This window comes from Nocardiopsis oceanisediminis (assembly GCF_048595525.1).
GTDB lineage: Bacteria > Actinomycetota > Actinomycetes > Streptosporangiales > Streptosporangiaceae > Nocardiopsis_A > Nocardiopsis_A oceanisediminis.
On record NZ_JAFMZJ010000001.1, the window covers coordinates 5220649 to 5335991 of the forward strand.

Annotated in this window: 93 protein-coding genes and 2 tRNA genes; 51 read left to right on the forward strand and 44 right to left on the reverse strand. The window is 75.5% G+C overall.

All coding sequences use genetic code 11. The annotated features are described in order from the left end of the window. Positions 1–234 precede the first annotated feature (234 nt). Complete coding sequence (gene kynU / locus J0910_RS22825) at positions 235–1482, reverse strand: kynureninase (protein WP_420160583.1); 1248 nt, start codon at positions 1480–1482, stop codon at positions 235–237. Between the two features lie 65 nt (positions 1483–1547). After that, positions 1548–2411 (reverse strand): tryptophan 2,3-dioxygenase, encoded by an 864-nt coding sequence (locus J0910_RS22830; RefSeq protein ID WP_420160584.1) that lies wholly within the window; start codon positions 2409–2411, stop codon positions 1548–1550. Positions 2412–2563: 152 nt separating this feature from the next. On the opposite strand from J0910_RS22830, the gene J0910_RS22835 reads away from it, so the two are divergent. Beyond that, positions 2564–3007 carry an Lrp/AsnC family transcriptional regulator gene (locus J0910_RS22835; RefSeq protein ID WP_420160585.1) on the forward strand — a complete coding sequence of 148 codons (444 nt, stop codon included), beginning with the start codon at positions 2564–2566 and terminating at the stop codon, positions 3005–3007. Between the two features lie 75 nt (positions 3008–3082). On the opposite strand, the gene J0910_RS22840 is transcribed toward J0910_RS22835, so the two are convergent. Both J0910_RS22840 and J0910_RS22845 read right to left on the reverse strand, forming a co-directional pair. Beyond that, a complete protein-coding gene (locus J0910_RS22840) occupies positions 3083–3208 on the reverse strand; it encodes a methionine/alanine import family NSS transporter small subunit (RefSeq protein WP_420160586.1) in 126 nt (41 codons plus the stop codon). Next, complete coding sequence (locus tag J0910_RS22845; protein WP_420160587.1) at positions 3208–4770, reverse strand: sodium-dependent transporter; 1563 nt, start codon at positions 4768–4770, stop codon at positions 3208–3210. The genes J0910_RS22840 and J0910_RS22845 overlap by 1 nt, the downstream gene beginning before the upstream one ends. Before the next feature lie 387 nt (positions 4771–5157). Between J0910_RS22845 and J0910_RS22850 the strand changes: the two genes are divergently transcribed. Together J0910_RS22850 and J0910_RS22855 are read left to right on the forward strand one after the other, a co-directional pair. Continuing rightward, positions 5158–6507, forward strand: a complete 1350-nt coding sequence (locus J0910_RS22850) for an MFS transporter (protein ID WP_420160588.1) — start codon at positions 5158–5160, stop codon at positions 6505–6507. Then, positions 6504–6872: a DUF4031 domain-containing protein gene (locus J0910_RS22855; RefSeq protein WP_420160589.1), complete on the forward strand. Its 369-nt coding sequence runs from the start codon at positions 6504–6506 to the stop codon at positions 6870–6872. The genes J0910_RS22850 and J0910_RS22855 overlap by 4 nt, the downstream gene beginning before the upstream one ends. Before the next feature lie 1811 nt (positions 6873–8683). On the opposite strand, the gene J0910_RS22860 is transcribed toward J0910_RS22855, so the two are convergent. The 4 genes from J0910_RS22860 to J0910_RS22875 all read right to left on the reverse strand — a co-directional run bounded on the left by J0910_RS22860 (position 8684) and on the right by J0910_RS22875 (position 12108). Then, positions 8684–9439, reverse strand: a complete 756-nt coding sequence (locus J0910_RS22860; protein ID WP_420160590.1) for an ABC transporter permease — start codon at positions 9437–9439, stop codon at positions 8684–8686. Between the two features lie 142 nt (positions 9440–9581). Further along, complete coding sequence (locus J0910_RS22865) at positions 9582–10538, reverse strand: ATP-binding cassette domain-containing protein (RefSeq protein WP_420160591.1); 957 nt, start codon at positions 10536–10538, stop codon at positions 9582–9584. 170 nt (positions 10539–10708) lie between these two features. After that, on the reverse strand, positions 10709–11329 hold the full coding sequence (locus J0910_RS22870; RefSeq protein ID WP_420160592.1) for a PadR family transcriptional regulator: 621 nt from the start codon (positions 11327–11329) through the stop codon (positions 10709–10711). Positions 11330–11409: 80 nt separating this feature from the next. Continuing rightward, positions 11410–12108: a PhzF family phenazine biosynthesis protein gene (locus J0910_RS22875; RefSeq protein WP_420160593.1), complete on the reverse strand. Its 699-nt coding sequence runs from the start codon at positions 12106–12108 to the stop codon at positions 11410–11412. A gap of 295 nt (positions 12109–12403) precedes the next feature. On the opposite strand from J0910_RS22875, the gene J0910_RS22880 reads away from it, so the two are divergent. Together J0910_RS22880 and J0910_RS22885 are read left to right on the forward strand one after the other, a co-directional pair. Continuing rightward, on the forward strand, positions 12404–13633 hold the full coding sequence (locus tag J0910_RS22880) for an MFS transporter (RefSeq protein WP_420160594.1): 1230 nt from the start codon (positions 12404–12406) through the stop codon (positions 13631–13633). Positions 13634–13806: 173 nt separating this feature from the next. Then, a complete protein-coding gene (locus J0910_RS22885) occupies positions 13807–14217 on the forward strand; it encodes a VOC family protein (protein WP_420160595.1) in 411 nt (136 codons plus the stop codon). A gap of 42 nt (positions 14218–14259) precedes the next feature. Here J0910_RS22885 and J0910_RS22890 read toward each other — a convergent pair whose 3' ends face one another. Then, on the reverse strand, positions 14260–15030 hold the full coding sequence (locus tag J0910_RS22890; RefSeq protein WP_420160596.1) for a DeoR/GlpR family DNA-binding transcription regulator: 771 nt from the start codon (positions 15028–15030) through the stop codon (positions 14260–14262). A gap of 312 nt (positions 15031–15342) precedes the next feature. Between J0910_RS22890 and J0910_RS22895 the strand changes: the two genes are divergently transcribed. After that, complete coding sequence (locus J0910_RS22895) at positions 15343–16128, forward strand: glycerophosphodiester phosphodiesterase (RefSeq protein WP_420160597.1); 786 nt, start codon at positions 15343–15345, stop codon at positions 16126–16128. 367 nt (positions 16129–16495) lie between these two features. Next, positions 16496–17053: a hypothetical protein gene (locus J0910_RS22900; RefSeq protein ID WP_420160598.1), complete on the forward strand. Its 558-nt coding sequence runs from the start codon at positions 16496–16498 to the stop codon at positions 17051–17053. Here the strand turns inward: J0910_RS22900 and J0910_RS22905 are convergent. The 7 genes from J0910_RS22905 to J0910_RS22935 form a co-directional block, all read right to left on the reverse strand. Then, the gene (locus J0910_RS22905) at positions 17022–18431 is read right to left on the reverse strand and encodes an NAD(P)(+) transhydrogenase (Re/Si-specific) subunit beta (RefSeq protein WP_420160599.1); all 1410 of its coding nucleotides are present in this window, start codon (positions 18429–18431) and stop codon (positions 17022–17024) included. The two genes, J0910_RS22900 and J0910_RS22905, sit on opposite strands and share 32 nt — an antisense overlap. Next, entirely contained in the window at positions 18428–18721 is a 294-nt protein-coding gene (locus J0910_RS22910; RefSeq protein WP_017596010.1) for an NAD(P) transhydrogenase subunit alpha part 2, read from the reverse strand. Before J0910_RS22910 ends, J0910_RS22905 begins: the two co-directional genes overlap by 4 nt. A gap of 147 nt (positions 18722–18868) precedes the next feature. Continuing rightward, positions 18869–20041, reverse strand: coding sequence for a Rossmann-fold NAD(P)-binding domain-containing protein (locus tag J0910_RS22915; RefSeq protein WP_420160600.1), 1173 nt, complete (start codon positions 20039–20041; stop codon positions 18869–18871). 63 nt (positions 20042–20104) lie between these two features. Next, complete coding sequence (locus J0910_RS22920; protein WP_017596008.1) at positions 20105–20764, reverse strand: response regulator transcription factor; 660 nt, start codon at positions 20762–20764, stop codon at positions 20105–20107. Then, a complete protein-coding gene (locus J0910_RS22925) occupies positions 20761–22320 on the reverse strand; it encodes a sensor histidine kinase (protein ID WP_420160601.1) in 1560 nt (519 codons plus the stop codon). Before J0910_RS22925 ends, J0910_RS22920 begins: the two co-directional genes overlap by 4 nt. After that, complete coding sequence (locus tag J0910_RS22930; RefSeq protein WP_420160602.1) at positions 22307–22657, reverse strand: hypothetical protein; 351 nt, start codon at positions 22655–22657, stop codon at positions 22307–22309. Before J0910_RS22930 ends, J0910_RS22925 begins: the two co-directional genes overlap by 14 nt. Before the next feature lie 175 nt (positions 22658–22832). Then, positions 22833–23387: an ATP-binding protein gene (locus J0910_RS22935; RefSeq protein ID WP_420160603.1), complete on the reverse strand. Its 555-nt coding sequence runs from the start codon at positions 23385–23387 to the stop codon at positions 22833–22835. A 575-nt stretch (positions 23388–23962) separates the two neighbouring features. Here J0910_RS22935 and J0910_RS22940 point away from each other — a divergent pair. Together J0910_RS22940 and J0910_RS22945 are read left to right on the forward strand one after the other, a co-directional pair. After that, positions 23963–24226 carry a DUF397 domain-containing protein gene (locus J0910_RS22940; protein WP_420160604.1) on the forward strand — a complete coding sequence of 88 codons (264 nt, stop codon included), beginning with the start codon at positions 23963–23965 and terminating at the stop codon, positions 24224–24226. Positions 24227–24557: 331 nt separating this feature from the next. Beyond that, positions 24558–25463 (forward strand): helix-turn-helix domain-containing protein, encoded by a 906-nt coding sequence (locus tag J0910_RS22945; protein WP_420160605.1) that lies wholly within the window; start codon positions 24558–24560, stop codon positions 25461–25463. Between the two features lie 307 nt (positions 25464–25770). Here J0910_RS22945 and J0910_RS22950 read toward each other — a convergent pair whose 3' ends face one another. Beyond that, complete coding sequence (locus tag J0910_RS22950; RefSeq protein ID WP_420160606.1) at positions 25771–27591, reverse strand: SGNH/GDSL hydrolase family protein; 1821 nt, start codon at positions 27589–27591, stop codon at positions 25771–25773. A gap of 214 nt (positions 27592–27805) precedes the next feature. Between J0910_RS22950 and J0910_RS22955 the strand changes: the two genes are divergently transcribed. Next, positions 27806–28810 carry an LLM class flavin-dependent oxidoreductase gene (locus tag J0910_RS22955; protein ID WP_420160607.1) on the forward strand — a complete coding sequence of 335 codons (1005 nt, stop codon included), beginning with the start codon at positions 27806–27808 and terminating at the stop codon, positions 28808–28810. Between the two features lie 468 nt (positions 28811–29278). On the opposite strand, the gene J0910_RS22960 is transcribed toward J0910_RS22955, so the two are convergent. The 6 genes from J0910_RS22960 to J0910_RS22985 all read right to left on the reverse strand — a co-directional run bounded on the left by J0910_RS22960 (position 29279) and on the right by J0910_RS22985 (position 41680). Beyond that, positions 29279–29728 carry a type II toxin-antitoxin system PemK/MazF family toxin gene (locus J0910_RS22960; RefSeq protein WP_420160608.1) on the reverse strand — a complete coding sequence of 150 codons (450 nt, stop codon included), beginning with the start codon at positions 29726–29728 and terminating at the stop codon, positions 29279–29281. Between the two features lie 962 nt (positions 29729–30690). After that, positions 30691–32052, reverse strand: a complete 1362-nt coding sequence (locus J0910_RS22965) for a hypothetical protein (RefSeq protein ID WP_420160609.1) — start codon at positions 32050–32052, stop codon at positions 30691–30693. Positions 32053–32120: 68 nt separating this feature from the next. Beyond that, positions 32121–34292 carry a hypothetical protein gene (locus J0910_RS22970; protein WP_420160610.1) on the reverse strand — a complete coding sequence of 724 codons (2172 nt, stop codon included), beginning with the start codon at positions 34290–34292 and terminating at the stop codon, positions 32121–32123. Positions 34293–34733: 441 nt separating this feature from the next. Continuing rightward, entirely contained in the window at positions 34734–35669 is a 936-nt protein-coding gene (locus tag J0910_RS22975; RefSeq protein WP_420160611.1) for a DUF5954 family protein, read from the reverse strand. A 1570-nt stretch (positions 35670–37239) separates the two neighbouring features. Beyond that, positions 37240–40206, reverse strand: a complete 2967-nt coding sequence (locus tag J0910_RS22980; RefSeq protein WP_420160612.1) for a DEAD/DEAH box helicase family protein — start codon at positions 40204–40206, stop codon at positions 37240–37242. A 10-nt stretch (positions 40207–40216) separates the two neighbouring features. Then, on the reverse strand, positions 40217–41680 hold the full coding sequence (locus J0910_RS22985) for an amino acid permease (protein ID WP_420160613.1): 1464 nt from the start codon (positions 41678–41680) through the stop codon (positions 40217–40219). Between the two features lie 200 nt (positions 41681–41880). Here J0910_RS22985 and J0910_RS22990 point away from each other — a divergent pair, with 200 nt between their 5' ends. From J0910_RS22990 to J0910_RS23000, 3 genes are all read left to right on the forward strand, one after another. Continuing rightward, the gene (locus tag J0910_RS22990) at positions 41881–42579 is read left to right on the forward strand and encodes a TetR/AcrR family transcriptional regulator (RefSeq protein ID WP_420160614.1); all 699 of its coding nucleotides are present in this window, start codon (positions 41881–41883) and stop codon (positions 42577–42579) included. A gap of 583 nt (positions 42580–43162) precedes the next feature. Further along, complete coding sequence (locus J0910_RS22995; RefSeq protein WP_420160615.1) at positions 43163–43948, forward strand: enoyl-CoA hydratase/isomerase family protein; 786 nt, start codon at positions 43163–43165, stop codon at positions 43946–43948. Beyond that, entirely contained in the window at positions 43945–45504 is a 1560-nt protein-coding gene (locus J0910_RS23000; protein ID WP_420160616.1) for an AMP-binding protein, read from the forward strand. Before J0910_RS22995 ends, J0910_RS23000 begins: the two co-directional genes overlap by 4 nt. Before the next feature lie 27 nt (positions 45505–45531). Here J0910_RS23000 and ilvA read toward each other — a convergent pair whose 3' ends face one another. Next, on the reverse strand, positions 45532–46812 hold the full coding sequence (gene ilvA, locus J0910_RS23005; protein WP_420160617.1) for a threonine ammonia-lyase IlvA: 1281 nt from the start codon (positions 46810–46812) through the stop codon (positions 45532–45534). A gap of 230 nt (positions 46813–47042) precedes the next feature. Between ilvA and J0910_RS23010 the strand changes: the two genes are divergently transcribed. After that, positions 47043–48269, forward strand: coding sequence for a GNAT family N-acetyltransferase (locus tag J0910_RS23010; protein ID WP_420160618.1), 1227 nt, complete (start codon positions 47043–47045; stop codon positions 48267–48269). A 130-nt stretch (positions 48270–48399) separates the two neighbouring features. Next, on the forward strand, positions 48400–48729 hold the full coding sequence (locus tag J0910_RS23015; protein ID WP_420160619.1) for a GNAT family N-acetyltransferase: 330 nt from the start codon (positions 48400–48402) through the stop codon (positions 48727–48729). Positions 48730–48765: 36 nt separating this feature from the next. On the opposite strand, the gene J0910_RS23020 is transcribed toward J0910_RS23015, so the two are convergent. After that, positions 48766–49230 (reverse strand): MarR family winged helix-turn-helix transcriptional regulator, encoded by a 465-nt coding sequence (locus J0910_RS23020; RefSeq protein WP_420160620.1) that lies wholly within the window; start codon positions 49228–49230, stop codon positions 48766–48768. 149 nt (positions 49231–49379) lie between these two features. Here J0910_RS23020 and J0910_RS23025 point away from each other — a divergent pair, with 149 nt between their 5' ends. Continuing rightward, on the forward strand, positions 49380–50585 hold the full coding sequence (locus tag J0910_RS23025) for an MFS transporter (RefSeq protein WP_420160621.1): 1206 nt from the start codon (positions 49380–49382) through the stop codon (positions 50583–50585). Between the two features lie 456 nt (positions 50586–51041). After that, positions 51042–51962, forward strand: a complete 921-nt coding sequence (locus tag J0910_RS23030; protein WP_420160622.1) for an alpha/beta hydrolase fold domain-containing protein — start codon at positions 51042–51044, stop codon at positions 51960–51962. A gap of 86 nt (positions 51963–52048) precedes the next feature. Here J0910_RS23030 and J0910_RS23035 read toward each other — a convergent pair whose 3' ends face one another. Both J0910_RS23035 and J0910_RS23040 read right to left on the reverse strand, forming a co-directional pair. After that, complete coding sequence (locus J0910_RS23035; protein WP_420160623.1) at positions 52049–54649, reverse strand: hypothetical protein; 2601 nt, start codon at positions 54647–54649, stop codon at positions 52049–52051. 200 nt (positions 54650–54849) lie between these two features. Further along, a tRNA-Ile gene (locus tag J0910_RS23040) sits at positions 54850–54923 on the reverse strand. 267 nt (positions 54924–55190) lie between these two features. On the opposite strand from J0910_RS23040, the gene J0910_RS23045 reads away from it, so the two are divergent. From J0910_RS23045 to J0910_RS23060, 4 genes are all read left to right on the forward strand, one after another. Beyond that, entirely contained in the window at positions 55191–55658 is a 468-nt protein-coding gene (locus J0910_RS23045) for a copper chaperone PCu(A)C (RefSeq protein WP_420160624.1), read from the forward strand. Positions 55659–55784: 126 nt separating this feature from the next. Next, a complete protein-coding gene (locus J0910_RS23050) occupies positions 55785–56774 on the forward strand; it encodes a malate dehydrogenase (RefSeq protein ID WP_420160625.1) in 990 nt (329 codons plus the stop codon). Between the two features lie 126 nt (positions 56775–56900). After that, positions 56901–59420: a DEAD/DEAH box helicase gene (locus J0910_RS23055; RefSeq protein WP_420160626.1), complete on the forward strand. Its 2520-nt coding sequence runs from the start codon at positions 56901–56903 to the stop codon at positions 59418–59420. Between the two features lie 1258 nt (positions 59421–60678). After that, positions 60679–62001 (forward strand): alkaline phosphatase family protein, encoded by a 1323-nt coding sequence (locus J0910_RS23060; RefSeq protein ID WP_420160627.1) that lies wholly within the window; start codon positions 60679–60681, stop codon positions 61999–62001. Between the two features lie 377 nt (positions 62002–62378). On the opposite strand, the gene J0910_RS23065 is transcribed toward J0910_RS23060, so the two are convergent. After that, positions 62379–62813, reverse strand: a complete 435-nt coding sequence (locus tag J0910_RS23065) for a cytidine/deoxycytidylate deaminase family protein (RefSeq protein WP_420162062.1) — start codon at positions 62811–62813, stop codon at positions 62379–62381. A 23-nt stretch (positions 62814–62836) separates the two neighbouring features. After that, entirely contained in the window at positions 62837–63526 is a 690-nt protein-coding gene (locus J0910_RS23070) for a RibD family protein (protein WP_420160628.1), read from the reverse strand. A 208-nt stretch (positions 63527–63734) separates the two neighbouring features. Between J0910_RS23070 and J0910_RS23075 the strand changes: the two genes are divergently transcribed. From J0910_RS23075 to J0910_RS23090, 4 genes are all read left to right on the forward strand, one after another. Beyond that, a complete protein-coding gene (locus J0910_RS23075; RefSeq protein WP_420160629.1) occupies positions 63735–65144 on the forward strand; it encodes a glycoside hydrolase family 15 protein in 1410 nt (469 codons plus the stop codon). Then, a complete protein-coding gene (locus J0910_RS23080) occupies positions 65132–66523 on the forward strand; it encodes an ABC transporter substrate-binding protein (RefSeq protein ID WP_420160630.1) in 1392 nt (463 codons plus the stop codon). Before J0910_RS23075 ends, J0910_RS23080 begins: the two co-directional genes overlap by 13 nt. Positions 66524–66702: 179 nt before the next feature. Then, positions 66703–67710, forward strand: a complete 1008-nt coding sequence (locus J0910_RS23085; protein WP_420160631.1) for a carbohydrate ABC transporter permease — start codon at positions 66703–66705, stop codon at positions 67708–67710. A 101-nt stretch (positions 67711–67811) separates the two neighbouring features. Continuing rightward, complete coding sequence (locus J0910_RS23090; RefSeq protein WP_420160632.1) at positions 67812–68645, forward strand: carbohydrate ABC transporter permease; 834 nt, start codon at positions 67812–67814, stop codon at positions 68643–68645. 58 nt (positions 68646–68703) lie between these two features. Here the strand turns inward: J0910_RS23090 and J0910_RS23095 are convergent, their stop codons facing one another. The 6 genes from J0910_RS23095 to J0910_RS23120 all read right to left on the reverse strand — a co-directional run bounded on the left by J0910_RS23095 (position 68704) and on the right by J0910_RS23120 (position 75429). Then, entirely contained in the window at positions 68704–70164 is a 1461-nt protein-coding gene (locus J0910_RS23095) for an aldehyde dehydrogenase family protein (RefSeq protein ID WP_420160633.1), read from the reverse strand. A 44-nt stretch (positions 70165–70208) separates the two neighbouring features. Beyond that, complete coding sequence (locus tag J0910_RS23100; protein WP_420160634.1) at positions 70209–71837, reverse strand: thiamine pyrophosphate-dependent enzyme; 1629 nt, start codon at positions 71835–71837, stop codon at positions 70209–70211. Then, positions 71834–72625: an ABC transporter ATP-binding protein gene (locus tag J0910_RS23105; RefSeq protein ID WP_420160635.1), complete on the reverse strand. Its 792-nt coding sequence runs from the start codon at positions 72623–72625 to the stop codon at positions 71834–71836. Before J0910_RS23105 ends, J0910_RS23100 begins: the two co-directional genes overlap by 4 nt. A 160-nt stretch (positions 72626–72785) precedes the next feature. Beyond that, on the reverse strand, positions 72786–73604 hold the full coding sequence (locus J0910_RS23110; protein ID WP_420160636.1) for an ABC transporter permease: 819 nt from the start codon (positions 73602–73604) through the stop codon (positions 72786–72788). Continuing rightward, on the reverse strand, positions 73601–74467 hold the full coding sequence (locus tag J0910_RS23115; RefSeq protein ID WP_420160637.1) for an ABC transporter permease: 867 nt from the start codon (positions 74465–74467) through the stop codon (positions 73601–73603). Before J0910_RS23115 ends, J0910_RS23110 begins: the two co-directional genes overlap by 4 nt. Continuing rightward, on the reverse strand, positions 74464–75429 hold the full coding sequence (locus J0910_RS23120) for an ABC transporter substrate-binding protein (protein ID WP_420160638.1): 966 nt from the start codon (positions 75427–75429) through the stop codon (positions 74464–74466). The genes J0910_RS23115 and J0910_RS23120 overlap by 4 nt, the downstream gene beginning before the upstream one ends. Positions 75430–75802: 373 nt before the next feature. Here J0910_RS23120 and J0910_RS23125 point away from each other — a divergent pair, with 373 nt between their 5' ends. The 15 genes from J0910_RS23125 (at position 75803) to J0910_RS23195 (ending at position 90900) form a co-directional block, all read left to right on the forward strand. Further along, the gene (locus tag J0910_RS23125) at positions 75803–76621 is read left to right on the forward strand and encodes an IclR family transcriptional regulator domain-containing protein (RefSeq protein WP_420160639.1); all 819 of its coding nucleotides are present in this window, start codon (positions 75803–75805) and stop codon (positions 76619–76621) included. Positions 76622–76820: 199 nt separating this feature from the next. Beyond that, complete coding sequence (locus J0910_RS23130; protein ID WP_420160640.1) at positions 76821–77660, forward strand: CoA transferase subunit A; 840 nt, start codon at positions 76821–76823, stop codon at positions 77658–77660. Further along, complete coding sequence (locus tag J0910_RS23135; protein WP_420160641.1) at positions 77657–78460, forward strand: CoA-transferase subunit beta; 804 nt, start codon at positions 77657–77659, stop codon at positions 78458–78460. Before J0910_RS23130 ends, J0910_RS23135 begins: the two co-directional genes overlap by 4 nt. Next, positions 78457–79635 (forward strand): thiolase family protein, encoded by a 1179-nt coding sequence (locus tag J0910_RS23140; RefSeq protein ID WP_420160642.1) that lies wholly within the window; start codon positions 78457–78459, stop codon positions 79633–79635. Before J0910_RS23135 ends, J0910_RS23140 begins: the two co-directional genes overlap by 4 nt. Before the next feature lie 21 nt (positions 79636–79656). After that, a complete protein-coding gene (gene pcaH, locus J0910_RS23145; protein WP_420160643.1) occupies positions 79657–80421 on the forward strand; it encodes a protocatechuate 3,4-dioxygenase subunit beta in 765 nt (254 codons plus the stop codon). Beyond that, positions 80418–80978, forward strand: coding sequence for a protocatechuate 3,4-dioxygenase subunit alpha (gene pcaG / locus J0910_RS23150; protein ID WP_420160644.1), 561 nt, complete (start codon positions 80418–80420; stop codon positions 80976–80978). Before pcaH ends, pcaG begins: the two co-directional genes overlap by 4 nt. A gap of 77 nt (positions 80979–81055) precedes the next feature. Beyond that, positions 81056–82399, forward strand: coding sequence for a lyase family protein (locus J0910_RS23155; protein WP_420160645.1), 1344 nt, complete (start codon positions 81056–81058; stop codon positions 82397–82399). A 301-nt stretch (positions 82400–82700) separates the two neighbouring features. After that, complete coding sequence (gene pcaD / locus J0910_RS23160) at positions 82701–83486, forward strand: 3-oxoadipate enol-lactonase (protein ID WP_420160646.1); 786 nt, start codon at positions 82701–82703, stop codon at positions 83484–83486. A 547-nt stretch (positions 83487–84033) separates the two neighbouring features. Beyond that, complete coding sequence (gene pcaC / locus J0910_RS23165; protein WP_420160647.1) at positions 84034–84444, forward strand: 4-carboxymuconolactone decarboxylase; 411 nt, start codon at positions 84034–84036, stop codon at positions 84442–84444. A gap of 42 nt (positions 84445–84486) precedes the next feature. Next, entirely contained in the window at positions 84487–85668 is a 1182-nt protein-coding gene (locus tag J0910_RS23170; RefSeq protein WP_420160648.1) for a 4-hydroxybenzoate 3-monooxygenase, read from the forward strand. Positions 85669–85984: 316 nt separating this feature from the next. Beyond that, positions 85985–87034 (forward strand): TetR/AcrR family transcriptional regulator, encoded by a 1050-nt coding sequence (locus J0910_RS23175; RefSeq protein ID WP_420160649.1) that lies wholly within the window; start codon positions 85985–85987, stop codon positions 87032–87034. Further along, positions 87031–87930 (forward strand): beta-keto acid cleavage family enzyme, encoded by a 900-nt coding sequence (locus J0910_RS23180; protein ID WP_420160650.1) that lies wholly within the window; start codon positions 87031–87033, stop codon positions 87928–87930. The genes J0910_RS23175 and J0910_RS23180 overlap by 4 nt, the downstream gene beginning before the upstream one ends. A 424-nt stretch (positions 87931–88354) precedes the next feature. Continuing rightward, positions 88355–89362 carry a 3-hydroxyacyl-CoA dehydrogenase NAD-binding domain-containing protein gene (locus tag J0910_RS23185; RefSeq protein ID WP_420160651.1) on the forward strand — a complete coding sequence of 336 codons (1008 nt, stop codon included), beginning with the start codon at positions 88355–88357 and terminating at the stop codon, positions 89360–89362. Next, a complete protein-coding gene (locus J0910_RS23190) occupies positions 89362–89796 on the forward strand; it encodes a thioesterase family protein (RefSeq protein WP_420160652.1) in 435 nt (144 codons plus the stop codon). Before J0910_RS23185 ends, J0910_RS23190 begins: the two co-directional genes overlap by 1 nt. Before the next feature lie 192 nt (positions 89797–89988). Then, positions 89989–90900 carry an SAM-dependent methyltransferase gene (locus J0910_RS23195; RefSeq protein ID WP_420160653.1) on the forward strand — a complete coding sequence of 304 codons (912 nt, stop codon included), beginning with the start codon at positions 89989–89991 and terminating at the stop codon, positions 90898–90900. Between the two features lie 38 nt (positions 90901–90938). Here J0910_RS23195 and J0910_RS23200 read toward each other — a convergent pair whose 3' ends face one another. Continuing rightward, the gene (locus J0910_RS23200; protein WP_420160654.1) at positions 90939–91931 is read right to left on the reverse strand and encodes an ABC transporter substrate-binding protein; all 993 of its coding nucleotides are present in this window, start codon (positions 91929–91931) and stop codon (positions 90939–90941) included. A 152-nt stretch (positions 91932–92083) separates the two neighbouring features. Between J0910_RS23200 and J0910_RS23205 the strand changes: the two genes are divergently transcribed. From J0910_RS23205 to J0910_RS23220, 4 genes are all read left to right on the forward strand, one after another. Continuing rightward, positions 92084–93148, forward strand: coding sequence for a FecCD family ABC transporter permease (locus J0910_RS23205; protein WP_420160655.1), 1065 nt, complete (start codon positions 92084–92086; stop codon positions 93146–93148). 184 nt (positions 93149–93332) lie between these two features. Continuing rightward, positions 93333–94433, forward strand: coding sequence for a FecCD family ABC transporter permease (locus J0910_RS23210; RefSeq protein ID WP_420160656.1), 1101 nt, complete (start codon positions 93333–93335; stop codon positions 94431–94433). Next, entirely contained in the window at positions 94430–95263 is an 834-nt protein-coding gene (locus tag J0910_RS23215; protein ID WP_420160657.1) for an ABC transporter ATP-binding protein, read from the forward strand. The genes J0910_RS23210 and J0910_RS23215 overlap by 4 nt, the downstream gene beginning before the upstream one ends. A gap of 165 nt (positions 95264–95428) precedes the next feature. Continuing rightward, positions 95429–95575, forward strand: coding sequence for a hypothetical protein (locus tag J0910_RS23220; protein ID WP_420160658.1), 147 nt, complete (start codon positions 95429–95431; stop codon positions 95573–95575). An 89-nt stretch (positions 95576–95664) separates the two neighbouring features. Here the strand turns inward: J0910_RS23220 and J0910_RS23225 are convergent. Then, a tRNA-Asn gene (locus tag J0910_RS23225) sits at positions 95665–95737 on the reverse strand. A gap of 177 nt (positions 95738–95914) precedes the next feature. Between J0910_RS23225 and J0910_RS23230 the strand changes: the two genes are divergently transcribed. From J0910_RS23230 to J0910_RS23240, 3 genes are all read left to right on the forward strand, one after another. Further along, entirely contained in the window at positions 95915–96226 is a 312-nt protein-coding gene (locus J0910_RS23230; protein WP_420160659.1) for a hypothetical protein, read from the forward strand. A gap of 92 nt (positions 96227–96318) precedes the next feature. Continuing rightward, a complete protein-coding gene (locus J0910_RS23235; RefSeq protein ID WP_420160660.1) occupies positions 96319–96804 on the forward strand; it encodes a hypothetical protein in 486 nt (161 codons plus the stop codon). Between the two features lie 406 nt (positions 96805–97210). After that, on the forward strand, positions 97211–97870 hold the full coding sequence (locus tag J0910_RS23240; protein ID WP_420160661.1) for a hypothetical protein: 660 nt from the start codon (positions 97211–97213) through the stop codon (positions 97868–97870). Positions 97871–97966: 96 nt separating this feature from the next. On the opposite strand, the gene J0910_RS23245 is transcribed toward J0910_RS23240, so the two are convergent. Then, positions 97967–100858 (reverse strand): FAD-binding and (Fe-S)-binding domain-containing protein, encoded by a 2892-nt coding sequence (locus J0910_RS23245; RefSeq protein WP_420160662.1) that lies wholly within the window; start codon positions 100856–100858, stop codon positions 97967–97969. A 94-nt stretch (positions 100859–100952) separates the two neighbouring features. On the opposite strand from J0910_RS23245, the gene J0910_RS23250 reads away from it, so the two are divergent. Beyond that, complete coding sequence (locus J0910_RS23250) at positions 100953–101480, forward strand: pyridoxamine 5'-phosphate oxidase family protein (protein WP_420160663.1); 528 nt, start codon at positions 100953–100955, stop codon at positions 101478–101480. A 213-nt stretch (positions 101481–101693) separates the two neighbouring features. Here J0910_RS23250 and J0910_RS23255 read toward each other — a convergent pair whose 3' ends face one another. The 3 genes from J0910_RS23255 to dnaG form a co-directional block, all read right to left on the reverse strand. Beyond that, the gene (locus J0910_RS23255) at positions 101694–103028 is read right to left on the reverse strand and encodes a glycoside hydrolase family 18 protein (RefSeq protein WP_420160664.1); all 1335 of its coding nucleotides are present in this window, start codon (positions 103026–103028) and stop codon (positions 101694–101696) included. Between the two features lie 169 nt (positions 103029–103197). Then, positions 103198–104346 (reverse strand): RNA polymerase sigma factor RpoD, encoded by a 1149-nt coding sequence (rpoD, locus tag J0910_RS23260; protein ID WP_420160665.1) that lies wholly within the window; start codon positions 104344–104346, stop codon positions 103198–103200. A 71-nt stretch (positions 104347–104417) separates the two neighbouring features. Continuing rightward, positions 104418–106301: a DNA primase gene (gene dnaG, locus J0910_RS23265; RefSeq protein WP_420160666.1), complete on the reverse strand. Its 1884-nt coding sequence runs from the start codon at positions 106299–106301 to the stop codon at positions 104418–104420. 133 nt (positions 106302–106434) lie between these two features. On the opposite strand from dnaG, the gene J0910_RS23270 reads away from it, so the two are divergent. The 3 genes from J0910_RS23270 (at position 106435) to J0910_RS23280 (ending at position 109700) form a co-directional block, all read left to right on the forward strand. Beyond that, positions 106435–107781 carry an extracellular solute-binding protein gene (locus J0910_RS23270; RefSeq protein ID WP_420160667.1) on the forward strand — a complete coding sequence of 449 codons (1347 nt, stop codon included), beginning with the start codon at positions 106435–106437 and terminating at the stop codon, positions 107779–107781. A gap of 4 nt (positions 107782–107785) precedes the next feature. After that, complete coding sequence (locus J0910_RS23275) at positions 107786–108700, forward strand: carbohydrate ABC transporter permease (protein ID WP_420160668.1); 915 nt, start codon at positions 107786–107788, stop codon at positions 108698–108700. Between the two features lie 112 nt (positions 108701–108812). Next, positions 108813–109700: a carbohydrate ABC transporter permease gene (locus J0910_RS23280; protein WP_420160669.1), complete on the forward strand. Its 888-nt coding sequence runs from the start codon at positions 108813–108815 to the stop codon at positions 109698–109700. An 88-nt stretch (positions 109701–109788) separates the two neighbouring features. Here the strand turns inward: J0910_RS23280 and J0910_RS23285 are convergent, their stop codons facing one another. The 3 genes from J0910_RS23285 to ppdK all read right to left on the reverse strand — a co-directional run bounded on the left by J0910_RS23285 (position 109789) and on the right by ppdK (position 114908). Next, complete coding sequence (locus tag J0910_RS23285) at positions 109789–111030, reverse strand: deoxyguanosinetriphosphate triphosphohydrolase (RefSeq protein WP_420160670.1); 1242 nt, start codon at positions 111028–111030, stop codon at positions 109789–109791. Further along, a complete protein-coding gene (locus J0910_RS23290; RefSeq protein ID WP_420160671.1) occupies positions 111027–112028 on the reverse strand; it encodes a YdcF family protein in 1002 nt (333 codons plus the stop codon). Before J0910_RS23290 ends, J0910_RS23285 begins: the two co-directional genes overlap by 4 nt. A 192-nt stretch (positions 112029–112220) precedes the next feature. Next, a complete protein-coding gene (gene ppdK / locus J0910_RS23295; RefSeq protein ID WP_420160672.1) occupies positions 112221–114908 on the reverse strand; it encodes a pyruvate, phosphate dikinase in 2688 nt (895 codons plus the stop codon). Positions 114909–115343: the final 435 nt, after the last annotated feature.

Genomic DNA, 115343 nt, shown 5'->3' on the forward strand with positions numbered 1-115343 from the left:
CTCCCCATCACCCCGCATCCGATCCGGCTCCCGGTGCCCCGCAGCGGCTTTCACCTCTAGTGAAGGCAAAAAAGCGGTGCTCGTCACACCACCACGCCGCCCCGGACTCAACCCCGCCGGCGGCCGCCCGGGGGGCGCGGCCCGCGGCGGGCCGCGCCCCGGCACACGCGAGGGCGGCGGGGGCGGACCCGGTCCGGTCCGCCCCCGCCGCCCTCTCCGGCCCTTCCGGCCGGCTCAGGTCACCTGGCCGCGCTCGGCGAACCGCGGGTCCCGCCACTCCCCCGACTCGACCACCTCGACCAGCGCGGTCGCGGCGTCGAAGACCTCCTCGTAGCCGAGGTAGAGCGGGGTGAACCCGAAGCGCAGCACGTCGGGGGCGCGGAAGTCGCCGACCACCCCGCGGGCGATGAGCGCCTGCACGATCGGGTAGCCCTCGGGGTGGGAGAGGGCGACCTGGCTGCCGCGCCGCTCCGGCTCGACCGGGGTGACCAGGCGCAGCCCGTCCGGCCCGGTGCCGCCGGGGGCGGCGATCCCGATGAACAGATCGGTGAGGGCCAGGCTCTTCTCCCGCACCAGCGCCAGGTCCACCCGGCTCCACAGGTCCAGCGAGGCCTCCAGGGCCGCGTCGGCGACCAGCGGCTGCGAGCCGCTGAGGAAGCGCGAGGCGCCCGCGGCGGGCTCGTAGTCCCCGGTGAAGTCGAACGGCCGGGCGTGCCCGTGCCAGCCGGTGATCGGCTGCCGGGCGGCCTCGTGGTGCCGGCGGGCGACGTAGCTGAAGGCCGGCGCCCCCGGCCCGCCGTTGAGGTACTTGTAGGTGCAGCCCACCGCGAAGTCGGCGCCGCAGGCGGACAGCTCCACCGGCACCGCGCCGGCGCTGTGGCACAGGTCCCACACGGCCAGGGCGCCGTACCGGTGCGCCAGCGCGGTGATCCCGGCCATGTCGCGGAGCTCACCGGTGCGGTAGTCCACGTGGCTGAGGAGCACGGCCGCGACGTCCCCGGCGGCCAGCGCCTCCTCCAGGGCGGCGGGCTCGGCCGGGACCCTGCGCTCCCCGGTCCCGGTCAGCTCGGCCGCGCCCTGGGTGACGTACAGGTCGGTGGGGAAGTTGCCGGCCTCGCCGAGCAGCACCCGGCGGCCGGGGTTCAGCCGCACCGCGGCGATCAGCGCCTTGAAGATGTTGGCCGAGGTCCCGTCGCCCACCACCACCTCGTCGGCGGCGGCGCCGACCAGCGGGGCGACCTTGGCTCCCAGCGTGCGCGGCTTGTCCCACCAGCCGGCCTTGTTCCAGCTGGCGATGAGGTCGCGGCCCCACTCCCGCCGCACCGTGTCGGCGACCCGGTCGGGGGTGGCCCTGGGCAGCGCGCCCAGGGAGTTGCCGTCGAGGTAGACGATGCCCTCGGGCAGGAGGAACTCCTCCCGGAAGGGGGCCAGCGGGTCGGCGGCGTCCAGCTTGCGGCAGGCCTCGCGGCTGATCTGGGTCACGGCTCTCCTCTTGTTCCTCGGGTGCTGCGGTCCGGGGCTCCCGGGTCTCTCCTACCCCCGCGCGCTCACAGGGCCGCGCGCAGCGACCACAGTTCGGGGAAGACGTCGCGGGCGGCGTTGCCGGCCAGCCAGCGCACCCCGTCGGAGCCGCCGCTGCCCGGCTTGGCGCCCAGCGACCGCTTGACCGCGGACAGGTGCCGCCAGCGCCACCGGGTGACCCGCTCCGCGGTGTCCAGCAGCGCCTCGGCCAGGAGGAACAGCTCGTTGCCGGGGGTGTCGTCGGCGTAGACCCCGGCCCAGGCGCGCTCCACTCCGGGGTCGGGCCGGTAGGGGCGGGTCCAGTCGCGGTCGACCGCCTCGGCGGGGACCGGCAGTCCCCGGCGGGCGAGCAGGCGAAGCGCCGCGTCGTACAGGCCCGGCTCGGCCAGGGCCCGCTCCAGGTCGGCGCGGGCGCGCGGGGCGTCCTGGTAGGGCCGGAGCATCGCCGCGGACTTGTTCCCGATGAGGAACTCCAGCCGGCGGTAGGTGTGCGACTGGAACCCGGACGCCTCGCCGAAGGCCGACCGGAACCGGGCGAACTCGGTGGGGGTCAGGTCGGCGAGCAGGTCCCAGGAGGAGACCAGTACGTCCTGCACCCGGGTGCCCTTGCGCAGCTCGGCCAGGGCGGCGGGGACGTCGTCGCGCTCCAGGGCGTCGCGGGCCCGCACCCAGTGCTCGGCGAGCAGGTCGAACAGGAGCTCCATCACCTGGGTGGCGACGATGAAGTCGGTCTCGGCGGGCTCGTCGGTGCGCGGGCGCCGCAGGTCGAGCAGGACGTCGATCGCCGCATACTCCGCGTAGGGGGTGCCGCCGTCGAAGTCGAGCCGGGGACGCCCGTCCTCCCGCGCACCCCGGGGACCGCCCGGTACCGCCGTGCTCTGGGACGCCATCGTGCCCACCTCTCCGTCCTCGACCGGTTCGACCTGGGCTTACAGCTTGCAGCAGATCGCCCCGCCGGAGAATGGCCGGTGGCTTTCGTACGCCATGTCCGACTTGGCGTTCATAATGGAGGAACCGCGGACGACCTCACGATCGGAAGGCCATGCTGGACGGAGTCGACCGGCGCATCCTCAGCGAGCTCCAGGCCGACGGCCGGCTCTCCTACAACGAGCTGGCCCGCCGGGTGGGCAGGTCCGCCCCGGCCGTCGCCGACCGGGTGCGGCGGCTGACCGAGCGCGGCGTGATCGCCGGCCACCACGCCCGGGTGGACCCGGCCGCGGCCGGGCTGCCGGTGACCGCGCTGGTGCGGATGGAGTGCTTCGGCCCGCGCTGCCTGCTCCGCGACGAGGCCGCCATGGCCCGCCCGGAGATCCTCCAGCTGCACCGGGTCACCGGCGACACCTGCTGCGTGCTGTTCATCGCGGTCCGCTCGATGGCCCACTTCGAGGAGCTGATCGACCGGCTGGCCGAGCACGGCCGGCCGTCCAGCACGATGGTGCTGTCCAGCCCCATCCCGTGGCGGGCGGTCCAGGCGCCGGGCGGCTGACCCGGCGCGGGCCCGGAACGGTGGAGCGCCCCGACCGGCGGACCGGTCGGGGCGCTCCATCGCGGAACGGGCGGGTCAGCCCTGGGCCCCGCCCTGGTCCTCAGGGTCGGGGTGGGCGCGCAGCCACAGCGCGGAGGCGAGCAGCCCGCCCCACAGGATCACCATGGAAACGCCCATCATCACGACGGCTCCGGTGGACATCAGCTTCCTCCCTCCTCGGCGCCGGCGGACTCCGCGCCGCCGCGCTCCTCTTCTTCCAGGTCCTCGTCGACGCTGGTCACCTCGCGGTTGCGGAACAGCACGGCGAGGACGATCCCCACCAGCAGCGCTCCGCCGGCGACGCCCCAGCCGGCCGCGTTCAGGAACCACTGCGGGTAGTCCTCGTAGGGCACGGTCAGCTCGGTGATCAGGCCGTCGATCATCATCCAGCCCAGCACCAGCGGGGTGATCGCGCCCAGCGCCACCATCCACCAGATGCGCAGCGGCACCGAGGAGATCGACTCGACGTGCCGCTGCATCTCGGGCAGGCGGCGCAGCGCCCAGGCGACGACGACCACCATGACCAGGCCGGCCAGCGCGATGCCGTAGGCGTTGATGAAGTGGTCCACCGCGTCCAGGACGAACAGGCCCTGGTCGGTGGGGAAGACCGCGATGGACACCAGCGCGGTGGCCCCGCCCACGGAGAGCACCGCGGGGACCCGGCCCATCCCGGTGCGGTCCTGCACCGCGGAGACGACCACCTGCACGATGCTGAGCAGCGAGCTGATGCCCGCGATCACCAGCGAGCCGAAGAACAGCAGGCCGAACAGGTTCGCGCCGACCGGCAGCGTGGAGATGATCTGCGGGAAGGCGACGAACGCCAGGCCGATGCCGGAGGTCGCCACCTCGTCCACGGCCACGCCGCTCTGCAGCGCCATGAAGCCCAGCGCGGCGAACACGCCGACGCCGGCGAGCAGCTCGAAGGAGCTGTTGGCGAACCCGGCGACCAGCGCCGAACCGCTCAGGTCCACCCTGCGGCGCAGGTAGGAGGCGTAGGTGACCATGATGCCGAAGCCGATGGACAGCGAGAAGAAGATCTGCCCGTAGGCCGCCACCCACACCGAGCCGTCGTTGATGGCCGACCAGTCCGGGGTGAACAGCGCGTCCAGGCCGGTGGAGGCGCCGTCCAGGAGCAGCGCCTGGACCACCAGCACGCCGAAGAGCACCACCAGCAGCGGGATGAACACCTTGTTGGCGCGCTCGATGCCGCGCCGCACGCCCAGGGCCAGCAGCGCCAGCACCACGATCCAGACCGCGATCAGCGGCAGGGCCACGTCGGCGTTGTAGCCGCCCGGGGCGCCCGGGCCGTCGGCCACCCGCAGGAACTCGCCGAAGAAGAAGCCGTCCGGGTCGGCGCCCCACTGCTGCCCGAGGGAGAATCCGGCGTAGCGCACGGCCCAGGCGATGATGACCGCGTAGTAGACGCCGACGACGAACGGGATGGCCACCTGCCACCAGCCGATGGCCTCGGCGGGCTTGGCCAGCCGGCGCATCGCCACCGGCGGCGAGGCGCGGAAGCGGTGCCCGATCGCGTACTCCAGGATGAGCAGCGGGATCCCCGCCGTCAGGAGGGCGACCAGGTAGGGCACGATGAACGCGCCGCCGCCGTTCTCATAGGCCACGTAGGGGAAGCGCCAGATGTTCCCCAATCCGATGGCGGACCCGATCGCCGCCAGCAGGAAGCCTGTTCGGCTGCCCCACTGCTCGCGGTTGGCTTTTGGCATGTCGGGAACTCTTTCCGGTGATGCGGAGTGAAGTGAAACTACGGGCCTGACCGTAGCACCGCTGAACATTTTGCGGCACTTCGGACCCGCCCGTCCCCTTCACCGCCGCGACCAGTGCGTTCTCCGCTCCCCGCCTGCTCCGTCCACCCGTTCCGCCGCCTCCGCCCCCGCCCTCGGCGCTCTTCGGCCCGGGGCGCGCCTCCGCCCCGGCCCCGGCCGAGCTCCCCGGCGCGGGCCGCGGCCGGGGCCGCTGCTCGGCCCGGCGCGGCCGGGTGGCATAGTCGCCACGCGGCGGCCGCCCGGCCGCCCCCCGAAACCGAGGAGGCGATCGAGACGAGCGGCAGCGCGCCCGGCGGCCCGGGCCCCGGCCCGGCACCCGGACGGCTGGTGGCGGCCGTCGTCCCCGGAACCCTGCTCAACGCCCTGAACTCGTCGATGATCGTGCTGGCGCTGGTGCCCATCGAGCGGGACTACGGGGTGGGCCTGGCCGCCGCCTCCTGGCTGATCTCGGCGTTCTACCTGGCCGCAACGGTGTGCATGCCGCTGATGGGGCGGCTGGCCGACCGGTTCGGGGCGCGCCGGGTGTTCCTCTCCGGGCTGGCCCTGGTCTGCGCGACCTCCGCGCTCGCCCCGCTGGCCCCGGGCATCGGCTGGCTGGTCGCGGCCCGGGTGCTGCTGGCCGTCGGCACCTCGGTCGCCTTCCCCGCCGCGATGGCGGTGTTCCGCGCGGCGCTGCCCGGCGGCCCGCCGCAGGGCGCGATGGCGCTGGTGGGCGCCGCCAACTCCTCGGCCGCCGCGTTCGGCCCGGTGCTGGGCGGCCTGCTGGTGCAGGCCTGGGGCTGGCAGGCGATCTGGCTGGTGAACGTGCCGGTGACGGCGGTCGGCATGGTGCTCGCGCTGGTGCTGCTGCCGCCGGTTCCGCCGCGCGCACCGGCCTCGCTCCGCGGCGCCCTGGCCGACCTCGACCTGCCGGGGATCGCCGCCTACGCCGCCGCGGCCGGCTCGCTGGTCGCCTTCCTGCTGGCGCTCTCCGACGGGCCGAGCTGGGGGCTGCTGGGCGCCGCGGCGGCCGCCGGGGCGCTGCTGGTGCTCCGCGAGACCCGCACCGCCGCCCCCTTCCTGGACCTGCGCGCGATGGCCGCCGACCGCCGGCTGCCGCTGGTCTTCGCGCAGAACACCGCGGTCGCGGTGGTGTTCTACCTGTCCTTCATCGGGGTCCCGCAGTGGCTGCAGGGCGGCCGCGGGCTGGACCCGGCCGCGGCGGGCCTGGTGATGCTGCCGCTGACCGGGGTCAGCGCGCTGCTGCTGCCGCTGGTCGCCCGGGGGCTGCGGCGGTTCGGCGAGCGCCCGGTGCTGCTGGCCGGGAGCGCCCTGCTGCTCTGCGGCTCGGGGTCGCTGCTGCTGGTGGGCGCGGACACCCCGGTGTGGGCGCTGGCGGCGCTGACCGCGCTGCTCGGCCTGCCCAACGCCTTCAACAACCTGGGTCTGCAGTCGGCGATGTACCGGGCGGCGCCGGACGACCGGATCGGCGTGGTCTCCGGGCTCTTCCAGACCTTCCGCTTCTTCGGCTCGATCACCGCGGCGGTGGTCGTCGGCTCGGTCTTCGCCGACGGCGCGGACGACGCCGGGCTGCACACCGCGGCGGCGGTGATGGCGGCGGTCTCGGTGCTGCTGGTGCTGGCCGGGGCGGTGGGGCGCGGCCGGCCGCCCGGGCCTCGCCTACAGTCGGACCCGTGACCGTACTGATCGACCCGCCCGCCTGGCCCGGCCCGCGCGGGCTGCTCTTCTCCCACCTGGCCGGCGACGCCTCCCTGGAGGAGCTGCACGCCTTCGCCCGCGAGCTGGGCGTGCCGCCGCGCGCCTTCGAGCGGGACCACTACGACGTCCCGGAGACCCTGTACGACCGGGCGGTGCGGCTGGGCGCGGCCCCGGTGAGCAGCAGGGAGCTGGTCGCCCGGCTGACCGCCTCAGGCCTGCGGCGGCGCAAGCGGGGGCGGCTCGCCGTCCAGCGCGGCGAGTTCGGCGGCGAGGTTGCGCCGGGCGGCGGCCTCCCAGCGGGCCCGGCCCCCGGCGGTGCGGAACAGCGGGTCGGCGGCGAGTAGGCCGCGCAGCACGGCCGCCCGCCCCGCGCGGAAGTCCGCCTCCCCCACGTGGGCGTAGTCCCGGCGCACCGCGGCGGCGTAGTCCCGGTAGCCCTCCGGGTCCCGGCCGAGCACGGCCAGGTCGGCGTCGCAGAGCACTTCGGCGTCGGCGTCGCCGGGGTCCGGCCGGTGCCCGGCGGTGGTCCGGACCAGCCGGGCGACCCCGGCGGCGAACCGCGCGGAGCGGCCGCACTCCGGCACCAGCCGCTCGGCCAGGGCCGCGCTGCGCTCCTCGTCCCGGCCGGGCACCCCGTCGTACACCGCGTCGTGGAACCAGGCCGCGAAGCGCACCAGGTCGGCGTCGGCGGCCTCGGCGGCCAGCTCGTCCACCCCGGCCAGCACCGCCCGCAGGTGGTCCGGGCCGTGGTAGTGCCGGTGCGGTTCGCTCCACCGGTCGAGCAGCTCGGCGCCGACCGCCCCGGCCCGGGGCCCGGTGCCGGCCAGGGCCCGCCATGCGCGGCGGAGGTCCGCATGCTCCATGGGACCAGTCTGCCCCGGCCGCCGCCGCACCCGGGCGGCGGGTCAGGCGAGCGACGAGGGCAGAGGGGACCGGCTGGTCGGTCGGGCGCGGCGTCTCGCGGAGCGGGGGTTCAAGCGGGCGGCGAGGGCGGGAGGGGGGACCAGCCGGTCGGTCAGGCGCGGCGCCCCACGGAGCGCAGGTCAAGACGGGCGGCAACGGTGCCGGTAGGGGCAGGGCCAGGCGCCTCACCCGAGCGCGGCACCTCGCGGAGCGAAGGTTCAAGCCGGCAGCGAAGGCAGCAGTGGGGACCGGCCGGTCGGTTCGGCGCGGCGCCTCGCGGAGTGAGGGTTCAAGCTGGCGGCGACGGCGGCGGTAGGGGCGGGGCGGAGGCGGTCGCCCGGGTGCGGCGCCTCATGGAGCGGAGGTTCAAGCCAGCGGCGAAGGCGGCGGTGGGGACCGGCTGGTCGGTCGGGCGCGGCGCCCCACGGGGGGCGGCAGGGGTGGGGGCAGAGGGCGGGATCGCCGTTCCCGCGTCGCCCGGGCGGCGGGGCCAGCCGCCCCTGAAACCACTACCCCTCTCTGACCTGGGTGAATACGCAGGGTGATGGCTGGGTGGGGTGGGGTGCGCACCGCGAGAGCACCCCGGTGATTCCCGGGCGCGCATCCTGGGCCGGATCGGGCCCCGGCAGGCCTGAATCGCTCTGATCGGGCCGGCGTTCGGGGGGTCGAGCGGCCCGGAAGGCCGGGAGGCAGGGGGCCGGAACCCGGGGAGAGATGGAGCGGGGGCGGGATGTCGCTTTTGTTCTCCCGGGGAGCCCCGTTTGGCCACTCTGGGTGATCGGCGAGGGGGTGGTGGGGGCCTGGGGGCTTACTACTCGCTGGTAGATGTAATCGGGGTGCTCTCGTGGTGTGCAGGGCACCCCCGCTCCTGTCCGTTCCCCGCCGCAAACCCGACATAGGGGATAAGGCCACCCCCCTGGCGGGAGCACGTGCCGGGCCTGGCCGGTGAACGCGGCGCCCGGCTCCCTCCCGCCCTCGCCGCCCGCTTGAACCCCCGCTCCGCGAGGCGCCGCGCTCGGGCGACCGCCTCCGCCCGGCCCTGCCGCCGCCGTCGCTGCCTGTCTTGACCTTCGCTTCGCGGGGTGCCGCGCCCGACCGACCGGCCGGTCCCCCACCGCCGCCTTCGCCGCCGGTCTGAACCTCCGCTCCGCGAGGCGCCGCGCCCGGGCGACCACCCGCACCCCGCCCCTTCCTGCGCCGTCGCCGCCTGTCTTGACCTGCGCTCCGTGGGGCGCCGCGCCCGGGCGGCGGGTCAGGCGTTGAGTCGGCGCATCGACCTGACTCCCAGGGCCAGGGCGAGGACGGCCGTCCCGGCCGCGACCGCGGCGCCCAGGCCGACCTCGGTGGCGGCGAACCCACCGCCGAACAGCGCCCGCTCGGCGTCGACCACGTGGCTGACCGGGTTGATCCGGGACAGCGCGTACAGCCAGCCCGGTGCCAGGTCCATCGGCAGCATCACCCCGGAGAGCAGAATGAGCGGCATGATGACGGCCTGCAGCGCGCCGGAGAACTTGAACGGCGCCTTGAGCACCATGGCGAGCAGGTAGGAGAGGGTGCCCAGGCCGACGCCGAGCACGGCCAGCAGGAGCAGGCCGGCCAGTGCGCCGGGGACGGACGGCCGCACGCCGAAGGCGGCGGCGCCGGCGATGACGACCAGCGCCTGGGCGATCAGCACGGCGACGTCTCGCAGCACCCGGCCGAGCAGCAGGGCGGTCCGGCTGACCGGGGCGGCCAGCAGCCGCTCGTGCACCCCCTCCTGCATCTCGGGGAGCAGGCCGAAGCCGGCGTAGGCGGTGCCGAAGACGGCGAGCATGCAGAGCATGCCGGGGACGAACCAGCGCATCGGGTCGGCGCCGAGCGGGCCGGGCATGCCGGACAGCAGCGGCCCGAACAGCACCAGGTAGAGCACCGGCTGCATCATGCCGAACACCAGGAAGAACAGCGGGTTGCGCAGGGTCGGCGCCATCTGCCGCTGGAACATGATGCCAGTGTCCTTGAGGACCTTCACGGAGAACTCCTCGGGTAGGGGCGGGTGCCGGGGAGGCCGGCGGCCCGCGGGGATCGGGGCGCCGGGGGTCGGCGCGGGTCGGGGGCGGGGGCGGCACCGGAGAGGCCGGTGCGGAGCGCCCCGGTGCGGGCGGCGGCGGTGCTCACCCGTCCCCCTCGCGCAGGCTGCGCCCGGTGAGGGTGAGGAAGACGTCGTCCAGGGTGGGGCGCTGGACCCGCACGGTGGTGAGCCCGACGCCGGCCCGGTCCAGGGCGCGGAGCAGGCCGGGGAGGGCCTCTTCGCCCCGGGTGACGCGCATCCGCAGCTCGGTGCCGTCGGCCTGCACCCCGTCGGCGCCGGCCAGCGGCCGGGCGGCGGCCGCCGCGCGCTCGGCCTCCCCGGGGTCGGCGACGCCGAAGGCGACCAGGTCGCCGGAGACCTTCCCCTTGAGCTCGTCGGCGGTCCCGTCGGCGATGATCCGGCCGTCGTCGATCACCACGACCCGCTCGGCCATGGCGTCGGCCTCGTCCAGGTAGTGGGTGGTCATGAAGACGGTGGTGCCCTGCTCGGCGCGGAGCCGCAGGATGTGCTCCCAGAGGTTGGCCCGGCTGTGCGGGTCCAGGCCGGTGCTGGGCTCGTCCAGGAAGAGCAGCCGCGGGCGGTGGATCAGGCCCATCGCGATGTCCAGGCGGCGCCGCTGGCCGCCGGAGAGCCGGGCGGCGGGGCGGTCGGCCGCGGCGTCCAGCTCCAGCATTTCGAGCAGTTCCGCGGCGCGGGTGCGCGCCTCGGCCTTGGTCAGGCCGTAGAAGCGGCCCTGGGCGGCCAGCTCGTCGCGGACCCGCTGGTCGCCGCCGGAGCCGTGGCCCTGGCCGACGTAGCCGATCGCGGCGCGCACCCCGTCCGGGTCGGCGACCACGTCGCGGCCGGCCACGGTGGCGCTGCCGGAGGTGGGCAGCAGCAGTGTGGTGAGCATGCGCAGGCTGGTGGACTTCCCGGCGCCGTTGGGGCCGAGGAAGGAGACCAGCTCTCCGGCCCCGACGTCGATGTCCAGGCCCTTGACGGCCTGGACGGTGCCTCCGCCGGTGCGGAACTCGCGGGTCAGGTTCCGGGTGTGGATCACGGTTCTCTCATCCCGTCGAAGGGGCGGGCGGTGCTTCGGACGGGTTCAGCTTGACCCCGCCGCACCCCGGTAGTCAAATTTGAATACCTCGGCCCGGAAAAGCGGCCGAAGCGATGGCGGCCCCTCTCCCCGGCGCCGAGATCAACGCGGGGGGAGCGCGGAGAGCGGGGTCAGGCCCGCTCGGGCTCCCCGGCCGGAGGGTCGCCGGCCGGGGGCTCGCCGAAGGCCGTCCCCGGCTCACCCGCCATGGTGTAGGCGCCGCCGCGGACCCGGTCCAGCAGCTCCCGGTTGAACCGGACCGAGGCCTCGGCCGAGCGCGCCCACCACTGGAACAGCTCGGCCACGTGCGCGGGCTTGTACCCCAGCACCTCGGGGGCGAGCAGCGACTCGCTGCTGCGCAGCTCGGCCTCCAGCTCGTGGAGCCGGTGCTCCAGCAGCGGCACGACCTGCTCGCGCGGCAGGCAGGTCATGAAGACCAGGCCGGCGCCGAAGACCTCGGGCTTGGCCCCGCCGTCGGAGAGCGCCCGGGCGACCAGCCTGCGGAACTCGTCCTCGCCGGCCTCGGTGACCTCGAAGAGCGTCCGCTCCGGGCCCTCGCCGCTCTCCTCCACGCCCGCGGTGCGCAGCGCGCCGGTCTTCAGCAGCTGGCGCAGGGCGTGGTAGATCGAGCCGGGCTTGACGCTGGCCCACTGCTCCACGCCCCAGGAGAGCAGCTCGCGCCGGACCTGGTAGCCGTGGGCCCGGCCCCAGGACCGCACCACGCCCAGCACCAGCAACCGCGTCGCCGACATCGCCCGCCCCTCCCCGGGTCGGGGCGCCCGGGCGGGCGCCCCTCCCCCGAGGTTAGGGCCGGGCGGTCACGGCGCGGGAATCACAGTGCGGGAATCCGGTAGTCCCTGGTCTCCACCAGCGCCGAGCGGCCGCCGACCTCGACCGTGCCGTCCGGGCCGGGGCGCACCTCGATCCGCGAGCCGACCCCCTGGCGGATGCTGACCGGGCGGCGGAGCCGCTCCCCCAGGCGGACCGCGGCCGCGCCGGTCGCCTCGTCCTCGTCGATGCCCATCAGCCGGGGGAAGACCCGCACCCGGGCCAGGCCGCGCTCCTCGTCCTCCCAGGCCCACACGTGCAGGTTGGCCCCGGGGCGCCCTTCGGCCGCGTCCACCTCGGCCGCCGAGCCCAGCTGCACGCTGGTGAACTCCGGCGCGGTCGCGGGGTCGGCGCGGATCCAGGTGAGGTCGCCCTCGGTCCAGGTGGGCACCGGGCCGGCCGGCGGCAGCAGCGCGGCGGGCCGCGCCCCGCGCCGCTCCAGCAGCCAGGAGGTGCCGATGAGCGGGTGCCCGGCGAACGGGAGCTCGATCTCCGGGGTGTGGATGTGCAGCCGCGCGGTGGCCGGGTCCTCGACGAAGACGGTCTCGGAGAAGCCGAGGTCGGCGGCGATCCTCTGGCGCGACTCCGCGCCGAGGCCGGGGGCGTCGAAGAAGACGCCGAGCAGGTTGCCCCCGGTGGGGGCGGACTTCTCGCCGCCCTGGAAGACGGTGGCGACGTGCAGGGGGGTGGTGCCGTTGCTCATGGGCCCCACCCTGCCACCCGGGCCACCGAAGGACAACTGATTCCTTCTCAACCCATTGGTAAGCAGAACTTAGATCACATCGCGGACGCTCTCTCCGCGCCTCGACAGAAGTACTGAAAGTAGTATCTTTAGGTCGTCATTCAGCTGACGATGGGATCTTTACCGACTTCTATCGTCAATCCCCGCGCCCGTCGCCCCCGCTCCCCCGGAGGCGGCGAGAGCGGCACACGCGGCTCTTCCGCGTCGGCCGCCGCGCCCGTCAGCGCACCGGTCCGACGTTCCGAAGAGGAGCCCCATGTCCCCGTTGGGAACCCTGCGCCGCATGCATGCGATCGCCGGAGCCCCGCAGCTGATCGTCTCGTTCCTCGCCCGACTCCCCGTCTCGATGGTGCTCATCGGCACCCTCACCCTGGTCACCGCGGAGACCGGCAGCGTCGCCGCGGGCGGCCTGGTCTCCGGCGCGATCGCCCTCGGCGAGGCGCTCGGCGGCCCGGTCATCGCCCGGTTCGCCGACCGGCTCGGCCAGCGCCCGGTGGTGCTGGCGACCTCGGTCCTGGACGCCGCGCTGATCGCCGCCATGGTCGCGGCGGTCTACTCCGGCGCCCCGCTGCCGCTGCTGGTGGCCTCCGCCGCGCTGGCCGGGCTGTGCATGCCGCAGATCGGCCCGCTGGCCCGGTCCCGCTGGATCGCCCTGGCCAACCGGCGCGAGCACGACCGGGAGCGGTCGGTGGCCGCCGCGCTCTCGGTGGAGGGCGTCCTGGACGAGACCGGCTTCGTGGTCGGCCCGGCCCTGGTCGGGCTGCTCGCCGTGGCCGCCGACCCGGGAATCGCGGTGCTCGGCGCCGCTTTCCTGATCGGCGTCTTCGGCTCCGCGTTCGCGCTGCACCCCACCGCGCTGCCCGGCGCGCCCGGCGGCGCGGCGAAGGAGTCGCTGGCCCGGATCGGCCTGCTGGTCCTCACCGTCCCGATGTTCTGCCAGGGCCTGTTCTTCGGCGCGACCTCCACCGGGGTCACCGCGTTCACCCAGGAGGCCGGGCACGGCGACGTGGCGGGCCTGATGTACGCGGTGATGGGGGTGAGCAGCGCGCTCTCCGGGCTGATGATGGCCTCGGTGCCGGCCTCGGTGCCGCTCCCGCTCCGGCTGCGCGCCGCCGCGCTGATGATGACGGTCTGCTCGGTCCCGCTGCTGCTCGCCCCCGGCCCGATCGGCCTGGCCCTGGCGATGCTCGCGCTGGGCTGCGGCATCGGCCCGCACATCGTCTCGCTGTTCGGCCTGGCCGAGCGGGCCGCTCCGGCCGCCCGGCTGGGGCAGGCGATGACCGTCATCCTGAGCAGCCTGATCGTCGGCCAGTCGGTGGGGTCGATGGCGGCCGGGAGGCTGGCCGAGGAGTTCGGCTTCCAGGGCGCCTTCCTGGTGAGCCTCGGCGCTTCGGCGACCGCTCTGGCCGTCGCCGCCGGGGTGGTCCGGTCCCGCTGGTACCGGGCCGCCGGGCAGGGCTCTCCGGCCCCGGCCGGCGCGGCCTGACGGGGGTCTCCGGGGGCCGGCGGCGGGGTGTGTCCCACGTCGCCGGCCCGGGGGCGTTAAAGCGCCGTTAACAGGGACGAAGCACGCTCGGAAGCGGCGTAGTGTCATTCGACGTGCTTACGTTGTTCCCACCCCGGATGCGTCGGACGCCCCCGCGCCGAAGAGAGGTGCCCGTGCCCCAGGTGACCGGGATCGCGCACATCACCCTGTCGGTGCGCGACATCCGCGAGAGCCTCGACTTCTACCGGACCGTCCTCGGGTTCAAGGCCGTCCGGACCAAGGACGGCAAGCGGATCCTGACCACGGAATGCCGCAGCGCCTGCGGCATGGTCCTCTTCCTCACCCAGCACGAGGACCACTTCAACTCGCTGTTCGACCCGCGTCACGCCGGTGCCGACCACATCGCCTTCCAGGCCGCCTCCGTGGCCGAGCTGGAGCTGTGGGAGGAGCGGCTGACCGAGCTGGACGTGGACCACGCGCCGATCGTGCACGGCCCGGACGGCTCGGTGCTGGCCTTCAGCGACCCCGACGGAATACAGCTGGAGCTGTTCGCCCCCGCCGAGATCGGCGACGACGGCGACTGAGACCGCCGGGCGCCCGAGGCGCTCCGGCGGCCGCAGCCCCCTTCACTCCGGCCGCACCAGCTGCAGCCGGACGTCCCTGCTGCGCATGTCCTCCACCGCCGACCGGGGCAGCCGGTCGTCGGTGATGATCGCGTCGAACTCCTCCAGCCGGGCCACCCGGAACGTGCCGAACTTCCCGTACTTGGTGCTGTCCACGGTGAGCACGCTCTTGGAGGCGATCCTCAGCAGCTGCTGCTTGGCCACCACCTTGGCCTCCGAGGGCGTGGTGGAGCCGCGGTCCACGTCCCAGGAGCTGCTCGCGATGAACGCGAGGTCGACGTTGACCCGGCCGAGGAAGTCGGCGGTGAACTGGCCGACCGAGGAGTGGTCGGTGTGCGAGACCACGCCCCCGGTGTGGATCAGCTCGATGTTGGGGTACTCCATCAGGTGGCCGACGACGTTGAAGTCGTTGGTGATCACCGTCAGCCCCGCTTTGTCGGTGAGCATCGGCACCATCTGCAGGGTGGTGGTCCCCGCGTCCAGGAAGATGGTGAAGTTCTCCCGCACCAGGTCCGCGGCGGCCCGGCTGATGGCCCGCTTGGCGGGCACCTCCAGCTGCGCCTTGGCCAGGTAGGAGGGTTCGCTCTTCAGCCGCGCCGCCAGGCGCACGCCGCCGGTGACCGACAGCACCTTGCCGTCGTTCTCCAGCGCCTGGATGTCCCGGCGCACCGTCATGTGCGAGACCGACAGCAGCGATGTGAGCTCGTTGATGCTCAGCACATGGCGTTCCTGCAGGAGTTTGAGGATGTGCTCGCGACGCTGGTCGGGGATCATCTTTCGCCTTTTTCGCCTTCGTGGTCGTGCCCGGTGCGCGGACCGCGGCTGTGACGCCGGCCGGGACGGATGTGCACTGCTGTGATGAACGTTCGGGCTGCACCACCAGTTTCCCAGCTCCCCGGCGGACACCGCGATCCCCCGCGGGTGAATCGCCTCGCATCCTCCCCCGGGGCCGGTCCCGGCCAGCGGGAACGCGTTCTTTTCGGCGTTTTTGCCGTCTTCCCCACATAGGACGGCCCGGGGTGGCAACCTTGGTCCCGAACCCCCCGGTAGTGAGGTCGTCGACCCGTCACGCAACGGAGAGGTTTCATGACGCTGGCGATCGCCCTCCGAGGCGACACACCCCGGTTCCGGGAGAACACCGTCCCCGCGCTCAGATCCGCCATCGACAAGGGGGCCGACGCGATCGCGGTCGACCTCCGGCTCACCGCGGACGACCACGTGGTACTCGTCCGAGAGGAGGCCGCCGAACGGAGCTGGGGCCTGCACCGGCCGGTGCGGGAGCTCACCCTGGCCGAGATCGCGGCGGTCACCAGCGAGGGCGGGCAGCGCATCCCCACCCTGATGGAGGCCCTCGCCGAGACCGCCCGGCCGCGCGTGGTGCCGCTGCTGGCCGATGTGGCCTCGGCCGAGGCGGCGCTGGCCGCCGACGCGGTGGCCGCCGAGCACTCCTTCACCGAGCACATGCTCTACAGCGGCCCGGTCGAGGCGCTGCGGGCGCTCGCGGCCCGGCGGCCCGGCGCCGGCCTCGTGCTCGACCCGGAGCAGGAGGAGGCCCCGCCCGGCGGCCTCCGGCACGGCCTGCGCCCCAGGTTCCTCCGCTACCCGGCCGACCTGCTCACCCGGGAGCTGATCGCCGATGCGCACCGGAGCGGCTGCGGGGTGGGCGCCTGGACCGTCAACGACTTCGCGGAGATGGCCCGGTTCATCGGGATGGGCGTGGACGCGCTGGTCACCGAGGAGATCGCGGAGCTGGCCAAGCTCACCGCCGAGGGCCGCGGCCAGGCCGAGCCCGTACCGGGGGCGGTGGGGACGGTGGGGGCCGCGGGCGCCCCGGCCGGTACGGACCGCCCCCGCGGCCGGCACAGCGGCTGACCCCCGGACCGGTCCGGGCGCCGTCCCCGCCGCCGCTCCGCGGCGGGCCCGGCACGGGCGCGGCGGCCCGGTGCTTCGGAGCGCCGGGCCGCTCGGATCGCCGCGGGAGGAAGGGCGGCGGGCTCCGGAGAACACCCGCCCGTCCCGCGGCGGTGGCCCGGCGGGCGCCGGGCCACCGCCGCGGAGCGCCGCCGGGAGGGCCGTCCCGGGCGGCGGTCCCGTAGGGGACGGGGACGAGCGGGGCTTTTTCGGGAATTCCCCGGATTCCCGCGCCCGTGCGGGCTAGGCTGGTGGGCGGCCCCGTCCCGGGGTCGCCCCCTCAAGCCCGCGCCGCCCCCGGGTCGGCGCACGTCGGTGAATCCTCTCGATGACGGCCGAACTCTCTCCCTCCCCTGAACGCCCCGCCGAGCCGGACGACCTCGTCCGCCTGCTCGCGCTGCGCTCCGCCCGGGCGCTGGCCGACGGCGCCGACGCCGAGGCCGGCGGCGGCGAGCCCGGTCCGCTGCCGCGCCGCGCCGACCTGGTGCTCGGCGCGATCGTCCGCCGGCACGTACGGCACTGCGCCGAGCAGACCGCGTGGCGGCGGCTGCACGGCACCGCCCCGGAGCCGCGGCCGGGCGGCGACCGGGAGTTCACCGCCGCCCTGGGCCGGTACCGGGAGCGGGTCCGCACGGTGATCGCCCAGGGCCTGGCCGAGGGCTCCCTCGGCCTCCCCGGCGCCCCCTCGGGGCTGCCCGCTCGGGCCGCCGCGGCCGGGGCCGCCCGGCGGGTGCTCGCGGTGCTGGACTCGTCCTCCAGCTGGCTCGGGTCGCCCGGCGCGCCGCCCGAGCACGTGCTCGCCGAGGCCTACGTCGACCTGGTGGTGCGCCGGATGCTCGGCCCGCCCGCCGGGCTCAGGCGGCCAGCGCCTTCACCGCCGCGGTGAGCTCGGCCAGCGCCCGCTTGGCGTCGCCGAGGAACATCCGGGTCCGCGGGTCGGTGTAGAGCTCGTTGTCGATGCCGGCGTAGCCGTGCCCCAGGGAGCGCTTGATCACGATCACCGTCTCCGCCTTGTCCACGTCCAGGATCGGCATCCCGGAGACGGCGTTCCCGGGGCGGCGCGCGGCCGGGTTGGTCACGTCGTTGGCCCCCACCACCAGCGCCACGTCGGCCCGGGCGAACTCGGGGTTGACCTCCTCCATCTCCTTCATCTGCGGGTAGGGGACCTTGGCCTCGGCCAGCAGCACGTTCATGTGGCCGGGCATCCGCCCGGCGACCGGGTGCACCGCGTAGTCCACCCGGACGCCGCCCGACTCCAGCCGCTCGGCGAGCTCGCGCAGCTCGTGCTGGGCCTGGGCGGCGGCCAGCCCGTAGCCCGGAACCATGATCACCCGGGAGGCGTAGGCCAGCCGGATCGCCGCGTCGTCGGCGGTGATGGTGACGGCCCCCTGCCGGGCGGGCCCGCCGCCGGCCCCCTCGTCCCCGGTGCCGTACCCGCCGACCAGGATGGCGCGGAGCGGCCGGTTCATCGCATCCGCCATCAGCTTGGTCAGGATCGCACCGGAGGCGCCGACCAGCGCCCCCGCGATGACCATCATCGCGTTGCCGACCACGAAGCCGGCCATCGCCACGGCGATCCCGGTGCAGGCGTTGAGCAGCGACACCACCACCGGCATGTCGGCGCCGCCGATGGCGAGCACGCCGGCCACGCCGAGCGCCAGCGCGGCGGCCACCGCGGCCGCCAGCGGCCAGGCCCCGCCGACCCCGGCGACCAGCGCCGCGCAGCCGCCCGCGGCGGCCAGCACCAGCAGCGCGTCGAGGGCGCCCCGGCCGCGGAACACCACCGGGTGCCCGGCGACCAGCCCGTGCAGCTTGCCCGCGGCGACCAGCGACCCGGAGAAGGCGGCCGCGCCGATCACCGCGTCCAGCGCGACCAGCCCGGTGACCGCGGCGCCGGGCCGCCCCTCCTCGGCCAGGCGGAGGTATTCGTAGCCGCCGATCAGCGCCGCCGCGCCGCCGCCGACCGCGTTGAAGAGGCTGACCAGCTGCGGCATCGCGGTCATCCGCACGTTCAGCGCGGCGTACAGGCCCGCGACCGCGCCCAGCGACGTCCCCGCGGCGATCACCGCCCACGCGGTCGGGGAGGCCTCCCCGGCGACCGCGGCGAGCACCAGGGTGGCGGCGACGGCGGCGGCCATGCCCGCGCCGGACAGCGTGTTGCCCCGGCGCGCGGTGGCCGGGGCGTTCATCAGGTGCAGGCCGACCACGAAGCAGGCGGCCGCCGCGAGGTAGACCACCGCGACGGCGCTCTCCGCGGGGCTCACCGCCGACCCGCCGGGGAGCGGAACATGTGCAGCATCCGGTCGGTGACCGCGTACCCGCCGACCACGTTCATCGCGGCGAAGGCGCAGGCCAGGAAGGCCAGCGCGTAGCCGAACGGGGTGTGCGCGGTGGTGCCGATCGCGATGGCGCCGACCAGCACCACCCCGTGCACCGCGTTGGCCGCCGACATCAGCGGCGTGTGCAGGGTGGCCGGAACCCTGCTGATCACCTCGAAGCCCACCAGCAGGCTCAGGACGAAGACGGTGAGGTCGCCGATCGCGTCGGGCGTCATGGGCACTCCCTGCGGCTGTCGGTCTCGGCTGGGGCGGAAGGAGCGGGCGGGTCCGGGGCGGCGGGCCCGCATCGCAGGCGGGGGCCGCCGGGGGAGGAACGGGCGGCGGGGCGGGTCCTCTCGCGCCTCTCCTCTCCCATCGGGGGTCTACCGGGCGGGTGAGGAGGCCGGGTCGGCGCCGGCCGCCGCGGCCACGTCGGGGCGGAGCAGCCGGCCGCCGTGCGCGACGACCACGCCGGCGCGGATCTCGTCGCCGGGGGCGTCGTCCGGGCCGACGGCCAGGCGGCCTCCGTCCACCAGATGGGCCAGGAGCGCCGCGATGTTGCGCGAGTAGGCCTCGGAGGCGGCCCGGGGGACGGTGTCGGCCAGCTCGGCGGCGCCGATGACCAGTGCGCCGCCGGGGGTCTCCACGGTCCGGCCGGCCTCGCTCAGCTCGGTGTTGCCGCCGTCCGGGCCAGCCGCCAGGTCGACCACGACCGCGCCGGGGCGGAGCCGGTCCAGGGCGGCGGCGTCGAGCAGCAGCGGCGGGGGCCCCGCCGGGACCTGGGCGGTGCACACCACGATGTCGAACCGGCCGACCGCGCCGGCCAGCGCGCCGCCCTGGGCCCGCTGCTCGTCGGCGGTGAGGGCGCGGGCGTATCCGCCCTCGCCGGCCCCGGAGGGCGCGTCGGCCTCCAGCACGGAGGCGCCCACCGAGGCGATCTCCTCGCGCGCCTCGGGGCGGACGTCGTAGCCGGTGACGACCGCGCCGAGGCGGTGCGCGGTGGCGATCGCCTGCAGGCCGGCGACGCCGGCCCCCAGGACCAGGACCTGCGCCGGGCGGGCCACCCCGGCCGCGGTCATCAGCAGCGGCAGGTAGCGGTCGTAGGCCGCGGCGGCGGTGATCACCGCCTTGTACCCGGCCACGCTGGCCTGCGAGGCCAGCGCGTCCATCGGCTGGGCGCGGCTCAGCGTGCGGGGCAGGCCGTCCAGGCTGACCAGGGTCGCACCGCGCTCGGCCAGTTCGCGCATCAGCCCGGGGGCCTCCAGCGGGCGCAGCATCCCGGCGACCGCCTGGCCGGCGCGGAGGCCGCGCAGCACGGCGGCCTCCGGGCGGGTGAGGCAGAGCCACAGGTCGGCCGAGTCGCGCAGCCGATCGGCGGGGAGGACCCGCGCGCCGGCCGCGGTGTAGTCGTCGTCGCGGAACCGGGCGCCCGCGCCGGCCCCGGTCTCGACCAGGACCTCCAGGCCCGCGTCGCGCAGCGCCCCGACCCCTGCGGGGACCACCGCCACCCGCCGCTGCCCCGGGGTGGAGAGGATCCCCGCCTTCAGCGCCGCCATGCCGCTCCCTTCGCCGTTCCGGCCTCCGGGCCCGGTGGGATAGGTACCCCGGCGCGGGCCGGCTCAGTCGGCGAGCCGGTAGCCCATGCCGCGCACGGTCTGGATCCGGCCGGCGCCGACCTTCTTGCGCAGCGCCCGGATGAAGACGTCGACCACGTTGGACCCCGGGTCGTAGTCGTACCCCCATACCTGGGAGAGCATCTGCTGCCGGGAGAGGACCTGGCCGCGGTGGCGCATCAGCAGTTCGAGCAGGGCGAACTCCCGGGCGGTGAGGTCGACGGTCTCCCGCCCGGCGGTGGCCCGCCGGGTGCGCAGGTCCAGGGAGAGGTCCCCGTGCGCCAGGACGGTGGCCTCGCCGGTGCGCTCGCCGCGCATCCGGAGCCGGACCCGGGCCAGCAGCTCCTCGAACCGGAACGGCTTGGTCATGTAGTCGTCGGCGCCGATCTCCAGCCCGGTGACGGTGTCCCGCACCCCGTCGCGGGCGGTGAGCACCACCACCGGGAGCGGGGAGCCGCTGTCCCGGACCTTGCGCAGCACGGCGAACCCGTCGTCGTCGGGGAGGCCGAGGTCGAGCACCATCAGGTCGTAGTCGCCGGTCAGCGCGTACTCGACGGCCTCGCGGGCGGTGCCCACCACGGTGGTGGCGAAGCCGTTGGCGGTCAGGCCCTTGCGGACGAAGGAGGCGATGCGCTCCTCGTCCTCCGCGATGAGGATGCGGGTCACTGGCGGTCACTCCTCGCGCCGGTCGGGAAGGTCAGGGTGAAGGAGGCGCCCTCGCCGGGCGCCGAGCGCAGGTGCACCGATCCGTGGTGCGCGTCCACGATGGCGCGGACGATGGCCAGGCCGAGGCCGGCCCCGGCGCGGTCGCCGCCGGTGGAGGCGCCGCGGGCGAACCGGCCGAAGATGCGGTCCTGCTCCTCGGGGGCGATGCCGGGTCCGGTGTCGCGCACCCAGAAGGACGCCTTCTCCCCGTCGCCGGAGAGCCGGGAGCCGATCGAGACCATCGAGCCGGGCGGGGTGTAGCGGACGGCGTTGGCGGCGAGCTGCACCATGGCCTGGGTGACCCGCTGCGGGTCGGCCCGGATCGGGCCCTCGCCGATCTCCTCCAGGCGCCACTCCCGCTCGCCCAGGGCGCGCACCTTGGCGTCGATGTCGATGGTGAGCTCCTCCACCGAGACCCGCTCGTAGTGCAGGAAGTCCGGCCGCTCGGCCTTGGCCAGCAGGAGCAGGTCCTCCACGATCCGGGCCATCCGGTCGAGTTCGTCGGTGACCAGCCGGACCACCTCGCGGCGCTCCTCGGGGTCGTCGCCCATCAGCTCCAGGTGGCCGCGGACGATGGTGATCGGGGTGCGCAGCTCGTGCCCGGCGTCGTCGATGAACCGGCGCTGCACGTCGAAGGCGCCGTGCAGCCGGTCGAGCATGCCGTTGAACTGCTCGGCCAGTGCGGCGACGTCGTCGTTGCCGGGCACGTCGATGCGGCGGGTGAGGTCCTCCTCGGAGATCTCCGCGGCGGCCTGGCGGACCAGCCGGACCGGGGCGAGGATCCGCCCGGAGACCCACCAGGCCGCGGTGCCGGTGAGCAGCAGGCCGACCGCGCCGACCAGCCCCACGGTGCGCGTGGTGGTGCCCAGCTCGGCCAGGTCGGCGGCGGTGAAGTAGCCGACCACGAACCAGCCGTCCGGGTGGCCGCTGCCGGCCGGCGCCTTCACCCGCAGCTTCTCCCAGTGCATCTCCCCCTCGGGGGTGCTCACCGAGCCGCGGGCCGCGGAGTCGTCGAGGATCTCCCGGAGCAGCGCGCCGTCGGCGGAGACGTCGTAGACCGGCTCCGGGCCCTGCCGGACCCGGCCGGTGGGCACCTGCGCGCCGGGGGCCTCGTCGATGTGGCCGAAGAGGATCTCGGAGTCGTCGGGCTGCTGGTGGGTGAGGTAGGCGCGCATCAGCGCCTCGGTGTGCGTGAAGCTCCGCCCGGTCTCGGGGTCGATGCCCACCCGGGCGTACTCCTCGAACTCCTCGATCTCCTGGCCGAGGGCGGAGTCCACCCGCCCGTCCAGGCCGCCGAGGAGCGATTGCCAGGTCACCAGCACCACGAGCAGGAGCACGGCGGCGGTGAGGGAGGCGACCCAGAGCATGATCCGCACCCTGGCGGGCAGCCGGAGCCGCGGCCGGGCCTCCTCGGTGCCGGCGCCCTGCGGGTCGGTGGTGACCAGGTCCTCGGCGAGCGGCGCGGTGGGCGCGATCACCGGTCTGGGGCCGCGGTCCGGGCCGTCAGTCGTCGTCATCGTCATCATCATCGTCGAGGTCGTCATCGCCCCCGGGCAGGGGCTGCGGCGGGGCGGAGGTCTCCGGGGATCCCGGGGGGTCCGAGGACTCCGGGGAGGGGGACTCCGAGCCGCCGCCGGAGACCGCGGGGGGCGGGTCGACGACGCCCTCGTCGCCGCCCTGCTCCTCCCCGGTGGCGGCGGAGGCGGAGGGGGGTTCGGGCGATTCCCCGACGACCACCTCACCGGGCGGGCGCGTGTCGGGAGCCGTGCGGCCCGCGCTCCAGGCCATGGCGGCGGCCACCGCCAGGACGGCGCAGACCACCCCGATCAGGGCGAATCGGTGCAGCGGTCTCATGGGAAGAGCATCCCGGACCGGTTTCAAGTGAAGATGAAACGCCGATGAAGAGATCTTCATCCGGACCGCGGGCCGGGACGCCGCTCGTGAGAGGACCGGTCCCCCGTGGACGGTGCGGAGGACCGGCCCTCTCAGGAACGGCGTTCGGAGGGGGCCGCCGGGTGTCCGGCCCGGTTCAGGCGGCGGTCTCGAAGGAGGCCCACACGACCTTGCCCTGGCCGCGCAGCGCCCTCCAGCCCCAGTCGGCGCTGAAGGCCTCGATGAGGGCCAGGCCGCGGCCGCCCTCGGCGCGCTCGTCCGGGTCGACCCGGACCGGCGCCTCGGCGCTGGGGTCGAAGACCAGGCAGGCCAGCCGCGACTCGTGCCGGACCAGGCCGAACTGGATGGACCAGTCGGACAGCGCGCCCGCGCTGGGGACGGCGTGCCGGCAGGCGTTGGTGACCAGCTCGGAGACGACGAGCAGGGTGTCGGAGCGGAGCGGTTCCAGCTCCCACTCCCGGAGCACGCGGGTGGTGAAGTCCCGGGCGGACTTGACCGAGGCGGCGTTGAACGCGAGCCCCTGGACGGCGGTGGCCGCGTGCACGAAGAGGTCGCCGACCGGGAGCGGGGCCGCGGAGAGGCCGGTCCAGTCCCAGGGCGCCGGGGCGGGGTTCGCGCGGAGGAAGGACCGCGGGGCGAAGGGGACCGCGGACAGGTCGCCGGGGCCGGAGTGTGCGGGGTAGGCCGTCATGTCATCCCTCGTACCGCTGGGCTGCTGGATGGCTTGGTATCGGCCGGCTCGCGCCGTCCGCGGGTTTTCCGCACGTCCACCGCCCTCCGGCCGGTTTTCGGCCGGTTCGCCGTGACTTACGAGTGTAAGCACGGATGCACGTGCACACCGCAGTCTAGTGAGGCTCGGGCAAAGTGTCGCCCCCGCACCTCTTTGTTATTGAAACGTGCCCCCTGCGCGCCGTTCCTCCCCAGGATCACCGTTGCCCCATCGCGCACCATTTCACAAATAGGTCGCGAGCTGCAGGTTCATCGGACCTCTCGGCCGGCCGCCGCCGGAGGGGCCGACCGCGGCGCCCCCGGTCGGAGCGCACCGGCCCCGACCCCGCCCGGCGGCCGTGACCTCCCCCGGGACACCCAAAGGGGCGCGCCGGTCACTGTCTGAATCGTCACCAGCGCACTGATTTCGCGCATTAAGCGAAGATTATTGTGCTTACCGACGCAAGCACCGGTGCAAACACGAATGCACGTGCATGCAATACTCGCGGCAGCACCCCGGGCGGCCCGGCCGCCCGGAGAGCGACGAAGGAGGAACGCATGAGTCAGTCCGCCCAGGTCGGCAACGGCGCCCCCGCCGACCGGATCGCGGGCGCCGTGTGGCGCAAGAGCTCGCTGAGCAACCCCAGCGGGAACTGCGTCGAACTGGCCCGGCTGCCCGGCGGTGAGATCGCGGTACGCAACTCCCGCCACCCGAGCGGACCCGCGCTCGTCTACACCCCCGCCGAGATCTCCGCCTTCGTCCAGGGCGCCAAGCGCGGCGACTTCGACGACCTCGCCACGCCCCTCGACACCGCGCTCTGACCCCCGCCCGCAGCGTTCCCCGTTCGCGCTGCGGGCCCCCAGGACCGGGCGCCGCCCTCCTCCGCCGGGGAGGGCGGCGTCCTTCTTCTCCCGTCCAGACGGGGTTTTCGGCACATTTCAGACACATTCCCGTGCATGCGCCCCGTGCAGGTGCTCCGTGCAGATATCGTCCCGGGGTGTTGTCGGGCGCCCGCCCGGGGGTTACCGTTGCCTCCGAGGTGTGAGAACCCGGTCCGCATGGTGAGAAGGAACGCGGTCCGGGAGCCCCGGGCTCGGTTTCCCCCTATCCTGTTCCACCGACCCCGCGCGAACCGCACCCCCCGGAGGGCACATGCAATTAGCGCGCACGGATGCGGTCCCCACCGCGAACGTCCTCTCTTCGCCCCGCGGCGGCCCCACGGTCCTGAGGATCCTCCTCGGCACCCAGCTGCGCCGCCTGCGCACCGAGAAGGGCATCTCCCGCGAGGACGCCGGCTACGAGATCCGCGCCTCGCACGCCAAGATCAGCCGGCTCGAGCTCGGCCAGGTCAGCTTCAAGGAGCGCGACGTGGCCGACCTGCTCACCCTCTACGGGGTGACCGACCCCGAGGAGCGGGAGAGCCTGGTCGCCCTGGCCCGGCAGGCCAACAACCCCGGCTGGTGGCACAAGTACAGCGACGTCCTGCCGAGCTGGTTCGAGGTCTACGTCGGCCTGGAGGAGGCCGCCTCCATCATCCGCAGCTACGAGCTGCAGTTCGTGCCCGGCCTCCTGCAGACCGAGGAGTACGCCCGCGCGGTGGTCATGCTGGGCCACGGCGACGCCCCCGGGGACGAGATCGAGCGCCGGGTGGCGCTGCGGATGAAGCGGCAGCGCCGGCTCACCGAGCCCGGGGCGCCGAAGCTGTGGGCCGTGGTCGACGAGGCCGCCCTGCACCGCCCGCTCGGCGGGACCGGCGCGATGCGGCGGCAGATCGAGCACCTCATCGAGATGGCCACGCTGCCCAACGTCACGCTGCAGATCGTGCCGTTCGCCAAGGGCGGGCACGCCGCCGCCGGAGGCCCGTTCAGCATCCTCCGCTTCACCGGGGCCGAGCTGCCCGACGTGGTCTACCTGGAGCAGCTCGCCAGCGCCGTCTACCTGGACAAGCCGGACGAGACGGACAAGTACATGGTGGTGATGGACCGGCTGTGCGTGGACGCCGCCCCGGCCTCCGAGACCGCGCGCTTCCTCGGCTCCATCATGAAGAACTTCGGCTGAGCCCGCCGTCCGGGGCCCGCTCCCCCGGGCCGGCGGCGGGGCCCCGGGCCGCGCCGCCCTTCCGCCGCGCTGCCGCCCCTGCGCCCGCCCGCCGCTACCGCGCGCCCGCGGGGCCGCGCCGCGCGTGAGCGCACCGCCGGCGCGCCCGGACCGGTGCCGGCCGGACCGTTGATTCCGCCCCAGAGGGACGGTCTCGGCGTTGCGGGGGCGGCAGGGCGCCCTGCCGCCCCCGCAGCGCCGAGACCACCGGGGGGAGGGGCGGGGGCCGGGGGGCCGCTGCGGCCGCCGCCCCTCGCCCGGCGGCGGGCTAGGACTCGCCGGGGACCAGCAGGCGCAGGTCGACCGAGTGCGCGATGGCGCGCAGGCCCGCGTCGCCCGGGTGCAGGTGGTCGCCGGAGTCGTACTCGGGCAGCAGCCGGGCGGGGTCCGCGGGGTCGCGGAGCACCTCGTCGAAGTCGAGCACCGCGTCGAACAGGCCGCCCGGTCCGGAGTTCTCCCGGATGAAGGCGTTCACCTCGGTGCGGCGGGCGTCCACCTCCGCCGAGCAGTCCGGGTAGCCGCCGCAGGGCGCGATGGTCGCCGCCACCACCCGGAGCCCGTGCTCCCGGGAGCGCTCGGCGATGGTGCGCAGGCCGTCCGCGAGATCCTCCGCGCCGGCCCCCCAGCGGACGTCGTTGATCCCCTGGAAGACCACCACCGTCCGGGCCCCGGTCTGCGCGAACACGTCCCGGTCCAGCCGGTTCAGCGCGCTCACCCCGCCGGTATCGCTGCTCACCCCGTCGCCGCGGTAGCGGTCGGTCAGCACCCGGTTCGCCGAGATGCCCTGGTTGAGCACCCCGTAGCGGGGCACCCGGTTCTGGTCCAGGAGCCGGTCGGTGAGCACGTCCGGCCAGCGGCGGTCGGCCCCGGGGGTGGAGCCGACGCCGTCGGTGATCGAGTCGCCCAGCGCGACCACCGACCCGGTCCCGCCGGCCGTGTCGATCCCGGCGAGGAACGGCCAGCTCTCGAAGGCGGCGGTGAAGCCGGAGCCGTCCGCCTCCCCGCTCAGGTCGGTCCCCGGTTCGCCCGCGTAGCTGGTCCCGGTGGCGGCGGTGTGCACCGGCGCCGCCTCGACCCGCTCCGGCAGGTGGATGCTGACCAGCAGCTCGGCGGCGTCCGACAGCGCGAAGCCGATCGGGTCGCTGGTGAGCCGGCCCCCGGCCGGGATGGCCGCGGACCGCTCCCCGCCGAACTCCACCGGGACCGGCCGCTGCGCGGCCGCGGCCCCCTCGTCGCGCAGCGCGACCGTGACCGCGCCGATCTCGACCGGTTCGGCGGCGAAGACGTTGTCCAAGTGGAGCCGGGTGTCCGGGCCGCCGGCGCCGGTCCGCACCGCCATCCGGAGGGTCTGGTCCTCCCAGGGCCCCACCTCGGCGTAACCGGAGGCCGAGGCCGCCCAGGTCCCGGTCCAGTCCCGCTGCTCCTTGCGCACGCCGACGTCGAAGACGTGCATCCGGGCGCCGTCCCCGATCTCCGGCAGCTCGATGCCGGTCGGCTTCCGGTCCGGGTCGACCGGCACGGTGACGGCGTACAGCCGCACCTGCTCCCCGGTCGGCCCGTCCGGGGTGTTGGCGTAGGGCAGCGCCACCGCCTTCGTCGCCAGGGAGCCGGTCTCCCAGTCGGGGGTGGTGACGCGGTACTCCTCGGAGCCGTCCCGGTAGATGATCCGCCCGGTGCCGGCGGCGTCGCCGCCGGTGGCCGCGGCCAGGAAGGTGACGGCCCGCACCGCGCCGCGCAGCCGCACCCGCTGCCCGTCGGCGACCGCGTTGTCCGGTTCCCCCGGGCGGGTGTCGGGCATCCGCAGCTCGGTGCCGTGCAGGGTGACGGTGTCCCCGGGGCCCCAGCCGGCGGCGGCCAGCGCCTGCGCGGACAGGCTGCGCCCGTCGCCGTCCAGGTCCGCCCCGTCCGGTTCGCCGTCGTCGGAGACGCCCTCGTTGTCGTAGAAGCGGGCGACGCCGCCCGGCGGGGCCGGGTCGGCCGCCGCCCCGGGAGGCGGCGGGCCCAGTACGCCGACCGCGGTGACCAGGGCGAACGTCGCGGAGTACAGCATCAGCCGTCTCGTGGACGTTCCGGGGGATGTGCGGGCCATGTGACCGTCCTCTCCGAGAGACACGGGCCTCATTGTCACCTCCGCCCCCGTCCCCGGGGTGGATTCCGGGCGTCCGACACGAAAACGGCCCCGCGCCCGGGGTTCCGGGCCCGGGACGGCGGATCCGAAATAACGGGCCGGGCGGTGCGGTTGAGCGAAGGGCGACCCTCCCGCGGCCGCGCCCCGCAGACCCCGTCACGAAAGGCCGCCGACCTTGTCCGCGCCCGGTTCCGCCCCCGCCCTGTCCGTCCTCGACCTCGCGCACATCCCGGAGGGGGGAACCGCCGGGGAGAGCCTGCAGGCCGGCCTGGAGCTGGCGCAGGCCGCCGACCGGCTGGGCTACCGCCGGGTCTGGTACGCCGAGCACCACAACATGTCGACCATCGCGTCCTCGGCCACCGCCGTGCTCATCGCGCACATCGCCGCGCACACCGAGCGGATCCGGGTCGGCGCGGGCGGCGTGATGCTGCCCAACCACGCCCCGCTGACCGTCGCCGAGCAGTTCGGCACCCTGGAGACGCTGCACCCCGGCCGGATCGACCTGGGCCTGGGCCGCGCGCCCGGGAGCGACCAGAACACGCTGCGGGCGCTGCGCCGCGACCCGTCCGCGGCCGATGCCTTCCCCGACGACGTGCTGGAGCTCCGGGGCTACCTGGCCGGCCGCTCGGTGGTCCCCGGCGTGGAGGCCACCCCGGGCAAGGGCACCGACGTCCCGCTGTACATCCTCGGCTCCTCGCTGTTCGGCGCGAAGCTCGCCGCGGCGCTGGGCCTGCCGTACGCGTTCGCCTCGCACTTCGCCCCGGCCGCGCTGGAGGAGGCCGTCGCGGTCTACCGCGCCGAGTTCTCCCCCTCCGAGCAGCTGGCCGAGCCGTACGTGATCGCCGGGGTGAACGCCACCGCCGCCGAGACCTCCGAGGAGGCCCGGCGCCAGGCGCACCTGGCCCGCCGCCGGATGGCCGCCCAGCTGCTGGCCCGGGGCCGCACGCTCAGCCCCGAGGAGGCCGACGCCGCACTGGAGTCGCCCGCCGGCCGGCACGTGCAGCAGATGGCCACCTACTCCGCGGTCGGCGACCCCAAGGAGGTCGTCGCCTACCTCAACGACTTCGCCGCGCACGCCCGGGCCGACGAACTCATCATCGCCTTCCAGGGCGGCGGCCCGGCGTCCCGGCTCCGCTCCGCCGAACTCATCGCCGAGGCCGCCGCCCTGCCCGCCCTCTGACCGCCCCGCCCCGGGCCCCGCACGCATGCACCGGACGCGTTCCGCGCGCCCGCCGGGGGCGGACGGCCGCCCGAACGCGGCGCGATCCGGCCGAGGACCGAGGCGGGCCGCCGCTCTCCTCCCCTTCCGAGGCCTCGGTTCGGGTGCGGCCGGCCGGCGCCCGGACCGCCGTGCCCGCGTGCGGGCCAAGGGGTGCGGAGGGCGGAGCCGCGCACGGCGCCTTGCCTCCCGGGCCCCCGCCGGGGGGTGGTCGGCGCCGACCGTAGCGGCAGCGGAGCACTTCGGCCGAACGGCGCCGTCGAGGACCGCGCCCGCACGGCGGCCGCCGCTCTCCTCCCCTTCCGGGGCCTCTGGGGGTGCGGGTGTCCGCCGGCGCGGGCTCGAGGACCCCGTGCCCGCTCGCGGGCGCGCGGACGGGGACGGGACGCAGCGGAGAGGGGCGGGGGCCGCCCCGGCGCCGGGGAGCGGTCAGCGCCAGCCGTAGCGGCGGCGGAGGACCGCGGCGACCTCGGCGAAGCGGCGGCCGTCGAGGACCGCGCCCTCCCTGCGGATGTCGGTCTCCTCCATCTCGAAGAGCCGGTCCAGGCAGAGGTAGGAGGTGCGGCCGCCGGAGTCCCAGGGGCCCTCGCCGAGTTCGAGCCAGTCGTGCTCCTCGTGCGGGTCGGGCGCCTGGGAGGAGAGCATCAGGGCGTGCAGCCGGGTGCCCTTGCGGCCGACCACCAGCAGCGGGCGGTCCTTGCCCCGGCCGTCGTTCTCCTCGTAGGGGACCCAGGTCCAGACGACCTCGCCGGTGTCGGCCCGCCCGTCGGGCTCCGGCGCGTACTCCAGGCGGGTGGCGCCGGCCCTGGTCCCGATCTCGCGGACCTCGCCGCGCAGCGGATGATCGGCACGGCCGTCGGCGGTGGAAGAGGAATGCATGAGGCGTTTCTACCGCATCGCCGCCGCCCTGTAGGCCCGTGTCCCGTCTCTTTCCGACCGCCCGGTCGGCCTGCGGAGGCGCCGGGGCGGGCAGGGCGCCGTCCCCGTCCCGCCCGGAGCGCGCGGGGAGCGGCCCCGTCCGATCCGCCCGTTCATCGCGTCCGTCCCGCCCGCTCCGCGAGGCGCTCGGCGAGGTACCCGGTGAAATCCCCGGCGGCCCGCGCTCCCGCTCACCGGCGCGCCCGCCGGCCGGTCGGAGTGCTCGGCCGCCGCCGGCCCGCGTGGAGCCTCAGCCCCGCGCCTGCCTGCGTCGGCCCCGGCCCCGCGCACGCCTTCTTCGAGAAGCACCGCCCCACGACGGCGTCGGGCTCCGGGCTGCTGCTTTCGCCCGGCCCGCCGGCCTTGCAGTCCCGCGCAGGACGCGCGTCCAGGGCGGGGAAAGCGACAGCCCGGAGCCCGACAAGGACGGGCGAGGGGCGGGCCGGCCGCAGGGCGGCCCGCGGCCGGACGCTCCAAGCGACCGGGCGCACCCCCGGCAGTCTCTGAGCTTGTTCTTCAACCTCGGGGGCGGCCGGAGCATCGAGGCGGCCGATGGGTGGACGTGGCCTGTGACCGCCGCCCGCACCCGGCTCCGCCCGCCCCGGCCGCCGAGGACCCGCGCCGCTCCTGGGAGCGGACTCGGCCACCGGGGCGGTCGAGCCCGGCGCGGGCGCGGCGGGGCCTTCGCGACGCCCGCGCGGAGGCGGCCCGTCCCGCCGGCGCGCCCCAACCCCCGACCCCGGGCCCCGGACGCCCCCCCGGGGCCCGAAGAACCGGCGTCGGACACCGCGCCATGACGCGGGAAAGGCGGCCGAACGCGCCATGAGCCCGAAGGAGCACCACGCCCGCCCAGGTTGAAGAACAAGCTGAGCCGGGGCGGACCGGTTCCCGACGTCCCGGGAGCGATCCCGGAACCGTTCGGGTCAGGAGCGGGGGCCGCGGTCGGGGGTGCGCAGGTCGCCGCGGAGGATCCGGTCCACCAGGTCGGAGCGGAGGGCGCCGAAGCCGGTGGCCGACCAGACGCTCTTCTCGGCCGGGACCGTGTAGTACGGGACGTCCTCGCCGCCCTGCCGGATCACCAGCGCCTTCGGGGTGGCCCTGCGGCGCACCGCGCGGGCGCAGTCGGGGCAGAGCGGAACGGTGACGGAGCGGCGGGCGCCCACCGGCCGCCACTCCGCGTCGGAGGTGGAGGTGCCGTGCAGCGGGTTGGCGTAGCAGTGCCGCCGCTCCCGGGGCGGCCGCCGGCCCGCGGCCAGCGCCGCCGCCCGCGCCATCCGGTACTCCGCGATGTCGAGCAGGACCAGCGCGCCGACCTCGTCGGCGAGGTCCGCCTCGCCGTCCCGGGCCGCGTCGTGCGCCTTGCCCGCCGCGGTGTGCGCGTTGAGCGCGCCCTGCAGCGCCTCGGTGGCCTCCGCGCCGCCGCGGCCGCCGGTCTCGGCGCGGCTCAGCCGCTCGCCGACCGCCACGATCTCCTCGCCGACCCGCTCGGACAGCTCGTCGAGCCGGGCGGCGTCGGCGTTGTCGAAGGCGGTGAGCGGGGCGGCCCGGACCGCGTGCCTGGTCCGCGCGGCCCTGCGCCGCGCACGGACCAGCAGCAGCACTCCGGCGATCAGCGCCACCGCCCCGGCCGCCCAGGCCAGCAGGCGCGGCCAGGTGAGCAGCGGGAGCGGCATCGATGAGCCGAACAGGCCGCCGTTGCGCTCCTCGTAGCCCTCCTTGGCCTCCTCGTAGACCTGCTCCGCCTTCCCGGAGAGGGCGATCTCCACCGCGCGCTCGATCTCCGCGCCGGGGGTGCCCTGGAAGTCGTTCTCGTAGGAGGGCGCCAAGGCCGCCACGGAGGCGTTGATCCCGCCCTTCTCGTAGGCGCTGTCCGCCGGGTAGTCCGCGCCCTCCACCATCTGCCCGCCGAAGGCGATGTAGTGCGCCTCGGACAGGCCGGACCGGTCGTGAACCGCGTCGAGGAGGTTGTCGACCTCGCCCTGCCACCGGTCGCCCTTGGCGACGGGCAGCGCGATCACGAACAGCGGCTCGCCGCTGGCCTCGATGCTCTCGGCGATGGCGCCGGCCTTCTCCTCGGGCAGGGCCGAGGCGTAGGCGGGGTCCACCAGGACCGGCGACTCCTGCAGCGCCTCGGCGATCTCGGCCGCGCCGCCGGGCGCCCCGCCGTCCGTGTCGGCCGCCGCCGGGGCCGCACCGAGCAGTGCGGCCGCGCCGAGCAGCAGCGCCGCCGCGCGCGGGGCCCGCCGCCCCGCGGCCGCCGGCCCGTTTCCAGTCCTGCCGAGCACCGTTGCGCCTCCCGTGTCCGCCGTCGTTCCGCGCCGCTCCGGCGCCCGGTCCGTGTTCCGTCCGCCGCTCACCGCACCCCCAGCCGGGCCCGGACCTCGTCGGCGAGGTCGGTGCCGTCCGCGCCGTAGCCGGTCGCGGTCCAGAACCGGTCCGCCCCGGTGTGCGGCACCGCGGCCCCGCCGCCGACCCGGACCCGCAGGACCCGCTCGGCCCGCTCGGCCGGGGTGAGGGCGGCGCAGGCCGGGCAGAAGGCCGAGCGCCACCGGTCGCCGCCCTTCCCCCTGCCCCGGTCCCGGGCCGGGCCGTGCAGCGGGTTGATCCCGCACACCGGCCGGTCCGCCCCGGGGAGGCCGCGCAGCCGGCCCCGGGCCGTGCGCAGCAGCACCACCAGGCCGACCAGGTCGAGTTCGTCGTGCTCCTCCTCGGCGAGCAGCAGCGCGGCGTCCAGCGCCGACATCGCCTCGGGGTAGCGGCGGTGCCCCTCGCCGGCCTCTCCGACCGCCTTCTTGAGCTCCGCGCACTCCTGGTCGAACAGGCGGTCCAGCGCGGACCGGCCGGGGCGGCGGGGGGCCTCCGGGTCGCCCAGCTCCGCCGCGGCGCGGGCCGCCGACCGCCCCGCGCGGAGCATCGGGAGGCGGAGCACCAGGAACGGGCCGAGCCTCTTCAGCGCCCACCAGGCCGCGGCGAGCGCCGCGGCGAGCAGCGGCCCCAAGAACAGCGTCCCCGGGAGCGCCCCCTCGCCGCCGAAGTAGTCGCCGAGGTAGGGGCGGCCCTCCGCCGGCTCGGGCGGCTCGGGCAGGTACGGCTCGGACGCCGGGTAGGTCTCCCAGCCGTCCGGGTCGCCCTGCTCGACCGCGGTGAGGGCGGCGCCGATCACCTGGACGGTGCCGGCGTCCTCCTTCTCCTGCTCCCGGCCGACCCTCTCCCGGACGTCGTACTCGGAGGGGCCGGCGCCGAACGGGACGGTCACCACCCCGTAGCCGCTCCGGCCCGCGGCGGCGACGATGTAGACCGCGTCCTCGCCGAGCACCGAGTGCAGGGCGTGCGCCAGGATCTCCGGGTCCCCGCCGGACTCGTCGGCCGTGTCCATCGCGACGACCGCCACCCGGACCGGGACCTCGGAGCCCGCGGCCCGCTCCGCCAGTTCCTCCGCCTCCTCCGGGGCCAGCGCGGACGAGGCCAGCGGGTCGAGGTAGAACGGGCTCTTCTCCAGGCCGGCGGCGATCCGCTCCACCCGGGCGGTCTCCCGGACGTAGGGCGGCTCGGGCCGGAACCGCTCGTCCTCGGCGCGGCGCGCCCCGCCCGAGCCGGCGGCCTGCTCGGCCTGCTCGGCCTCGTAGGCGTCCATGTCGGCCCCGACCGCGACGGTCAGCGCCGCGCCGCCGGCGACGGGCAGCGCCGCGGCGGCCAGTGCGGCCAGGACCATCAGGGGCGCGCCGGCGACCACCGCGGCCGCCCGGAGCGGGAGCGGCCGCCGCTCCTTCCTCCCCTTGCCCTTCTTCGCCCCGCCCTTCCCGGCGGAGGGCGCCCGGTCCCGGAGGGACCGGCGCACCGCGGCGGCCAGGAGGAGGATGCCCGCGGCGCTGCCCAGCATCCCGCAGAGCAGGCCCAGGTTGGCGGCGGGCGTCTCCCGGCCCGGGTTCAGGTCCGAGGGGAGGAAGTCCCACGGCTCCCCGTCGTCGGGCGGGGACGCGCCGGTGTCGGCGCCCCGTTCCGCGACGGCGGGGTCGGTCAGCGCCTCGGCGAAGGCCCGGGCGGTGTCGCCGATGCTCGGATCGGAGCCGAGGTCGGTGCTGTAGAGGAGCTGCCGCGCGGCCTCCTCCGCGGGGAGGTCCACGCCCTTGGCGGTGGCCTCCACCATGGCGGTTCCGGGGGAGACCAGCACGTAGACGCCGTCCTCGCCGACCCGGTCCATCAGCGCCGACACCGGGGCCCCGGACTCGCCGTAGGTGTGCGCGGGCGGGGCGGCCACCACGTAGTAGGGGACGTCCAGCGGGTCGAACACGCCGTGCAGCTCGGCGTCGAGGGCCTCGGTGTCGTAGGCGCCCGCCAGGGCGTCGCTGACGTAGACCGCGCTCCCCGGCCGCTCTTCGGCGAGCCGCTCGGCGAAGAAGGCCGCGGGGGTCCGGTCCGCACCGGGCCCGTCGGCGAGGGCCGCCGGCGCGCCGGGTACCAGCACTGCGGTCAGCGCGGCCAGGAGCACCGCCGCCATCCCGGTGAACGGCCGCATTCGCGCCACGCCCGCCTCCTCCGCCTCTTTCGTCGCCTTTCGCCCCGCCTCCAGGGCGCGCTCATGCTAGCAACGCCGAGACCCGCCCCGCCGCGCGGACCAGGGCGGTCGCCCCGCGGCGGGGGTTCCGGAGCGGTCGCACCGGCGGCACGGCCCCGCTTCCGGGCGCCGGCCTCCCGGCCACGGCGGGGCGGCCGGTGGGAGAGCGGGGACGGGGCGGCGCCCTGCCTTCCGCCCCGCACCGGGCCGCCGCCCGGCGGGCCGCCCCCGCCTCGGGCGGCCGCGGCCACCGGCTCTAGATCGTTGATGGGAAAAGGCGACGGGCCCAGCAGAACACCCCACTCCCTCCCCCTCCCCCGATGATCTTGACGTTGCGGGGGTATCAGAGGGCTCTGATAGCCCCGCAACGTCAAGATCATCGCCCCAGGGCGGGCTTCCCCCATCAACGATCTAGGGCGAATCGCCGGGGAGGAAGCGCCGGGACTCCGGGCCGGGGCGGGGCGGGACCGGGGCGTCGTCCGGGGAGAGCTCGCCGGCCTCGGCGGCCTCCAGGTGCAGGACCGCCGGCGGGAGTTCGGGGTCGGGGTCGCTGGCCCGGGGCGGCTCCGGGCCGTCGAAGCCCACCCGGACCACGCGCAGCACCCGCGCCACCCGGAAGCGGTGCTCCAGCACGTCGGCCGCGTCGATCGGGCCGTCCTCCTCCGACCAGCGGCGCAGCTCCCGCCGACAGGCGTCGCCCACCCCGGGGCGGAGCGAGGAGCCCTCCTCGTCCTCGCGGACCATGTTCTCGAAGAACCGGCGGAGGGCGTCCCGGGCCTCCTCCAGCGTGGCATGCTCCTGGCCCATCGGGCGCCAGCCCGGATCGCCGCGCCCCTTGGAGAGCAGCTGGAAGTCGGGCGGCATGGTCACCAGGTCGGGGTAGGCCATGCTCCCCACCAGGGCGTCCTCGGTGACCTCGGCCGGGACCGGGCCGCCCGCGGGGACCGTGCCGGCGATCTCCTCCTTGAGCCCGGCGGCGCGCGGGCCGGGGTCGGAGTCGGCGCCGAGGCCGACCGGGCCGCGCGGCGGATCCGCGTCGGCGGGTCCGGGCGGCTCCGGCTCGTCTTCGGTGAACAGCACGTAGCGCTCGATCCGCACGATCCGGTACCGGCGGCCGAGCACCGACACCTCGTCGTGCTTCTCCCAGTCCATCAGGTTGGCGGCGTCGGCGAACTCCCGCGCGCGCTCCGGGTCGCCGTCGGCCGCGGCCTCCTCCTTGAGGAAGTGGTGGGCCAGCGCGTCCCGGCCGCCCTGCGGGGTGTTCCCCGGGTGGACGCGGGTGCGCCAGCCTTCCGCGGTCTCTTCGGCCGGCTGGTAGAGGGGGCCGAGCATGCGCAGGTCGCTCATGGCCGCGATTGTGCCCGATCCGCGGCCGCACGGCCCACCCCCGGAGCGCTTTCGCCCGGGATCAACCGATCCGCTCCCACACCCGCGCGCCGAAAAACCGGCGAAGGCCGTCGAGGCACCTCCGCGACAACGGCCGAGAAAGGGCCGGTGTACCGACATCACCCGAACGCGGCGTCCCACGGAGCGAAGGTTCAAGCGGGCAGCGAAGGCAAGGGGGGACCGGCTGGTCGGTCGGGTGCGGCGCCCCACGGAGCGAGGGTTCAAACAGGCGGCGACGGCAGCAGCAGGGGCGTGATCGGGCGCCCCAGTCGAGCGCGGCACCCCACGGAGCGAAGGTTCAAGCCAGCAGCGAAGGCGGGCAGGGGCACCGGCCAGTCGGTCAGGCGCGGCACCGCACGGAGTGAAGGTTCAAGCCAGCGGCGAGGGCAAGGAGGGGGACCGGCTGGTCGGTCGGGTGCGGCGCCCCACGGAGCGAGGGTTCAAACAGGCGGCGACGGCAGCGGCAGGGGCGTGATCGGGCGCCTCACCCGGGCGCGGCACCTCGCAGAGCGAAGGTCAAGACAGGCGGCGACGGCAAAGGCAGGGACAGGGCGCCGGTGTCACCCGAGCGCGGCGCCTCGCGGGGTGGGGGTTCAAGCAGGCGACAACGGCAGGGGCGTGATCGGGCGCCTCAGCCGGGCGCGGCGTCTCGCGGAGCGGGCGCGCCCTGCGCACCTCCGCAGCACCCCGATTACATCTACCAGCGAGTAGTAAGCCTCAAAGCCCCCACCACCCCCTCGTCGATTACCCAGAGTGGCCAAACAGGGCCCTACGGGAGAACAAAAGCGACATCCCGCCCCCTGGGCCGCCCCTCCCCAGGTTCCGGCCCCCACTTTCCGGTCTTCCGGGCGGCTCGAACCCTCCATCACTGGCCCGATCGGCCCCGTTCGGGTCCCTGGAGGGCCGATCCGGGCCGGGATGCGCGCCCGGGAATCACCGGGGTGCTCTCGCGGTGCGCAGGGCGCCCCACACCGCCATCACCCTGCGTATTCACCCAGGTCAGAGAGGGGCAGCGGTTTCAGGGGCGGCCGACCCCGGCGCCCGGGCTACGCGGGCACGGCGATCCCGCTCTGGCTGCCCTGCCCCGGCCGCCCCGCCCTGCTCTGCCGCGCCCGACCGGCCGGTGCCCCTCCCCGCCGTCGCCGCCCGCTTGAGCCTCCGCTCCGCGAGGCGCCGCGCCCGACCGACCAGCCGGTGCCCCTCCCCGCCGTCGCCGCCGCCCGCTTGAACCCCCGCCCCGCGAGGCGCCGCGCCCGGCTGGGGCGCCCGGCCTCGCCCCTGCCGCTGCCGTCGCCGCCCGCTTGAGCCTCCGCTCCGCGAGGCGCCGTACCCGACCGACCAGCCGGTGCCCCTCCCCGCCGTCGCCGCCTGCTTGAACCCCCCACCCCGCGAGACGCCGCGCCCGGGTGAGAGGCCTGGCCGTCTCCCCTCCTCCGCCGTCATCGTCGCCGCGCCGAGTCGACCGCATACCCGGCAGCCCCCAGCAGGCCGGCCCCTCCCCGAGGCCGGGCCTCTCCGGCCGGGCCCCTGGTCAGGACCAGGACATCCGGCGGGCGGTGGCGGTCCCGGTCGGGTCGGTGCCGTAGTGGCCGGCGAGGATCTCGCGGCCCGCGGCGCTCGCGGCGTAGACCGCCTCTCCGGCGGAGACCCAGGTGTTCCAGGCGCCGGTGAAGGCGCGGACCGCCTCCCGGTTCCGGCCGAAGGCGCCGGGGACCGCGTGGTAGGCGGCGCGGTTGGCGCGGGGGCGGCCGGCCAGCTGGGCGCGGGCCCGTGCGCGGGCGTCGCGACTGTTCGTCGGGGCGTCCGGCAGGTACCTCGGGACGAGGTAGCGGGGGCTGCCCACCAGCGGCGCCAGGACCTCGTCCAGGGCGGTGGCGAACTCCTCCGCCGCCGTCGCCCCGGCCCCGGTCAGCGTGTAGCGGTACACCCCGTCTGCGTCCACCCGGATCCTGACCCCCTCGGCGCCGACCGGGGAGCGGCCCGCCGCGCGCAGGCCGTCGGCGACCGCGCACGCGTAGCGCGCGGTGTCCACCGGCCCCGCCGCGATCTCCTGCATCCGCACCACGCCGCGCACCCGGACGCGCTCCCGGTGCCCCTCCACGGCCATGAGCAGGGTCGGCGGCAGGGCGAACAGCCCGAGCACCGCCCACCAGGGAAGCGCCACGAAGGCCACGACCACCAGGAGCGGCGCCCCGAAGAAGGTGAGGATCACACCGAGGCAGACGAGCAGGTCGAGCAGGAGCGCGAGCAGAGCGGCGAGCCGGGCGGGTAGGACGGCGAACACGGGCGCGAGCAGAGCGGCGAGCGGGGCGGGCACGGCGACGAGCAGGGCCGCGGCCCGAGTGGGGAGCGTGGCCGGCGGCACGGGGCTCGAGGCGGGCGGGGCGCCGGGGCCGGGAATCGCGCCCGCGGCCGCCGGCAGTGCTGTCGGGGGCTCCGGCGGTGGAACGTCGCCGGCCGGGGCGGCGGCCCGGCCGCGGTCCGGGCGCACCCGCAGCGTGGGCAGGAGTTCGTCCCGGTAGGAGGCGCCCAGGCTCCAGCGGCGGCGGGTCTCGTCCCGCCGCTCGGCCCGGGCCAGCATCCGGGCGTTGACCGCGTCCAGCTCCTCCTCCGGCGGCGGTTCGAACGGGGAGAACGCCGGGTCGACGTGGGCGACGCCGCTCATCACCTCGCCGTCGGCGTCGACGCCCAGGTACCCCTCGTGCTTGCGGACGAAGCGGTTCCAGTCGGCGGAGCCGCGCGGGTGCCCATCGGTGCTGCAGACCACGGTCCAGGTGTGCGCGGTCTTCTCCGGCCACGCCGGGTCCAGCCGCAGTGCGCGGCCCCGGCTCTGCACCACCGCGGTGGAGGTGGTCGCGGTGGTCAGGTCGACGACGGTGTTGACGCCGCGCGCGTCCCAGCCCTCGCCGAGCAGCGCGCGGGTGCCCACCAGCACCTGGCAGCGGCCGGCCTCGAAGAAGCGGGTGGCCAGGGCGACCCAGATCCGGGAGCTCCAGCCGCCCTCGACCTGGTGGAGCGGCCCGCTCGGCACGGCCCGCAGGTCCAGGTCGGGGCGCTCGCCCGCGGCGAACTCGATGAAGTCGGCCGCGGTGGCCGGGGCCGCCGCCACGGTGCGGCCGGTGACCAGCATCGGGGACAGGCCCTCGGTGCGCGCGTCGGCGGCGAGCAGCTCCAGTTGGAGCCGGGCCGATCCGGCATCGTCGGCCAGCACGCCGCGGAGCCGGGCGGGGGGCCGCGCCGCGGCCCGCTCGTGGTCGCAGAGGACCAGGGCGCGCAGCCGCGCGCCGATCGACGCGCTCTCGGCGGAGAGGATCTCCACCGTGGCGTAGGACTTGGCGGCGCTGCGGGCGAGGACCCGGTCGGCCGGGGAGGCGCCGGCCCGGACGCCGCGCGCGGTCAGGTGGTAGCCGACCGAGGGCAGCGCGGCCCGGATCCGCTCCCGCGCGGCGCGGTCCCGCGCCGAGCCGCCGTCCAGCCGGTTGCGCGCGTAGTCGCCGATCAGCGCGGTCCAGTCCTCGGCGCGCGGCGGGTGCCGGTGGCGCTCCAGCATCCGGGCCCCCTCGGGCAGGGCGCACAGCCCGGCGTGGTGCAGCCGGAGCACCGCGTCGGTGAGCTCGGGCTCCTGGGCGGCCAGCCGCGGCCAGGGCAGCCGCTCGCCGCCGCCGGTGGCCCGCTCGGTGAACCTGGCGTCCAGCCAGGGCAGGAAGTCGGTGTCGGCGAACCCGGGGGCGAGCAGGTCGGTGCACATCTCGGCGAACCGGGTGCCCTGCTCGGCGAGGTGGTCCCGCTCCGGGCGGGTCGGCGCGGTGAGGTAGGCGAGTTCGGCGAAGGGCGCGAGGTGGCCGTCGCGGACCAGCGCCGGGATGGAGGCGCCGACCACCGGCGGGCCGAACAGGCGGTCCACCAGCCGGGCCTCGGCTGCGGTCAGGCTCGCTGCGGGGGTGCCGGTCAGCCCGATCACGTAGGCGTCGTCCAGCTCCGCCAGCACCTCGTCGAGGAGGCGGCCCCACACCTGGAGCAGGTGGTGGCACTCGTCGAGCAGCACCGTGATCGGGCCCGCCGCGTGCAGCGCCGCGACCAGGGCGGCGCCGTTGCCGTGCAGCCGCTCCCGGGGGGAGGCGCGGGGGCGGCCGTCCTCGTCGGTCTCGGCGTCGGGGTCGAACACCGCCAGCGACTGGTAGGTGAGCACGGTGACGGGGTCGCGCAGGTCGCGCCGGGTCCCGGCGGTGCACCCTTCGGGCCGTTCGTAGGCCCGCCAGTGCGCGGTCCACTGGCCCTGGATCGCGGTGTTGGGGGCGAACACCACGGTGCGCCGGCCCAGCTCGCGCGCGGCCTCCAGGCCGACCAGGGTCTTGCCCGCGCCGGGCGGCAGCACCACCCAGGTGCGGCGCCGCCCGGCGTCCCAGCGCTCGGCGACGCGCCGCACCGCCGTGCGCTGGTAGGGCCGGAGTCCGCAGGGCCGGCGCGCCCCCTCCAGCGGCCGCGAGGCGTCGGTCACGCCTTGCAGCCTACGGCGTCCCGCCCTGCGGCGGGGCGCTCCGGCCGGGGTCGGCCGGTGACTGCCGGCGCCTGCGCTGCCGGATCAGCCCGGCGGTCACCGCGACCGCCGCGACCGCCAGGGTCAGCAGCAGCGAGCGGCGGGTCTCCGGGTCGAGGGCGAGCAGGGCGAAGAGCCCGGCCAGCACGGCGACCACCGCCCACGGCAGGTAGGGGTGGCCCCACATGCGCACCGGGAGGCCGCGGCCCTCGCGCTCGGCCCGGCCGCGGGCGCGGATCTGGGTGGCGGCGATGCAGAGGTAGAGCAGCACGATCACCGAGCCGCTGGAGGCGACCAGGAAGTCGAAGACGGCGTCGGTGCTGAAGAAGTAGTTCGCGCAGGCGGTGAGCAGCCCGGCCAGGCCGGCCGCGAGCACCGCGGGGACCGGGACCCCGGAGGCGTTCGAGCGGGCGAGCAGGCGCGGCGCCTCGCCGCCGGCCGCCAGCGCGTAGGCCATCCGGGACGAGGTGTAGATGCCGGCGTTCAGGCAGGAGAGCACCGCCACCAGCACCACCAGGTCCATGATCAGGTCGGCGTGCGGGATGCCCAGCCTGCCCAGGACGGCGGAGTAGGGGCTCTCGTCGATGCCGGCCTCCCCGTGCGGCAGCAGGGTGACGATGACCGCGACGGAGCCGATGTAGAAGACCAGGATGCGGAGGACCGTGGAGCGGATGGCGCGGCGCACCGCCTCGGCCGGGCGCCGGGCCTCGCCGGCCGCGATGGTGACCACTTCGGCCCCGTTGAAGGCGAAGGTCGCCACGAGGGCGGCGGGGAGCAGGGCGTACCAGCCGTGGGGGGCGAACCCGCCCTGGCCGAGGAGGTTGTCGGTGCCGGGCGCGGGGACCCCGGGCAGCGCTCCGGCGATCGCGGCCAGGCCGAGCCCGATGAACAGCACGATCGCCGCCACCTTGACCAGCGCGAACCAGTACTCCAGCTCGCCGAAGGCGCGCACCGCGGCGAGGTTGGAGGCGGTGAGCACCAGCATGAACAGCAGGGCGGCCGCCCAGGCGGGGACCGAGGGGAGCAGCCGGTGCACCAGCCCGCCGCCGATGACCGCCTCCACGCCGACGGTGACCCACCACGCGTAGGTGTAGAGCCAGCCGATGGCCATGCCCATCCAGCCGCCGAACTCGCGTGCGGCGTAGCTGGCGAACGAGCCGGTGCGCGGGGAGGCGACGGAGAGCTCGGCCAGCATCCGCATGACCATGATGACCAGGAGCCCCGAGGCGGCGTAGGCGAGCAGTGCGGCCGGCCCCGCCTTGTGCACCACGCTGCCGGTCCCGACGAACAGGCCGGCGCCGATCACCCCGCCGATCGCGATCATGCTCATCTGCCGGTCGCCGAGCCCCGGGCGCAGGCCCCGCCGGGAGGCGGCCCCCTCTTCCGGGCCGGCCGGGGGCCGGGCCTGCCGGACGGGCGTCGGGTCGTCGCTCATACCGCCTCCTCATCACTCGATCGATCGATCGAGAAAGTGCATGCACGGTAGACCGGCGCGATTCGGGCGGTCAAGGGGGCCGGCCCGGAATCGCGCGGCCGGGTCCGCCGCTGCCGGTACCGTCTCCAGGAGTCAGGGCGATCGGGTGATCGATCGGGAGGCGGCCGTCCGACCGGCCGGGAGAGGGAGGCAGGGGCACGATGGGCGCACGAGGCCGTTCCGGGGACGACACCCAGCGGCGGGTCTGGGAGGCGGCCGTCCGCCTCTTCGCCGCGCAGGGGTTCCACGGGACCGGCATCCGGGAGCTCGCCGAGGGCGCCGGGCTGACCTCGGCGACCCTCTACCACTACATGGGCACCAAGGAGGACCTGCTCTTCTCGGTCATGCGCACCTGCCTGGACCGGCTGATCCGGGCGGCCGAGCGGGTGGCCGGGGAGGGGGCCGGGCCGGAGGCGGTCATCACCCGCCTCGTCCACGTGCACGTGCTCACGCACGCCCTGCACCGGGACGAGACCACCGTGGTGGACAACGAGATCGGCGCCCTCGCCCCCGGGCACCGGGACGAGATGGTGCGGCTGCGCGACCGGTACGAGGAGTTCTGGCGGGACGCCATCGCCGACGGCTGCGACCGGGGCGCCTTCTCGGTCCCGGACCGCCGGCTGGCCCGGATGGCGGCGCTGGAGATGTGCTCGGGCGTGGCCAAGTGGTACTCGCCCTCGGGCCCCCTGGACCTGGGCGCCGTCTCGGCGGCGCACGCCGTCCTGGTGCTCCAGATGCTCGGCGCCCCCGCCGGGGAGGCGGCCCCGGCGCCGGACGCCTCCGGCATCCGCGCCCTGGTCGAGGAGATCTGGCAGATCCGCCTCCCCTCCCTGCGCGCCCGCCCCCCGCACCCCGGCTGACCCTCCGCCGGGGCGCCCCGGACCGGCGGAGGCCCCTCCCCCGACCTGGGCGGACCCCGCCGGGAGAAGCCCGACGCCCACCGGAGCCCGCCCCGCGACGCCCGCACCCCTCCCGCCCCTGGGTCCCGGCCCCGCCGGAGCCCGCCGGAGCCCGCGGCGCTCCCGGCCCCGCCACAGCGCCGAGACCCCCGCACGGGAAGGCCGCCGGAGAGCCGCCTCCGGCGCCGGCCGGGGGCTCCGGGCCGCGGCAGGCCCGCCCGCCTCCGGTCCGCTCACGCCCGGAAGGACCGGCGCCCGACCGGCGCCGCAGGACGGTACCGGCACGGGTCCGGCGGCGGGGCCGGGCGGGAGGGCCACCGGGATGAGCGGGCCCTCCGCGGCCCCGAGCGGCCGGATCCTCGTCCGATCCGCCCGGCACGCCGGTCCCGGCGGCGGACGGTGCGCGGGGCGGCCGCGAACGGGCAGGGGCCGGCCCCGGGCTGTTGACGCGGACGGGGCGGGGTGCTTAGCGTTACCGCAGTCGATCAATCGATCGATAGTGACGGCGCGACCGTCGCTCAGCACGTCCTCCGGGAGGCTCCAGGTGTCCGAAACGCGGTCCGGCGGCGGGCGGCCGCCGTCGGTCGAGTGCGAGGTCGAGGGCGGTGTCGGCGTCATCCGGCTGAACCGGCCGGAGTGCCTGAACGCCGTCGACGGCGCGCTCGTCGAGGAGCTGGCCGAGGCGTTCGACCGGGTCGTCCGGGCACACGCCGGAGCGGTGGTGCTGGCCGGGCGCGGCCGGGCGTTCTGCGCCGGCCACGACCTGAAGGAGCCCGCCGGCGACCCGGCGGAGCTGCCCGCGCGGCTGGAGCGCACCCAGGACCTCACCCGGCGGATCCGCGCCTGCCCCGCCCCGGTGATCGCCGCCGTGCACGGCCACGCCGTCGGCATCGGGGTCGAGCTCGCGCTCTGCTGCGACCTGGTGGTCGCCGCCGAGGACGCCCGGTTCCGCTTCCCCGAGGCGGGGCTGGGGCTCAGCATCACCAACGCGGCCTCCCGGCTGCTCCCGCTGCTGGTCGGCCCGCTCAAGGCCAAGGAGCTGGTGCTGCTCGGCGAACCGGTGGACGCCGCCGAAGCGCACCGGATCGGCCTGGTCAACACCGTCGTCCCGGCCGGCGCGCTGATGGGCGCGGCCCTGGAGCGGGCCGCGCGGCTGGCCGGCCAGCCGCGCGCCTCCACCGCCCTGGCCAAGGAGGCCCTGACCGCCGGGACCGAGCAGAGCGTGGAGGCCGCCCTGGAGCTGGAGGTGCGGCACGCGCTCCGGGCCGAGCGGCCCGGCTCGCTCTTCGGCGACCCGGTCGGCGCCAGCCGGGCCCGGGACGCCCGGTGAGCGCCGCCGAGCCGCCCCTGGCCGAGCTCTCCCTGGCCGACCTGGTGCGCAGGGCGGCGCGCCGCTGGCCCGACCGCATCGCCTGGACCTTCGACGAGACCGGCCGCGACCTCACCTTCGCCGAGGTCGACCGGCTCACCGACGCGTTCGCCGCCTTCCTCGCCGAGGCCGGCGCCCGGCCGGGCGACCGGGTCGCCCTGATGGCCGGCAACCGGCCCGAGTTCCCGCTCGCCTGGCTCGCCGCGGGCAAGCTCGGCGCGGTCGCGGTCCCGGTCAACGACCGCTACCGCGACCACGACGCCGCGCACGTCCTCGCGCACTCCGGCGCGCGGATCGCGCTGGCCTCGGGCGAACGCACCGGGCTGCTGGAGCGGATCCGGGAGTCGACCTCGCTGGAGCTGGTCGCCGACCTGGACGCGTTCTCCCCGCCGCCGGCCCGGTTCACCGCCCCCGTCCCCCCGGTCCCCGAGACCGTCGCCAACGTGCAGTACACCTCGGGCACCACCGGCGCCCCGAAGGGCTGCCTGCTGCCGCACCGGTACTGGGCCTCGCTCGCCGCCGGCCTGGTCGAGGGGTTCCCCGGCATCGGCGCGGGCGACACGGTGCTGACCGCGCAGCCGTTCCACTACGTCGACCCGCAGTGGAACGTCGCGCTGGGGCTGGCCTCCGGGGCCCGGCTGGTGGTGCTGGACCGGTTCCACCCCACGTCCTTCTGGTCGAAGGTGCGCGAGTACGGGGTCACCTGGTTCTACTGCCTGGGGATGATGCCCCGGCTGCTGCTGGAGATGCCGGCCTCGCCGGACGACCGGGCGCACCGGGTCCGGGCGGTCAGCGCCTCGGCCATCCCGCCCGAGCTCCACGCCGACCTGGAGCGGCGGTGGGGCGCCCCCTGGTTCGAGGCCTTCGGCATGACCGAGACCGGCGGCGACATCCGGATGGGGCCGGAGGACCACGACGCCTGCGTCGGCACCGGCTGCCTCGGCCGGGCCGTCCCCGGGCGCGAGGCGGCGGTGCTCGGCGCCGACGGCGCCCCGCTGCCCCGCGGGGAGGTCGGCGAGCTGGCGATCCGCGGAACCGGGCTGATGCACGGGTACTTCCGGGACCCCGAGGCCACCGAGCGGGCCTTCCGCGGCGGCTGGTTCCGCACCGGCGACCTGGCCCGGATGGACGGCGAGGGCCGGATCTACCACGCCGGCCGGACCAAGGACATGATCCGGCGCAGCGGCGAGAACATCGCCGCCGCGGAGGTGGAGCGGGTCCTGGAGCTGCACCCGGCGGTCGGGGCCGCCGCGGTGCTGGCCGAGCCGGACGAGCTGCGCGGGGAGGAGGCGCACGCCGTGGTGGTGCCGCGCGGGGCCGGGTGCCCGCCCGGCGAGCTGGCCGAATTCTGCGCCGAGCGGCTCGCCTACTTCAAGGTCCCGCGCTACTGGACCTTCCGGTCCGCGCTCCCGGTGACGGCCTCGGAGCGGGTCGCAAAGGGCGAGCTGCGGAAGCTGCTCGCCGCGGACCCCTCGGACCGGTTCGACCGGGCCGCCGAGGGCGGCGGCCGGGCCTGACCCCGGTCTGAGCCGGGCCGGCCCGGCTCAGACCAGGAAGGCGAAGAGCGGGCTGTCCGGGGAGACCGGCTGGATCCGGTGCGGGGCCGCCTCCATCCGCTTCAGGATGGGCTGGAGGTTCTCCGGCGCGCCGAGCTCGATGCCGACCAGGGCCGGGCCGGTCTCCCTGTTGTTCCGCTTGACGTACTCGAAGCGGGTGATGTCGTCGTCCGGCCCGAGCACGTCGTCCAGGAAGCGGCGGAGCGCCCCCGGCTCCTGGGGGAACTCGACCAGGAAGTAGTGCTTGCGGCCCTCGTGGATGAGCGAGCGCTCGACGATCTCGGCGTAGCGGCTCACGTCGTTGTTGCCGCCGGAGACCACGCAGACCACGGTCGCGCCCTCGGGCAGGCCGTGGCCGGTGTCGAGCGCCGCGGTGGCCAGCGCGCCCGCGGGCTCGCTGATGATCCCGTCGACCTGGTAGAGGTCGAGCATCTCGGTGCAGATCCGCCCCTCGGGGACGGCGACCATGCGCGGCCGCCCGGCGGCGGCGATCGCGTGGGTGCAGCGGCCCACCCGGCGGACCGCGGCGCCGTCCACGAACGGGTCGATGTGCTCCAGCTCGACCGGGTGCCCGGCCTCCAGGGCGCGCGCCATGCTCGCGGCGCCGGCCGGCTCGGCGCCGATCACCCGCACCCCGGGGTGGTTCTCCCGGAGCCAGGCGATGGTGCCGGCGAGCAGCCCGCCGCCGCCGACCGGGACGACCACCGCGTCGGGCGCGCGGCCCAGCTGCTCCACCGCCTCCTTGACGACGGTGCCCTGGCCGGCGATGGTGCGCGGGTCGTCGAAGGCCGGGACCAGGGTCCGCCCGGAGGCCTCGGCGTCCGAGCGGGCCGCGGCCGCGGCGTCGTCGTAGGTCTCGCCGGCCATGACGACCTCGACCGCCGAGCCGCCCAGCCGGGCCACCCGGTCGCGCTTCTGCCGCGGCGTGGTCCGCGGCAGGTACACCCGGGCCTCGGCGCCGATGGACGCGCAGGCGAACGCGACGCCCTGGGCGTGGTTGCCGGCGCTGGCGCAGACCACGCCGCGCCGGCGCTGCTCCGGGTCGAGCGACCGGACCAGGTTGAGCGCCCCGCGCCCCTTGTAGGAGCGGACCTTGTTCAGGTCCTCCCGCTTGAGCAGCACGTCCAGGCCGTACCGCTCGGAGAGCCGCTCGCTGCCCTGGAGCGGGGTGGGCGGGATGACGCCGGCGAACCGCTCCGCCGCCTGCTCCACGTCGGCCGCGGACACCGCTCCGGAGAGCGCCTCCGCATCCGGGGTGTTCTCGGTCAAGGTCGGCCCCTCCGGTCTCCGCCTCCGCCCGTTCCGGGCATCCGTCACACCTTCAACAGTACGGTCGCCCGGAGCGCGGGCGTGCGCGTTCCCCGCAACGGGGCTCGGAGGGGCCGCGCCCCGGGGCCGGCGCTCCCCCGCGCCGGCCCGCACGGGGCCCGCTGGACAGCGGCCGCACCACCGGCAAAACCAGGTGCGGCCGGGCCCGGCCACCGGCTAACTTCCGGATCATGGAGCACAACGCGGGCCTCCGCTTCGACGAGGTCCCAGAATCCCGGATCGACGAGGCGCTGGACCTCGCCTATCTCGCCTACCACGAGAAGAAGGAGGAGGACCAGCACAAGCACTACCGCAAGCTGCTGCTCGGCTGCGACCGCGTCGGCGCCTACGACGGCGACGCCCTCGTCGGCCACGCCGCGGCCTTCCGGTTCTCCCTGTCCGTCCCCGGCGGGGACCTGCCCTGCGCCGGCGTCACGTTCGTCTGCGTCGCCCCGACGCACCGCCGCCGCGGCGCGCTCTCCGGCATGCTCGGCGAGCTGCACCGCCGCTCCGCCGAGGCGGGCCGGCCCGTCTCCGGCCTGTGGGCCTCGGAGGACGTCATCTACGGCCGGTTCGGCTACGGGACCGCCACCCGGGGCAGCACCATCGAGGTCGACTCGCGGACCCCGCTGCGGCTGCGCATCGACCCCGACGAGGGGCCGCTGCGGCTGGTCGACCCGGACGAGGCGCCCGCCCTGGTCGGGCCGTACTACGAGCGCACCCGTGCGGAGCGCCCCGGCCGCATCGCCCGCACCGAGGCCTGGTGGCGCGAGGAGTGGCTGCCCGAGAAGGACCCGGACGAGGAGGAGGCCGGCCCGCCCCGGGTGGTGGTGCTCGGCGAGCCGATCACCGGCTACGCGCTCTACCGGGTCAAGGACCTCGGGGAGGACCGGCGCCCCGAAGTGCGCCTGGACGACCTGGAGGCCGACACCCCGGCCGGGGCGGCGGCGCTCTGGCGCTACCTCGCCTCGATCGACCTGACCGACAGGATCCGGGGGTGGAACCGCCCGGCCGACGACCCGATCCTGTTCTTCGCCGCCGACCGCGACCGGGTCCGGATGACCTCCGTCGTCCCCGAGTTCCGGCTCCGCCTGCTGGACGTCGGCGCCGCCCTGCGGGCCCGCTCCTGGGCCGCCCCGGTGGACCTGGTGCTGGACGTCCGCGACGAGCACCTGCCCGGCAACGCGGGCCGGCACCGGCTGACCGCCTCCCCGGACGGCTGCTCCTACGCCCCGGCCGAGGGCCCGGCCGACCTGGCACTGGACGTGCGCGACCTGGCCTCCTGCTACCTGGGCGACACCCGGGCGGCGGACCTGCTCCGGGCGGGCCTGCTCATCGAGCACACCCCGGGCGCCGCGGCCGAACTCGACGCGGCCCTCCGCACCGAGCGGCTGCCGCACACCGCCGACGATTTCTGATCCCTTCCCGCCCTCTCCCGGCCCCGGCGGAGCGCCCTCCCGCCGGGGCCGCCGCCTTCCGGGCGGCGGCGCGTCCCGGATCACCCCCCGCCCCTCCCCCGCTTCCCGCATCCGGGACCTCTTCCCGCACATGAGAGAGCGGAGCGGGCGGCGCCGGCGGGGTCGACGCCCGCCCGGCCCGGCGCCTCGCCGAGCCGCGCACCGGGCCGAGGTGGTCAAGCCGATGGTCGCCCCGTCCGCGCGCGGGCGGGGCCTGGGCCGGCGGCTGCTGGAGGCCGCCGAGCGGTACGCCGCGGAGGCCGGGGCGACCCTGCTGCTCCTGGACACCGAGACCGGCAGCGCCGCCGACCGGCTGTACGCCTCGGCCGGGTGGACCGGCTACGGCGTCGTCCCGGACCACACCGCCGAGCCGGGCGGGGCGCTGCGGGACTGCACCTTCTTCTACAAGCGGATCGGCTGAGCCGGCGCGGCCGGCGCCGGCCCGGAGGCGGGCCGGTCAGCCGGTCCGCGCGCTCTGCAGGTCCTCCACGGCGCGGGCCAGCGGGGCCAGTTCGGGGTCCTCTTTGGCCTGGTCGAGGGCTTCGCGGAGGGCTTCGTTGCTGGTCGGGCGGGCCTCCTCCAGGAGGGCGCGCCCGGCCTCGCTGACGTCGGTGTAGATGCCGCGGCGGTCGGTGGGGCACAGGTAGCGGGTGAGCAGCCCGCGCTCCTCCAGCCGGGTGACCAGCCGGGTGGCGGCCGAGGGGCTGAGCACCACCGCGTCGGCGACCTGCTTCATCTGCAGGTGGCCGCCCTCCCCGTCGTGCTGCCTGCTCAACACGTCGAGCAGGGAGAACTCGCGCACGCTGATGCCGTGCCGCCGCTGCAGGGCGCGCTCGACGCGGGCCTCGATCCGCCCGTGCAGCAGCGACAGGGCGCACCACCCCTGGGCGAGAGCGGTCATCGCCGGGTCCGTGGCCGTCATCCGAACCTCCTCAGCGGTCGGCGGCCGCCGGGAGCGGAGGCGGCCGTCACACGAAGACACGGCCCAGCGTACCGCGCTTGCATATATACCGCGTCTGCAATTATTGTCTTCGCTTGTTATCGGCGAACGCATCTATCTAAGGACGACTCATGCCCATCGCGCTCCTGGCCCTCGCCATCGGGGCCTTCGGGATCGGCACCACCGAGTTCGTGATCATGGGCCTGCTGCCCGAGGTCGCGGCGGAGTACGGCGTCTCGATCCCCACCGCCGGGCTCCTGGTGACCGGCTACGCCCTCGGCGTCGTGGCCGGTGCGCCGGTGATGACCGCCCTGGGCACCCGGATCTCCCGCAAGCGGATGCTCATGCTGCTGATGGCGCTGTTCATCGCGGGCAACCTGCTCTCCGCCGCCGCACCGGTGTTCGGCCTGATGCTGGCCGGCCGGGTGGTCGCCTCACTGGCGCACGGCGCCTTCTTCGGCATCGGCTCGGTCATCGCCGCCGCGACGGCCGCCCCCGGCCGGCAGGCCGCCGCCCTCTCCCTGATGTTCACCGGCCTGACCCTGGCCAACGTCATCGGCGTACCGCTGGGCACGCTGCTGGGGCAGACCGCCGGCTGGCGGACCGTCTTCGTCGCCGTCGCCGCCCTGGGCGTGGCCGGGCTGGCGGGCATCGCCGCCCTCGTCCCCGACCTGCCCGAGCCGCAGGGCGTGCGGATCCGCCACGAGCTGGCCGCGTTCCGCAGCCCGCAGGTCGTACTGGCGATGGCGATGACGGTGCTGGGCTTCGGCGGCGTGTTCGCCGCGATCACCTACATCGCCCCGATGATGACCGACGTCGCCGGCTACCCCTCCTCCGCGATCACCTGGCTGATGGTGCTGTTCGGCCTGGGCATGGTGGCGGGCAACCTGGTCGGCGGGAAGTTCGCCGACACCCGGCCGATGCCGATGCTCTACGTCGCGCTCACCGCGCTGGCCGCGGTGCTCGCCCTGTTCACCTTCACCGCGCACGGCAAGGCCGGGGCCGCCGCGACGATCTTCCTCATCGGCGCACTGGGCTTCGCCACCGTCCCGCCGCTGCAGAAGCGCATCCTGGACCACGCCTCGGCGGCCCCCACCATGGCCTCGGCGATGAACATCGGCGCCTTCAACCTCGGCAACGCCCTGGCCGCCTGGCTCGGCGGGCTGACCATCGCCGCCGGGCTGGGCCTCACCTCCCCCAACTGGGTGGGCGCGGCGCTGGCCGGCGGCGCCCTGGTGCTGGCGGTGCTCTCCGGCGCCCTGGAACGGCGCGCCCCGGCCGGCGGAGGCGCCGGCGCCTCCGCCGAACCCCCCGCCCCGGTACCGGCCGGCCACTGACCCGCCCCGCTCTTCTCCGGGCGCCGCCGCGCCCGGGGAAGGGGCATTTCCCCGCCCCGCCGCTTCCCCCTGACCGAATCACCCCGGCCGGCGCCTCCGCCACCCCCGGGGCTTTCCCTTGACAGAATTGCGGAGAGCCGCTTCAATCTTCTCTCGTATCGCGCCGCCGCCTCCCGTCACCGGAAAGCGGCCGGGCGGTGCCCGACCTCGAGGAGTTGATGCCGCCATGACGGTCTCCACCGGTCTGCTCTAGAGCATCCTCCTCCGCGCCGACCCCGGTGCCCCGGCACCGCAGTGGCGTGCGATCGCGCACGGCACGCCCTCCTCCGCATCGGCGCCGCCTCCTTCCCGAAACGGCCTCCGGCATTCCCGCCGACCGTTTCCACCCCCTTTTCCCAAGGGGCCGTTCGAAGCGTCCCCCGCGCCGCTCCGCCATGCCCGGACCCCCGTTCTCCCATGCATCGAATACGCTCCGAAGAAAGGATTTCCGCCATTTCCGTATTTTCACCCATCACCCGCATCCCCGCCTCCGCGCAGGAGCGCGCCGGGGTCCGGGAGCTGCTCACCTCCGGGGCGCTGTTCTCCGCGGCGCCGCCGGACGACGCCGGCACCGAACCGCTGCTCCCGGACACCGGGGGCGTGCCCTGCGACTGGGTCGACGCCGACCGGGCCGGACTCGGCGCCGGCGTGCTGCTGTACGTGCACGGCGGCGGGTTCGAGCACGAGAACCCGGCGGTGGAGCGGGCGATGGCGCACCGGCTGTCCCGGGCCGCCGGGCGCCCCGCGCTGCGCGTCGGCTACCGGCTCGCCCCGGACCACCCGTTCCCGGCCCCGGTGGAGGACGTGGCGGCGGTCTACCGCGCCCTGCTCGCCCAGGGGGTCCCGGCACCGCGGATCGTCCTCGTCGGGGAGTCGGCCGGCGCCACCCTGGTGCTGTCGGCGCTGCTGGTGCTCAAGGAGGAGGGGGCGCCGCTCCCGGCCGGCGCGGTCCCGGTCTCGGGGCTGAACGACCTCACCGCGTCCGGCCCGTCCATCGCCGCCAATGAGGGCCGGGACCTGCTCCCCGCCTCGGCCCTCGGCCACATCGTGCCGCAGTACCTGGCCGGCGCGGCACCGGACCGGGCGCCCCAGTCCCCGCTCCACGGCGACCCGCGCGGACTGCCCCCGCTGCTCCTCCCGGTCGGCGGGGACGAGCTGTTCCTGGACGACACCCTCAGGTTCGCCGCGGCCGCGGCGGAGGCCGGCGCGGACGCCTCCGTCGACCTGTACGAGGGCATGCCGCACGCGTTCCACGCCGCGGCCCTCTCCGAGAACCCGCCGCTCACCGGGCGGACCTTCCTCGCCCGCCTCCGGGCCTGGATCTCCGGACCGGGCTGACACCGCCCCGCGGCGCGCGGTCCGGGCCGCCGGGGCGGCCGGGTCCGCGCGTGCGGTCCGCCCCCGGAGGAGCGGACCGCACGGGGTCAGCCGGTCCGGTCGGCCCGGACCCGCTCCACCAGCTCCTCCCGGCGGCGCAGGAGTTCGGCGGCGGCGGCCACCGCCCGGCACACGCCCGCGCGGACCGGTCCGTGCCCCACCCCGGGCAGCCGCCGGTCCAGGGTGCGGAGCACCCCTTCCTCCCCGCCGGCCAGGTGCGCCTCCAGCAGGGCCCGGGCCTGGTCGGGGCCGGCGCCGCGCAGAGCCCGGGAGGATTCGGGGTCGCGGGGCCGGAGGAAGTGCCAGAAACCGACCGGCGGATAGAACGGCAGGCCGCCCTCGGACCGCTCGCGGAGCAGGACGGGGGCGGTGAGCACCTCCCACTGGAGGGTGCCGTCCTCCGCCGAGTAGCAGCAGACCTCCTCGCGGCGGACGGTGTCGCGTCCTTCGGTGACGACGAGGTCGGTGCCGGTGCCGGGGAAGCGCAGGATCGCCCAGGGGTCGCCCATGGCGCGCGGGCGGTGGTGCAGGGCGCGGCGGCCGTCGGCCCCCTCGATGGCGTAGTCGTCGGAGTAGGGGCCGGGGCGGTCGGCGGCGACGGCGACGCGGAAGCCGGAGAGCCCGCCGGCGTGGCCGAGCGGCGAGTCCACCCCCTCGGGGAGCCGGACCAGGGACAGGTTCCCGTAGTCCCAGCGCATGCCGTCGCCCGGGTCGGTGGAGAAGAAGCCGGGCAGGCTCGGCTCCGCTTCGACGCCCTCTCCGTCCCAGGCGTGCCACTTCGAGGAGTGCCTCCCGTCCTCGCCGAACCAGACGGTGTCGCCGTCGGTCATCTGCCCGCCCCGGTACGGCAGCGGACTCGGCAGGATCCGGTACCCGGACCACTCGCTCCTGACATGGGTCGAGTGCTCCAGGGACCAGTCGAACGCCTCCCGGTCCTGCTCGCGGTCGGGCACGAAGGTCTCACCGGGCCGGTCCGACCAGTACGCCGACCACGCCCGCCCGCCGCCCCCGGCGACCAGGAAGCGGCCGTCCAGGTAGCGCACCACCGGCGGCCGCCCCTGCTCCGCCGGCGGCAGTCCGAGCTCGGCCAGGCGCCCGGTGTGGTCCACGGCGATCGCGCGGTCCCGCCCCACCAGGGTGAGGACCGGCCAGGAAGGGCAGAGGCGCAGCACCGCGTCCGGGCCGCCGAGCTCGGCGACGGCCGCGTCGAAGGCCGGCCAGCCCAGCTCCTCGGGCAGCCCGGAGCGGAGCGCGCGCAGCAGCGGACCGGCGGGGTCCACGGCGGCCAGGTCGTCCTCGACCCCCTCCAGCGCCGCGATGGCGGCGGCGTCCAGCAGGCTGTCCAGGGTGCGCAGGCTGTCGGCGGCCCGGGGCAGGCCGGCGCCGCCGAGCTCGCCGATGAGGCGTTCGGCCCGGGAGCGCACCATGGGGACCAGCTCCGGCACCTCCGGGAAGAGCCCGACGGCGCTGCGCGCGCCGGTGCGCACCGTGTAGTGCGGGTCGCGGTGGTAGCGGGAGACCTGCCGCTCCGCGCGCGGCCCCAGCACCGGGTGGGCGAACAGGGCGCTCAGGTGCGGCCCCTCCAGGTAGGAGAAGCGCATGCCGCGCGGCGGGATCCGCACCGGGACGTCCTCGGCCAGGCAGGCGGCGAGCAGCGCGGCGTCGAGCTCGGTGTAGGAGATCTCCGAGGACCAGGTGTCGATCGGCCGGTCCTCCTCCCGCAGCCTCGGGGCCAGCCGGGGGAGGATGCGGTACAGCTCGGCCGGCATCCGCTGCGCGGTGACCCCCTGCCCGCTGCGCACGTGCTTGTGCAGCCGGCTGAAGCGCTGCAGCCAGCCCGCCGCCCCTCCCTCGGGGGTGACCTCGCCGCAGGCCAGGGTGTCGACCGCCCCGGAGGCGTCGAGCATGTGCAGCCACGCCCCTCCGTCGTTCTTCGCATACCGGCCGGGCGGGAACAGCTCCCAGAACGCGGCGAGGTGCTCCCCGGAGGGGCGGGTCTTGGCGAACACCTTGGCCGCGCCCTTGAACAGGGCCGCCGGGACGTCGGTTCCCCGGGAGGCGGCCAGCAGCCCGGCGAGGTCCCGGGCCTGCTCCTCCTTCCCCACCCCGGCGGCCTTGGCGCTCTTGGCGAGGAGGCCGTGGGCGTTGGCCGCCGGGGCGCTGCCCCCGGCGGCGCGGGCGGCCATCAGTTCGAGGAGGGCCGGGTAGGCGCGCTCCGGGGGGAGGGTCTCGGTGATCCACTTCTGGAAGGCGCGCACCTCCTTGGCGGGCAGGGCGCCGCGGCGGGCCATGAAGAGCGCCTGCCCGGTGTGGTGCTCCGCATCGATGGGCAGCCCGTGGTCGGCCTCGGCCTGCCTGGCCTTGGCGTAGGCGCGGGGCGCGGCCCACAGGCACTTGGGGCCGCCCGTCAGGAGCAGCCCTTGCACGACGCCGTCCCAGAACCAGGGTTCGAGTTCCGGGGGCAGGTCCTCCGCGCGGTACTCCATGGAGCGGAGGAACCCGTCGGCCCGGTGGTAGGCGCCGGGCAGCCCTCTGCGCATCCCCTCCAGGGCCTCTTCCGCGGCGGGGAGCGAATCGGGGCGGTTCTCCCGCGCCCAGTCGGTCAGCAGGCAGACTTCGGCGCGGGAGCCGGGGATCGTGAACGTCATGTCCGGATGGTGGCAGCGACCGGAGACAGCCCGCCGAGGCGCGGAGGACGGCTTCGTCGGCTTCTGAGGAGAACTTCGACACGTATTCAGCACAGCCGACCGGATGAAGCCGCATCCGGCCGTAGTCAGCCGTACCTGACACAAGAACGCCGTTGACCTGTCTCCGCAGGTCAACGGCGTTTTTCCGTGCTCAGGGGAGGTAGGGCGGGCGGGGCTCGAACCCGCGACCCAGGGATTATGAGTCCCCTGCTCTGACCAGCTGAGCTACCGCCCCGGGAATCGCCTGCACAGTAGGCGATTCGCAAGCGGAGCCGAGTCTAGCGCAGTAGCACGACGGTGACACAGCGGAGGATCCCCCCGGGAGGCGAACACGGAAGGAGGCTCCTGGTGACCATGCCTTCGCCACGGGTTCCCGGGAACCGGACCGCTCCCCGGGCGGGGAAGGCCCGCCGGGCGGCTCCTCCGGGCCGGGCGGTCGCCGTTCTCTCCGCTCTATAGGGTCGCCGTAGGGGGCCGAGGGGCCTCCGGGGAGGAAGCGCCCATGGCGACGGAAGGCACGCCCGCGCAGAGCCTCTGGGCTTCCAGGATGAACGCCTGGTACATCAGGCCCGTGGAGAAGAGCTTCTGGGTCCGATGGATGCCCGGCGCGCTGCCCGCGACCGCCTACATCACGCTGCGGAACACCCGTGGCGAGGACGCGAAGGTCGTCAAGGTCCTCAGCCCCGACTACGGGAAGGTCGCGGTCGGCCGGCCCGGGGCCGGCGGCGAGGGCTCCGAGCCGGTCGGCCGCGACGCGTTCACCGTCCCCGCCGGCGGCGAGTTCGCGATGGCGCCGGGCCGCTGCCACCTCATCCTGGAGAAGCCGTACCGCCCCATCGCGCCCGGCGACGAGGTCCGCGTCATGTTCGTCCTCGAGGACCGGCGGCGGCTCAGGGTCAGGATGCCCGTCCGCCCCGGCCGGGCGGGCCGGCCGGGGGCGCTCGGGATGGCCCCGGGGCGGGAGCAATAGGGTGGGGGCGGTGGGTCGCCTGGTGGGCGCGCGGGTGCGGGTCGGCCGGGGGCGGCCGCCGTGCCGTGGCGGACCGCGGAGTAACATCGCGGGTCGCACCTACGTCGCCAGGAGAAGAAGAAGGTCATGGCCCAAGTACCCGTCAATGTCACCGTCACCGGTGCCGCCGGGCAGATCGGTTACGCGCTGCTCTTCCGGATCGCCTCTGGTCAGCTGCTCGGCCCGGACACCCCGGTGAAGCTCCGCCTGCTGGAGATCCCGCAGGCCGTGAAGGCCGCCGAGGGCACCGCGATGGAGCTCGACGACTGCGCGTTCCCGCTGCTCCAGGGGATCGACATCTTCGACGACGCCCGGCAGGCCTTCCAGGGCAGCAACGTCGCGCTGCTGGTCGGCGCGCGCCCGCGGGCCAAGGGCATGGAGCGCGGCGACCTGCTGGAGGCCAACGGCGGCATCTTCAAGCCGCAGGGCGAGGCGATCAACGCCGGCGCCGCCGACGACATCCGCGTGCTGGTGGTCGGCAACCCGGCCAACACCAACGCGCTCATCGCCCAGGCGCACGCGCCGGACGTCCCCGCCGAGCGGTTCACCGCGATGACCCGGCTGGACCACAACCGGGCGCTGACCCAGCTGGCCAAGAAGCTGGACGTGTCGGTCAACGACATCAAGAAGCTGACCATCTGGGGCAACCACTCCGCGACCCAGTACCCGGACATCTTCCACGCCGAGGTCAACGGCACCACCGGGGCCAAGGCGGTGGACGACCGGTCCTGGCTGGAGGACGACTTCATCCCGACGGTCGCCAAGCGCGGCGCGGCGATCATCGAGGCGCGCGGCGCCTCCTCGGCCGCCTCCGCCGCCAACGCCGCCATCGACCACGTCCACGACTGGGTCAACGGCACCCCGGAGGGCGACTGGACCTCGGCGGCCATCCCGTCGGACGGCTCCTACGGCGTCCCCGAGGGCCTCATCTCCTCTTTCCCCGTCGTCTCCAAGGGCGGAAAGTGGGAGATCGTGCAGGGCCTCGACATCGACGAGTTCTCCCGCGGGCGCATCGACGCCTCGGTGCAGGAGCTGGTCGAGGAGCGCGAGGCGGTGCGCAAGCTCGGCCTGGTCTGACCCGGCCGCACCGCTCGGGCGCGTCCCCTCCGGGGGGCGCGCCCTCTCGCGTTCCCGGACCCGGCCGGGCCGCCTCGCGGCGCGGGGCGCAGGGGGTGGATCGCGAGGTGTCCCGAAGAGGGCAGTATGGAGAGCGTGAGTCTCATCGATCTTCTTCCGGCCCGGCCCGAGCCCGACACCGTCTACGAGGCCTTCGCCTCCTGGGCCGAGGAGCGTGGCCTCACCCTCTACCTGCACCAGGAAGAGGCCCTGATCGAGGTGGTCTCGGGGAGCAACGTCATCCTGAGCACCCCCACCGGGTCGGGCAAGAGCCTGGTCGCCGCGGGGGCGCTGTTCGCCGCGCTGGCCCGGGACGAGTGCGCCTTCTACACCGCTCCGATCAAGGCCCTGGTGTCGGAGAAGTTCTTCGACCTGTGCGCGATGTTCGGCACCGAGAACGTCGGCATGATGACCGGTGACGCCAGCGTCAACGCCGACGCCCCCATCATCTGCTGCACCGCCGAGGTGCTGGCCAACATCGCGCTGCGGGACGGCTCCGAGGCCGACATCGGCACCGTGGTGATGGACGAGTTCCACTTCTACGGCGACCCGGAGCGCGGCTGGGCCTGGCAGGTGCCGCTGCTGGAGCTGCCCCAGGCCCAGTTCCTGCTGATGTCGGCGACGCTGGGCGACGTCAGCCGGTTCGAGGACGACCTGACCCGGCGCACCGGCCGCGCCACCTCCGTGGTCAGCTCCGCGGAGCGCCCGGTCCCGCTCTACTACGACTTCCGCAAGACCCCGCTGCACGAGACCCTGGAGGAGCTCCTGGAGAACCGGGAGGCCCCCATCTACATCGTGCACTTCACCCAGGCGCAGGCGGTCGAGCGCGCCCAGTCGCTGACCAGCATCAACATGTGCACCCGGGCGGAGAAGGACGCGATCGCCAAGGAGATCGGGAGGTTCCGGTTCACCACGAAGTTCGGCCGGAACCTCTCCCGGTACGTGCGGCACGGCATCGGCGTGCACCACGCGGGCATGCTGCCCAAGTACCGGCGGCTGGTGGAGCGGCTGGCCCAGGCCGGGCTGCTCAAGGTCATCTGCGGCACCGACACCCTGGGAGTGGGGGTGAACGTGCCGATCCGCACGGTGCTGTTCACCGCGCTCAGCAAGTACGACGGCACCCGGGTGCGCCGGCTCGGCGCGCGGGAGTTCCACCAGATCGCCGGGCGGGCCGGGCGGGCCGGCTTCGACACCGTGGGCAAGGTCGTCGCCCAGGCGCCCGAGCACGTCGTCGAGAACGAGAAGGCGCTGGCCAAGGCGGGCGACGACCCCAAGAAGCGGCGCAAGGTGGTGCGCAAGAAGGCGCCCGAGGGCTTCGTCGGCTGGGACCAGTCCACCTTCGAGAAGCTGATCGCCGCCTCCCCGGAGCCGCTGAAGTCCCGGTTCAAGGTCAGCAACGCGATGCTGCTCAGCGTCATCGCCCGGCCCGGCGACTGCTTCGCCGGGATGCGCCACCTGCTCACCGACAACCACGAGGACCGGGCGTCGCAGCGCCGGCAGATCAGCGAGGCGATCGCGATCTACCGGTCGCTGATCGACGGCGGCATCGTGGAGCGGATCCCCGAGCCCGGACCGGACGGCCGCACCGCCCGGCTCACCGTCGACCTGCAGCCCGACTTCGCGCTGAACCAGCCGCTCTCCACCTTCTCGCTGGCCGCGTTCGAGCTGCTGGACCGGGAGTCGCCGGAGTATCCGCTGGACGTGCTCAGCGTCGTCGAGGCGACCCTGGACGATCCCCGGCAGATCCTCGGCGCGCAGCTGAACAAGGCGCGCGGGGAGGCCGTCGCCGAGATGAAGGCCGACGGCATCGAGTACGAGGAGCGGATGGAGCGGCTGGAGGAGATCGAGTACCCCAAGCCGCTGGAGGAGCTGCTCGACCACGCCTACCAGGTGTACCGGCGCGGCCACCCGTGGGTCGGCGACCACCCGCTGCGCCCCAAGTCGATCGCGCGCGACCTGTACGAGCGGGCGATGACCTTCACCGAGTACGTCGGCTTCTACGAGCTGGCCCGCTCCGAGGGCCTGGTGCTGCGCTACCTGGCCGGCGCGTACAAGGCGCTCGCCCAGACCGTCCCGGAGGACGCCCGCACCGAGGAGCTGCGCGACCTGATCGAGTGGCTCGGCGAGCTGGTCCGCCAGGTCGACTCCAGCCTGCTGGACGAGTGGGAGCAGCTGACCAACCCGCAGGAGGACGAGGAGCGGGAGTCGGCGCTGGAGGAGCGGCACAAGCCGGTCACCGCCAACACCCGCGCGTTCCGCGTGCTGGTCCGCAACGAGTTGTTCCGCCGGGTCGAGCTGGCCTCGCTGCGCCGCTACACCGAGCTGGGCCGCCTCGACGGCGAGGACGGCTGGGACGCGGACGAGTGGCGGGAGGCGCTGGAGGAGTACTACGCCGAGCACGACTCGATCGGCACCGGCCCCGACGCCCGCGGCCCCAAGCTGCTGCTGATCGAGGAGGTCCCGGAGGACGCCCTGTGGCGGGTCCGCCAGGTCTTCGACGACCCGGCGGGCGACCGCGACTGGGGGATCAGCGCCGAGGTCGACCTGACCGCCTCCGACGAGGAGGGCCACGCGGTGCTCCAGGTGACCGGCGTCGACCGGATGTGACCCGCGGACCCGCGGGTCCGCCCCAGGGCGATGATCTCGACGTTGCGGCCCCATCAGAGCGCCTCGTCGGCAAGCGGCCGTTGCACCGAGGATCCCGGGAAGGGCCGAGGGACGGGAGGATCCCCGTCCGGGCGCGGCGCCTCGCGGAGCGAAGGTTCAAGCAGGCGGCGACGGCGGGAGGGGCAACCAGCCAGTCGGTCGGGCGCGGCGCCCCGCGGAGCGAAGGTCAAGACCAGCGGCAACGGCGCCGGTGCGGACGGAGCCGGGCGCCTCGCCCGGGCGCGGCGCCCCGCGGAGCGGGGGTTCAAGCGGGCGGCGACGGCGGGAGGGGCGGGCGCCGCGTTCACCGTCCCGACCCGCACCCACCAGGGTGGCCTTATCCCTTATACCGGGGTTGCGGCGGGGGCGGGCGGGGGTGGGGGCGCCCTGCGCACCTCCGCGTCAGGTCGAATTACATCTACCAGCGAGTAGTAAGCCCCCAGGCCCCCACCACCCCCTCGCCGGTCACCCAGAGTGGCCAAAGCAGGGCCTCCCGAGAGGACGAAAACGACATCTCGCCCCCGCGCCGCCCCGCCCGGGTTCCAACCCTTTACGTTGCAGTCTTGCGGGCGCCCCGAACCCCCATCACCGGCCCGATCAGAGCGATTCGGGCCCCCGGAGGGCCGATCCGGGCCGGGATGCGCGCCCAGGAATCACCGGGGTGCTCTCGCGGTGCGCAGGGCGCCCCGCCCCACCATCACCCTGAGTATTCGCCCAGGTCAGGGAGGCGTGGTGGTTTCAGAGGCGGCCGGCAACGGCACCCGGGCGACGCGGGAACGGCGCCCCGCCACCCCGGCCCGCCCCGACCACTCCCGCCCTGCTCTGCCGCACCCGACCGACCAGCCGGTCCCCCACCCGCCGTCGCCGCCCGCTTGAACCCCCGCCCCGTGAGGCGCCGCGCCCGGCTGGGACGCCCGGCCCCGCCCCTTCCTCCTCCGTCGCCGCCCGTCTTGACCTGCACCCCGCGAGACGCCGCACCCGACCGACCGGCCGACCCTTTCCTCTCCTCTGTGGTGGGCGGCCTTGCAACAGGCACTGGAAACCACCGGCTTCGAGACGGCAGCGACGTCAAGATCATCGGCGGCGGGGCACCCGCGGCACGTGCGGAGCCCGGCACACGGGGACCGACACGCGGGGCCGCCCCGGTGGGCCGCCGCCCGGAGGGCGCGGGGTTACCATCGCCCCGTCCGAACGACGGCCGCCCGCTGGGAGCCCGCACGTGCCGAACCACCTGCACCGGAGAGCGTTCATCGCCCGAGGGGCGGCGGCCGCCGCGGCGGCCGGGGCCCTGGCGGTGCTGGCCGTCGCCCGGGCCGGGGCCGCCGCGGCCGGCGGGCATCCGCCCGGACCGGTGATCCTGGTCGACTGGGACGGGGTGGACCCCTGCTACCTGGACCTGCATCTGGCCGGGCGGATGCCCGCGCTGCACGCCCTGGCCGGGCAGGGGGTGCGCGCCGTCGCGTCCGGCACCTACAAGGCGGTCTCCAACCCCAACCGGGCCGGCCTGGCCACCGGCGCCCGGCCCGCGGTGCACCTCAACACCGCCTACGTGCTGGACCCCGGCACCGGGAAGGCGCGCGGGCAGAACCGCGCGGTGCACGCCGAGACGCTGTTCCAGGCGCTGCGCCGGCAGGGCCGCACCCTGCTCTCCGCGGGGTGGTACATCGTCGAGGGCAAGGGCGCCGACCGCGGCGACCCCGAGGCGCTCTACGTCCAGGGCGAGACCTGGCGGGAGAACGTCGACGCCGTGGTGGCCGCGCTGCTCGGCGAGCCGGTGAAGGCCGACGGCGGGCCGGTCCGGCTGCCCCGGGTCCCCGACCTCATCGCCGCCTACGCCGCCGACGCGGACGCCATCGGGCACAAGGAGGGGCCGTCCTCGCCGCGCATCCCGGCGGCCCTGTCCGAGCTGGACGCCGGCCTGGGCCGGATCGCGGCCGCGGTCCGCCGGGCCGGCCTGGAGCGGCGGGCCTCCTTCGTGTTCGTCTCCGACCACGGGATGACCGGCTACACCGAGTCGCTGGAGCCCGCGGTGCTCGGCGCGCTCTCCGACGCCGGGTTCTCCGCGCAGCGGCTGCACTCCGGGCAGGCGCCGGACCCCGGGACCGAGGTGGTGCTCACCGCGAGCCCGCGCGCGGCCAACGCCTACCTGCGCGGCGCCGCCGCCCAGCCCGCCGGCCGGGACCGGGTCGAGCGGGTGCTGCGCGGCCTGGATGTGCTGGAGGGGGTGTACGACCGGGCCGAGCTGGACGCGATGGGGGCCGCCCCCGACGAGGGCGACCTCGCCGTGGACGCCCGCCCGCCGTACGCCTTCATCGACCCCGCCGACCTGGACGGCGCCGAGCGGGGCGGGCACGCGAGCCTGCGCGAGGCGACCGCGCCGCTGGTGCTCTCCGGGGCCGGCGTCGTCCCGGGCGCCCGCCCGGACGCCCCGCGCACCATCGACGTCGCCCCGACCATCGCCCGCCTGCTCGGCGCCGACCCGCCGGCCCGCGCCGAGGGCCGTGCCCTGGACGAGGTCCTCCGCCCCGACCCGCGCGTCTAGATCAGCGACGGGAGAGGCCCGCCCCGGGCGTTGACGCCGGAGTAGCGGCCCTGTCAGAGCGCTCTGGCAGGGCCGCTACTCCGGCGTCAACGGGGGAAGGGCAGGGGCTCTTCTGCGCCCACCGCCCTTTCCCCGTCAACGATCCGGCGGTCCCGCCGGGCCCGATCGACCCGCGCGGCCGCGGCTCCGCGCCTGCGCTCCGCCGCGACGGGTCTCACCGCGCAGCGCTTCTGCGGCCGGTCGCCGGGCCTCTCCGGGAAGGGGCGGGACGGGCGCGGCGGCCGCGCCGGTCCGGTGGACGGGCACCGGGGCGTTCCCCGGGTGCGGGACGGGGCGGCCATGCGGTCGGCCTCCTGGAGCCGGCCGGGCCGCCGGGATCACCCGCCGCGGTTCAGCAGGTGGGCGTTGACCGCGCGGGCCTCGTCGGCCAGTCCGGGGAGTTCGAGAACGGTGCGGCCGGCCGCGGCGAGGCGCTCGGCGCCGCCGCCGTCGGTGAACAGCGCCGGCTCGTGCCAGGCGTAGACGATCCGCGGGACGGGCGTGCCCAGGATCAGCTCGGCGCACGGGCGGGGCCGGGAGGCGCGGCGGCCGCACGGCTCCAGCGAGGTGTAGAGGACGGCGCCGGCCAGCCGCGGGTCGTCCGGCGCCAGGGCGCGCAGCGCGACCTCCTCGGCGTGGTCGTGCGGGTCGTCCCTGCGGGAGTGGCCCTCGGCGATGATCCGGCCGTCCGCGTCGCAGACCACGGCGCCCACCGAGAACGCGGTCTCCGAGGGCGGGCAGCGCCGGGAGAGCTCGATGGCGCGGCGCAGCATGGCGCGGTCCCGCTCCGGCGCGCTCACCGCTCCCCCCGGTCGGCCCGGTAGTGCAGCACCGCCATCCCGCCGACCTCGCGGACCCGCTCCAGGCGGAGCGGGCTGCCCGGCCCGTCGGCGAAGACCCCCGGGCCGGTGAACCTGGGGGCGGTGGCGTCGCCGACGAAGAACGGGGCGACCGCCAGCCGGAGCTCGTCGGCGAGCCCTTCGGTGAGGAACCGGGTGTGGACCCGGGTCCCGCCCTCCACCATGAGCCGCCGCACCCCGCGCCGCACCAGGTCGGCCAGGACGGTGCGGAGCCCGACCGGGTCCCCGGCGTCCACCACCGCCACCCCGGGGGCGCGCAGGAAGCGCTGCTCGGCCGCGGGGTAGGCGGGGGAACCGGTGTAGACGACCTTCCCGGCGTCGCCGGTGGTGAAGAAGCGCGCGGCGGGGTCGAGCCTGCCGCTCTCGCTGAGCACCGCCTTCAGCAGGTCCCCGGTGCGCCCCTCGGCCTTGCGGCGGAGCCGCCGCTCCTCGGAGCGGACCAGCAGGCGCGGGTTGTCCTTGCGCACCGTCCCGGCCCCGACCATGATCGCGTCGCACTCCGCGCGCACCGCGTCCACCTCGTCGAAGTCCTCGGCGCCGGACAGCCGCAGCCGCTCGGGGCTCGCGTCGTCGATGTACCCGTCGAGTGAGACAGCGCAGCTCAGGATCGTGTAGGGGCGCTCCATGGCGGCCAGGTTAGCGTCCTGAGCGGCGAAATGACGCGGTCGGGTCGGGATAGCGGCCCGGAGCGGGGCCGGCGGCGGCCGCGCCCGCGCGATCCGCGTCCGATCCGCACCGATACGCCCCTGGTCTGGGAAGACGCGCCGGACGGCGGGTCTGGCCTCGGGGGCGGGAAGCGGGGAGCATCGGGGAGAGAACGCGAGGGGGATCCCGATGCCCGAGGAGGAGCTGGGCGTACGCGGCACCGCGTGGTCGCCGGAGACGCGGCTGTACGCCGACGGGGTGGTGCTCGGTGCCCGCGGCGCCCCGGTCACGGTGCCGCCGCATTCGGCGGCGGAGCGGGTGCCCGGAACCGGGCTGGCCCGGCCGGGGGAGGCGCCCGAGGGGGCCGCCCCCGCGGCGCCGGACGCCGTGTCCGAGGAGCGGACCGTGCTGGCCCGGGCGCGCCTGCCCGGGATCGGCACCCGGTGGGAGGAGATGGCGCGCACCGCCCTCGTCGACATCCGGACGCTGATGTTCCGGGGCGGCGCGGCCGACGGCGCGATGGTGGCGGCGTCCAGCCCGCACTGGCGGTACGTGTGGCCGCGGGACGCCTCCTACTGCGCCGTCGCCCTGCACCTGTGCGGCCTGGGCGGCGAGGCCGCGCGCGTGCTGGCCTACCTCGCCCGGGTGCTGCCCAGGGACCGGCCGTGGGACGCCCGGTACCTGCCGGACGGCTCCGGCCGGGTGCCCGACGCCCGGGGCGTCCAGCTCGACGGCGCCGGCTGGGTGCTGTGGGCGGTGTGGTGCTGGGCGCGAGGGGCGATGGCCCGGAGGGTCTCCGCCGAAGGCGTCGCCGGGCGGGCGCGAGGGGTGGTGGCCGTCGGGGAGCCCGGCTGGCCGCGGATCGAGCCGCTCGCCCGGGCCGCCCTGTCGATCGTGCTCGGTGCGCTGGCCCGCGGCCCCGAGCCCGGCCTGCCCCGGCCCTCCTCGGACTACTGGGAGAAGCGGACCCCGGCGGTGACCCTGGGCACCGCCGCGCCGCTGCTGCTCGGCGCGCGCTGCGCCGCGGACCTGTTCCGCGGCCGGGACAGGGCGGCCGCCGCCTCCGCCGCTGAGGCCTCCGCGGCGCTGGACCGCGGGATCGAGCGGCGCTTCGCGCCGCTGGGCCACCCCCGCGACCCGGACTCCCCCGGCCTCGACGCCTCGGTCGCCTTCCTGCTGCCGCCGTTCGCGCCGGCCCGGCCCGGTCCGCACGCCTCCTGGCTGCGGGCCGTGTCGGCGCTGCGCACCGGCAACGGCGGGGTCCGGCCCGGGGAGGACTGGCCGGACCCGGTGACCGCGTGGACCCCGCAGGTGTCGCTGTTCGCGCTGACCGCCGCGTGCTCCGGGGAGCGGGCGCTGGCCGAGGAGCTGCTGGACTGGCTGGAGGCGCGGCGCACCCGGCTCGGGTCGCTCCCGGAGAAGGTCACCGCGGACGGCCGCCCGGCCGTGGTCGCCCCGCTGGCGCTGACCGGGGCGACCGTGCTGGCCGCGCTCGCCGCCCTGGAGGGCCGCCCGCTGCCGCTTCCCCCGTCGGCGGGGGCCCTCCGGGCCGCCGCCCCTCCCTCCCCTTCCGGAGGGGGCCGCCGGTGTCCGCCCTGACCTTCGCGGTCCGCGCCGCCCCCTGCGCCGCACTCTGCACCGCCCTGCTGCTCTCCTCCGGGTGCGCGCCCCCGGAGGAGGACGGCGGGGACGGCGGCCTGGTCTTCTGGACCCCGCACGTGACACCGGACCGGCTGGCCCAGCAGGAGGCGACCGCCCGCGCGTTCACCGAGGAGACCGGGATCGAGGTGAACGTGGTCCCGATGTCCGCCGCGGACCAGAACCAGAGCATGGTCAGCGGGGCGGTCTCCGGGGACGTGCCCGACGTGGTGCTGATCGCCCCGGACCAGGCCTCCGCCTGGCACGACCAGGGGCTGCTGGACACCGACGTCCCCGCCGACGCGGTCGAGGCGCTGGGCGCGTCGACGTTCAGCGGCCGCGCCATGGACATGGTGACGCTGGACGGCGGGCCGGTGGCGGTGCCCAGCGACGGGTGGGGCCAGGTCCTCGTCTACCGGACCGACCTGTTCGAGAAGGCCGGGCTCGACCCGCCGGAGACGCTCGCCGACGTCGCCCAGGCCGCCGAGCTGCTGGACTCCGGCGACCGGGCCGGGATCGTGCTCGGCACCGCTCCGGGCGACCCGTTCACCACCCAGACCCTGGAGGCGGTGCTGCTCGCCGGCGGGTGCGAGCTGGTGGACGGCACCGGGACGGTGGCGCTGGAGTCCCCGGAGTGCGTCGGCGCCCTGGAGAAGTACGCCCGGATGGCCGGCGCGTCGGTCCCCGGCGACCAGGACGTGGAGACGACCCGCGCCGCCTACCTCGCCGGGGAGGCCGCGATGCTGTTCTGGGGGTCGCACATCTTCGACGAGCTCGCCGGGCTGGCCCCGGACTTCCCGCCCACCTGCGACGAGTGCGCCGGCGACCCGGCGTTCCTGGCCGAGCGCTCCGCGGCGGTCGGCGCGCTGCGCACCCCGACCGGATCGGCCGCCCAGTACGGGCTCACCCTCAACCTGGGGGTGCCGCGCGGCGCGGACACCGCCTCGGCCCGGCGGTACATCGAGTACCTGCTGGGCCCCGCCTACACCGAGGTGCTCGCCGTCTCCCCGGAGGGCCGCATCCCGATGCGGACCGGCACCGCGGACGACCCGCAGGCCTACACCCGGGCCTGGGCCGAGCTGCCGGCCGGGGAGGACGACGCGACCCGCGCCCCGCTCTCCGACTTCTACGACGAGGCGACCGTGCGCGGCATCGCGGAGAGCGCCCAGGGCTTCCGCCGGTGGGGGCTGGGCACCCGGCACGCCGCCTTCGCCGGGGCGCTGGCGTCGCAGAACACCCTCGCCCAGGAGGTGGGGCCGCTGTTCGACGGGGCCGCGCCCGCGGACGTGGCCCGCGCCATGGCGGACGGCGCCCGCGCCGTCCAGGCCGACGTCGAGTGAGGCGGGGAGACGGTGCGCACCGGAGGGACTCCGGGGCCGCGCCCCTCCCCCGATGATCTCGGCGTCGCGGGGGCGTCAGAGCGCTCTGACGCCCCCGCGACGCCGAGATCATCGCCCTGGGGCGGGCCTCTCCCGGCAGCGGTGTGAGGGGTGGTGGGGGAACACGGGAAGGAGGGGCGGTGTCCTGGAGCGCCCTTGCCGCAGGTGGTGGCGGGAGACGGGCGAGAGGGGGCGCGGGCGGGGCCGCGCCGCGGCGGCCCTTCCGCCGGAAGGCGGGGCGGCGGCGCCGGGAGGAGCTGCACGGCCGGCTGCTGGTGGCGCCGACGCTGCTGGTGGTCGGCGGGGTGGTGGTGCTGCCGATGGCCGCGGTGCTGGTGCTCTCCGTGCAGGACCTGCGGCTGATCGAGGTCCGCTCGCTCTCCCTCGCCGACCTGGGGGTCACCCTGGACAACTTCGCCCGGGTGCTGTCCGGCCCGGGTTTCTGGGCGGCGGTGCGCACCACCGTGGTCTACGCGGCGCTGACCACGGCCGGCTCGCTGGCGGCGGGGCTGCTGGTGGCGCTCGCCCTGCGCCGGCCCTTCCCCGGGCGCGGGGCGCTGCGCGCGCTGATGCTGGTGCCCTACGCCCTCCCGGTGGTCGCGGGGACCACCATCTGGACCACGCTGCTGAACCCGCAGTACGGGGCGGTCAACGAGATCGGGCGGCGGTTCCTCGGCTGGGAGGCGCCGGTCTCCTTCCTCACCCTGGGCGAGGCGGAGGTCGCGGGGGTGCCGGTCCCGGTGGCGCTGGGCGTGGTCATCGCCTTCGAGGTGTGGAAGTCGTTCCCGCTGGCCTTCCTCTTCATCACCGCGCGGCTGCAGGCGGTGCCGCGCGAGGCGGAGGAGGCGGCGGTGGTGGACGGGGCCTCGCCGGTGCAGGCGTTCCGGCACGTGCTGCTGCCGCAGCTGGCCGGGGTGCTGGGGGTGCTGGCGGTGCTCCGGTTCATCTGGTCGTTCCAGAACTTCAACGACGTGTACCTGCTCACCGGCGGGGCGGGCGGCACCGAGGTGGTGGCGGTCCGGGTCTACCAGGAGCTGGCGGTCCGCGCGGACGTGGGGACCGCGGCCGCGCTGGGGGTGCTGATGGCGCTGGCGCTGAGCCTGCCGCTCGCCGGCTACCTGCGGGCGGTGCACGGGGGGCGGCTGTGACGGGGCGGCGCGGACCGGGCGCGCGGCGGGGCCGGGGCGCCCCCGAGCGGCGCCCTCCGCGCGCCCGGAGGAGGTGGGACCGGTCCTCCGCGGAGCGGCGGGTGCTGGCGGTGCTGCGGGTCGCGGTGATCGCGGTCGCGGCCGCCGCGGCGGCGGGGCCGCTGCTCTACGGGGCGGTGCTGTCGGTCCGCCCGTTCGCCTCGGTGGTCGCCGACCCGCTGGCGCTGCCCTCCCCCGGCGGCGCGGACCTGTCCGCCTACCCGAGGGCGCTGGCCGACGAGGAGGACGGCGGGTTCGGGCTGGCCCGGTTCATGCGGAATTCGCTGGCGGTGGCGGGGTGGACCACCGTGCTGGCGGTGGCCTGCAGCGTGCTGGGCGCCTACGCGGCGGTGCGGCTGCGGTTCTTCGGCCGGGACGCGATCGGCGGGTTCTTCCTGGCGGTCTACCTGTTCCCCGGGATCGTGCTGGCGGTCCCGCTGTTCGTGCTGCTCGGCCGGGCCGGGCTGGCCGGCTCGCTGCCCGGCCTGGTGCTGGTGTACATGGCGCAGACCGTCCCGGTGGCGCTGTACATGCTGCGCGGGTACCTCCGGGCGGTGCCCGCCGGGGTGGAGGAGGCCGCGGAGGTCGACGGCTGCAACCGGATGCAGGTCATCGTGCGGGTGGTGCTGCCGATGGCGGTGCCGGGGGTCGCCGCGACCGCGCTGTACGTGTTCCTGATCGCCTGGAACGAGTACCTGTTCGCGCTGCTGTTCCTGGTCGGGGACCGGGAGCGGTGGACGGTGTCGCTGGGCGTCGCCCGGCTGGCCGATTTCGCGGTGCCCGCCCCGGTGCTGATGGCCGGGTCGATCGCGATCACCGTGCCGGTGGTGGCCGGGTTCCTGCTGGCCCAGCGGCTGCTGGTGTCCGGCCTGGCGGCCGGGGCGGAGAAGGGGTGAGCCGGGCGGCGGGCGGGGTGCGTCCGCCCTGGTGCCGCGCCGCCCGGCGGGCCCGGTCTCAGAACGGGTACCGCTCGATCTCGGCCTGCATGGTGACCCACTGGGTCTCGGTGAAGGCCTCGACGTTGGCGGTGGTCCCGCCGAACCGGGAGCCGGTGCCGGAGGCGCCGACCCCGCCGAAGGGGGCCACCGCCTCGTCGTCCACGGTCTGGTCGTTGATGTGCACCAGGCCGGAGGGGATGCGGTCGGCCAGCTCCAGGCCGCGCATCGGGTTGCCGGTGAGGATGCCCAGGGAGAGCCCGTACTCGCCGTGCGCGGCGAGCTCCGCGGCCTCGTCCAGGGTGTCGAACCGGACGATGGGGGCGACCGGGCCGAACACCTCCTCGGCGTAGGCGGGGGCGTCCGGGCCGACCCGGTCCAGCACGGTGGGCCGGTAGAACAGGCCGTCGTAGGTGCCGCCGGCGAGCACCCGCGCGCCCGCCTCGGCGCTCCGCCGCACCAGGTCGTGCACCCGGTCGCGCTGGCCCTCGTCGATCAGCGGGCCGAGCGCCCCCTCCTCCTTCTCCGGGTCGCCGACGTGCAGCGCCTCGGCCTTGGCGGCGAGCCGCTCGGCGTAGGCGTCGGCGACGGCGGAGTGCACCAGGTGCCGGCCGGTGGTCATGCAGATCTGGCCCTGGTGCAGGAAGGAGCCCCAGGCGCCGGCGGAGGCGGCCCGCTCCACGTCGGCGTCGTCCAGCACGATCAGCGGGGAGTTCCCGCCGAGTTCCAGGTGGGCCCGCTTGAGGTGGCGTCCGGCGGCCTCGCCGACCCGGCGGCCGGCCGCGGTGGAGCCGGTGAACGAGATGACCCGCACCCGGGGGTCGGTGACCAGCCGCTCCCCCGCCTGCGCGCCGCCGGGCAGCACGTGCAGCACGCCCTCGGGCAGCCCGGCCGCGCGGAACACCTCGGCGACCACCGCGCCGCCGCAGACCGCGGTGCGCGGGTCGGGCTTGAGCACGACGGCGTTGCCCAGCGCCAGCGCCGGGGCGACCGAGCGCAGGCCGAGGATGAGCGGGAAGTTGAACGGGGCGATGACGCCGACCACGCCGACCGGAACCCTGCGGGCGAGGCTGAGCCGGGGGCGGGCGCTGCGCAGCACCTCGCCGGCGGGCTGGGAGGCGAGCGCGGCGCACTCGTAGGCCTCGGTGACGGCCAGGTGCGTCTCGAAGGCGGCCTTGCCGCGGGCCGAGCCGGCCTCGCGGACCAGCCAGCCGGCGATCTCGTCGGCGTGCTCCTCGAAGAGCGCGCCGGCGCGGCGGAGCACCGCCGCGCGCTCCTCGAAGGAGGCGGCGGCCCAGGCGCGCTGGGCGTCGGCGGCGGCCGCCGCCGACGCGGACACGTCCTCGGCCGCGGCGCTGCCGATCCGGGCCAGTTCGGCGCCGGTGGCCGGGGCGGTCACCGGGGCGTCGCCGCCGCGGGCCGCGGTCCAGGCGCCGGTGAACACGTTGCCGTGCCATTCCTGCGATTCGAGCAGGGGCATGGGTGCCTCCTCAGGGTCGGGGCGGGGGATGCGCGCGGGCGCGGTCAGGGGCGGAAGGCGATGTCGGCGTTGGAGTCGACCGCGACGTCGAGCAGGACCGGCTCGGTGCGGCCGCGCAGGGTGGGCACGATCTCGTCGAGCGCGGCGTCCAGCTCCTCGGCGGTGGCGGCGGTGCGCGCCGGGCAGCCCAGGCCGCGGGCGAGCGCGGCGAGCGAGACCTGGGAGAAGTCGGGCCAGGGCGGCTTGCCGCCGCGGGCGTCGGCCAGCCGGTCCATGATGGCGTAGCGCTTGTTGGAGAGCACCAGGAAGCAGACGCCGGCGCCGTACCGGGCGGCGCTCCACAGCGCCTGGACCTGGTAGAGCGAGGAGCCGTCGCCGACCACCGCGACCACCGGGCGGTCCGGGGCGGCCATCCGCAGCCCGGTGGCGGCGGGCAGTGCGAAGCCCAGGCCGCCCATGGCCGCGGAGAGGAAGCCCATCGGGCGCCGGGCGGGGACGAGGCGGTGCAGGTCGGGCCGGCTGGAGGGGGTCTCCTCGACGAGCACGGTGTCGGGGTCGATGCGGGCGGCGAGCGCCGCCAGCACGTGCGCGGGGCGCAGCCCTTCGGGGCCGTAGACCTGCTGCTCCGCGGCCGGGGCGGGGGCGGGGGCCGGGGCGGCGGGGGTGCGCGGGCGCACCCGGTCGGCGAGGAGCCGCACGGCCGGGGCGACGGGCGCCAGCACGGCCAGTTCGACCGGGCTGCGGTGCGCCTCGGCGGGGTCGTCGGTGAGCACCGCGATGCGGGTGCCCGGCTCGGCCAGCGGCCCCTCGGAGTAGGGGTACTGGCGGAACACCGGGGCGCCCACGGCGAGCACCGCGTCGTAGGGGGCGAGGGCCTCGCGGAGCCGGGGGCGGTCGGCGGGGAGGAAGCCGGCGAACAGCGGGTGGTCCTGCGGGAACCCGGCCCGCGCGCCGAAGCTCTCCTGGTGGACGGGGGTGCCCAGGCGCTCGGCGAGGGCGGTGAGCGCGGCCCACTCCTCCTCCCCGTCGGCGCCGGCGCCGACGACCAGGGCGGGTGCGGAGGCCTCGTCGAGGAGGCGGGCCAGGCCCTCGACGGCGGCCGGGTCGGCGGCCGCGGAGCGGACCACCCGCTCGGCGGCGGAGCGGGGCCTGCCGGTGTCGGCGGGCTCGCCCCAGTCGCCCTGGGGGACGATGACGATCGCCGGGCCCTTGCCCTGCTCGGCCTCGTGGTGGGCGCGGGCGATCGCGCCGGGGACCTCCTGGGGGACCGCGGGCTCCTCGGTCCACACCGGGTAGTCGCCGGCCAGGTCGCGCAGCCGGCCGGTGAGGAACGGCTCCAGGGCGAGGTGGCGGCGGTCCTGCTGGCCGACGAGGACGACCAGCGGGGCGCGGTTGGCGCGGGCGGTGGCCAGGGCGCCCACCGCGTTGCCAAGCCCGGCGGTGGTGTGCAGCTGCACCAGTGCCGGGCGGCGGCGGGCCAGGGCCCACCCGGTGGCCATGCCCACCACCGAGCCCTCGTGCAGCGCGAGCACGAAGTCGATGTCGGCGGGCAGGTCGGTGAGGAAGGCGACCTCGGTGGAGCCGGGGTTGGCGAAGACGGTGGTCAGCCCGTAGTCGCGGAGCGTCTGCAGCGCCGCGTCCCGGACGGTGGGGGCGTCCTGCGGGTTGCTCATCGGTGCGCGCCCCCGGCCGCCGCGCCCTGCTTGGCGCTCTGGATCTCGGCGTAGACCCGCGCCCGGAGTTCGGCGAAGCGCGGCTCGGAGCGGGTGGAGAGCTGGTCGCGCTCGTCCCCCAGGTCGATTTCGACGTCGTCCTGGACGACGGTGGGCGAGGAGGAGAGCACCAGGACGCGCCCGCCGAGGTAGACCGCCTCGTCGATGTCGTGCGTCACGAACAGCACGGTCATCGAGAACCGCTTCCACAGCCCGCGGACCAGGTCCTCCAGGTCGGCGCGGGTCTGGGCGTCGACCGCGGCGAACGGCTCGTCCATCAGCAGCACGCTCGGCTCGTAGGCGATGGCGCGGGCGATGGCCACCCGCTGCTGCATGCCGCCGGAGAGCTCCCAGGGGTGGGCGGCCGCGGCGTGGCCGAGCCCGACGGCCTCCAGCGAGTCGGCGACCAGCTTCCTCCGGCGCGACTTGGGCAGGCGCTTCTCCTTGAGCGGGAGTTCGACGTTGTCCTGCACGGTGAGCCAGGGGAAGAGGCTGCGGCCGTACTCCTGGAAGACCACGGCCATGCCCGGCGGCGGCCCGGTGACCTCGCGGCCGTCCACCCGGACCGTGCCCGAGGTGGGCCGCATCAGTCCGGAGATGCACTTGAGCAGGGTGGTCTTGCCGCATCCGGAGGGGCCGACCAGGCAGGCCAGCTCCCCGTCCGCGAGGGAGAAGGTGAGGTCGCGGACGGCCTCGACCTCGCGGTCGCCGCCGCGGTAGATCTTGCGCAGTCCGGTCACGTCGAGCATGTGGACCCCTTACATCTGCTGGTCGGGGAGGGGGGTCGGGCGGTGGGGCGGGGTGCCGGGGACCGGTCGGGTCCGCGGCGCCCCGCCGGAGCGGGGGGCGGGGCGGCGGGAGGGCCCGGCGTGCGCCGGGGTCACCGGCCGGGGAGGTGCGCGGGTCGGGTCATTCGCCCCTCGACGCCGCCCGCACGCCCCGGTACCAGCCCAGCGCCTTCCGCTCCACGAAGGCGAAGAGCACGGACAGCAGGACGCCGAGCAGGCCGAGCAGGATGATCCCGCTCCACATCTCCGGGATGGCGAAGCTGCGCTGGAACTGGACGATGGCGAAGCCCAGGCCGCTGGAGCTGGCGAACATCTCGCTGATCACCATGAGGATGATCGCGAGGGAGAGCGCCTGGCGCAGGCCGGCCATGATCTGCGGGCTGGCCGAGCGGAGCACCAGGGTGGTGAGCCGGCGGCGGCCGCGGATCCGGTAGACGCGGCAGGTGTCGGCGAGCACCGGGTCGACCGCGCGGACGCCCTCGATGGTGTTGAGCAGCACCGGCCACACGCATCCGGAGACGATGACCGCGGCGCGCATGGACGAGTCCAGGCCGATGAGGAGCATCAGCAGCGGCACCAGCACCGGCGGCGGGACCGCGCGGAGGAACTCCAGGACCGGTTCGACCAGCGCGCGCAGCTTCGGCGACATGCCGAGCGGCAGGCCCGCGCCGACGCCGATCACGGCGGCCAGGGCGTAGCCGGTGAGCAGCAGGCCGACGCTGGGGAGGACGTCGACGGTGAACCGCTCGGCGGTCCACACCTCGCCGAAGGTCTGCACGATCACGTCGGGGGTGGGCATGTAGTAGCTGCCCGAGGTCGCCGAGGCCCACCACCACACGGCGATGAGGACGGCGGGCAGCAGCAGCGCCCGCAGAAGCGCCTTGGGCAGCCGGAGCAGCCGGCCGGCGGGGGCCGGGGTACGGCCGGTGGCCGCGGTCATACGGCGGCCTCCCCTCGGACGGAGGGGTGCCAGCGCAGTACGCGCCGCTCCAGGGCGCGCACGCCGGTGTTGACCGCGACGCCGAGGATGCCGGTGGCGACGATGAGCGCGTAGACGACGTGCGGTGCGCCGCTCGACTGGGCCACGGCGATCTCCTGTCCCAGGCCGGGGCTGCCGATGGTGAGCTGGGCGGTGATGGTCAGGATGAGTGCGACGGCCGCCCCCAGCCGCACCCCGGTGATCAGGTAGGGCAGGGCCGTCGGCCAGATGAGGTGGCGGATCCGCGCCCACCGGCCCAGCCCGTAGGCGCGGGCGGTCTGGTCGGCGACCGGGTCGATGTCGGCGACGCCGTACAGCACCTGGACGTAGACCTGCCAGAACGCCGCGTAGATCACGAGCATCAGGGTGGAGGCGATGTCGGTGCCGTAGACCAGGATCGCCAGCGGGATCAGCGCGACCGAGGGGATGGGGCGGAGGAACTCCACGGTGGAGGCGGTGTAGGCGCGCAGCACCGGTACCGTTCCGATGGCGAAGCCCAGCAGGACCGCGGCGCCGACCGCGATGGCCAGGCCCAGGCCCCAGGCGGCGAGGGTGTCGCCGACCGCGGTCCAGAACTTCGCCGTCGCGGTGCGCTCGGCCAGGGTGGCCAGCACCTTCGAGGCGGGCGGGAGGTAGTCGGCGGAGACCAGGGAGGTCCGCGGGACCAGTTCCCAGACCAGCAGGAAGGCGAGCACTCCGCCGGTGCCCAGCAGCGCGTCGCCGCCGGGGAGCCGGCGGCGGGGCCGCGGCGGGGACTTCTCGGGCGGGGAGGGTGGGGCCGGGGCCGCGGAGGCGGCCCCGGCGGGCGCCGAGGGGGCGGTCATGCCCGTCCCGGGAAGAGCTCGGAGACCTGCGGGTCCTCCTTGATGAGGCCGTCTTCCTTCATCATGTCCCCGATGGTCTGCACGGAGTCGATGCTGCTGTCCGGCGGGAAGGCGGGCAGCCGGATGTCCTCGATGAGCTGCTCGTCCATCTCGGTGTAGGTGCCGAGGATGCGGCGGACCTCCTCCGGGTTGGACTCGGCGTAGGAGAGCGAGTGGTTCATCGCGGTGACGAACTTCTTGACCAGCTCGGGGTCCTTCTTCGCGATCTCCTCGGTGGTGAAGTAGACCGCGACGGTGAGCTGCTCGTGGGCGTCGACGAAGTTGGAGGCGACCTCGGTGGCGCCCGCGTCCAGCGCGGTGGTGAGGAAGGGCTCGACCACCCAGGCGGCGTCGACCTCCTTCTTCTCCAGGGCGGCCGGCATGTCCGGGAAGGGCAGCTCGGTGAACTGGATGTTGCTGTCGTCGCCGCCGTCCTTGCGGACCGAGTTGCGGACCGTGGTGTCGCCGATGTTCTTCAGGTTGTTGACGGCGACCTTGGCCCCGGCGAGGTCCTTGGCGCTCTTGATGTCGCTGCCCTCGGGGACGACGATGGCACCGAAGTCCTCGCCCTCCTTGCCGGTGGAGGAGACCCCGTTGGTGACGGTCTGGACCGGCAGCCCGGAGTCGCGGGCCACCAGCAGCGAGGTGACGTTGCCGAAGGCGAACTCGAACTCGCCGCTGACCGCGCCGGGGATGGCCTGTGCGCCACCGCTGGTGTTCTTCACCTCGACCTCGAGGCCCTGGGTCTCGAAATAGCCCTGTTCGATGCCGAGGTGGAGGGGGGCGACGTCGACGATCGGGATGGCGCCGACGGTGATCTTCGTCAGGCCGCCCTCGGTGGTCTCCGTGTCACTGCCGCCGCAGGCGCTGGCTCCGACGGCCAGCAGAACGGCACAGGCCCCGGCGAGGAGTCTGCGAGGCATCGGGTCTCCTTGGAAAAGGGGGTGGGGGTGGGGGGTGGAGAGCCGCAGCGGGAGGGGTGCCGGGGAGGCACGTCGCACTCCACCCGGATCCGAAAATGTTCGTTTTCCGAACGAGAGTTCAAAAAGCGAACGTAATTGATTCCCTATGCCCCGTCAAGCCCGAGCGAAAACCCGTTTTTCTTCGCGATTCACCCGACGAATCATCCCAGAAATATTCCCACTAGACAATAAACGACACGATCAACCCCACCAAGCCATAAACACCCCAGAATCAGACAAACCAGAAAAACAGCGATCCCCGGCGGTAACCTCTCCGTCGCCTGCCGCACCCATGTTCGGTATGAGAACATCGCGGTGAACAGGAAGGGAACGCATGACCGATACCGAGGGGTCCGCGCAGTCGGCGCGGGGCGACCACTACGTGCAGTCCCTGGAGCGGGGGCTGGCGGTGATCCGCGCCTTCTCCGCGGAGCGGCCGGAGATGACGCTCAGCGACGCGGCCCGCGCCACCGGGCTGACCCGGGCCGCCGCGCGCCGGTTCCTGCTCACCCTGACCGACCTCGGCTACGTCCGCTCCGACGGGCGGCTGTTCGCGCTCACGCCCCGGGTGCTGGAACTCGGCTACGCCTACCTGTCCGCGGCCGGCCTGCCCGAGGTCGCCCAGCCGCACCTGCAGGCGCTCGCCGCCGAGGTGCGCGAGTCCTCCTCGGTCTCGGTGCTCGACGGCGACTCGGTGGTCTACGTGGCCCGCGCCGCGACCTCGCGGATCATGCGGGTGGCGATCAGCGTGGGCACCCGCCTCCCCGCCTGCTTCACCTCCATGGGCAGGGTGCTGCTGGCCTCCCGCCCGCCCGCCGAGATCGACGCCCGCCTGGAGCGGGCGGAGCTGCCCGCGCTCACCCGGCACACCCTCACCGACCCCGCCGAGCTCCGCACCGAACTGGACCGGATCCGCGACCAGGGCTGGGCCATCATCGACCAGGAGCTGGAGGAGGGCCTGCGCTCCGTCGCCGCCCCCATCCGGGACCGCGACGGCCGGGTGATCGCCGCGGCCAACGTCTCCGCCCCCGCCGACCGCACCACGCTGCGCGGCCTCCGCACCGACCTGCTCCCCCCGCTGCTGGCCACCATCGCCCGGATCGAGGCCGACCTGGAGATCGCCACCCGCATCGGCGGCTCCCAGGGCGCCTGACCCGCCGGCGGCCGCCCCGGCCGCCCGGCCCGCACCGCCCCCTCTTTCCCCTCTCCCCTTCCTCCGCCCCGGGGCCCGCCGCGGCCCCGGGGCTCCCTTGACCGGATCGTCGGACGGAAGTAACGTCTGCCACATCACGTTCGGAGTAAGAACAAGAGTTCGCTATCCGAACACAATCGCCGGACACAGAGGAGGGCGCATGATCGTGCCGCTCGACGAGGGCGTCCGCGAACTCGTCCGCGACGGGGACACGGTCGCGCTGGAGGGGTTCACCCACCTGATCCCCGTGGAGGCGGGGCACGAGATCATCCGGCAGGGGATCCGCGACCTCACCCTGGTGCGGATGACCCCCGACGTCGTCTACGACCGGATGATCGGCGCAGGATGCGCGCGCAGACTCGTCTTCTCCTGGGGCGGGAACCCCGGGGTGGGGTCGCTGCACCGGTTCCGCGACGCGGTGGCCGGCGGCTGGCCGGCGCCGCTGGAGATCGAGGAGCACAGCCACGCCGGGATGGCCAACCGCTACGTCGCCGGCGCCTCCGGGCTGCCGTTCGCGGTGCTGCGCGGCTACACCGGCACCGACCTGGTCGGGCGCACCCCCAACGTCAAGACGATCAGCTGCCCCTTCACCGGCGAGGAGCTGACCGCGGTCCCCGCGCTCAACCCGGACGTGGCGATCGTGCACGCCCAGCGCGCCGACCGGGCCGGGAACGTGCAGATGTGGGGCATCACCGGGGTGCAGAAGGAGGCCGTGCTGGCCTCCTCCCGCGCCCTGGTCACCGTCGAGGAGGTCGTCGACGAGCTGGAGCCGGTCCCCGGCCAGGTGCTGCTCCCCTCCCGGGTGGTCACCGCCGTCTCGGTGGTCCCGGGCGGCGCCCGCCCCTCCTACACGCACGGCTACTACGTCCGCGACAATGACGCCTACCAGGCCTGGGACGCGATCAGCCGGGACCGCGAGCGGTTCGCCGAGTGGCTGCGCACCGAGATCCACGGCCTCCCCCCGGCCCGCGAGGGCTCCGCTGCGAAGGAGAGCGCATGACGTCCGCGGCCGCGGAGGCGCCCGCCTGCACCTCCGACGAGATGATGACCGTCACCGCGTCCCGGGCGCTGCGCGACGGCTCCGCCTGCTTCGTCGGGATCGGCCTGCCCAGCACCGCGGCGAACCTGGCGCGCCGCACGCACGCGCCCGGCCTGTGGATGATCTACGAGTCGGGCACCCTGGGCGCCACCCCCTCGGTGCTGCCGCTCTCCATCGGCGACGGCGAGCTCGCCGAGACCGCCGACACCGTGGTCTCCGTCCCCGAGGTGTTCAACTACTGGCTGCAGCCCGGCCGGATCGACACCGGGTTCCTCGGCGCCGCGCAGATCGACCGGTACGGCAACATCAACACCACCGTCATCGGCGACTACGCCTCGCCGAAGGTCCGGCTGCCCGGGGCCGGCGGCGCCCCGGAGATCGCCGCGAACTGCCGCGAGGTGGTGGTGATCGTCCGGCAGACCCGGCGGGCCTTCGTCGAGTCGGTCGACTTCACCACCTCGGTCGGGCACGGCGCCGGCCCCGGCGACCGGGAGCGGCTCGGGCTGCGCGGCGCCGGCCCCACCCGGGTCATCACCGACCTGGGCGTGCTGGAGCCCGACCCCCGCACCCGCGAGCTGACCCTGACCAGCGTGCACCCCGGCGCCACCGTGCAGCAGGTCCGCGAGGCCACCGGCTGGGACCTGGCGGTCTCCGCCGACCTGCGCACCACGCCCGCCCCCGACCCGCGCGAGCTGGCCGTGCTGCGCTCGCTCACCGGCCGCACGCCCCCCACCCACGACGGAAGGCAGGGAACCCGATGACCGGCGACGCGTACGTCATCGACGCGGTCCGCACCCCCTTCGGCAAGTACGGCGGCGCACTGTCCGGAACGCGCCCCGACGACCTCGCGGCGCACGTGGTCCGGGCCCTGGTGGACCGCTCCCCCGGCCTCGACCCGGCCGCGATCGACGACGTCTACTTCGGCGACGCCAACGGCGCGGGGGAGGACAACCGCAACGTCGCCCGGATGGCGGCGCTGCTGGCCGGGCTCCCGGTGACGGTGCCCGGGGCGACGCTCAACCGGCTCTGCGGCTCCGGGCTGGAGGCCGCCATCGCGGCCAACCGCGCGGTGGCCGTCGGCGACGCCTCGCTGGTGCTGGCCGGCGGCGTGGAGTCGATGAGCCGCGCCCCGTGGGTGCTGCCCAAACCCGCCAAGGGCTTCCCCGCCGGCCACGAGACACTGCACTCCACCACGCTGGGCTGGCGGATGGTCAACCCGCGGATGGAGCCCTCCTGGACCGTGTCGCTGGGCGAGAGCACCGAGCAGGTCGCCGAGGAGTTCGGCATCGGCCGGGCCGAGCAGGACGCGTTCGCGCTGCGCAGCCACGCCAACGCCGCCGCGGCCTGGGAGAAGGGCGTCTTCGCCGACGAGGTGGTCCAGGTCCCCGGCGCCGAGCTGGAGCGGGACGAGAGCATCCGGGAGACCTCCGCGGAAAGGCTCGCCGCCCTCAAGCCGGCGTTCCGCCCCGAGGGCACCATCACCGCCGGCAACGCCTCGCCGCTCAACGACGGCGCCGCCGCCCTGCTGATCGGCGACGCGGACGCGGCGCGGGCGGCCGGGCGCGAGCCGCTGGCCCGGATCGTCTCCCGCGGTGCCGCCGCGGTGGAGCCGCACCGGTTCGGCGTCGGCCCGGTGCGGGCCGCCGAGATCGCGCTGCGCCGGGCCGGCATCGGCTGGGGCGACCTGGCCGCGGTCGAGCTGAACGAGGCCTTCGCCGCCCAGTCCCTGGCCTGCCTGCGCAGCTGGGAGGGGCTGGACCCGGAGATCGTCAACCCCGACGGCGGGGCCATCGCCATCGGCCACCCGCTCGGCGCCTCGGGGGCCCGGGTGCTCGGCACCCTTGCCCACGGGCTGCGCCGGCGCGGCGGCGGCTGGGGACTGGCCGCGATCTGCATCGGCGTGGGCCAGGGCCTGGCCGTCGTACTGCACGCCTGAGAGCCCGAGCGAGGACCGACCATGAGCGAACCCCTGACCCCGGAGGCGCCCGCGGCGCCCCCGCCCGTCCCCGGCTACCTGCGCGACCGCGAGGTGCACCCGCCGCTGGACTACCCCGGCTACCGGAGCACCGCGCTGCGCCACCCGCGGCGCCGGCTGAAGGTCCTCCCGCACCTGCTCACCGAGGTCACCGGGCCGCTGCTGGGCGAGGACCGGATCGGCGAGCTGGACAACGACCTCACCCGCCAGCACGACGGCGAGCCGCAGGGCCAGCGGATCATCGTGCACGGGCAGGTCCGGGACGGCGACGGCGCACCGGTCCCGCACTCCCTGATCGAGATCTGGCAGGCCAACGCCGGGGGCCGGTACCGGCACACCGGCGACAACTGGCCCAGCCCGCTGGACCCCAACTTCACCGGGGTGGGCCGGACCCTCACCGACGGCCAGGGGCGGTACCGGTTCACCACGATCCGGCCCGGCGCCTACCCGTGGAAGAACCACGACAACGCCTGGCGGCCCGCGCACATCCACTTCTCGCTGTTCGGGCGGGCCTTCACCCAGCGGCTGGTCACCCAGATGTACTTCCCGGGCGACCCGCTGTTCTTCCAGGACCCGATGTGGAACTCCATCCCCGACCCGGACGCCCGGGAGCGGCTGGTCGCCCGGTTCGACTACGAGTCGACCGAGGAGGAGTGGGCACTGGCCTACGAGTGGGACATCGTGCTGCGCGGCCGCGAGTCCACGGTCTTCGAGGACGAGATCGCGCTGGAGGATGACGACGAATGACGGCGCCGACCACCCCCTCCCAGACCGTGGGCCCCTACCTGCACATCGGGCTGCCCTGGCCGGACGGCCCGTTCGCGGCGGCCGAGGGCGCCCCGGGCGGCGTGTGGATCCGCGGGGTGCTCACCGACGGCGCGGGCGCGCCGGTCGGCGACGGCCTGGTGGAGACCTGGCAGGCCGACCCGGACGGCCGGTTCGACCACCCCGACGACCCGCGCGGCGCGGTGGCCCGGCCGGGCTTCCGCGGCTTCGGCCGCTGCCCGACCGACGCCGAGGGCCGCTTCGCCGTGTACACCCTCAAGCCCGGCCCCGTCCCCTCGCATCTGGGGACCGAGGCCCCGCACATCGACGTCTCGGTGTTCGCCCGGGGGATGCTGAACCGCACGGTGACCCGGATCTACTTCCCCGACGAGCCGGAGGCCAACGCCGCCGACCCGGTGCTCTGCTCGATCGCCTCGGCCTCCGCGCGCGCCACCCTGGTCGCCGAGCCCGCCGAGGACGGGTACCGGTTCGACATCCGGCTGCAGGGCGAGGGCGAGACGGTGTTCTTCAACGTCTGACCCCGGCCCCCCCGCGCGGCGGCGGGACCGCCGCGCGGGGGGCCGGCCGAGCAGGAGCGAGGAGGAGCGAGAGCGGCATGAGCGGCCTGTTCTCAGGGATGTTCGGGCGCGGCCCGGCGGCCGCCGAGACCGGAGGCGGGGCGTGGCTGCGCGCCATGCTCGACGCCGAGGCCGCGCTGGCCCGGGCGCTGGCGCGCACCGGGCTGGCCGCACCGGAGCACGCCGAGGCGATCGCGGCCGCCTGCCGGGACCACCCGTTCGACGCCGAGGAGCTGGGCCGCGCCGCGGCCGCCTCGGCCAACCCGGTGGTCCCGCTGGTCAAGGCGGTGACCGCGGCGGTCGGCGGGGACGCGGCCCGGCACGTGCACCAGGGCGCCACCAGCCAGGACATCATGGACACCGCGGCGATGCTGGTGGCCCGCCGGGCCGGTGCGGCGGCCGCCGCCGAGGCCCGCGCGGCCGCCGACGGCCTGGCCGGGCTGGCCGAGCGGCACCGCGGCTCGGTGATGGCCGGCCGGACCCTGCTGCAGCAGGCGCTGCCGACCACCTTCGGCCTGGTCGCCGCAGGCTGGATGGCCGCCCTGGACGACGCCGCGGCGGCGGTGCTCGAGGAGACCGGCGAGCGGGCCCGGGCCCAGTTCGGCGGGGCCGCGGGCACCCTGGCCTCGCTCGGCGACCGCGGCCCCGCGGTCGCCGCCGCCTTCGCCGACGAGCTCGGCCTGGCCCGGCCGCTGCCGCCCTGGCACACCGACCGCGGGCCGGTGGTCTCCGCCGCGGGCGCGCTGGCCCGGCTCAGCGGCGCGGCGGGCAAGGCCGCGGGCGACATCGCGCTGCTCTGCCAGACTGAGGTCGCCGAGGTGGCCGAGGCCGGCGGCGCGGGCGTGGGCGGGTCGTCCACCATGCCGCACAAGCGCAACCCGGTGGCCGCCGTCTCCGCCGCCGCCTGCGCCGAGCAGGCCCCGGGGCTGGCCGCGACGCTGCTCGCCGCGCAGATCCACCAGCCGCACCAGCGCGCCGCGGGCGCCTGGCAGGCCGAGTGGGAGCCGCTGGACCGGCTGCTGCGCAGCACCGGTTCGGCGGTGTCCTGGCTCGCCGAGTCGGTGCGCCGGCTCCGCCCCGACCCGGAGCGGATGCGCCGCAACCTGGAGCTGACCGGCGGCTTCCCGCTGGCCGAGCGGGTCGCCACCGACCTGGCGCCGCAGCTGGGCCGGCTGCCCGCGCACGAGCTGGTGCAGCGGGCGTGCGCCGAGGCCGCCGCCGCCGGCGGCGGGGACCTGGCGGCGGCGCTCACCGCGCACCTGGACGGGCTGCGCACCGGGGAGGAGATCGCCGCCCTCCTCGACCCGGCCGGCTACCTGGGGGCGGCCTCCGCCCTCATCGACGCCGCCCTGGAGCGGCACCGGGCGGTCGGCGCGCGATGAGCGCCGGCGCCCGGGGCCGCGCGTCCGCGCCCCGCGGCGGAGGGCGGTCCGTCCCCGCCCCCCGCCGCGGGGCCGGCCCCGTGTACCCGCCCCCCACCGCAGCGGGCGGGAGCGCCTCCGACTCCCCTGGAGCCGGTCCCGCGCCTCCGGCCCCGGGCAGAGGACGGACCGCCCCGGGCCGGGCCGGCACGCCAGCACCCCGCCGCAGCGGGCGGGGCGTCCCCGCCCCGGGACCGGTCCGAACCCGGGACCTGAGCACCCCTGCGGGGCACGCCCCGCCCGAGCACCCGGAAGGAACCCGATGACCACCGAGATCGACCCGGTCGACGTGCACGCGGTCGTGGACGGACCGGCGGGCGCGCCCGCCGTCGTGCTGGCCGGGTCGCTGGGCAGCACCCTGGACATGTGGGAGCCGCAGGTCGGCCCGCTGCTGGCCGCCGGGCTGCGGGTGATCCGCTACGACCACCGCGGGCACGGGGGCTCCCCGGTGCCGCCCGGCCCCTACCGCATCGCCGGCCTGGGCGCCGACCTGATCCGGCTGCTCGACCGGATCGGCGCCGAGCGGGCCTCGGTCGCCGGGCTGTCGCTGGGCGGGATGGTCGCCATGTGGGCGGCCGCGGCGCACCCGGAGCGGATCGACCGGCTGGCACTGCTGTGCACCTCGGCGCTGCTCGGGCCGCCCGAGGGGTGGACGTCGAGGGCCGGGACGGTGCGCGCCCGGGGCACCGGGGCGGTCGCCGGGGCGGTGGTGGACCGCTGGCTCACCCCGGCCTACGCGGAGCGGCACCCGGACACCGCGGCGCGGATGCGCGCCATGGTCGCCGCCGCCCCCGCCGAGGGGTACGCCGGCTGCTGCGAGGCGATCGCCGCCATGGACCTCCGCCCGGAGCTGCCCGGGATCGGCGCGCCGACCCTGGTCCTGTCCGGCGGGGAGGACCCGGCCACCCCGGTGGAGCACGCGCGCGCCATCGCCGGCCTGATCCCCGGCGCCCGGCTGCAGGTGCTGGACGGCGGGGCGCATCTGGCCTCCTGGGAGTGCGCCGACCAGGTGAACCCGCTGCTGACCGCGCACCTGACCGGGCGTTGACCGGGATGTCCCCGGCTTCCGCAGCCACCGCCCGGAGCACCGGGGAGCCCCCGCGGGGCCGCCGGAGCGCCACCGGGGCGGGCGGTCCCGGACGGGCCGGGCGCGTCCGGGCGGGCGCCCGGCCGGCCCGCTCCCCTCACGGACCAGGTCGGAGCGCCGGTCCGGGAGGGCGGCCGCCGCGCGCACCCGCCGCCCCGCTCCCGGCCGCGACCGCCCGGGGCCGCCGGGGAGCCCCGGTGGGGCCGTCCGGCCGCCGGCGGGACCGGCGGGCCGGCACCGCCCCGGCCGCCGGGCGCGGCCTGCCCGGTCTCCGCCCGGAGCGGCCGGACCGCGCGTACCGCCCGCGCCGCGAGGGGCCCCTTCCGGCCCGCCGGGGCCGGCCGCGCGCACGCCGGGCGCCCGCTCGCGGGTCGCGGGCGCCCCGGCCGCCGGCACCGCCCTGCCGGGGCGGCCCCGCGCGGCCCGCGGCCCGGCGTCCGCCGGCCCGCGCGCTTCCCGTCCGGGGCGCGCCCGCCCCTTCCGACCGCTCGACCGCCTTGGAGGACCGATGACCGCAGACCGACCGCACGCCCCCGACTCCGCCGACCGCGACCGCCGCGAAGCGGGCATGAAGGTCCGCCGGGAGGTGCTCGGCGACGCCCACGTCGACCGGGCGACCGCGTCCGCCACCGACTTCACCGCCCCCTTCCAGGACTTCATCACCCGCTACGCCTGGGGCGAGATCTGGACCGGCGGCACCCTGGACCGGCGCACCCGCAGCTGCATGGTGCTGACCGCGATGGTGGCCCAGGGCCACTGGGACGAGCTGGCCATGCACGTCCGCGCCGCCAAGCGCAACGGCCTGACCGACGCGGAGATCCGCGAGGTGTTCCTCCAGGCCGCGGTCTACTGCGGGGTGCCCGCGGCGAACAAGGCGTTCGCCGTCGCCCGCGGCGTCCTCGCCGAAGAGACCGACTGACCCCCGACCACCGCCCCCTGCCCCACGAGACCGAGGCTCCCCATGCGCACCACCGTCGGCATCATCGGCGCCGGACCGGCCGGCCTGTTCCTCTCCCACCTGCTGCACCTGCGCGGCATCGACTCCGTCGTGCTGGAGCGGCGCGGCCGCGACCACTGCGAGGGCCGGCAGCGCGCCGGAGTGGTCGAGCACGGGCCCGCGGCCGCGCTGCGCGCCGCGGGCGTCGGCGACCGGCTGGAGCGCGAGGGGTTCGTGCACGAGGGGATCGAGCTGCGCTTCGGCGGGCGCGGGCACCGCATCGACTTCCGCGAGCTCACCGGCCGCGACGTGGTGCTCTACGCCCAGACCGAGATCGTCAAGGACCTCATCGCCCGGCGGCTGGCGGACGGCGGCGACCTGCGCTTCGGGGCGGAGGCCACCGTGATCGAGGACATCGCGGAGGACGGCGCCGCCCGGCCGCGGATCCGGTTCACCCGGGGCGGCCGCGAGGAGGTGCTGGAGTGCGAGCACGTGGTGGCCTGCGACGGCTTCCACGGCATCGGGCGCGCCGCGCTGCCCGCGGACCGGGTGCGCACCTTCGCCAAGACCTACCCGTTCAGCTGGCTGGGCATCCTGGCCGACGCCGCGCCCGCCTGCGAGGAGCTGGTCTACGCCCGGCACGACCGCGGCTTCGCGCTGTACAGCATGCGCTCGGACAAGGTCAGCCGGCTCTACCTGCAGGTGCCCAACGGGACCGACCCGGCGGACTGGACGCACGAGCGGATCTGGGCGGAGCTGGACGCCCGGCTGGCCCTGGACGGCGCGGACGCGCGGCCCAACCGCGGCCCGATCACCGACGTGGGCGTCACCCCGATGCGCAGCTTCGTCACCGAGCCGATGCAGCACGGGCGGCTGCTGCTGGCCGGCGACGCCGCGCACATCGTCCCGCCGACCGGGGCCAAGGGCCTCAACCTGGCGCTGCACGACGTCATCCTGCTCGCCGAGGCGCTGGACGCCTGGCACGGCGGCGACCGGGGCCCGCTGGAGGGCTACTCCGAGACGGCGCTGCGCCGGGTGTGGCGGGCCGAGCACTTCTCCTACTGGATGACGACGCTGCTCCACCCCGACCCGGAGGCCTCCCCGTTCGAGGCCCGGCTGCAGCTCTCCCACCTGGAGCACATCGCCGGCTCCCGGGCGGCGGCCGGCTCGCTCGCGGAGAACTACACCGGCATCCCCCTGCTGTGACCCGCGGGCCGACCCGGCCTCCGGGCCCGGCCCGCGCGGCCGCCCCCGCTCCCGCCGGACGCCCCGCGGGCCCGGGGGCGGTCCCGTTCGATCCCCGCGGCGCGGGGTACCTCCGGTTCCGGGCGCGCCGCTGCGGCCTCCGGGGCCCGGCGGACCGGCGCGGCGGCATGCCCCGCACCACCCCGAACCGGACTGATCCACCAGTCAGCAAGAGCGCAACCGATCCAGTGAATATCCTGTTCACAGCGGACATTGATATCCCCGAGGCGGGGCTGTCGTTGCGATTATCGCCATTCAACTGATACCGTCGCCGACCGTGAGCGAGACGAGCGACCCCCTGGAGGGCCTGCATGCGCGGGTCCGCGACGTGATCCGCCGCTCCGGGCGCCCGCAGCGGGAGTTCGCCGCCGCGATCGACCTGGAGCCCTCCAAGCTGTCCAAGTCCCTCAACGGCACCCGGCGCTTCTCCGCCGAGGAGCTGGTCCGGATCGCCGACACCGCCGGCGTCACGGTCAACTGGCTGATCAACGGCTCCGAGGACGGCCGCGCCAGCGCCGTCTCGGCCGACCCCGGCAGCGCGGTGCCCTCCGGGCCGCCGCCGGACGCCGCCGAGGACGGCCGGGCCGCGCGCGAGCACGGCCGGCGCCGGCAGATCACCGACGCCGCCTGGCGGCTGATCGCCGAGCGCGGCTACCACTCGGTGCGCATCGCCGACATCGCCGAGGCCTGCGGCACCTCCAGCGCCGCCATCCACTACCACTTCCCCACCCTGCGCGACCTGCTCGACGAGACCCTGCGCTCCTCGGTCAAGCAGGCCTTCGACCGCCAGGTCGCCGCGCTGCACGGGATCGCCGACGCCCGGGAGCGGCTGCACCGGCTGATCGACCTGCAGCTGCCCGCCCCGGGCCACCTGGCCCTGGAGTGGTCGATCTGGCTGCAGGTGTGGACCGAGAGCACGCTCCACCCGGAGCTGCGCGACCTGCACGCCGCCTCCTACCAGCGCTGGCACGACACCATCGCGCGGACGCTGCGGGACGGCGCCGCCGCCGGGGTGTTCCGCGCGGAGCTGGACGCCGAGGCGATGACCGTCCGGCTGACCGCCCTCATCGACGGCCTGGGCATCCAGGTCCTCACCGGGCGCCCCGGGCGGACCGCGGAGCGGATGCGCACCGTGCTGACCGACTTCGTCGCCACCCAGATCGAGGCCCCCGGCGCGGCCGAGCAGGCCGCACCCGGGGACCGGACCGGCCCGGATCCGGCCCCGGAGCCGGCCGCGGAGGACCGGGCCGGCACCGACCAGACCGAACCGCGCACCGGCCCGCCCGCCGGTGCCGCGGCCGACCCGAGGAACGGGGAGAAGCCGTGAACGAGACCATGAACACCGAGGTCATCCTGACCGCCGCGCTCACCGGCGCCGGGGACACCGTGGGCCGCAGCCCGCACGTCCCGGTGACGCCGGCGCAGATCGCCGCCTCGGCGGTGGAGGCCGCCGAGGCCGGTGCGAGCGCGGTGCACATCCACGTCCGCGACCCGGAGACCGGCGCCCCCTCCCGGGACAACGCCCTCTACCGGGAGGTCGTGGAGCGGATCAAGGAGACCGGCACCGACATCGTCATCAACCTCACCGCCGGGATGGGCGGCGACCTGGAGATCGGGACGGACGACCCGTTCGCCTTCGGCGCCGGCACCGACCTGGTCAGCGGGCTGGACCGGCTGCCGCACGTGGAGGAGCTGCTGCCGGACATCTGCACGCTGGACTGCGGCAGCCTCAACTTCGGCGACGGCAGCGGCGTCTACATCTCCACCCCGGACATGCTGCGCGCCGGCGCCAAGCGCATCCAGGAGCTGGGCGTCCGCCCGGAGCTGGAGATCTTCGACACCGGCCACCTGTGGTTCGCCAAGCAGATGCACGCCGAGGGCCTGATCGACGACCCGAGCATGTTCCAGCTGTGCACCGGCATCCCCTACGGTGCGCCGGCCGACCCCGGGGTGCTGCAGTCCATGGTCCGGCTGCTGCCGGCCGGCGCCGAGTGGGCCAGCTTCGCCATCGGCCGGATGCAGATGCCCTGGGTGGCCCAGTCGGTGCTGCTCGGCGGGCACGCCCGGGTCGGCCTGGAGGACAACCTCTACCTGAGCCGCGGGGTCAAGGCCACCAACGGCCAGCTGGTGGAGAAGGCCCGCGGCATCATCGAGGCGCTCGGCGCCCGGGTGGTCTCCCCCGACGAGGCCCGCGCCAAGCTCAAGCTGCGCAGCGCCCGCTAGTTCGTCGACGGGAAAGGGGCGGCGGCCGCAGAAGAACCCCGCCCCCGCCCCGCCCCCGCGATGGTCTTGATGTTGCGGGGGTGTCAGAGCGCTCTGTCACCCCCGCAACGTCAAGATCATCGCCCTGGGGGCGGGAATCTCCCGTCAACGATCCAGACCGCCGGCGGAGGACCCGTCCCGGGGGCTCCGGCGCTTCCCGCCCCGGCCGTCCTCGGGGCGGGAAGCGCCGGGGCCACCGGGCCGCGGGAACGGGCCCGCCCGCGCTCCGCCCCCGGGGAGCGGCCGGCCGGGGGCGCCCCGGCGGACCCGCCGGGGCGCGGTGCCGCGCCGCCCGCCTCCCCGCTCTTCCCTGCGCCCCTCCCCGCCCCCTGCTCCCCCCGCCATCCAACTCTCCGCCCCGCGCACTAGTGAAGGAACCATTCGCATGCCCGAACAGAGCAGCCCCGCGGCCCCGACCGCCCCCGGCGACGTGCGCACCGTGGCGTGCATCGGCGCCGGCGTCATCGGCGGCGGCTGGGTCGCCCACTTCCTGGCCCGCGGCTACGACGTGGTCGCCTGGGACCCGGCCCCCGACGCCGAGGAGCGGCTGCGCGCCCTGGTGGACGCGGCCTGGCCCGCGCTGGAGCGGCTCGGCCTGGCCGAGGGCGCCTCGACCGACCGGCTGCGCGTCGCCGCCACGCTCGCCGAGGCGGTGGCCGGCGCCGACTTCGTCCAGGAGAGCGCCCCGGAGCGGCTGGACCTCAAGCGCGACCTGCTCGCCGAGATCGACGAGGCCGCCCCCGCCGGGGTCGTGGTGGGCTCCTCCACCTCCGGCTACTCGATGACCGACATGCAGGTGAAGGCGGCCCGGCCGGAGCGGCTGGTGGTCGGCCACCCGTTCAACCCGCCCTACCTGGTGCCGCTGGTGGAGGTGGTGGGCGGCGAGTCCACCGGGGACTGGGCGGTCTCCTGGGCCGCGGAGTTCTACCGGGCCGCGGGCAAGGAGGTCATCGAGATGGACCGGGAGCTGCCCGGGTTCATCGGCAACCGGATCCAGGAGGCCGCCTGGCGCGAGGCGCTGCACATGGTGGCCAACGGCGAGGCCACGGTGGAGCAGATCGACCGCTCGATGACCGCCGGCATGGGGCTGCGCTGGGCCTTCTTCGGCCCCTGCCTCACCTTCCACCTGGCCGGCGGCGAGGGCGGCATGGCGCACATGCTCGACCATTTCGGTCCGTCCCTGAAGTCGCCCTGGACGCGACTGGAAGCGCCCGAGTTGACCCGGGAGCTCCGCGACGCGATGGTCGCGGGCACCGACGAGGTGGTCGCCGGCCGGTCCGCCGCCGAGCTGATCGAGCAGCGCGACCGCCGGATGATCGCGGTGATGCGGGCGCTGGCCGAGGTCGAGGCCGAAGAGGCGGCGCAGGCCGCGCGCGAAGGCGGGCGGGGCTGATGGCCGAGGTGTTCCGGCAGCGGGTGCTGCCCGAGTGGATCGACTACAACGGCCACCTCAGCGAGGCCTACTACGTGCTGGTCTTCGGTTTCGCCACGGACGCGCTGATGGAGCGGGTCGGCCTGGGCGCCGGCTACCGGGAGGCCACCGGCAACTCGCTCTACACCGTGGAGGCGCACGTGCGCTATCTGCGCGAGGTGCCGCCCGGCGCCGAGCTGGAGGTGTCCACGGTGGTGGTGGAGGCCGGCGCCAAGAAGGTGCGGCTCTGCCACGAGATGCGGCTGGACGGGACCGTGCGCGCCACCGAGGAGGTCATGGCGCTCCACGTCGACCAGGAGCAGGGGCGCAGCACGCCGTTCCCGGCCGAGGCCGCCGAGCGGCTCGCCGAGCTGACCGGGCCGGCCCCGGACTACGCCGGCCGGGCGATCGGCTGACGGCCCTCTCCGCCGCTGAGCCCGCCCCGGAATCGGGGCGGGCTTTTATCATATGGAAAGGATTTTGGGAATAGGGATTCGGTCCTGACTTTTCGCGAACAGGATCACTGCACCGTTTACCAAGTCCCCTTGCCAGGAATACACTCCGAGGCGTAACCGCACCCCCCAGTCGCGAAGCGGAGCAGGACGCCGATGGCCGGACTCGACCCACCGGAATTCCTGAAGAGGACCGGTCAGAAGTACCGGGAGCCGCCCGAGATCGACATGTCCCGCCCCTCCATCGCGCGGGTCTACTCCTATTACCTGGGCGGCAAGGACCATTTCGAGGTCGACCGGGAGATGGCCAACTACGCCGAGGGCGTCGTCCCCGGCGTCACCGACCTGGCCCTGGGCAACCGGGCGTTCGTCCAGCGGGCCACCCGCCACCTCACCGCCGAGGCCGGGCTGGAGCAGTTCGTGGACATCGGCTCCGGGCTGCCCTCCGACGGCAACGTGCACGAGATCGTCCGCAAGACCCTGCAGGAGCGGGGCCGCAGCGCCGGCGCCCCGCACGAGGCCCGGGTCGTCTACGTGGACAGCGACCCGATGGTGCTGGCGCACGGGCGCGCGCTGCTCGCCGACGACCGGAGCGTCACCGTGGTCCGGGCCGACCTGACCGAACCGGACGACGTGCTGGCCCAGGCGGCTGCCACCGGCCTGATCGACATCGAGCGGCCGGTCGGGCTGATCCTCGGCGGGATCCTGCACCACCTGCAGGACGACGAGGACCCGGCGGGCTGCACCCGGCGGCTGCTGGACGCGCTGGCCCCCGGCAGCCACGTCGCCGTCAGCCACTTCTGCCGCCCCGACGCCTCCCGGGCGCCGCGGAGCGCGGAGCGCGCCGCGGCGCTGGAGCGGGCCTTCCTGGAGCGGCTGGGCACCGGCCGGTGGCGCACCGAGGCGGAGATCGCCGGCTACTTCCACGACTGGACCGTGCTCCCGCCCGGCCTGGTCCCGCTGAACGACTGGCGCCCCCAGGCCAGGGACGGCCTGAGGGCGGGGGGGTACAGCATGCCGGTGCGCAACCGGGCGATCATCGTCGGCGGGATCGCCCGCAAGCCCTGATCCCGGGCGCGCCCCGGGGCCCGGGGGCTCGGGAGGCGTCAGACGCCGAAGGCCTCGGCCATCTCGTCCAGCACCGCGTTCGCGCCCTGCAGGCTGACCGAGCTCACCCAGACGCTGTCGTCGACCTCGTGCTTCTCCCCCTCCAGCTGGTCCCAGAGCGGGTTGCCGGTGAACTCCTTCGCCTTGTCGGCCGAGTCGCCGGTGCCGTCGTCCCAGGTGGAGACGTAGATGTGGTCCGCGTCCAGGTCGAGGATCTCCTCCGGGCCGAGCGGCACCATGATGTCGCCCTCGGGCGGCTTCGGCGCGTCCTCGGGCAGGGGCAGGCCCACGTCGGACTGGACGATGCCGGGGAAGGACTCGGGCCCGTACAGCCGGACCGTGGGCTCCCCGGCGAAGCGGGCCAGCGTCATGGTGGGGGCCTCGCCGCCGTTGGCCTCGGCGATGTCCTCGCCGAGGTCGGCGGCGCGCTGCTCGTACTCCTCGATCTGCTGCTCGGCGAGGTCGGCCTTGCCCACCGCCTCGCCCACCATGAGGTGGTTCTCCTTCCAGGTGGCCCCGGTGGTCTCGGAGAAGACCGTCGGCGCGATCTCGGCCAGCTGGTCGTAGACGTCCTCGTGGCGGACCTTGGCGGAGAGGATCAGGTCCGGCTGGAGCTCGGCGATCTTGGCCAGGTCGGGCGCCTCCAGGCTGCCCACCACCTCGGCGTCGCCGGCGTAGGTCTCCCCCTCCTCGCCCAGGTAGTCGCGGAGGCCGCCGCCGTCGGAGTAGTCGGTGCGGCCGATCACGTTCATCTCCAGCGCGATCGCGGAGTCGAGGTAGCTGGTGTCCAGCACCACCACGGTGGACGGCTCGGACTCGATGGCCGTCTCGCCCATGGCGTGCTCGACCGTCATCGGGTAGCCGGCGCCCGCCGGCTCGCCGGCCGCCTCCTCGCCGCCCCCGCCGCAGGCGGCGGTCAGCAGGAGGGCGCCGGCTGCGGTGGCCGCCCCGATCAGGGACGTCGCGGACCTGCGGACTGGAGTGGGGGACATCGCCGACCTCTTATGGTTTAGGTTTGTCTTGCCTAAGCGGGCACTCGCCCACGATCAGGCAGTATGCGGATATACGCGGCATTTGTCCAGTACGGTGACCTGGACCTCCCCGCCGCTCCGCACGCCCCCGCCCCGCAGAGGAGTCCGCCCCCGTGACACCGACCGCCCCGGCCGCGCCGGGCGCGCCCCCGCTCGGCGGCGCGCCCGCCTTCGGCGCCGCCGCCCGCTCCCGCCGCCTGGCCGGCCTGGCGGTGCTGCTCGTCCTGCTCGCGCTCTGCACCGCCGCGAGCGTGCTGATCGGCGGCCGCGCCCTGGCCCCGGCCGAGGTCTGGCGGGTGCTGCTCGCCCCGGACGGCGGCGAGGCCGACGCCATCGTGTGGGCGCTGCGGCTGCCCCGCACCGGCCTGGGCATCGCCGTCGGCGCCGCCCTGGGCGCGGCCGGGGTGCTGATGCAGAGCCACACCCGCAACCCGATCGCCGACCCGTCCCTGCTCGGCGTCGCCTACGGGGCCGCGCTCGGCGTGGTGCTGGGCGTCTTCCTGTTCGGCATGACCGACCTGGCCTCCTACATCTGGCTCGCCATCGCCGGCGCGGTGGTCGCAGCGGCGGCGGTGTTCGCGGTCGCCTCCGGCGGCTCCGGCGGGCCGACACCGGTCACCCTGGTGCTGGCCGGTGCGGCGATGTCCGCCCTGCTCGCCGGGGTGACCTCGGCGATCGTCCTGCTCGACCAGGCCAGCCTGGAGGTGTACCGGTTCTGGCGGATCGGCGCGCTGGGCGGGCGGCCGGTGGAGGTGCTCTGGCAGGTGCTGCCGTTCATCGCGGCCGGGCTGGTACTGGCCGCGGCCAACGCCCCGGGGCTGAACGCGCTCGCCCTCGGCGACGACGTGGCCACCGCCCTGGGACGGCGGGTGCGCCGCGTCCGCGCCCTCGGCGTCGCCGGCATCGCCCTGCTCACCGGGGCGGCGGTGGCCGCCGCCGGCCCGATCGGCTTCCTCGGGCTGGCCGCACCGCACCTGGCCCGCGCGCTCGCCGGGCACGACCACCGGTGGACCGTGCCCTACGCCGCGCTCTCCGGCGCCTGCATCATCCTGGTGGCCGACGTCATCGGGCGGGTGGTCCGCGGCAGCGGCGAGGTGGAGGTCGGCATCGTGCTGGCCGTGCTCGGCGGCCCGTTCTTCATCGCGCTGATCCGCCGGGGACGGCAGGTCGCCGCCTGATGCCTCCGCCGAGCCGCGAGACGGCCCCCGGGCGGAGCGCCGGCCCGCCCGCGGGCCGGGGCGGTGGCCGCCCGGCGCCGCCCGCCCCCGGCGCGCCTCCGGTCGCACAGCGCCGACCGGCACGGCACCCGCCGGGGAGCCCTCTCCCCGCCCGCCCGACCGAACCCGGAGGACCGACCGCCCCATGACGCCCCGCTCCGCCGCCCCCGAGAGCGGCGAATACGCCCCGCCCGGCCGCAGGGTGCTGCGGCTCGGCCCCGCCTCGTGGGCCTGGCGGCCGCGCGCGGCCGCGGTCTCCGTCCTCGCCGCGGGGCTGCTGCTGGCGCTGTTCGCCCGCGCCCTGGTCGCCTTCGACGACTACCCGATGGGGATCGCCGAAGTGGTCCGGGTACTGCTCGGCGGAGGCGACGACGGGCAGCACTTCATCGTGTTCGAGCTGCGCATGCCGCGCGCCCTGACCGGCGCGCTGGTCGGCGCGGCGCTCGGGCTCTCCGGCGCGCTGCTCCAGGGCATCGCGCGCAACCCGCTGGCCAGCCCGGACACCCTGGGCATCGGCTGGGGCGCCTCGGTGGGGGCGGTCGCGGTGATCGTGGTCGGCGGCAGCGCCGGCGGGGTCAGCGGGGCCGCCGCGCAGTTCGGCGTCCCGGCGGGCGCGGTGGCCGGCGGCCTGGCCGCCGCGTTCGCCGTCTTCTCCCTGGCCTGGCGGGCCGGGGTGCAGAGCGGCCGGCTCCTGCTCATCGGCGTCGCCGTCTCCCTGGTCTGCTCCAACCTGGTCTACTGGGCGATGACCTGGAGCGACGTCCAGGACGCCGCCCGCGCGCAGACCTGGGTCACCGGCAGCCTGCACGCCGCCGACTGGGAGCGGGTCGGCGCCGCCGCGGCCGCGCTGGCGGTGCTGCTGCCGGCCGCGCTGATCGCCGCGCGCACCGTCGGCGCGCTCGGGCTGGGCGACGACACCGCCCTGGGACTCGGGGTCCGGGTCGATCGCGCCCGCGCCGGGCTGCTGTTCTGCGCCGCCCTGCTGGTCTGCGCGGCCACCGCGGCGGCCGGGCCGATCAACTTCGTCGCGCTGGCCGCGCCGCAGATCGCGCTGCGGCTCTGCCGCTCCCCGGAGCCCCCGGTACTGGCCTCGGCGCTGCTCGGCGGGGCGCTCACCCTCGGCGCCGACCAGCTGGCCGCCGGGCTGTTCCCGATCCAGCTGCCGGTGGGCGTCTTCACCTCGGTGCTGGGCGCCCCGTTCCTCATGTACCTCATCATCGTCCGGCACCGGGAGGCCCGCCTGTGACGTCCGACTCCCCCACCCCGGCCCCGGCGGAGGGCGCCCGGCTCCGCGCCGAGCGGGCCACCCTCGGCTACGGCGACGCGGTCATCGCGCGCGACCTCGACTTCGCGCTCGCCGACGGCGCGGTGACCGCCGTCATCGGGCCCAACGGCTGCGGCAAGTCCACCCTGCTGCGCGCGCTCGGCCGGCTGCTGCGGCCGAGCTCCGGGCAGGTGCTCCTGGACGGCCGGCCGGTCGGCTCGCTGCCCCCGCGCGAGGTGGCGCAGACCGTCGCGGTGCTCCCCCAGGCGCCGCAGGCCCCGCCCGGGCTGACCGTGGCCGACCTGGTGTCGCGCGGCCGCCACCCGCACCAGAGCTGGTACCGCCGCTGGTCCGCCGAGGACGCCGCGGCCATCGCCGACGCGCTGCGGATGACCGGCATGCTGGAGCTGGCCGAGCGCCCGCTGGAGCGGCTCTCCGGCGGCCAGCGGCAGCGCGCCTGGATCTCCATGGCGCTGGCGCAGGGCACCGACCTGCTGCTGCTGGACGAGCCCACCACCTACCTCGACCTGGCCCACCAGATCGAGGTGCTGGAGCTGGTGCGCGAGCTCAACGTCCGGCACGGCCGCACCGTGCTGATGGTGCTGCACGACCTCAACCTCGCGGCGCGCTACAGCGACCTGATGGTCGCGATGCACTCCGGGGAGATCCGCGCCTGCGGCCCGCCCGCCGAGGTGCTCACCCCCGAGCTGGTCGCCGGCGTCTTCGGGCTGGACTCCCGGATCGTTCCCGACCCGGTCACCGGCGGCCCACTGGTCGTCCCGATCGGCGTCCTCCCCGCCGACCGGGTGTGACGCCCCGCCGCCGCCCGGCGCCGCGGTCTTCCCCGCGGCGCCGGGCGGAAATGCGGGCAAAGCGAAATGCCCTCCCGTCTCGAGAGGGCCTTTCGCCGATCCCGGCGGACGCTCAAACTGCCCGAACTGCGGCACAGCTCTGTTTCCCTGCTCTCGGACGACGGCATGCCGCTGGACGAGATCGCCCTCCTGGTGGGCCAGAGCGGCACTCAGGTCGCAGAGGAGGTCGATCGCAAGCGGATCCGGCCCGTCATTCAGATCGGCACCGCAGCGATGGATCGGATCTTCTCAAGGGCCGACCAGGGAAGATAAGTACTCACTTCGATACCCGGCAACGCACAAGGGCCGCCTTCCCTTGACGGAAGGCGACCCTTGGCCGCTTCTATGAAGTTCTGGAGATGCTCCCGCGATTGGACTCGAACCAATAACCTGCCGGTTAACAGCCGGCTGCTCTGCCGATTGAGCTACGCGGGATGGTGTTCCCTGCCGCCTCCGGGGGTGTCCCCCTCGGCGACAGGTAATACTCTAGCGCACGCCGGAGCGTGCTCGTGACACCTTTTCCGGGAGGCCCCGGGCGCCCGCCTCACCGTCGGCGGACCGCCCTGCGGGTAACGTCGGACACGACAGCGGTACCGACGCCAAGGGGGACGCATGCGCTATCGGATCACCTTCATCGCCGGCCTGGCGATCGGCTACGTCCTCGGGGCCAAGGCCGGCCGGGGCCGCTACGAGCAGATCGCGGGCACCGCCCGGAAGATCGCGCGCAACCCCGCGGTGCAGGACGCGGCGAGCGCCGTCGGCTCCCAGGTGGCGGGCGCGGGCCGGGCGGTCTACGGCAAGGTGGAGGAGCGGCTCCCGGTCACCTCGGTCCGGGACTTCCTCGCCCGCCCCACCCGGGAGGAGGATGAGCACCTGGACCAGGAGGCGCCGGCGGCCGTCCCGCCCCAGGACTCCCGGATCTGACGGCACAGGCGGCGGGGCCGGAGCGGTACGGCCCCGCCCGCCGGCGGAGGCCCGGCCCCCTCCGGCCGGCGCCGGCGTTCTAGAGTGGCCGCATGAGCCGTTTCCGCCGCACCTCCCTTCCCCCAGAGGTCCGATCCGGCCTGCGGCTGGAGCGGGGGGAGCGGGTCCTCGCCCACGCCGCCGGGGGCGGCGGCGTGCTCGTCGCCACGACCGGTGCGCTGCACCTGCCCGGCGGGCACCGGGTGCCCTGGGACCGGATCGACCGCGCCCGCTGGGACGAGGAGGGGCTCCGCTTCACCGAGGAGGGCTCCGGTGAGCGCGCCTTCCCGGTGGCCGAGCCGGGGCGCCTGCCCGAGGTGGTCCACGAGCGGGTGACCGCGACCATCGTGGCCGCCCGGCACGTGCCGCTGCCCGGTGCCGGCGGCGCCGGGTTCCGGCTGGTGGCCCGGCGGCCCCCGGGCGGATCCCGGATCGACTGGCGGATCCACCTGGACGAGGGCGTCGACCCCGGCGATCCCGGGGTCCGCACCGCGGCCGAGCGCGCACTGGCCCTGATCCGCGAGCAGACCGGGATCTGACCGCGGCGCATGAGACCGCCCGCCCCTCCGATCCCGTTCGGTCCGCGGCCGAAGCCGGACGATTCGCTGTTTTCCACCGCCCCTGGGGACATTCCGTGTCCGAGTACCTCTACCGTGGTGATCGAGCCGGTCCTTGTCCGCTCTCCCGCCGGCAGTGGACCCCGCGGCCGTACGGCCCCTGAAAGTATCTCGGCCTGTGGGCGCTGACGACCGGCACCGCAGTCCCCGAAGCGTCGACGACAGGAGAACCATGGGGTCCCCTAACCCGCCCGTTCCTCCCCCCGGCCCCTCCGACCCCTACCGCGCCCCCAACACGGGCGCGGCGCCCGGCCCCCAGGGCGCACCCGGAACCCCTCCGGGCGTTCCCGGCGGGCACCCCGCGCCCGGGGCGCCGGGCTCGGCGGGCATGCCCCCGAACCGGCCGACCCCTCCGGGCGGCCTCGGCGGCCCCGCAGGCGGCCCGACCGGCCCCGGCGCCCCGAGCGGCCCCGGCGGTCCGGTCGGCCCCGGAGGGCCCGGCGGCCCGAAGCAGCCCTGGCCCCCGTCCGGGGCGCCGTCCCCGTCCTCCTCGAGCTCCGGCGGCAAGCGGCCCACCGGCCTGATCGTCGCGCTCGTCGTGGTGCTCGTCCTCGCCCTCGGCGGGGCCGGCGCCTCGGTCTGGCTCTACCTGGGCAAGACCAGCGCCGAGGAGGAGCTCGCGGCCTCCGAGGACGACGCCGCGGGCCTCCGCGAGCAGCTCGGCATCACCGAGGACGAGCAGGCGGCGCAGGAGCAGGAGGCCCAGGAGGCCTACGAGGCCGCCGACCTGCCCGGCCTGCTCAACGAGGTGGAGACCCTCAGCGACGACCTGGACGGCTCGATGAAGGACTTCGCCGAGGCCTCCACCAAGGACGGCGCCAGCGTGGACCAGATCGAGACGCTCTTCGCCGACATGTACGACTGCATGGGCGCCCGCGAGGAGTACAACATGAGCGCCGCCGAGCACGCCGCGCTCCTCGGCGACGACCTCCCGGAGTACCTCTCCGAGAGCGAGTACCCCTGCGGCCGCGACTTCTGGGGCGTGTGACCCGCCCCGCGAACGGACCGCTGGAAGGGGCCCCGCCTCCGGGGCCCCTTCCCCGTTCCCCCGCCCGCACCGGCCGGCGCCCCGGGGAGGGCGCGGTCAGCCCCGGGGGCGCAGGCCGGCGGCGAGGGCCTCGGCCAGGTGGACCGCGGTGCGGCCGGTCTCCTGGCCGATCTGGGTGCGGCAGCTGAAGCCGTCCGCGATCACCAGGTCGCCGGGGCCGGCCGCGCGCACCGCCGGGAGCAGCACCCGCTCGCCGATCGCCCGGGACACCTCGTAGTGCCCGTCCTCGAAACCGAAGTTCCCGGCCAGGCCGCAGCAGCCCGAGTCCGGCAGGTCCACCTCGATCCCGGCCCGCTCCATGAGCTCCCGGTCCGCGTCGAAGCCGAGCACCGCGTGCTGGTGGCAGTGGACCTGCCCGACCGCGCGGGCCCGCACCCGCGGCGGCTCCCAGTCCGGGGCGTGCTCGCGGAGGAAGCCGGCCAGGGTGTGCACCGCGGCGGCGGTGCGCTCGCTCTCCTCCCCCGGGACCAGCTCCAGCAGGTCGGACTTGAGCGCCGCGGTGCAGCTCGGCTCCGCGCCCACCACCGGCAGCCCGGCCGCGGTCAGCGGCGCCAGCGCGCGCAGGGCGCGCCGCGCCACCGCGCGCGCCACCCCCAGCTGGCCGGTGGAGACCCAGGTCAGGCCGCAGCAGACCGGCCCCTTGGGCAGCACCACCCGGAACCCGGCGTCCTCCAGCACCCGCACCGCCGAGACGAGCACCCCCGGCTGCATCCGGTCGCCGAAGGTGTCCGGCCACAGCACCACCCCGCCCCGGTGGCCCGGGGCCGGCGGGTGCCGCCGGAACCAGCGCCGGAACGTGGTCCGGGAGAACTCCGGCAGCGACCGCTCCGGGGCGATCCCGGCGAGCCGCTTGACCGCGCCGGCCACCGGCGCCGCCCGCCCGGCCCGGTTCACCTCCGCCGGGGCCAGGCCGGCCAGCCGCGCCCACACCGGCAGCCACCCCATCGAGTAGTGCGCGGCCGGGCGCACCCGGCCCTTGTAGTGGTGGTGCAGGAACTCCGCCTTGTAGGCCGCCATGTCCACGTCGACCGGGCAGTCGCTGAGGCACCCTTTGCAGGACAGGCAGAGGTCGAGGCCGTCGCGGACCTCCTCGGAGCGCCACCCGTCGGTGATCACCTCGCCGTTGAGCATCTCGAAGAGCAGCCGGGCCCGCCCCCGGGTGGAGTGCTTCTCCTCCCCGGTCGCCATGTAGCTGGGGCACATCACGCCGGGCCCGGAGTGCCGGCGGCACTTGCCCACGCCCGAGCAGCGGCGCAGCGCCTTGGCGAAGTCCCCGCCGTCCGCGCCGTGCGCGAGGACGGTCAGCGGGGGCCGCCCGGAGGCGGCGACGCGCAGGTCGGCGTCGAGCGGGCGCGGGTGCACCACCGCGCCCGGGTTCATCAGCCCGCGCGGGTCCCACACCGCCTTGAACGCCTCGAACGCCCGGATCAGCTCCGGCCGGTACATCCGGGGCAGCAGCTCCGAGCGGGCCTGGCCGTCGCCGTGCTCGCCGGAGACCGACCCGCCGTGCTCGGCCACCAGGTCGGCGGCGTCCTCCAGGAACGCGCGGTACCCGCGCCGCCCCTCGGCCGTGCCCAGCTCGAAGTCGATCCGCACGTGCAGGCAGCCCTCGCCGAAGTGGCCGTAGGCGACGCCGTCCCGGCCGTGCCGGTCCAGCAGCCGGTCGAAGCCGCGCAGGTAGGAGCCGAGCCGCTCGGGCGGGACCGCGGCGTCCTCCCAGCCCGACCAGGCCTCCCGGCCGTCCGCGGTGCGCGAGGTCAGCCCGGCGCCCTCCTCCCGGATCCGCCACAGCGCCCTGGTGTGCGCCGGGTCGGTGACCACGGCCGAGCCGGTCGGCCGGGCCCCGGCGGAGAGCGCGCGCACCATCGCCCCGCCCGCGGCCGCCGCGCCGGCCGGGTCCTCCCCGGCCACCTCCACCATCAGCCAGGCCCGCCCGTCGGGGAGGGAGACCCCGGAGCGGGCCCCGGGCCGGTCCAGCCCGGCGACCAGGCGCTCGTTGAGCCCCTCCACGGTGAGCGGGCCGTGCTCCAGCAGCTCGGGCACCGCGTCGGCGGCGGCCGGGGCGTCGGGGTAGCCGAGCACCACCAGCGCCCGCGCCGGCGGCACCGGGACCAGCCGGACGGTGGCGCCGAGCACCGTCACGCAGCCGCCCTCGGTCCCGGTGAGCGCCCGGGCGACGTGCCCGCCGTGCTCCGGGAGCAGCCGGTCCAGCCCGTAGCCGGAGACCCGGCGGGAGAGCCGCGGCATGCCGGTGCGCAGCTCGCCCATGGACGCGTCGACCAGGTCGCGCAGGGCCGAATAGACCTGCCCCCGGCGGCCGGGGCGGGCCGCCTCCCGGTCGAACTCCTCCCGCGAGGTGCGGCCCACCGTCATCCGGGTGCCGTCGTGCAGCAGCACGTCCAGCTCCTCGACGTTGTCCGCGGTGGTCCCCCAGGCCACCGAGTGCGAGCCGCAGGCGTTGTTGCCGATCATGCCGCCGAGCGTGCAGCGGCTGTGCGTGGAGGGGTCGGGGCCGAAGGTCAGGCCGTGCGGGGCGGCCGCGGCGCGCAGCGCGTCCAGCACCGCGCCGGGCTGCACCCGGGCGGTGCGCGCGCCGGGGTCGACCTCCTCGACGGCGGTGAGGTGCCGGGAGGCGTCCAGGACCAGGCCGGGGCCGATGGAGTTGCCGGCGATGCTGGTGCCGCCCCCGCGCGGGGTGAGCGGCACCCCGTAGGCGTCGCAGGCGGCGACGGCGGCGATCACGTCGTCGACGGTGCGCGGGAGGACCACGCCCAGCGGGACGTGCCGGTAGTTGGAGGCGTCGGCGGTGTACAGGGCTCGTGCTCCGGCATCGAAGGCGACCTCGCCGGAGACCTCGGCGCGCAGAGCACGCTCGAAGCCCGCGGTGTCGACGTCGCCGAGTGCCGCTGGGGTACGCGGATCGGCCATGCCCACCAGCGTGGCGCGCCGTGACGGGAGTGACAACCGCGCCCCGCGGCCCACCTGACGGAAGGTGTCGGGAATCCGCCGCAGACTGGCGGGCATGGAGCAGCGGAGCAGTGTTTCGACCATGGAGGCCGGGGCCGCGCGGGAGGCGCGCACCTGGGAGGAGTTCGCCGCGGAGGCGCCGGAGCTCGCCGAGCGGATCCGGCGGAGGTTCGCCCGGACGCCGCACCACGTGCTGGCGACCCTGCGCCGGGACGGCGCGCCCCGGGTCAGCGGCACCGAGGTGGCCTTCAGCGGGCCCGACCTGGTGATCGGCTCGATGCCCGGCGCGGTCAAGGCCCGCGACCTGCAGCGGGACGGCCGCTTCGCGGTGCACGCCAATCCAGGCGAGGCGGAGAGCGGCGAGCAGGCGATGGGGGAGGGCGACGCGAAGGTCTCCGGGGTTGCGGTGGAGGTCGACCCCGATGAGGTGGAGGGGTACCGGGACCCGGGCCAGCCGCCGGGCCCCTTCCACCTGTTCCGGCTGCTGCTCACCGGAGCGGTCCTCACCTCGGTGGAGGGCGACCGCCTGGTGATCCGGCACTGGCGTCCGGGCGCCGGCGTCACCGAGACCGCCCGGACCTGACCCTCCCCTGGAGAGGGGGCGGGCTGGACGCCCCGGGGCGCGGAGCCGCCCGCGCGGTGTGCGGCCCGTTCGGCCGGGGCCGGGCGGGCCGGCGGTGGTGCACCGGGCGGGGCCCGGGGAGGGGCGGACGGGCCCCGCGCGGTCCCTGAGGGCCCCTCCCCCGCGCGGCGCGCCCCTCGGCGGTCCCACCGCGCCTGCGGCGCGCCGGCCGCCCTACTCGGACAGCGAGCGGTCCATCGCCTCGACCAGCTCGCCCTCGGGGTCCATGTCCAGGTTCCACATCATCAGGCCGCCCAGGTCCTCGCGGCGCACGTAGTCGCCCTTGAGCTCGACCACCTCGGGGGTGTCGTAGGTCCACCACTCGTCGCCGTCGTAGAGCCAGTAGGCGGCGTGGACCGGGTCGAAGAACCGCTGGCCCTCCTTGCGCTCCAGGTCGGCGTAGGAGTCGGTGGCCTTGCCGTAGTCGCCGTCGGCCGGGCCCTCCGCGGGGGCGAACCGGCCGAAGTTCTGCGGCTCGACCCCGGACCAGCCGCGGCCGAAGCCGGGGAAGCCCAGCACCAGCTTCTCCCTCGGCACCCCGTACTCGATGTACTGCTGCACCGCGCGGTCCCCGCTGAGGTCGCCCTCGTGCCCCTCGACCGAGTACAGCTGCGAGTGGTGGTCGGTGGTCTCGCTCCACGGCCCGGTGAAGTCGTAGCCCTGCACGGTGGCGAAGTCGACGTCGTCGAAGATCTCCGGCTCGTAGCTGGCCTCGATGATCTCCGGCACGTTGGCCATCGACACCGACAGGCTGTACTCCTCGCCGGTCTCCTCCCCCAGGGCGTCCAGCTGGCGGCGGAACTCCTGCACCAGCAGGGTGAAGTTGCGCTTGTCGTCGGGGTGCTCGACGTTGTCCGGGTGGCCGGAGCCGCCGGGCCACTCCCAGTCCAGGTCGATGCCGTCGAAGATGCCGGCGGCGGCGCCCTCGCCTCCCTGCGGCTCGTCGTTGAGCTTCGGCAGGTTCCCGCGGATCCACAGGTCGATGCAGGAGGAGGCGAACTCCCTGCGGGACTCCTCGGTGCGCGCCGCGGTGGACATGTGCTTGGACAGGTTCCACCCGCCCAGCGAGATGCTGACCGACAGCTCGGGGTACTCCTGCTGGAGCTTGCGCATCTGGTTCAGGCTGCCGGCGAGCGGCTGCTCGTAGGTGTCGGCCTCGCCGTCGACGCTGGCCTCCGCCTTGTAGCGGCGCTGGTAGATCTCCCAGGGCTGGTCGGCGTCGGGCGAGATGAAGCAGCGCCCCTCCTCGTCCACGTCGCCGAAGGCCCACAGCACCCGGGTGAGCCGGGCGGCGGCGCCGCTGTCCCGGACGTCCTTGACGGTGTAGCCGCGGTTGGCCGTGTTCCAGTCGGCGAAGTAGGCGATCCGCTCCCTGCCGTCGCCGCCGCCCGCGCCCATCCGGGCGACGGTGGTGAACGCGGTGAAGAACACGGCGCCGAGGGCCACCGCGGTGACGACGCCGATGATCGTTCTGCCCCTGCGGGCCGCTGACTGCCGCTGAGCTGACATCACATAAGAAGGTAGCCTCAGGGGCCCCTCGGGAGTACGCGCACCGCCGAGGCGGCCACATCAGGACGATCCGGCGGTGCGGGAACCCCCGGGCGGGGCCGGGCGTTCGACGTGCGGACCGCCCCGGCGTGCGGGGCGGACTCCTCCATGATCGCCCACCCGCGCCCGGTCAGTCCAGGTAGTCGCGGAGCATCTGGGCGCGCGAGGGGTGGCGGAGCTTCGCCAGCGTCTTCGACTCGATCTGGCGGATCCGCTCCCGGGTCACCCCGAACTCCCGCCCCACCTCCTCCAGGGTGCGCGGGTGGCCGTCGGCCAGGCCGAAGCGGAGCCGGATGATCCGCTGCTCCCGGTCGGACAGCCCTCCCAGCAGCGAGACCAGCTGGTCCTGGAGCATGATGAAGGCGGCCGCCTCCACCGGGACCACGGCGTCGGAGTCCTCGATGAAGTCGCCGAAGTCGGAGTCCTCCTCGCCGATGGGGGCCTGGAGGGAGACCGGCTCCTGGGCGATCCGCTGGATCTCCTGCACCCGCTCGTCGCCGAAGCCGAGCTCGCCGGAGATCTCCGCGGGGGTGGGCTCGCGGCCGAGCTCCTGGTGGAGCTGGCGCTGCACGCGCATCAGCTTGTTGATGGTCTCCACCATGTGCACCGGGATGCGGATGGTGCGCGCCTGGTCGGCGATGGCCCGGGTGATGGCCTGCCGGATCCACCAGGTGGCGTAGGTGGAGAACTTGAACCCCTTGGTGTAGTCGAACTTCTCCACCGCGCGGATCAGCCCGAGGTTGCCCTCCTGGATCAGGTCGAGGAAGAGCAGGCCGCGCCCGATGTAGCGCTTGGCGATGGAGACCACCAGGCGGAGGTTGGCCTCGATCAGCCGGCGCTTGGCGCACTCCCCCTCCTCGACGAGCTGCTCCAGGTCGGCGGCGTGCTCGGCGGACATCTGCGGCGGGACCGCGGGCGAGCGGGCCCTGCGCAGCTTCTCCGCCGCGAACAGGCCGACCTCGATCGATTTGGCCAGTTCCACTTCTTCTTCTGCCGTGAGCAGCGGTACCCGGCCGATCTCCCGGAGGTAGATGCGCACGAGGTCGCCGGCGGAGGTCCTGCGGCCGGCCTCAGCGGAGGCGGCCTCCTCGGCGCCCGGGTCCACGACGTCGACCCCCTGCCGGGTGAGTCCCCGGACCACCTGGTCCAGGGACTCGGCCGGGATGTCGAGCCGCTCCAGGACCGAGGCGACGTCCGCGACCGTGACCGGTTCCCCGGTCCTTCCGCCCGCGACCAGTTGCGCCACCTGCCGGATCGGCGGCATTTCGCTCGGCAGCACCGATAGAGCCACACTTACAGTGTGCCCGCTCACACCGCCGCGTAGAGAGCGCTAGTTTTGTCACCCCGGTGCTACCCGGCCCCGGCGATGCGCTCCCGTACCGCGCGTTTCCGCTGGCCCGCGGCGAGCAGCTCGGCGAAGACCCGGTTGTACTCCTCGGCGTCGGCGGCCGGGTCGAGGCGGCCCAGCCGCGACTTCAGGTTTGCCTCCGCCCGATTGGCGGAATGAAGCATGATTGTGTCGATGATGTTGCGGGCGTCGCGCTCCTCCAGCTCGCCGTCGACCTCGACCCGCTCCACGCCCAGCTCGGTGACGAATGAGCGCTGCGCGTCGTTGGGCGCGGCCTCGCGCAGCCGGGCGGCCCACCCGGCGGCGTCGGGCGCGGCGGCCACCCCGCCCTGGCCGCGGATCAGCTCGAAGACGGCCCGGTGCTGCGGTGCGGTGAACGCCTCGGTGTCCAGCTCGTCGAAGCCGGAGGCCAGGCCGGGGGCCTGCACCGCGATCTTCAGTGCCTGGCGCTCCCGGCGCAGCGAGGGGTCGCGCAGGTCGTAGGGGGCGGCCTCGGCCGCGCCCGCCGGGGCGACCGGCGCGGGGCCGCTCCGCCGGGCCTCCCCCCGGCCGTGCGCGGCCCGCATGTGCTGGGCCACCCGGCGCTGCACGAACGCCTCGTCCATGATGCCCAGCCAGTGGTCGAGGTTGACCCCGTAGAGCTTGCGCACGCCCTCGTTGCGGATGCTGGCGACGATCTCGGCGGCGGCGTCCAGCCCGGCCATCCGCCCCTCGGGGGTGCTCAGGTCGTAGCCCTCGATGACGTTGCGGATCATGAACTCGTACAGCGGCCGGGCCTGCTCGACGAGGTGCTTGACGGCCTCCTCTCCCTGCCGGACCCGCAGGTCGCAGGGGTCCAGGCCGTCCTGCTGGACCGCGACGTAGGTCTCCGCGGCGAAATTGTGCTCCTCGGCGAAGGCGCGCACCGCGGCCTTCTGCCCGGCGGCGTCGCCGTCGAAGGTGAACACCACCCGGCCGCGGGCGCCGGCCCGGTCCAGCATGATCCGGCGCAGCACCTTGACGTGGTCCTCGCCGAACGAGGTTCCGCAGGTGGCGACGGCCGTGCCCACCCCGGCCAGGTGGCAGGCCATCACGTCGGTGTAGCCCTCCACGATGACCGCCTGGTGGCCGCGGGCGATCTCCCGCTTGGCCATGTCCAGGCCGTAGAGCAGGTGGCCCTTCTTGAAGACGGGCGTCTCGGGGGTGTTGAGGTACTTGGGGCCGTCGTCGGAGGCGGAGAGCTTGCGGGCGCCGAAGCCGACCGTCTCGCCGGTGACCTCGCGCACCGGCCAGACCAGCCGGTCGCGGAACTTGTCGTAGGCGCCGCGGCGGCCCTGGCCGCCCAGGCCGGCGGTGACGATCTCGGCGTCGGCGAAGCCCTTGTCGCGCAGGTGGCCGGTGAGCGCCTCCCACCCGCCGGGGGCGTAGCCGACGCCGAACCGCTCGGCGTCGGCCCCGGTGAACCCCCGCTCGGCGAGGAACGCCCGGGCGTGCCGGGCCCCCGGGGAGAGCAGCTGCTCGGCGTAGAACTCCTGGGCGATCCGGTGCGCCTCGATCAGCCGCTGCCGCTGCCCCTGGTCCTGCCGCTTGGTGTAGCCGCCCTCCTCGTAGCGGAGCCGGATCCCGGCCTTGGCGGCCAGCGCCTCCACCGCCTCGACGAAGGTGACGTGCTCCATCTCCCGCAGGAAGGTGAAGACGTCGCCGCCGACCCCGCAGCCGAAGCAGTGGTAGAGCCCGCGCGAGGGGGTCACGTTGAACGACGGGGACTTCTCGTCGTGGAACGGGCACAGGCCCTTCAGCGAGCCGCCCCCGGCGTTGCGGAGCTGCAGGTACTCGCCGATCACATCGGCGATGGGGGTGCGCTCGCGGACGAGCGCGATGTCTTCGTCTCTGATCCGTCCGGCCACACCGCAAGCGTAGTTCGTGGCCGGAGTCCGGGGATACAAGGCCCTTACCGGTTGTGGATGGCGGGCGGTGCGCCGTGCGAGAGTCGAGTGGCACGGGCCACAGCGGAGCGCGCCCGTGGGGAAGGAGAGGGCCATGAGACGGGCCCCGGCCGCACTCGCCCTCCTGCTCGCCGCCGTCCCGGCCGCCGCCGGGTGCGAGGGGTCGGGGCGCGACCCCGGCACGGTGAAGATCGTCTACCAGGACTTCGGCGCGTTCCGCGCCGCCGACCCGCTGTTCCGGCGGGTGAAGGAGGAGTTCGAGGCCGCCAACGAGGGCGTGACCGTCGAGCTGCACCCGATCGAGGCGCCCGCCGAGGACTACCAGACCCAGGTCAACCTGATGAACCGGTCCCCCGCGGACGCGCCGGACATCATCTACGAGGACAGCTTCACGATCAACCAGGACGTGGACGCCGGGTACCTGCACCCGCTGGACGAGTACTGGGCCGGCTGGGAGGACGCGGAGTTCTACAGCGAGCAGGCCGACGCCGCGGTGACCGCGCTGGACGGGAAGCGGTACGGGGTGATGCTCGGCACCGACACCCGGGGGCTCTGGTACAGCACCCGGCTGTTCGAGGAGGCCGGGGTGGACACCCCGTGGCGGCCCGAGGACTGGGACGCGGTGCTGGACACCGCCCGCGAGCTCGGCGGTGAGCTCGGCGACGGGGTCGTCCCGCTCAACGTCTACGCCGGCACCCCGGCCGGCGAGGTCTCCTCCATGCAGGGCTTCCAGATGCTGCTCGCCGGCACCGGCGACTCCCTCTTCGACGAGGAGGAGCAGAAGTGGGTCACCGGGGCGCAGGGGTTCACCGACGCCCTGGAGTTCATCGGCACCGTGTACGGCGAGGGCCTGGCCCTGGACCAGCGGGACGCGCTCAACGCCAACGTCGCCACGCTCAACAACGACGAGCGGATCCCCGGCGGGGAGATCGCGATCAGCCTGGACGGATCCTGGGTGACCCAGTCCTGGATCGAGAGCGGCAACCGGCCCTGGCCCGAGTGGGAGGAGGAGATGGCGTTCGCGCCGATGCCCACCCGGGACGGGCAGGAGCCCGGCGCGGCCAGCATGTCCGGCGGGTGGACGCTGGCGATGGGGGCGCACACCGCCGACCCCGGCCTCGCCTGGCGGGTGATGGAGCACGCGCTGAGCCGGGAGAACGCCCTGGAGTTCGCGGTGGAGGGCGCGCAGATCCCGGTCCGCTCCGACGTGGCCGACTCCGAGGAGTACAGGGAGCGCTCGCCCATCGTGCCGGAGGCGGTCGAGCTGGTCGACGTCACCGCCTTCCGCCCCGCCTACGGCGACTACCCGCGGATCTCCCTGGCGATCCAGGAGGCCACCGAGCAGGTGGTGCTCGGCGAGGCCACCCCGGAGGAGGCCGCCGCGGCCTACGACGCCGAGGTGGCCGGAATCGTCGGCCCCGACGCCGTGACGGGCGGGTGAGGCGATGGCCGGGGAGACCGCCGCGCGCCGCGGGGTGCCGCCTTCGCTGCGCCCCGGCCCGGCCGCCCGGGTGCTGCCCCTGGTGCCCGCGCTCTTCCTGCTGCTCGCCTTCTTCGCCGGCCCGGTGCTGTGGACGGTGTGGGCCTCCTTCACCGACGCCGCGCTGACCGGCGCGGCCGCGGCCCGCACCGACTTCGTCGGGCTGCGCAACTTCGAGCGGCTGCTCACCGACCCCGACGTGCTGAACGCCACCGTGCTCACCGCGGTCTTCCTGGTCGGCTCGGGCGTGGTCGGCCAGACCGCGCTGGGCCTGCTGCTCGCCCTGCTGATGCAGGGCCGCCGGGGGTGGGTGCGCGGCGCGGTGGGCGGGGTGGTGGTCGCCGCCTGGGTGCTGCCCGAGGTGGTGGCCGGGTTCGTCTGGGCGGCCTTCCTGGAGCGGGAGGGCACGCTGAACCTGCTGCTCCAGGCGGCGGGGGCGGCGCCGCAGTCCTGGCTGACCGCGCTGCCGATCCTGGCGGTGGTACTGGCCAACGTATGGAAGGGCACCGCGTTCTCGATGATGGCCTACTCGGCCGCGCTGGCCGAGGTCCCGGTCGACCTGAAGGAGGCCGCCCGGGTGGACGGCGCGGGGCCGCTCCGGGTGGTGTGGCACGTGGTGCTGCCGCTGCTGCGCCGCACCGCGGCGGCCACGCTGCTGCTGGTGACCCTGCAGACGGTGCAGGTGTTCACGCTGATCTTCGTGATGACCGGCGGCGGTCCGGGCGGGCGCAGCACCACCCTGCCGCTGCTGATGTACCGGGAGGCGCTGGGCTTCGGCGACATCGGCTACGGCACCGCGGTGGGGCTCGCGCTGCTCGTGGTGGCCGGCCTGTTCTCCGCGGTCTACCTGCGCACGCTCCGCCCCGAGGAGGTCCGATGACGACGGCTCCGCGCCCCGCCTCCCCCGCCCCGCGCCGGCGCCGGCTCCGAGGCCGGCCGGTCGGCCCGCCATCCGCGGTCCGCCCGTGCACGCCCCGCCCGGAGGAGGCCCGATGAGCAGGGCTCCGCACCCCTCCCCCGCCGCCCCGCGCCGGCGCCGGGTCCGCTCGGTGGCCGCGCCGCGCCGGGCGGCGGCCGCGGCCGTGGTGCACCTGCTCCTGGCCGGGCTGGCGCTGGCCTTCCTGCTGCCCGCGCTCTGGCTGCTGCTGGCCGCCTTCGACGCCCGCGCCTCGGCGCGGGTCCGGCTGCCCGAGGCGTTCACCCTGGACAACTTCGCCGCGGTGGCCACCCGGGACGTGCTCTTCCTGCCGATCTGGAACTCGCTGTTCATCTGCGGCGGGGCCGCGGTGGTGACGGTGGCCGCCTCGGTGCTGGCCGCCTACCCGCTGTCCCGGTTCGGGCTGCGCTTCGGCCGGCCGTTCCTGTACACCGTGCTGTTCGCCACCGGCCTGCCGCTGACCGCGATCATGGTGCCGGTCTACAGCCTGTTCGTGCAGTTCGGCCTGGTCGACTCCAGGTGGGCGACGATGCTCTTCCTGGCCGCGGCGAGCCTGCCGTTCGGCATCTGGCTGACCAAGAACTTCCTGGACGGCATCCCGGTCGAGCTGGAGGAGGCGGCCTGGGTGGACGGGGCCTCGGCCCGCCAGTCGCTGCTCCGCCTGGTGGTGCCGCTGGCCGCGCCGGGGCTGGCCGTGGTCGGGGTGTTCACCCTCGTCATCACCTGGGGCAACTTCTTCGTCCCGTTCCTGCTGCTGCGCAGCGCCGACCGGATCCCCGCCGCGGTGCGGATCTACACCTTCTTCGGCCAGTACGGCCAGGTGAGCTACGGGGAGCTGGCCGCCTACTCGCTGCTGTACGCGCTGCCGGTGGTGGTGCTCTACCTGGTGGCGGCGCGCTCGCTGGGCGGCGCGTTCAACTTCGGCGGGGCGATGAAGGGCTGAGGCCGCGCCCGCCGCCCCTCCCGCGATGATCTTGGAGTTGCGGGGGTATCAGAGCCTGCTGATACCCCCGCAACGTCACGATCATCGCTCAGCCGGCCAGCCGGTCGTGCCAGGCCCGGGCGGAGGTGTCGGTGAGCGAGGCGACCTGGTCGATGACGACGCGCAGCGCCGCCGCGTCGTCCGGGGCGCCCAGGTAGGCGGCGCGCAGCGGCGGCTCCAGGGTGCCGGGGGCGCCGGCCCGGACCGCTTCGACGAGCCCGGTGACCAGTTCGCGCTCGCGGGCCTGGTAGGCGACGGCCTCGGAGCGGCCCATCACGTAGTGCGCGGCGACCGCCTTGAGCGCGGCGCACTCCAGCAGGGTCCGCCGGGGGACGATCAGGTCGGCGGAGTAGCGGGTGAGCGGGCCGGGGCCGTACCGGTTCCGGGTCTCCCGCTCGGCGGAGCGGCACAGCCGGCCGATCAGCTCGCTGGTGAGGTTCTTCAGCGCCGCGAGGGCGGCGAGGCCCCCGTCGAAGCTCCGCGGCCAGAACTCCTCGGCGGCCAGGTCGGCGAAGACCTCCTCCAGTTCGGCCGCGGGGGCGTCGGTGTAGCGCTCGGCGGCCACCGCGCACACCGCGGCCCGCTCCTCCGGGCTGCGCAGGGCGTCCAGCCGCACCATCCCGGAGAAGATGCCGTCCTCGACGTCGTGCACGGAGTAGGCGACGTCGTCGGACCAGTCCATCACCTGCGCCTCGAAGCAGGTGCGCGGCTCGCCCTCGGGGGCGCCCTCGCGGAGCCAGTCGAAGACCGGGGCGTCGTCGGGGTAGCAGTTGAACTTGCGGCCGTCGCCGCCGCCCCGCTGCCAGGGGTACTTGACGGTGGCGTCCAGGGTGGCGCGGGTCAGGTTGAGCCCGGCGCCGGCGCCGGTCCCGTCCAGCACCTTGCCCTCCAGCCGGGTGAGGATGCGCAGGCTCTGCGCGTTGCCCTCGAACCCGCCGCAGGCGGCCGCGGCGGCGTCCAGCGCCCGCTCCCCGTTGTGGCCGAACGGCGGGTGGCCCAGGTCGTGCGAGAGGCAGGCCGCCTCGACCAGGTCGGCGTCGCAGCCCAGGGCGCTGCCGAGCTCCCGGCCGATCTGGGCGCACTCCAGGGAGTGGGTGAGCCGGGTGCGCGGGAAGTCGCTGGTGCCGGGCTGGACCACCTGGGTCTTGGCGGCGAGCCGGCGCAGCGCGTAGCTGTGCAGCACGCGGGCGCGGTCGCGCTCGAACGGTCCGCGGGCCCGGTTCTTCGGCGGCTCGCTCGCGCGGCGCTCCCGGTCGCGGTCGGTGTATCCGGATTCGGTGGTCTCGGTCAAGCGGCGTCGGTCCCGTGGTCCTTGATGTCGTCGCGGATGTCGGCGCTGTCGCCGAACAGCCAGTAGTACCAGAGCGATCCGGTCTCCCTGGTGATGTACCACAGCTGGGTCTTCCGCTCCAGCACCGCCGGGCCGGAGCGCACCGGGGACGTCCCGGCCTCCATGCCCTGGTCCTCGGCCATGATCCGGGAGCGCAGGCTGTGCCAGGGGTCGGTGACGATGACGGTGCTGTCCCACCCTTGGTCGTCGAAGACCCCGGAGACCGCCTCCAGGCTGCGCAGCGTGTTGCTGCCGGTCTCGACGGCGACCACCGCGTCGGCCGGAATGCCCTGCTCGACCAGCCAGTCCCGGCCCGATCCGCCCTCGGTGTAGTTGTCCCCGGGCTGGTTGCCGCCGACGGTGACCACCATCGGGGCGACGCCGCTCCGGTAGAGGTCGGCGGCGTGCTGCAGGCGGGCCTGGAAGATCGGGGACGGGGTGCCGTTGTACTGGCTGGCGCCCAGCACCACGATCGCGTCGGAGGCCGGGCGCTCGTCCTGCCGGGCGGTCCACCAGACCCAGCCCCAGGTGGCCGGGGGGAGCGCCACCGCGATCAGCAGCACGACCGCGATGATCCGGCCCAGGCGGATCCGGGGCCGCGGGCGGGAACGGCGCCCGCCGCGCCGGGGGGCCGGCTCGGGCTCGTCGAACGGGTCGCCGTCGGGGCCGCCGCCGGACGGGCCGCCGCGGCGGTGGGCGCCGGGGAGGCGGCCGTCGTGCACCGTGTCGTTCTCGGTGCCGGGGGCCGGCGCGGGCTCCCGGACCGGCTCGGGGGCGCGGGTGAAGACCCGGGTGGCGTCGGCGCCGCCCGCGGGGGCGGCACCGGGGTCCGCGGTCGGCGCCGCCGGCCGGGGCCGGTCGGCGGAGGTGAAGACGCGCGTCTCCATGCTGTCCGCCGAGCGGCCCCGCGGCCACTCGTCGCGCGGCTCCTCGCCGCGCTCCTCGTCGGCTGTCCGCACCCGCCACCCCCGGCTCACGTGATTTCTGGGTCCCTGGCCCGCCCGACGATAACCGACCCCGGGAGGGCCCGGGTCCGGTGGGCGGGCGGCGGCCACAGCGTAGTGGAGGGCGCCCGCCTTGCGACGGTCAAGCCTATATCACGGAAAGGTTACGCCTTACCCCCGTTGGCGGTGGTGCACCCCGCTTCCGTGTCACGCTTCCCGCCCCTCCCGCGCGGCGGCGCGGCCCGCCTCCAGCCGGGCCACCGGGACGCGGAACGGCGAGCAGGAGACGTAGTCGAGCCCGGCCCCGTGGAAGAAGTGGACCGACGCCGGGTCGCCGCCGTGCTCCCCGCACACGCCGAGCTTGAGGCCGGGGCGGGCGGCGCGCCCCTCCTCCGCGGCGATCCGCACCAGCCGGCCGACGCCGTCGGTGTCCAGCGTCTCGAACGGGGAGACGCCGAAGACGCCCTTCTCCAGGTAGGAGGAGAAGAAGGAGGCCTCCACGTCGTCGCGGGAGAACCCCCACACGGTCTGGGTCAGGTCGTTGGTGCCGAAGGAGAAGAACTCCGCGCTCTCCGCGATCTGGCCGGCGGTCAGCGCGGCGCGGGGCAGCTCGATCATGGTGCCCACCGGGAAGTCCAGTCCGACGCCGTACTCCTCGCCGACCTCGCGCAGCACCCGGACCGACTCGTCCCGGATGATCTCCAGCTCCTGAACGGTGCCCACCAGCGGGATCATGATCTCCGGCCGCGGGTCGCCGCCGGACCGGATCCGCTCGGCCGCGGCCTGGGCGATCGCGCGCACCTGCATGGTGAACAGCCCGGGGACCACCAGGCCGAGGCGGACGCCGCGCAGGCCCAGCATCGGGTTCTGCTCGTGCAGCCGGTGCACGGCCTGGAGCAGCCGCAGGTCGTTCTCGTTCTCCTCGCCGCGCGCCTCGGCGACGGCCACCCGCACCGACAGCTCGGTGATGTCGGGGAGGAACTCGTGCAGCGGCGGGTCGAGCAGGCGGACCGTGACCGGCAGCCCGTCCATGGCGTCGAAGATCCCGGTGAAGTCCTCGCGCTGCAGCGGGAGCAGGGCGGCCAGCGCCTCCTCGCGCTCCCGCTCGGTGTCGGCCAGGATGAGCCGCTCGACCAGCGGGCGCCGGTCGCCGAGGAACATGTGCTCGGTGCGGCAGAGCCCGATGCCCTGGGCCCCCATCCGGCGGGCGCGGGCGGCGTCCTCCGGGGTGTCGGCGTTGGCCCGCACCCCCATCCCGCGCGCCTTGTCGGCGGCGGCCATCATCCGGTCGACCGCCCCGACCAGGTCGTCGGTCTGCCCGGAGGGGTCCTCCGCGCCGTCGAAGTAGCGCACCACCGGGGAGTCGACCACCGGGACCTCGCCGAGGAAGACCTGGCCGGTGGAGCCGTCGATGGAGATGAGGTCGCCCTCTTCGACGGTGCGCCCGCCGGGGGTGCGCATCCGCCGGTTCTTGGTGTCGACGTCGAGCTCCTCGGCGCCGCACACGCAGGTCTTGCCCATGCCGCGGGCGACCACCGCGGCGTGCGAGGTCTTGCCGCCGCGGCTGGTCAGGATGCCTTCGGCGGCGAGCATGCCCTCCAGGTCGTCGGGGTTGGTCTCGCGGCGGCACAGGATGACCCGCTCGCCGCTGCGCGACCACTTGACCGCGGTGTAGGAGTCGAACACCGCGCGGCCCACCGCGGCGCCCGGGGAGGCGTTCATGCCGGTGCCGAGCAGGTCGCGCTCGGCCTTCTCGTCGAACCGCGGGAACATCAGCTGGGCGAGCTGGTCGCCGGTGACCCGCTCCAGCGCCTCGTCCCGGGTGATCATGCCCTGCTCGACGAGCTGGTCGGCGATGCGGAAGGCCGCGGCGGCGGTGCGCTTGCCCACCCGGGTCTGCAGCATCCACAGCTTGCCGCGCTCGATGGTGAACTCGATGTCGCACAGGTCCCGGTAGTGGTTCTCCAGGGTCTCCATGATCGACATGAGCTCGTCGTGGCTGCGCTTGTCGATCCGCTCCAGCTCGGCGAGGGGGACGGTGTTGCGGATGCCGGCCACGACGTCCTCGCCCTGGGCGTTGGCCAGGTAGTCGCCGTAGACGCCCTGCCGGCCGGTGGCCGGGTCGCGGGTGAAGGCGACCCCGGTGCCGGAGTCCATGCCGAGGTTGCCGAAGACCATCGCGCAGACGTTGACCGCGGTGCCCAGGTCGACGGGGATCCGCTCCTGGCGCCGGTAGAGCACGGCCCGCGGCGCGTTCCAGGACTCGAAGACGGCCTTGACCGCCAGCTCCATCTGCTCGCGCGGGTCGGCGGGGAATGCGCGGCCGGTGTGCTCGGCGACGATGCCCTTGAACTCCTCCACCAGGCGGTGGAAGTCCGCGGCGTCGAGGTGCAGGTCGTCGGTGACGCCCTTGTCCCGCTTGGCCCGCTCGATGGCCTCCTCGAAGAGGTCCCCGTCGATGCCCTGCACGGTCTTGCCGAACATCTGGATCAGCCGGCGGTAGGAGTCCCAGGCGAAGCGCTCGTCGCCGGCCTGCTCGGCCAGGCCGCGTACCGACTCGTCGTTGAGGCCGATGTTGAGCACCGTCTCCATCATCCCGGGCATGGAGAACCTGGCGCCGGAGCGGACGCTCACCAGGAGGGGGTCGTCCGGTTGGCCGAGGCGCTTGCCCATGGCCGCCTCCAGGGCTCTGAGCTTCTCCTCGACCTGCTCCGCGAGCCCGTCGGGCATGGCCCCGTCGGCCAGGTAGGCGCGGCACGCCTCGGTGGTGATGGTGAACCCGGGCGGGACCGGCAGGCCCAGGTTGGTCATCTCGGCGAGGTTCGCGCCCTTGCCGCCCAGCAGATCCTTCAGATCCTTGTTGCCTTCGCTGAACTCGTAGACGTACGTGAGCACCGCTAGCTCCTTCGACGGGACGGCTGCACCTCGGACGCCCTGGCCGCGTCGATCATCACCGACCTCCACTTCCGGTTAACTACCCCTTGTTTCCGCTGGCCATCAGGGTTTAATTGGTTTAGACCAATGGTCTTGGAAGGGTAGACGTTCCCCTTGGCCGGAAACAGAGTCAGGGAAGGGCGGTCGCCGATGATCGTCGTGGTCAGGGACGCTTGGCTGAACCGTAGCAGCCGCGCGTCCGATTTCCGGGACCCAGGCCCCCGAAAAAGACCACTCCGGCCTGTGCGGAGCACCACACCATTACCCTAGAGTAACCTACGGTTCCGTAAGTTAGAGTCGGTTCCACGGCCCGGGGCACGCCGCCCCCGCGACGCGCTCGGACCCGGCCCCACCCGCGCCGAGACCACGGAGATGAGCAGTGCCCGCACAACCGGC

What these genes read in the sequence shown, in the direction of transcription:
- J0910_RS22830 (WP_420160584.1), bottom strand. Translation starts at nt 2,411, where the DNA reads ATGGCGTCCCAGAGCACGGCGGTACCGGGCGGTCCCCGGGGTGCGCGG.
- J0910_RS22835 (WP_420160585.1), top strand. Translation starts at nt 2,564, where the DNA reads ATGCTGGACGGAGTCGACCGGCGCATCCTCAGCGAGCTCCAGGCCGAC.
- J0910_RS22840 (WP_420160586.1), bottom strand. Translation starts at nt 3,208, where the DNA reads ATGTCCACCGGAGCCGTCGTGATGATGGGCGTTTCCATGGTGATCCTG.
- J0910_RS22845 (WP_420160587.1), bottom strand. Translation starts at nt 4,770, where the DNA reads ATGCCAAAAGCCAACCGCGAGCAGTGGGGCAGCCGAACAGGCTTCCTG.
- J0910_RS22870 (WP_420160592.1), bottom strand. Translation starts at nt 11,329, where the DNA reads ATGTCGGCGACGCGGTTGCTGGTGCTGGGCGTGGTGCGGTCCTGGGGC.
- J0910_RS22875 (WP_420160593.1), bottom strand. Translation starts at nt 12,108, where the DNA reads ATGAGCAACGGCACCACCCCCCTGCACGTCGCCACCGTCTTCCAGGGC.
- J0910_RS22880 (WP_420160594.1), top strand. Translation starts at nt 12,404, where the DNA reads ATGTCCCCGTTGGGAACCCTGCGCCGCATGCATGCGATCGCCGGAGCC.
- J0910_RS22890 (WP_420160596.1), bottom strand. Translation starts at nt 15,030, where the DNA reads ATGATCCCCGACCAGCGTCGCGAGCACATCCTCAAACTCCTGCAGGAA.
- J0910_RS22895 (WP_420160597.1), top strand. Translation starts at nt 15,343, where the DNA reads ATGACGCTGGCGATCGCCCTCCGAGGCGACACACCCCGGTTCCGGGAG.
- J0910_RS22900 (WP_420160598.1), top strand. Translation starts at nt 16,496, where the DNA reads ATGACGGCCGAACTCTCTCCCTCCCCTGAACGCCCCGCCGAGCCGGAC.
- J0910_RS22910 (WP_017596010.1), bottom strand. Translation starts at nt 18,721, where the DNA reads ATGACGCCCGACGCGATCGGCGACCTCACCGTCTTCGTCCTGAGCCTG.
- J0910_RS22915 (WP_420160600.1), bottom strand. Translation starts at nt 20,041, where the DNA reads ATGGCGGCGCTGAAGGCGGGGATCCTCTCCACCCCGGGGCAGCGGCGG.
- J0910_RS22925 (WP_420160601.1), bottom strand. Translation starts at nt 22,320, where the DNA reads ATGACGACGACTGACGGCCCGGACCGCGGCCCCAGACCGGTGATCGCG.
- J0910_RS22930 (WP_420160602.1), bottom strand. Translation starts at nt 22,657, where the DNA reads ATGAGACCGCTGCACCGATTCGCCCTGATCGGGGTGGTCTGCGCCGTC.
- J0910_RS22935 (WP_420160603.1), bottom strand. Translation starts at nt 23,387, where the DNA reads ATGACGGCCTACCCCGCACACTCCGGCCCCGGCGACCTGTCCGCGGTC.
- J0910_RS22940 (WP_420160604.1), top strand. Translation starts at nt 23,963, where the DNA reads ATGAGTCAGTCCGCCCAGGTCGGCAACGGCGCCCCCGCCGACCGGATC.
- J0910_RS22945 (WP_420160605.1), top strand. Translation starts at nt 24,558, where the DNA reads ATGCAATTAGCGCGCACGGATGCGGTCCCCACCGCGAACGTCCTCTCT.
- J0910_RS22950 (WP_420160606.1), bottom strand. Translation starts at nt 27,591, where the DNA reads ATGGCCCGCACATCCCCCGGAACGTCCACGAGACGGCTGATGCTGTAC.
- J0910_RS22960 (WP_420160608.1), bottom strand. Translation starts at nt 29,728, where the DNA reads ATGCATTCCTCTTCCACCGCCGACGGCCGTGCCGATCATCCGCTGCGC.
- J0910_RS22975 (WP_420160611.1), bottom strand. Translation starts at nt 35,669, where the DNA reads ATGAGCGACCTGCGCATGCTCGGCCCCCTCTACCAGCCGGCCGAAGAG.
- J0910_RS22985 (WP_420160613.1), bottom strand. Translation starts at nt 41,680, where the DNA reads ATGAGCGACGACCCGACGCCCGTCCGGCAGGCCCGGCCCCCGGCCGGC.
- J0910_RS22990 (WP_420160614.1), top strand. Translation starts at nt 41,881, where the DNA reads ATGGGCGCACGAGGCCGTTCCGGGGACGACACCCAGCGGCGGGTCTGG.
- J0910_RS23010 (WP_420160618.1), top strand. Translation starts at nt 47,043, where the DNA reads ATGGAGCACAACGCGGGCCTCCGCTTCGACGAGGTCCCAGAATCCCGG.
- J0910_RS23015 (WP_420160619.1), top strand. Translation starts at nt 48,400, where the DNA reads ATGAGAGAGCGGAGCGGGCGGCGCCGGCGGGGTCGACGCCCGCCCGGC.
- J0910_RS23020 (WP_420160620.1), bottom strand. Translation starts at nt 49,230, where the DNA reads ATGACGGCCACGGACCCGGCGATGACCGCTCTCGCCCAGGGGTGGTGC.
- J0910_RS23025 (WP_420160621.1), top strand. Translation starts at nt 49,380, where the DNA reads ATGCCCATCGCGCTCCTGGCCCTCGCCATCGGGGCCTTCGGGATCGGC.
- J0910_RS23030 (WP_420160622.1), top strand. Translation starts at nt 51,042, where the DNA reads ATGCATCGAATACGCTCCGAAGAAAGGATTTCCGCCATTTCCGTATTT.
- J0910_RS23035 (WP_420160623.1), bottom strand. Translation starts at nt 54,649, where the DNA reads ATGACGTTCACGATCCCCGGCTCCCGCGCCGAAGTCTGCCTGCTGACC.
- J0910_RS23045 (WP_420160624.1), top strand. Translation starts at nt 55,191, where the DNA reads ATGGCGACGGAAGGCACGCCCGCGCAGAGCCTCTGGGCTTCCAGGATG.
- J0910_RS23050 (WP_420160625.1), top strand. Translation starts at nt 55,785, where the DNA reads ATGGCCCAAGTACCCGTCAATGTCACCGTCACCGGTGCCGCCGGGCAG.
- J0910_RS23055 (WP_420160626.1), top strand. Translation starts at nt 56,901, where the DNA reads ATGGAGAGCGTGAGTCTCATCGATCTTCTTCCGGCCCGGCCCGAGCCC.
- J0910_RS23065 (WP_420162062.1), bottom strand. Translation starts at nt 62,813, where the DNA reads ATGCTGCGCCGCGCCATCGAGCTCTCCCGGCGCTGCCCGCCCTCGGAG.
- J0910_RS23070 (WP_420160628.1), bottom strand. Translation starts at nt 63,526, where the DNA reads ATGGAGCGCCCCTACACGATCCTGAGCTGCGCTGTCTCACTCGACGGG.
- J0910_RS23075 (WP_420160629.1), top strand. Translation starts at nt 63,735, where the DNA reads ATGCCCGAGGAGGAGCTGGGCGTACGCGGCACCGCGTGGTCGCCGGAG.
- J0910_RS23095 (WP_420160633.1), bottom strand. Translation starts at nt 70,164, where the DNA reads ATGCCCCTGCTCGAATCGCAGGAATGGCACGGCAACGTGTTCACCGGC.
- J0910_RS23100 (WP_420160634.1), bottom strand. Translation starts at nt 71,837, where the DNA reads ATGAGCAACCCGCAGGACGCCCCCACCGTCCGGGACGCGGCGCTGCAG.
- J0910_RS23105 (WP_420160635.1), bottom strand. Translation starts at nt 72,625, where the DNA reads ATGCTCGACGTGACCGGACTGCGCAAGATCTACCGCGGCGGCGACCGC.
- J0910_RS23110 (WP_420160636.1), bottom strand. Translation starts at nt 73,604, where the DNA reads ATGACCGCGGCCACCGGCCGTACCCCGGCCCCCGCCGGCCGGCTGCTC.
- J0910_RS23115 (WP_420160637.1), bottom strand. Translation starts at nt 74,467, where the DNA reads ATGACCGCCCCCTCGGCGCCCGCCGGGGCCGCCTCCGCGGCCCCGGCC.
- J0910_RS23120 (WP_420160638.1), bottom strand. Translation starts at nt 75,429, where the DNA reads ATGCCTCGCAGACTCCTCGCCGGGGCCTGTGCCGTTCTGCTGGCCGTC.
- J0910_RS23125 (WP_420160639.1), top strand. Translation starts at nt 75,803, where the DNA reads ATGACCGATACCGAGGGGTCCGCGCAGTCGGCGCGGGGCGACCACTAC.
- J0910_RS23130 (WP_420160640.1), top strand. Translation starts at nt 76,821, where the DNA reads ATGATCGTGCCGCTCGACGAGGGCGTCCGCGAACTCGTCCGCGACGGG.
- J0910_RS23135 (WP_420160641.1), top strand. Translation starts at nt 77,657, where the DNA reads ATGACGTCCGCGGCCGCGGAGGCGCCCGCCTGCACCTCCGACGAGATG.
- J0910_RS23140 (WP_420160642.1), top strand. Translation starts at nt 78,457, where the DNA reads ATGACCGGCGACGCGTACGTCATCGACGCGGTCCGCACCCCCTTCGGC.
- pcaH (WP_420160643.1), top strand. Translation starts at nt 79,657, where the DNA reads ATGAGCGAACCCCTGACCCCGGAGGCGCCCGCGGCGCCCCCGCCCGTC.
- pcaG (WP_420160644.1), top strand. Translation starts at nt 80,418, where the DNA reads ATGACGGCGCCGACCACCCCCTCCCAGACCGTGGGCCCCTACCTGCAC.
- J0910_RS23155 (WP_420160645.1), top strand. Translation starts at nt 81,056, where the DNA reads ATGAGCGGCCTGTTCTCAGGGATGTTCGGGCGCGGCCCGGCGGCCGCC.
- pcaD (WP_420160646.1), top strand. Translation starts at nt 82,701, where the DNA reads ATGACCACCGAGATCGACCCGGTCGACGTGCACGCGGTCGTGGACGGA.
- pcaC (WP_420160647.1), top strand. Translation starts at nt 84,034, where the DNA reads ATGACCGCAGACCGACCGCACGCCCCCGACTCCGCCGACCGCGACCGC.
- J0910_RS23170 (WP_420160648.1), top strand. Translation starts at nt 84,487, where the DNA reads ATGCGCACCACCGTCGGCATCATCGGCGCCGGACCGGCCGGCCTGTTC.
- J0910_RS23185 (WP_420160651.1), top strand. Translation starts at nt 88,355, where the DNA reads ATGCCCGAACAGAGCAGCCCCGCGGCCCCGACCGCCCCCGGCGACGTG.
- J0910_RS23190 (WP_420160652.1), top strand. Translation starts at nt 89,362, where the DNA reads ATGGCCGAGGTGTTCCGGCAGCGGGTGCTGCCCGAGTGGATCGACTAC.
- J0910_RS23195 (WP_420160653.1), top strand. Translation starts at nt 89,989, where the DNA reads ATGGCCGGACTCGACCCACCGGAATTCCTGAAGAGGACCGGTCAGAAG.
- J0910_RS23200 (WP_420160654.1), bottom strand. Translation starts at nt 91,931, where the DNA reads ATGTCCCCCACTCCAGTCCGCAGGTCCGCGACGTCCCTGATCGGGGCG.
- J0910_RS23210 (WP_420160656.1), top strand. Translation starts at nt 93,333, where the DNA reads ATGACGCCCCGCTCCGCCGCCCCCGAGAGCGGCGAATACGCCCCGCCC.
- J0910_RS23220 (WP_420160658.1), top strand. Translation starts at nt 95,429, where the DNA reads ATGCCGCTGGACGAGATCGCCCTCCTGGTGGGCCAGAGCGGCACTCAG.
- J0910_RS23230 (WP_420160659.1), top strand. Translation starts at nt 95,915, where the DNA reads ATGCGCTATCGGATCACCTTCATCGCCGGCCTGGCGATCGGCTACGTC.
- J0910_RS23235 (WP_420160660.1), top strand. Translation starts at nt 96,319, where the DNA reads ATGAGCCGTTTCCGCCGCACCTCCCTTCCCCCAGAGGTCCGATCCGGC.
- J0910_RS23240 (WP_420160661.1), top strand. Translation starts at nt 97,211, where the DNA reads ATGCCCCCGAACCGGCCGACCCCTCCGGGCGGCCTCGGCGGCCCCGCA.
- J0910_RS23245 (WP_420160662.1), bottom strand. Translation starts at nt 100,858, where the DNA reads ATGGCCGATCCGCGTACCCCAGCGGCACTCGGCGACGTCGACACCGCG.
- J0910_RS23250 (WP_420160663.1), top strand. Translation starts at nt 100,953, where the DNA reads ATGGAGCAGCGGAGCAGTGTTTCGACCATGGAGGCCGGGGCCGCGCGG.
- J0910_RS23255 (WP_420160664.1), bottom strand. Translation starts at nt 103,028, where the DNA reads ATGTCAGCTCAGCGGCAGTCAGCGGCCCGCAGGGGCAGAACGATCATC.
- J0910_RS23270 (WP_420160667.1), top strand. Translation starts at nt 106,435, where the DNA reads ATGAGACGGGCCCCGGCCGCACTCGCCCTCCTGCTCGCCGCCGTCCCG.
- J0910_RS23275 (WP_420160668.1), top strand. Translation starts at nt 107,786, where the DNA reads ATGGCCGGGGAGACCGCCGCGCGCCGCGGGGTGCCGCCTTCGCTGCGC.
- J0910_RS23280 (WP_420160669.1), top strand. Translation starts at nt 108,813, where the DNA reads ATGAGCAGGGCTCCGCACCCCTCCCCCGCCGCCCCGCGCCGGCGCCGG.